This is a genomic window from Cupriavidus sp. SIMBA_020 (assembly GCF_046535395.1).
Taxonomy (GTDB): domain Bacteria; phylum Pseudomonadota; class Gammaproteobacteria; order Burkholderiales; family Burkholderiaceae; genus Cupriavidus; species Cupriavidus campinensis.
In genome coordinates this window covers 56,351-162,335 of record NZ_JAWRWU010000014.1, presented here as the reverse complement: position 1 = coordinate 162,335, position 105,985 = coordinate 56,351, and the positions used below count along the sequence as shown (strand labels likewise).

Sequence of the window (105,985 nt, the reverse complement as noted above, 5' to 3'; positions counted from 1 at the left end):
CTGAGTCCTGTGCAATACAGGACCCAGCCCTTGGCCGCGGCCTAACTTACCCGTCCAACTTTAGGGGGTCAGTTCATTTTGTGGGCTTCTTCATTTTGGAGCTCAGCTCAGCTGCGCGCGCACCATGGCGCCGGAGAAGAGGATGGGGCGTTCTTTGGTCATGCTAGGATTTCTCCAACTCTACAGGAGAGAGAATGAACACACGGCTGATCCTTATATCTACCGCTGCATTGGGTGTTGCTGTGGCTTCTCCCGGAGTCTTTGCAGACCCACTTCCTGCTCTCGTTGACAGCCAAACAATCACCTTCTTCAAGTGTGTTGGTGCTACGGGGGTGATTCTGCTGACGATCTATGCAGGCATCGGTGTCGCCTTCTTCGGTTGGGACGTTCGTCGTGCGCGTGGATCTCTGCTTGATCTCGAAAAGGAGGTGCGAGAGCAACGAAAACAGGTGGAGATCGATCGCAAAGAGGTCGCTGACGAGATGAAGAGACTTAAAGGGGAAATAGCCGAGGCGAAACGCGAATACGAAAGTATCCAAGAGGCTGGCGCTCTCTTGGAGGAGTCGGAAGCGGCGACTGGCGTTCCCCCACCGAATGGTAATCGAAAAGATATCGATGTGATTCGTGATGTGATCGGGTCTAGCAAATTCGAATGGACCACCGTTGGTCGGATCGTAAAGCGGACTGGCCTTCCCGAGGCAAAGATACTAGAGCTTGTTCGTTCCGATCCGGAATTGGAGATTGGCTTCGGGCGGAAAACCCAGAGCTACATAATCCGGTTTAAGAATGGTGTGGCCAAAGGCTGAAAGTGGCTCGCGATGGATCATTGGCCCACCTCGCCGCTGGATTGCGTCGCCGCCTGCAGTTCTTCGATCCTATTCCGCGCGCGCTCGCGCCACTGCACGCCGTGCTGGAGCGCCAGCTGGATCAGCCAGTGCAGCACGTGCGCCTGCTCTTCCTCGCAGCGTTTCGGGATGTCCGTGCCGGCGGCGCGCAGGGCATGCGCGATAGGCGTGGTGGTGTAGAGCATCAGGCCGAGCACATCGAGCAGCGCGTCGGTCGGCTCGGTCGGGTAAGGCAAGGTGCCCGGAGCAAGCTCCGCAGAATTTGCGGAGATTATCGGCATATTCTCCGCATGCTCGTTCTGAAGCGCGGCGCCCGGCGCTGTGGCTTCGAGGCTCTCGCGCAGGCGTTCTCCTGCTTGGATAGCCTCGTCGCGGACCTTCTTGTTGCTTGCGGAGAGGCGCAGCTCAGGATTGGCGACGGTGGTGTTGTAGAAGTCGCGCGCGACGGCGCGCAGGCGCAGCAACTGGCGCGCCATAGAGACGAGCGCATGGGCGTCACGCCATTTCATCGTGCCGGCCACGGCGGCCCGCTCGAGCGCATCAAGGTTCATGGTCATCGTTTCTTCCCGTTTTTGAATTCTTCTTCCCTCTCAGCCATCCACTTCGCCTGGCACTGTGCCGCCCACACGCTCGCGGCGGTGTAGGCGATCACGGCGACGATGCTGATGGCCAGCGCGGCGGTGGTGGACATCAGTGCTTCCCGCGCGAGGCCTCGATCTGCTCGTCGACCCACTGCTGCACCTCTTCCTCGACCCAGCCGCTGGCGCGGCCGAGCTTGATCGGGGAGGGGAACGTGTGGTCCTTGATGCGGCCGTAGATGGCGGTCTTGCCCAGGCCTACGCGCTCGCAGACTTCGGGCAGCCGGATGATCCGGCGTTGCGGTTGGGTGTTCATGCTGCCTCCCGTACCGTGCCGACCTCGTGGTCTTCGATCCAGAACGGCGTGATGGCGTCCGGCATGCCGGCGGGCGGCGCCTTGAGGCTCATGAACACCAGGGCGGTGTCGATAGCGCCGTCGGCGGCCAGGTCGTCGAGCCACCAGAACAGCCGATCACGCTCGGCACCGATCAGCACGTCAGCACGGTCCAGCACCAGCAGGCGCAGGTCCGTCAGGTGCGTGATGGCCTCGGCGATCATTGCGTCGGCGCGCCACTTCTCCGATTCGGACAGCAAGGCGTAGGGGCGGCCGCCGTCGGCGGTGATGGACATGTCCGCCTCGATCCCGATGCGTGCCCATTCCGACAGGTTGGCCATGGCTGCCAGGCGCTCATTGATCGGGTCCAGCGCCTCGGCCAGCAGCTCGGCGGGGATGCCGCTCGGGCCAAGTGCCTCGGCCAAGGCATCCCATGCCACCACGTCGGCATGGTGCTGCGCGGCCTGCATGGTCTGCTCAGCGGCCTGCGCGACGGCGCGCTGGCCTGCGCGCACGTCTTCCAGTTCCTTGCCGGTCGCCGCAATGGCTGCCTGCAGGTTGGCCAGCTGAGCCTCCACGGTCTTCCGCAGCTCCGCGTCGTCGTCGCCGGTATCGGCCGCGGCGTCCTTGCGCAGCAGGTCGAGCTGCGTCGCGGCATTCTTCGCCCCATCGCGCTCGGCGGTGCGGCTCTTCAGCGCGTTTTCCAGCACGGTCAGGCTGCGCTCGTACTCGGGCAGGCGGCCGGCCGCTTCCGGATCGGCTTGCGTAGGCTCGCGCAGGGCCAGCTGGCCGGCCAGGTACTGCAGCAGCACGCCGCATTCGGGGCACGCGCACGGCATTCCCGCCGACTTGCCGCCGGCGGCCGCACGCATGGCTTCGACCTTGGGCAGGAAGGCATCGCGCTCGGCTTGGGCGCGGTCGACGGAATCCTGGGCCTTGGCCAGGCCGGCCGCCTTGTCGGCCAGCTCGCGGATCTTCGTGTCGCGGGTGGCGCGCTGGCGCGCGGCGGCGTCCATTTCGCCCAGCTGGCGCTGCATGTCGCCGGCCTCGGTCGACGCCTCGGCGATGTCAGCCTGCAGCTCGGAGATCGTTGCGTTGACGTCTTCCGGGGCGGGCGCGCCGGCCGGCACAGCGGCCTTCCAGTCGCCGGCCTTCACCGACCCATAGGTCTCGCCAGTGACGGCGCGCCATGCGCCCTTGGCCGCCGTGGCCTTGGTCTGGGCTTCCCTCGCGGCGGCGTCGAACCCGGCGCGCACCAGCGGCAGCACGGCCTCGATCTTCTTCGGGTTGCAGCCCCGCGCGGCCAGGCGCTCGCGGACAAGGTCAGTGCCAAGCTTGAGGCCCATCAGGTCGAACAGGAACGCGCGGCGCTCTTTGACCTCCAGACGGGCGAAGCGCTGGGCATCCAGCACGTACGGCAGGCGCGGGTCAGCCTGCAGCCCGGCGGTCAGCTTGCCCGAGGGCAGGGCGATGCTGTTGGCCTGCGGTCCGGCCGACACCACGATCGAACCCGATTCGGTGCCGTCGTGCAGCAGCTGGCCGTATTCCTTCTTCAGACCCACGCGCACGCTCTCGCCGGTCAGGGCCATGCGCACGGCTTCCTGCAGGCTGGACTTGCCCGCGCCGTTCGGGCCGCAGATCAGCGACACCGGCGTAGCCGGGATGATGTCGGCCGCCCGGAGGCCGAGGAAATTGCGGGCATGGATGGCGGTGATCTTCATGGCTGCTTACCCTTCCTGGTCTTCGGTGCTCTTCAGGACCTTGCGCTGGCCGTCCGCGTCAGCCGCGCTGATGACGCCCTTGGCTTCCAGGCGCTCGACCAGACGCGCGGCGCGGTTGTAGCCGATCGTGAAGTGGCGCTGGATCTGGGTGATGGATACGCGCTGCTTCGCAATGACGAAGGCCTCGACGTCGGCGTAGATCGAATCCTCTTCAGGGTGCTCGTCGTGCCAATCCTTCCAGCCCTTCACCCACTCGATGCACAGGGCGCCGGCCATCACCGGGCAGTCGCTCTCGGGCTTGCCTTCTGCAGCTGCATCGCGGCCTGCCTGATAGGCGGCATCCAGCTCTTCCTGCAGTGGTTGATGCTCGATAGCGACTGTCTTGGCGTCGACGTCGACAACGCCGTCATCCCCAGGCGCATCGGCGTCCGGCATGCCATCACCATCGCTGCTGGTGTACTCGCGGCCCATCTCGAATGCGCGCTGGTCGGACTCGCCACGCACCTCGTCCATGCCGCGGGTGTACTGGCTTTCGCCGCCGCTCAGCACGAGCAGCACGGCCTGGCCTTGAGCCTCGGCCAGCTCATGCAGGGCAGACACCGACTTCCCGATCTTGATCAGCGCCTGGGCGCCGTCCTTGATGGTGATCTTGTCCAGATCGCCCTGGACCACAGTGCGGCCGTTCGCGGCGATCAGGTGCACCGCCATCTTCACCGACGCATCTACGCGGCTGCGCAGGCGGTCGATGACGTCGTTCTGCTTCTTCTCGGACAGCTTCACCCACGTGTCGGGCATCATCTTCATTTCCAGCACCAGGGCGGACAGCAGGTCCTTGCCGAGAGTGTTGGCGGTCATGTTCATCGTGGCTTTGAATTCGGGCGATTGGCTCATTTCGGTGTCCTGGTGTACGTGTCTGCGTTCGGGCCGCGCCTCGGCATTCGGCGGCGCGGCGCTGTTCTTCCTCCCGCGCTACAGCCGTCCGCGCGGGCAGTCCTCTCTCACAGGTGTTTCAGTCGGCGTTGATGGGGGCGCGCTGGCGGCGGGTGGTCGTTTGCGCCGGCGCGACATCCTCTGCCGGCTGCGTCAGCTCGCGCATGCGGCGCGAGGCGACCTGGTGCAGCGTGGCCTGTTCCGCTTCGCCTACCACTTGTTTGATCTGGCTGCGGGCGAAGTCCAGGTCTTCGACGGTCTGCGCCTGCAACAGCTCGCGATTCACGTCTTTGAAGCTGAGCGGTGCGCTGTCGCCGTGTTGCTGGCTGCCTTCGTCAGCCGGAATCAGGTCGGCTTGCTGGCCGCCGTCCTCGTCGCCTGCATCGTCGGGCGACTGGTTGTCGTCCGTCGCCCCCGCCGGCTCCTCGGGGTGCTCGACCACCTCGGCGGGCTGGGCCGCGGCGGTGCGTGCCGCGCCGCGCAGTTCGTTGACTGAGGCGCTGGCGACTGAGTACGAGCCGTCCGGGTTCAGGTCGATGATGTCCTGCGCTTCCTCGACGGTCTGCAGGCCCATCAGCAGCTCGGGGGCGTAGAGCTTGCCGAAGAAGCTGGCCGTGCGGTACCGCAACATGACCTCGTCCATGGTCTGCCACTTGCTGCCGTTCTTCGTGTACCAGCCTTCCTTCACGGCCATCTCGATCGACACGGCCGGCGATTCCAGGCGCTCACCGGTTTCCTTCTCGATGGCCCAGGCGATGCAGACCTTGTCGAGGATGTCGACCTTCTTCGTGACGCTGGTGCGATTGCCGCCTTCCCAGACCGTTTCGGTGCGCTCGACATTCTTCTTGCCCAGCACCTTGATATCGAAGCGCAGCGGAGAGAATCGACCGCTGCCGTTGATAGCGGCGATGATCCACTGCGACGACCAGGACGGCCGGCCTTCGACGATGTACAGGTTCTGCATCACCATCAGGGGATCCGCGCCCATGCGCTGCGCCATGTTCAGCGCGACGACGGCGTTGGCCAGCGCGTTCGGGTTCTCGCGCGATTCCTTCACGTTGCCATACTTGTCCAACTTCTCGATCACCTTGCGGTACGCCGCAGGCACGAGGGTGGACGATGCGAGCAGGTTGGCGGCGCGCTGCATCAGTTCGAAGGACTGCAGGCTGCCGAAGCCCATCGTGACGACGGGTGCAGGGGCGGCTTCGCGCACGGCGGGCGCGCGCATTTGTTCAAGGGTGGCGGTTGCGGACATAGCGGTCATCTCTCGAAGTTTCGAAATTTCGAAATTTGTGGTCAGGACTTGTAGGGGCAGGTGGCGTGGCGCGGGCAGTACTTCGGCGAGCACAGGACCGACTTGCCGTTGCCGTAGAAGGCGCCGGAATGAATGAGGCGGGAAGCGTGCTGAAGGAGGCCCGGCTGTTCTTCGGTGCCCAGCAGCGCCGCGCGCGGGGAGGCGATCTCGCCCACGCCAACGCGCTGCGCGGCAGCCGTCTTACCGGTGTTCAGGCCCACGATCTGTGCCGGCGCGCTAATGGGGATGCCCATCGCGTGCTCGGCCAGCAGCTCATACACGCCCAGTTGCGGGCCGTGCCCGGCGGTGACGGCGACGCCATCAGCGCCCACGGCCCGGCCGCCGGTCTTCAAGTCGCTGATGCCTGCGCCGTCTGTCGTGGTGCGCACGCGGTCCGTGGTGCCAGTCAGCGCTAGGCCTAGCTCGGGGATCTCCAGACGGTCGCAGGCGATCTCGACGCCGATGTAGTGCTGGCGCGGCGCGATCTCGACGCAGTAGCGTGAGTGCAGCGCCAGGCCGATGCGTTCGGCGTCTGCCGGGTTGGTCTCGTCCCAATCGACCTCGGCGTTTTTGTCGCGGATGGTGTCGACCAGCGCGCCGGCGGCGTCGTCGGCGGTGATGGGCGCGCCGTCGAGCGTGGCCTGGTCGAACAGACCGGTGCTGGCGTGGACGGCGGTGCCCAGATGCGCGGCCGCACCCGACGGCATGCGCATGCCCAGGATGTGCTTCGCTTCCCAGCGCGCCGGGCAGTCGAAGAGTTCGGCCAGCGAACTGGCGCGGATAGTGACGATGTTCATGGGTGACGGCCTCAGTGGATGCGGATCAGTTCAGGTTCACCGCTGGCGAGCCGGCGGCCGGTGGGGCGGAAGCCAGCGGCGCGCTGCGCGCGCAGCCAAGCCTCCCAGGTGATTTCGGGATTCACGTGGCGCTTCTGGACGTGGTGGTTGCGGGCTGGCTCGGCTCGGCGGTGGCCAGGTGGTAGACGGCAAACAAGGCCGCCATGGCAAGCGTGGTGCCGACCCAGAGGGCCAGCAGCTCGACGATGGCGCGGCGGGTGGTCGGACGGCGCGTCATTGCCACCCCCGGCTGAAAAGGGTGGCGGCCAGCACCACCAGCGGCGGCGCCGTGCAGATCAGCAGTGCGGTCAGGAAGAAGTCGCGGTTCATGGCCGGGCTCAGTCCAGGCCGAAGCAACGGACCATCACCACGTACTCGTCGCCTTCCCAGTAGCGGTAGGCGATGGCCGGCGAGCGGTAGATGTCGAGGGAGTTCTTGCGGTCGAGCGCGGCCTCGTAGACCGAATCCTCGGTGGCGCCGCGGAACTCGAAGTGGTCGCGGCCGTGGATCCGGGTCACCGACTCGCGCACCAGGGTGCGGACGGAAACCACCTGGCCGCCGGCGGCGCGCTGCTGCGCGTCGTGCGCATGCTGGTACGCGGCAGCAAGGGGAATGGCATTTGGCATCGTCTGTCTCCAGCGAACCGCTGTGAACGTCAGCGGCGTGGAAAAAGTATAGATTCACTAGACTTGGTAAGTCAAGTGAATCTATACATTGTCGATGTTTTCTATACCCGAGCTTCAGGCGTGCGCGGTAGACTCGCCGCAATCTAGGAGCGGAGAACCGACAAATGGGACCGGATGACGTGATCCGAGAGTTCGAGCAGATGGCGCTCGACGACGATGTGGAGTTGGAGATTGACGACGTGATCGCCGGGCTGGCGATACTGCTGTGCGATCCGGCAATCCAGGGAAAGGAGAGGGCGCTGCTTACGCGGGCCGGTGCGACGCTCTATCGTGCGGGCCTGGACCAGAGGGTGGTCGCGGCACTGAAACGGCCGCAGTAGGCAACAAAAAGCCCGCGGGGTGGCGGGCTTTGGAGCGAGGAGTTATGGCTTTGGCGTTTGCTTGTCGATACGATCCTGCAAGGTTTTGATTTCCTGTGCTGTGTGCTCCAAGGATGCAGCCGTGTTTCTGCCTGATTCGAATGAGGCAACCATATTCGACAGAACAGTTGCGTTAAATGCCGCAACACCCAGGACGATAGTAAGTACAGCGCCGACCGCTGTCACGATGGTCGTGGTCTTAAGGTTGCTGATCGCTGCCCGAGTGTCCTTTAGAGAGTCTTCGACGCTGGAAAATTTCTGGTCGTAAAGGTGATCCCTTCCGTCCATTTTGGTAAGCATTGCATCGATCTTGCCTTCAATCGACGCAACACGAGCGTCCATCCTAGCTTCAATGGCTTCCAGCTTTGCGTCGAGTTCTGCACGTGTAACGTCGCTCATAAGCTCATTATGCTGTGCCGAAGGCATCTCTACAATGGGGTCCCCACCGCCATAGAAGGCGGGGGGCACAGAACCAATAAGCTCGGCGGGGTCGGGCCTCCACCATGTCACACCTGGCCGCATTTCCGGCGGCGAATGCCGATTCTCTTGCCCCGCTACATCACTGATCATGCGGTCGACTGCGGCTTTCGCCCAATCGGTTTCACCGTCAGCCATTGTCTTTGCCTCTTTCGGACACGGAAGCGCTAACTACCTCCAATCCTCGGAGGTAGTTTTGAAAAGTCGATTCGCGGATCTTATGAAGTTCCACAAGGTCGCCGGGCTGCGCAGCTAGGTGCGGCTTTGCGAGTTCTTCAATCTCCTCTTTTGTAAGGATGCCTTTTGCTACCAGCAAACTAGAGAGATTCACCAATAGAATCAACAGATTAGCGTTTACAGAGCTCAAGGCCCTCACTTGTCCAGACATAATTCGACGAACATCGGCGTCAAGTGCATCTTTAAAGATCTTGCTGATGTCGGTGTCGTCGTCAGGGGTTCGATCAGTCATTTCGACCTCGCTTAATCTGGGCGCCAAGCGGACCGCTTAACGATACCGCCCACAAAATGCATTCGTTCAATCTGGTCCTGCGGGATCCGCAGCATTCCGTGCTTCTCGTTCACAGACGACAGGTGGACGATGCCATCGCGGACATAGGCCAGTTCCTTGACCATCACGCGGCCATCCTGCGACTTGACCAGGACCTCATCGCCGTTCTGAACTTGGGTGTTCGGCTCGACCACCACGAATTCGTTGTGCTTTACCCGCGGCCGCATCGACTCGCCGTTGCAGCGCAGCGCATACGCGTCGGGGTCCTTGGTTGGGAAGAAGACGTAGCCGTCGCCGTGCCCAACGGGGTACTCGACGTCCACGAAGTGTCCGTTGTCACCTAACTGCGCCATGCCTCTAACGGGGATCTTCCTGAATGCGTCGTCAGGAATTTGGAACGTATCAAACGGGAGGGACGGCTCGTCGAGTTCTGGCTCGATCGCACCGCTGAGCTTCGGATCGCCCTGGCCATTGATCAGCCACTTCGGGCTGTAGCCGTACGCCTCCTGTAGCTTCACCGCATGGTGCAGGCCCAGCTTGGGGGAGTCGGGTTCGAGCAGAGACCGTACCACTGCCGGCTCAACGGCTAGAAGCTTTGCGAGGCCTGCGACGTCCAAGTGTTGTTCGGACATTACAGCCTGTAACCGGGCGGCCGGTGTCGTGCCCGCTTCGCTCCCTGGTTGCAAGCGAACAATGCCGCTGGCTTCCGCAGCGGGGAGATTTCGCTCGGCATCGAGTCGCGGACTAAAGGCCTTCAATTCGACGCCGAGGCCACGGGCGAAGCCGATCGCCGCCTCCATCGAAAGCGGTATCTGGCCGGCCAGGTATTGCGTGATCTTTGGTCCGATCTCGTACCTGCGGCCGAATTCGTCGACGCTGAGCCGGCCGCGGTGCTGCACAAACAGTGCGCTCAGGCGGGCCGCGTCCTCCTTCTGCCACGCCATCATGTTGCCGGCTCCAACCGCGGGCGCAGACGCGTCGTGACCTATCGGAAGTCCGCTGAGTTCTGCGATTGCCTCAAGCTGGCTGAAGCTGGCTTCGTGCCGGCCATTTTCCCAGGCCGAGATGTTCCCCTTCGTAAGGCCGAGTTTCTCCGCCAGCTGTTCCTGCGTGAGGCCAGCCTTCTTGCGGGCGAGACGGATCCAAGACTTTATTTCCATCGCGCGATAGTACAGAGAATCTAGACGCGAAAGGTCTATGTTTTCTTTACCTGAATGTCTAGATACTCTATACTTACTCGCAATTTCGGACTGATTTTCCATCATGAGCGATCACCCAGTTAAGCGTGCGGCCGATTTGGTAGGGGGCTATGCGGCCTTGGCCAAGCTTCTCGGCGTCACCAAAGGCGCGGTCCATCAATGGACTGACGAGGGGCGGCAGGTGCCGGCCGAACATTGTCCGGTGATCGAGCGCATCACCAATGGCTCGGTCACCTGCGAAGAGTTGAACGACAAGGTCGACTGGGCGTTTGTGAGGGCGTCGGGCGGTCATTAATAGCTGCGCGGCGTGTCCGCGCTTTATTGAACGGGCCCAGCGCGGCCCCACCGGGGGTATGACCATGCTGCGTCGTGTGCAGTCGCTTTCTGTTGTTCCGCGCCCGGGCCTGCGCGCGCGCCCGCGCCGATCTCGCCGCCATGCTGCCCGGCATCAGGTAGTAGCACCCGTTTCCCATTTCATTTTTGCCGGCCGCCGTGGCGCCCGGCTTTGTTGTTTCGTTGGGGTCAATCCTATGGAATCGATCGAGCACATTGGAGCATCGCATGCCTAGCTTGGAATCGATGGTCTTGAACCGCGTTGCTCCGCTCACGCAGAAGAAGGTGGCCGAGCGCATCGGCGTCGAAGCGACGAACTTCTCGCGCTTCCTGAACAACAGCGGGCACCGCCTGAGCTTCGCTGAGTTCTGCACGCTGTTCGAAGTGCTCGAGCTGGATGTCGTCGCGCCCGGCGATGACAGCATGGTTTGCCTGCCCCGCGACGAATACCAGGCGCTGCGCACGCTCGCCCGGAAGGGACTGGAGGTGGCGTGATGGACGAGGTGATCACCCTCAGCGTTGCCGTGTGGATGTTCCTGTTGGTGGTGGGCTCAGTGTTGTGGGGGTTGCTGAGATGAGTAAGAAGAACGACACCTGGATGCCGCTCTACATCGGCGACTACCTGGCCGACACGTCTCGGTTGACCACAGAGCAGCACGGCGCCTACCTGCTGATCCTGATGGACTACTGGCGCAACGGGCCCCCACTCGACGACGATGAAGAGCTGGCCACGATCGCCAAGCTTTCCGTGTCGCAGTGGCGCAAGCACGCGCCGAAGATCCGGGCTCTGTTCACGCCTGTCGACGGCCGCCTGGTGCAGAAGCGAGCCGAGCAGGAACGCGAGCGGGCCGGCCTGATCAGTAACAAACGGCGCGAGGCAGGGAAGCAAGGCGCTGCCAAGCGCTGGGGCAAAGAAGGTGGCAAACCGGATGACAAAGAGGTGGCAAATGCTATGGCAAATGGCATAGCAAATGGGATGGCAGACCCATCGTCACAGCCATGGCAAAACGATAGACCGTCACAGTCACAGTCACAGTCACATAACACCATACCTACTTCAAGCGGCGTAGGTACTTCACACGGTGTGGGCCCTGTGGATAACCCCGCGCCGCCGCCGCTTTCCGCTGACGCGATGGGCGACCTGCTGGTGCAGCTGGAGGCCGAGAAGGGCAGGGCGTTGCGGCTGTCATCGCGCGCGCACGAGGCGTTGCTCCGGATTGCAGATCGTTGCATCGGCGTGCCGGCGTTGCTCCGGGCTCATGCCCTCGCGTGCGCGCGAAGGGATGCCGACAGGGACACGTCGCCGGTGAACCCGGGGTTCCTGGAGATGTTCCTCGACGAGGCCATGGCCGAGCAGAAGGGCGGCACGCCGCCCGCGACCGACTGGGATGCCACGCCGGAAGGCGTTCAGGCCAAGGCGGAAGAGCTGGGCGTCCGGCGCGACCCGGACGAGCACGCGATCTGGTTCCGGCTGCGCGTCATCGCCGCGTCGGGCGACCAGCGGCTCATGGAACGCGAGGTCAGCAAGGCCGAGCGGATGAACCCGGGCGAGTTCGAGCGTGTGTACCGGCTCATGTACGGCGTGGCGCCGGGGCAGGTGGTGGCATGACGGTGCAATCGCTCTTCGACGAATCGCGGCCGCTCCGCCGCGTGGTGTTCGCCATCCCCGGACAGCCGGTGGCCAAGGGCCGGCCCAAGTTCGCGCGGCAGGGCGGCTTCGTCCGGACCTACACGCCCGAGAAGACCGCCACCTACGAGAACCTGGTGAAGCTCTTCGCCACACAGGCCATGTCGGGCCGGCCGCCGATCGAAGGCCCGGTCGAGTTATGGCTGGACATCAACCTGCAGATCCCGACCAGCTGGTCCAAGAAGCGCCAGCGCGAAGCCGCAGCGGGTCTCGTGGCAGCCACCAAGAAGCCGGACGCCGACAACGTGCTCAAGGCCGTGAAGGACGGCATGAACGGCATCGTCTGGCTGGACGACGCCCAGGCAGTGGAATACCGCATCAGCAAGCGCTACAGCACGTCACCATGCGTGCAGGTTAGCGTGGAACAGTTGCCGCTACAGGCGGCGTGAAGGAATGAATGTGACCGGGGAAAACACGATGGAAGAACGCCTTTTCGACAGCTCGCACGCGGCGCTGGTGTTCGCGTTCAACTACTCGGGCCAGCAGTACCAGGCATCGGCTATGAACAAGGCCATGACGCCTGCCATCGGCTCGGGGAAGGGATTGGTTGGCGTTGACGGCGCCGCGCAGGCCGGCATGGTCCGTCTCGAACTCAGCATGCTGCCCGAGCTGCACCAGGCGGTGCTCACCGCGCGCTGTGCGCCGCGCGACGTCGTCTGCGACTGCGGCCGGCCATGCTGCGCGGCCCGGCGCCCGAACCCGGAATGGGAAGCTGCCATCGTCTGGCTGACCGAGCGCGCGATGCAGCAGCTGTCTGGCTCGTTCTCGCACTACCGGGTGCGGCGGTCCATCCTGGAGAAGATCTTCGGCGTCCGTGTCGACCTGCAGCAGATCGCCGAGGACTGCGGTGCGCACCGCAACACGGTCAGCGCGCAGAACGCCAAGCTGAAGCTGTGGATCGAAGGCGAACGGAAGAAGGGGCTGATGGCGGCGCCCGGCGTTGAGTCTGTGGCCTGGCTGGCCATCGATGGGCGACTCATGGCAGCCGGGATGGTTGCCCTCGAAGAGCAGGCCGAAGCGTAGCCGTTTTCGAATTTTTCTTGACATTGTGCATTTCGTGCACAAAAATGCCCCTCATTCGATACACCTGCGAATTACGTCCAGAGCCCGCGCAAGCGGGCTTTTTGCATTTTTGACGCTGATTCGCAGGCCGCCCCGCTTGTCTCCTCCACCGTCCCAGGTGGTTTGCCCGGCCACCCGTTCCGGGCGTTTTTTCATTTGTTGTGAGGATAGTCCGCCGCTGCTAGAGTCCTCGATTTCGAAAAAGAGATCTGTAATGGACATTGGATTCCTATACGGAACTGCGGCAATATTTATCTATGCTGCCCTCGCAATCTTGGTCTACGTGGCGATGCTGACTTACCGTTTGGAGCAGAAGCGGTTTCGCACGAAGACAATTGCTGGTTTGCTTCTCATGCTTCTGGCGCTTGCCCCACGGGTAGTCCTGAGCGTGCTACCGGTCTCGATCGAGGCTTCGGTGAGCTTTCCTAGTGCGGTCAGGTCTATCTCCCTGGGCCTTGCCGTTCTGGCGTTTGCATACGCCAGCTTCTACTTCGCGAAGGGGAAGGGTTATAGCGGCGCTCTGGGCATAGTGGCTTCGCTTCTGCCGTTCGGTTCCATAACCCTTGTTTTCCTGAAAGACAAAAACAGGTCCGGTCCATTCTGGGATTGGCGACGCATATCGATTGTGGTTGTTGCTGCCATCGTGCTCATGCCGCTACACACGGCGCTGATGTACACAGGCCTGATGCTGTTCAGGTAGCAAAGGCGCATAGTTTCCCCCGAATTTTTACCGCGTATGAAAAAAGCCGATCAGCTCACAATCCGCTACCGCGCGGCCGACGAGCTGGTCCGCTATGAGCGCAATGCACGGACGCACAGCGCCAGCCAGATCGAGCAGATCAAGGCTTCGTTGCGCAAATTCGGCTGGACCAACCCGGCGCTGACCGCCGGCGACGATCTGCTGGCTGGCCACGGTCGGCTGGAAGCGGCCACGCAGATGTGGGCGTCTGGCGAGACCATCGCCAACTGCCCGGTGCCGGGCCAGGTGCCCACGGTCGACCTGTCGCACCTGTCGGCGGACGAACGCCGCGCGTACATCCTTGCGGACAACAAGCTGGCCGAGAACGCCGGTTGGGATGTCGACCTGCTGGCCGCCGAGCTGGTGGACCTGCGCGACGCCGAGTTCGACCTGACGGTGCTCGGCTTCACACCGGACGAGCTGGGCGAGCTGCTGGACCCACCGGGCCCGGCGCCTGGCCCGCAGCGCCGGACGCTGGCCGAGCAGTTCATGGTGCCGCCCTTCAGCACGCTCAACGCACGCGACGTGGCGTGGCAGGAACGCAAGGCCGCATGGCTGGGGTTGGGTATCCAGTCCGAGCTGGGCCGCGACGCGCCGGCCTATGCGTCGGCGTCGGACCACCAGAAGGCCGAGCAGGGCTACGCGCCGCAGCACCGCACCAGCATTTTCGACCCGGTGTTATGCGAGCTGGCCTATCGGTGGTTCTGCCCGCCGGGCGGCCTGGTGCTTGACCCGTTCGCCGGTGGCAGCGTGCGCGGCGTTGTCGCGGCGCGCCTCGGGCGCCCGTATGTGGGCATGGAGCTGCGCGCCGAGCAGGTGGACGCCAACCGCGGCCAACTGCACCTGGTGCAGACCGAAGACCCCGCGCCAGCCTGGCACGTGGGCGACAGCCGGCAGATTGCGCGGCGGCTGCCCGATGTCGAGGCCGACTTCCTGTTCTCGTGCCCGCCGTATGCGGACCTGGAACGGTATTCGGACGATCCGGCGGACCTGTCCACGATGGACTATCCGGCCTTCATGGAGGCCTACCGCGAGGTGATCGTCGGCGCCGTCAGCCTGCTGAAGCGTGACCGATTCGCCTGCTTCGTGGTCGGCGACGTGCGCGAGAAGCGCGGCACCGGCCCGTATCGGAATTTCGTGTCGGACACGATCGACACGTTCATCGATGCCGGCATGCGGCTGTACAACGAAGCCATCCTGCTGACCGCGCTGGGCAGCGCGCCCATCCGCGCGGGCAAGCAGTTCGCGGCCAGCCGGAAGCTGGGCAAGGTTCACCAGAATGTCCTGGTGTTCGTGAAGGGCGACTGGAAGCGTGCCCTGGCGGCGTGCGGTGACGTGGTGCTGGCGGATGATTTGTTCCCCGAACCTGACGAGTGATACCCATGGCGGGACGCAAACCTTTCGAGCCGACCGAGGAAGACCGCAGGCTGGTCAGCTCGCTGGCCGGGTTCGGTGCACCGCACGAGTACATCGCCAGCTGCATCGTGAACCCGCAGACGGGCAAGCCCATGACGCCCAAGACGCTGCGTGTGCATTTCCGCGCCGAGCTGGACACCGCTGTGGACCGGACGAACGCGCTGGTGGCCGAATCGCTGTTCAAGAAGGCGCGAGGCAACGGCAACGGCGCAGTGGCCGCCGCCATCTTCTGGATGAAGGTGCGGGCGGGATGGAAAGAGCCGGCCACAGGCATTGAACTGACGGGCAAAGACGGCGGGCCGGTCGAGCAACGAACCACCGTCGTCGATGAAAAACAGGTCGCAGCCGCTGTCGCGAAACTCGAAGACGAGTATTGACCCGTCCGTCGAGCGCGCCGTTCTGAAGGCGAAGTGCGAGCGAGATCACCTGTTTTTCAGCCGGTACTTCTTCAAGCACCGGCAGGGCATTAAATTCCGCGTCAACTGGCACCACGTGCTGATCGCGGACACGGTGCAACGCGTCATCGACGGCGAGCTGAAGAACGTCGTCATCAACGTCCCGCCGGGCTCGTCGAAAACCGAGTTGGTGGCGATCAACCTGATCGCCCGGGGCCTGGCAGTGAATCCGCGCGCGCGGTTCCTGCACATCTCGTATTCGGATGACCTGGCGCTGCTGAACAGCGAGACGGCGCGCGAGATTGTCCAGTCGGACGAGTTCCAGGAGCTGTGGCCGCTGTCGATCGCGCCGGACGCGAAGTCGAAGAAGCGCTGGAACGTCATCGCCGACGGCAAGAAGGCCGGCGGCGTGTACGCGGTGTCGCTCGGCGGCCAGATCACCGGCTTCCGCGCGGGCCACATGACCGAAGGATGGCAGGGCGCCATCATCATCGACGACCCGCTGAAGGTCGAGGACGCGTACAGCAAGCCGAACCGCGACAAGGCGAACCGCAAGCTGCTGTCCACGGTGAAGAGCCGGAAGGCCAACCCGGACACGCCGATCATCGTGATCATGCAGCGGCTGGCCGAGGAAGACCCGACGGGCTTCATCAAGGCCGGCAAGGTGCCGGGCGACTGGGAATTCATTGAGATCCCGGCGCTGATCACCGACGAATATGTCGAGGCGCTGCCCGAGCGCATCCGCACGCTGGTCGAGCACGGCGAGGCGGATGAAGACGGCCGGTTCAGCTACTGGCCCTACAAGGAACCGCTCGACGACCTGCTGGCCAGCGAGAAGGCTGACCGGTATGTATTCAGCGGGCAGTACATGCAGCGCCCCAGCCCGCTGGGCGGCGGCATCATCCGCAGCGCCAACTTCGGCCGGTACACGGTGGCGCCCGAACTGCACAAGCGCGTCATCTATGCCGACACGGCACAGAAGACCGCCGAGCGGAACGATTACAGCGTCCTGCAGTGCTGGGGGCATGGGAAGAACGGTCGGATCTACCTGCTCGACCAGATCCGGGGGAAGTGGCCGGCGCCCGAGCTGCGGCAGAAGGCCATCGACTTCTGGAACAAGCACCTGCCGTACGACTTCCACTTCGGCGCGGCACTCGTAAAGATGCGTGTCGAGGACAAGGCCAGCGGCACCGGGCTGATCCAGGACATCCAGGCGTCGGGGACCATCCCCGTCGAGGGGATCGAGCGGCACCGCGACAAGCTGGTGCGCGTCATGGACGTGGTCAGCTACATCGACGCCGGTCTGGTGATGATTCCCGAGGCGGCCGAGTGGGTGAGCGATTTCACGCAGGAATGCGACGCCTTCACGCCTGACGACACGCACGCACACGATGACCAGATCGATCCGATGGTGGACGCGATCAATGACATGCTGGCCGGCGGCCGGTCGCTGGACATCTGGACCAAACTCGGACAGCAATGAACCGTAACCAACGCAAAGCGCAGATCCGTGCGCACCGGGCCGAGGTGGCTGCGTCCGCGAGTGCCAAGCGCTGGATGACCGGTGACAGCTTCCAGAACTTCGAGGCACGTCTGGGCCTGGGCACCAACAACCAGGCGTCGCAGTTCAGCTACGGCTTCGATTTCATTTCGCGCAACCGCGTGCAGTTGGAGGCCATGTACCGGTCGAGCTGGATCGTTGGCCAGGCCGTCGACGTGGTTGCCGACGACATGACGCGCGCGGGCACCGAGATCGATGCCGAGCTGGACCCGTCCGACCAGAACAAGCTGAATGCCGCTTTCGAGCGGATGGGCCTCTGGGACCGCCTGAACGACACGATCAAGTGGGCGCGCCTCTATGGCGGCGCGCTGGCGGTGATGCTGATCGATGGGCAGAACCCGCGCACGCCATTGCGGCTGGACAGCATCGGCAAAGACCAGTTCAAGGGCCTGTACGTGCTGGACCGCTGGCTGGTGCAGCCGTCGCTCGAGGACCTGGTCACCGAGATGGGTCCGGACATGGGCCAGCCGCGCTACTACGATGTGGTGGCAGACAGCATGGCGCTGAAGCGCCAGCGGATCCACTACAGCCGGGTGCTGCGCATCGACGGCGTGGACCTGCCGTACTGGCAAAAAATCGCCGAGAACCTTTGGGGGCAGTCGGTCATCGAGCGGTTGATTGACCGGCTTGTGGCGTTCGATAGCACCACCATCGGCGCCGCCCAGCTGGTCTACAAAGCCCATCTCCGCACGTACAAGGTCGACAAGCTGCGCGAGATCATCGCCATGGGCGGCCCGGCGATGGAAGCGCTGGTGAAGAACGTCGACTTCATCCGCCGGTACCAGTCGAATGAGGGGCTGACCCTGATCGACGCGGCAGACGAGCTGCAGACGGATACCTACCAGTTCTCCGGGTTGGACAGCGTCCTGATGCAGTTCGGCCAGCAGTTGTCCGGCGCCCTGGGCATCCCGCTGGTGCGCCTGTTCGGCCAGTCGCCGGCCGGCCTGAACAGCACCGGCGAATCGGACCTGCGGACGTACTACGACAACACGAAGCAGCAGCAGGAACGGAAGCTGCGCGCGCCCGTCACGCGGCTGTATGACGTGGTGGTCCGGTCGGAGCTTGGGAAGCCGCCGCCGGAAGGCTTCGCTTACGGCTTCACGTCGCTGTGGCAGCTGTCCGACACCGAGAAGGCGCAGAACGCCAAGACGGTGACCGAGGCCGTGACGCAGGCCTACGACGCGGACCTGGTCGACAAGCCGACGGCCATGAAGGAACTGCGCCAGTCGAGCCACAGTACCGGGGTGTTCACCAGCATCACGGACGATGCGATCGAGGACGCGGAGAACGAGCCGCCCCCGGTGCCGGAAATGGAACTGCCTGATGTTGATGACCCGAACAACGGACCGGAAGCGCCGCCGCAATCCGGTAAGGACAAGCGGACCGGAAAGGGTGTATCGGACGCAGCTCCGACAGGTCGCGCAGCAGGTGGGCGTGTTGGTCAATGGCTTTCCGCCTGGCGATCCCGGCGTCCTGCCGACGATTGAGCAGTTGCTGCAGCGGTACGCCGAGGCGCTGACGCCGTGGGCCGAGCGAGCCGCGGCCGAGATGCTGACCGAGGTGAACCGGCGGGACGAAAAGGCCTGGATGCAGTACTCGGCCGACCTGTCTCGCGCGCTGCGGCAGGAGATCCGGACGGCGCCGACCGGCGCTGCCATGCAGGCCCTGATGGGCGAGCAGGTGACGCTGATCAAGTCCATCCCGCTGGATGCGGCCAAGCGTGTGCACAAGCTGATCATCGAGGGCATCGAGGACAGCACCAGGGCGTCGGAGATCTCGAAGGCGATTCAGGCATCGGGCGACGTGGCCAAGAGCCGCGCCGACCTGATCGCCCGGACCGAGGTCGCGCGCACCGCGTCGACCCTGACCGAGGCGCGCGCGCTGCATGTCGGCTCGCCTGGGTACTTCTGGCGGACGTCCGGCGACGGTGACGTGCGCGACTCGCATCGTGAAATGGAAGGCAAGTTCGTCGCCTGGGATGACCCGCCCACGCTGGACGGGATGAAAGGCCACGCCGGCCAGTTCCCGAACTGTCGCTGCTACACGGAACCTGTGATTTCCGAGGATTGATATGCGCTTCTACACAGTACAGAAGCTGGGCCCGAAGCGCTCGCTGACGCCCGAGGGCTTCCTGCTGTGCGAGGAAGTGCCCGTGGCGCGCACCGGCGAGATGTTGTACGGCCCGGGCGAGGTGCCCGTCGAGCCTGGCCCCGACGGCCTGATCCGCATCAGTCGGACTCCCGAAGAGGTGTTCCGTGCCGAGACGCTGGCCAGCTGCATCGGCAAGCCGGTGACGTTGGACCATCCGGACGACTTCGTCACGCCCGCCAACTTCGCCACGCTCGGTAAGGGCGCGATGCTCAACCTGCGCCGCGGCACCGGCATCGCCGACGACCTGCTGGTCGCTGACCTGATGGTGACCGATCAGCAGGCCATCGATGCGATCCAGACGGACGGCATCGAAGAGGTCAGCCTCGGGTATGAGGCGGACTACGAACAGGTATCACCCGGCCGCGGGGTACAGCGGAACATCGTTGTCAACCACGTAGCCCTCGTCGAGCGCGGCCGGTGTGGCCCGCGCTGCGCGATCGGCGATAAGGAACCCGAAGACATGAAGACTTTTGACAGCAAGCCCAAGGGCAAGCGTACGTTCGCCGACCGCATCCGCGCGGCGTTCATGGCCAAAGACGCCGAGGGCGCAGAGGAACTGGCCAAGGAAGCCGAGGCCATGGACGAGGAATCCGAGGAAGAGCGCGCGAAGCGTGAAGCTGCGGAGGACGCTGCCAAGACCGGCGACGCGCTGGGCCAGATCCTGAAGACGGTCAAGGCGCTGGACTCCCGTCTCGCCAAGATCGAGGCGCGTGACGAAGAATCGGAAGAAGAGCGGAAGGCCCGCGAGGCGAAGGAGAAGGAGAGCAAGACCGGCGACGGCGGTGAAGAACTGACCGACCCGGGCACTGCCGCCACGATCAGCCAGGCCGAAGTCGACCTCTACACCGGCGACGCGGCGGCCAGCATCCCGTCGCGCGCTGAGATCCTGGCGCCGGGCATCAAGCTGCCGACCTTGGACGCCAAGATGGCGACCAAGGACCGCGCATCCGCACTCTGCAAGTGCCAGCGCAAGGCGCTCGACCTGGCCTACCAGACCGAGGCGGGCAAGGCCGCCATCACGCCGTTCCTCGGCGGCCTGACGACCGATTTCGAGAGGCTGCCCGCCGCGCTCGTGCACGCCGCGTTCATGGGTGCCAGCGAACTGATCAAGGCACAGAACAACGGGCGCACGCACGACGGCGTCGCGAAGACCAAGGATTTCGGCAAGCCCCGCACGGCCGCCGACATCAACGCAGCCAACCGCAAGTACTGGGCCGACCGGTCCGCCAACTAAGGGAGTGCCACATGGGCAACGCAATCCTGTATCGCATGGCCTCGGGCATCCCCGGGGATATCTCGCGCCAGTCGCAGGCGACCGTCGAGTCGCAGATCCTGAACTCGGCGCTGCCGTTCCCCGGCTACGGGCTGTTCGGCAAGATCGCCGCGGGCAAGTTCGTGCCGATCGCTGGCGGTGACGCCGCCACGGCCGTGTATGGCCTGCTGGTCCGTCCGTACCCGACCACCGGCGGCGCCGGGTCGGAGCCGCTCGGCACGGCCACGCCTCCGACCACCGGCGTCGCGGACGTCATGCGCCGCGGCTACATGACAGTCAAGAACAACGCCGGCACGCCGGCCATTGGTGGCCAGGTGTATGTGCGGGTTGCCGCAGCTGCCGCTGGCAAGCCGATCGGCGGCATCGAGGCGGCTGCGGACAGCACCAACACCATCGCGGTTGTTGGCGCCACGTTTATGAACGCCGGCGATGCCAACGGCAACGTCGAGATCTCCTACAACATCTAAGGGGTTTCCCAGAATGAGCAAAATCATCCTCCCGCGCATGGCCGCGGCGGCTGCCATCGCCATGGTCAACGCCCCGGCGATCATCCGCGCCCGCACGCGCGACAGCATGCTGACCTTCGACAGCCGCACGATCGACAGCACTGGCGCCTTCCTGATTGGCGAACTGGAACGCCTGGACCAGACGCTGCACGGCCCGCTGGCCTCGGTGACCTGGTCGCGCGATATCGACCTGCGCGAGGACGTGTCCATCGCCGACGAGACGTCGTCGTTCACGAACTCCAGCTTCGCCGCTGCGGGCGGCGCTTCCCCGAACGGCAAGTCGTGGATCGGCAAGGACGCTTCGGCCATCGCAGGCATCGCGCTGGACATCGGCAAGACGGCCAGCCCGCTGACGCTGTGGGGCATGCAGATCGGCTGGACCATCCCTGAGTTGGAATCCGCCCAGAAGCTGGGGCGCCCGGTGGACCAGCAAAAGTTCACCGGCATGCAGCTCAAGCACAACATGGACGTCGACGAGCAGGTGTACATCGGCGATACCGTGCTGGGAGTCACCGGCCTGGTGAATGCGGCGACGGTTACCAACGTGTCGAATGCCGCCACCGGCACCTGGGCGACGGCCACGCCAGATCAGATCGTCGCGGACGTCAATGAGCTTCTGACGAGCGTGTGGGCGGCGTCCGCCTATGCGGTATGCCCGTCCGAGCTGCGCCTGCCACCGGCCAAGTTCGGGCTGCTGGTCAGCCGCAAGGTCAGCGATGCGGGCAACATCAGCATCCTCGAGTACGTGAAGCAGAACACGATCTCGAACTCGATCAACGGCCGGCCGCTGAACATCCAGCCGCTGAAGTGGCTGTTCCAGCGCGGGGTCGCGAACGCGGACCGCATGATGGCGTACACCAAGGAGCAGGACAAGGTTCGGTTCCCGCTGGTGCCGCTTCAGCGCACGCCGCTGGAATATCGCGACATCCGTCAGCTCACCACCTACTTCGGCCGGCTGGGCGTGGTCGAGGTGGTGTACCCCGAGCTGATCGGCTACCGCGACGGCATCTAAGGAGCGCGCCATGCCGAAGATCTACGTTCGCAAGGCCTTCGTGCTCCAGCACGAGGGCGGGAAGCACGAGTTCCCCGTGGGCAACCACACCGTGCCACCGGCGGTGGCCGAGCACTGGTTCGTGAAGGCCCATATCGGCGAGGAGCCGGCGGCGGGTGGGGAGGCCGGTGACCTGGCCGAGCAGCGGGCAGCCCTAGATTCCGCAGGGCAGTTCCTGGAAGGGAAGGCCAAGGAATTGAAGGAACGGCAGGACGCTCTGGACATGCGCGCCGGCACGGTCGCCGACCGCGAGAAGGCTGCCGACCAGCGCGAAGCCGACTTGAACGCCCGCGCCGAAGCGCTGGACACCCGCGAGGTGGCTATCGCCGAGCGCGAGAAGGCGGCGGACGCCGCGGCCAAGCAGACCGGCAAGAAGTAAGGGGGTATGATGCCTCGCGAGGGGCATCAGCCAACCACCTATGACACCAGAACAGTTCAGAGCCGACTTTCCGGAGTTTGCCGACGCGACGAAGTACTCGGACGCGTCCATCGACTTTCAGCTGATCATCGCGACGTCACTGGTGAACCCCTGCCGATGGGGCGTGCTGACCGATCAGGGCATTGAGCTTTGCGCGGCGCACTTCCTCGTACTCGCTCGACGGGACGAGGCGACAGCTGAAGTCGGTGGCATCCCGGGCCAGGTCACCGGCCCGCAATCTTCCAAGGCAGTCGACAAGGTCAGCGCCAGCTACGACACCGGCGCAGCGACCATTGACGACGCCGGTATGTGGAACCTGACGACCTACGGTGTCCGGTTTCTCACTCTCGCCAGAATGATGGGCGCAGGCGGCATGCAGTTGTAGCCGCGCCAGCCCATCGGGGATATCCCATGGGCTTCATGAAGGTGGACAGGCTGAAGCAGGTGCTTCAGTCCATCAACGGCTTGGTCGACCAGCAAGTCCTTGTCGGCGTGCCTGACAGCACCGCCGGGCGCAAGGACGATGGCGCACCGCTCAGCAATGCCGAAATCGGATACATCCAGGAGAACGGCGCGCCGGAGATCAATCTTCCGGCGCGTCCACACCTGGTGCCGGGCGTCGCCGCTGCGCAGCCGAAGACGTTGCCTCAGCTGCAGAAGGGCGTTGAAGCGGCGCTGGATGGCGACATTGACGGCGCAAAGCGGCGGTTGAGCATGGCCGGCCTGGCTGCGCAGTCCTCGGTTCGAGCGCTGATCAGCAGCGGCATCGGCCCGGCGCTGAGCGAGGCAACGCTGCGCAACCGCGCGCGGCGAGGCCGGAAGGGGGCGAAGGAAGAACTGGCGTCCCGCGCCGCCGGTCAGCAGCCCAGCACTGAGCTGGCCAAGCCGCTGATCGACACCGCCCAGTACCGCAACTCGATCACCTACGTGCTACGCAAAAGGAAGTGACCCATGGCACTACTCGACGTCGTCGACGTGCTGCTCGATCCGGACTTCATGGACACCGGCCTGGTGTGCAACCGGATGGCGCAGACAGTCGACGGGCACGGCCGCGCCCAGAATTTGCCCACGGCTACGCTGTTCGCCGCAGTGGTCACCAGCGACAAGGGCGACATCCTGCAGCGCGGCTCGGACGGCAGCCTGATCACTGGTTCGATCACGCTGCATACGCCGCTTCGCCTGAAGGACGGCAGCCCAGGGCAGGGCGCCGACGAGGTGGTCTGGCAGGGCCGAACCTATACCGTGGTCAGCGTCAACGACTATAGCCATTTCGGGCGCGGCTTCGTTGCCGCCACCTGCGATCTGAAACCGCTCTCGGGGTAATCCATGGCAAATACCAGCGCCACCGGCGGCTACCTTGCGCCGACGGCGCCGGTTCCGCCAGACGACGATGATCTCGACAACCTGTTGCAGGAACTGGTCGCAGGGGTGACCGGCTTGCCCGGGGAGATGGTGCGGCCGCGCTGGCAGCCGACCGTCCCGACGCAGCCTGAGCCGACCGAGAACTGGTGCGCGATGGGCGTCAGCGTGCAGACGAACGACTCAGGCCCCGCCATTCAGCATGACCCTGCCGGCGACGGCAGCGACACCTACACCCGGCATCAGCAGATCGACCTGATGTGCTCCTTCTACGGGCCGAGCGCCAAGGGGTACGCCCAGCGCCTGGCCGACAGCATGTCCATTCCGCAGAACAGCGAGCAGCTGGCGCTGAACGGGATGAAGTTCGTCCGCGCCAGCGACATCCAGCCAGTGCCGGCCCTCATCAACCAGCAGTGGAACCGGCGCTATGACCTGACGCTGGTGCTGCGCCGCAAGCTCACCCGGACCTATCCGGTCCTCAACCTGTTGTCCGCCGAAGTGCAGAGCACCACCAACTCGGTGCCGCCGGTGGCCGCGACGACCAACATTCACCAGTAGAGGAATGACTATGTCCAACGGACTGCCGGTATCGCGGCTGATCAACGTCTCCATCAACATGTCGCCGCTGGCGGCCCAGGGCGCCAACCTCAACAATGAGGTGATCCTGGGCGCCTCGCCGGTGATCGACACCAACGAACGCATGCGCTCGTACGGAACCATCGACGCCGTGGGCAGCGACTTCGGCAACACCGCGCCGGAATACCTGGCCGCGCTGCTGTACTTCCAACAGACGCCCCAGCCGTCGCAGCTCAACATCGGCCGGTGGGCGAAGACCGCCACGGCGGGCTCGCTGCGAGGCGCGGCGCTGTCCGCCGCCCAGAAGGACATCACCGTGTGGAAAGCCGTCACGGCCGGTTCGTTCAAGCTGACCGTCGACGCCACCGTGAAGACGGTCTCGGCGCTAGACTTCTCGAGCGTGACCAACCTGAACGGTGTGGCCACGATCATCCAGACGGCGCTGGCCGGCGCCGGATTTGTGTGGAACGGCACCCAGTTCGTGGCCACCTCGCCGACCACGGGGACCGCCTCGAAGATCAGCTACGCCACGCCGAGTGGCTCTGGCACCGATATCTCGGCCATGCTGGGCATGACCAGTGGCCTGGCCTCGGTTCCGGTCGACGGTATCGTGGCCGAGGCCCCGGACGCGTGCGTCAACATCTTCCTGGACCGCTTCGCGAACAAGTTCCTCGGTATCCAGTTCGCCGACACGTCGCTGACGAACGACCAGCACGTCGCAGTGGCCGACCTGATCGAGGCGGATCAGCGCCACATCTACGGCGCCACCACGCAGGAGCCACAGGCGCTGGACGGTACCGCGACGACGGACCTGCTGTCCCGGTTCAAGGCCAAGGGTTACAAGTACTCGTTCGCGCAGTACTCGAGCAACAGCCCGTACGCCGCAGCGTCGCTGTTCGGCCGGTTGCTGACGACCAATTTCAACGGCAACAACACGACGATCACCCTGATGTACAAGCAGGAGCCGGGCATCGTGCCGGAGACCCTGTCGAGCAGCCAGGCCAACGTGTTGCAGGACAAGCGGGGCAATGTGTTCGTCGAGTACGACAACGACACGGCCATCGTGCAGTACGGCGTGACGCCGAGCGGCATCTACATCGACTCGGTCTACAACTCGATCTGGTTCCGTAACCGCGTCCAGACCGATGTGTACAACCTGCTGTACCAGAGCCAGACGAAGGTACCGCAGACCGACGCCGGCAATGCGCTGATCGCCACGACGATCGAAGCGGCCTGCGCGGCCGCTGTGAACAACGGCTATCTGGCACCGGGCGTCTGGAACTCCGATGGCTTCGGCGCGCTGAAGCAGGGCGACACGCTGGCTAAGGGCTACTACGTCTACGCGCCGCCGATCGCGTTGCAGTCGCAGGCCGACCGCGAGGCCCGGAAGTCCGTGGCGTTCCAGGTTGCGGCGAAGGAAGCCGGCGCCATCCACACCGTTGACATCCTCGTCAACGTGAACCGCTGATAGGGGAAATTATGTCCGGAACGTATTCGTTCATCGATGTACAGGCTTCCATCGTCGGGCCCGGGGGGGCCTTCTCGCTGGGTTACGGCGAGGCCACGGCCGAGGAAGGCATTACGGTCGCCATGGCAAATGACAAAAACGCCATGACTATTGGCTCGGACGGTAGCGGCCAGCACAGCCTGCGTGCCGACAATTCGGGCCAGATTACCCTGCGTTATCTGAAGACGGCGCCCGTGAACCGCACCCTGATGGCGCTGTACAACGCGCAGCGTATCGACAGTCGTCTGTGGGGCAAGAATGTGCTCACCGTGTCGCAGTCGGTCGCAGGCGACATCGTCGCCGCAACCCAATGCGCGTTCAAGAAGGTGCCAGACCTGACGTATGCCACCGAGGGCGGCACGGTCGAGTGGGTGTTCGACTGCGTGCGCATCGACGAAATGCTGGGGACCTACTGACCATGGGCCGTGAAATCCAACTTGGCGGCAACGCCTATTCGATCGGGCGCCTGACGGCGAAACAGCAGTTCCACGTGTCGCGCCGCATCGCGCCGATCATCCCGCCGCTGATCCCGGTGTTCGTGAAGCTGGCCAAGACGAGCGGTGGCGCGGCCGGCGCGATGGATGCGCTGACCCAAGACCTCGACGGCTTCGGCCAGGTCCTGCAGCCGTTTGCTGACGCACTTGCGGCCATGAACGATGCTGATGCCGACTACGTCATGGACAACTGCCTGACTGCCGTGCAGCGGCAGCAGCCCACAGGCTGGGCCCGCGTGGTGTCGCCCGAGCAGAAGACGCTCATGTTCCAGGACATGGACATGGCCGTGATCCTGCCGCTGGTGGTGCAGGTCATCGTGGCCAACCTCGGCCCTTTTATTCAAGGGCTGCTTACCAGCCAAGCGAGCAGCCCGGAATCGGTGGCACAGGCTGGCTGAAGCACCTGCCAGACGGCGAGGACTGGCTGCTGGCACCGGTTGCCGAGGGCTGGTGCAATTATGAGTCCCTGATCGACGGCACCCTGGGGCTTGAAGACATCGCGCTGATGAACGACGCGCTGGCCGTCCGGGCCGACAACCAGGCGGCCGCGCGCCGCATATTGGAACAGCAGAGCAATGGCCCAAAGCACCGTCATCCGTGAATTTCTTGTCGCCCTGGGCTTCAAGGTCGACGAGAAGGGCCTGAAGAGGTTCAGCGACGGCGTCGAGCAGGCCACGAAGGGCGTCAAGCAGCTGGTGACGACCATCTCGGCATCAGCGCTGGCCGTCAGCGTGGGCGTCTCGGCGCTGGCGTCGAAGCTGGAGAACCTGTACTTCGTCTCGAAGCGCACCGGCGCGGCGGCCACCAGCCTGAAGGCGTTTGACTTCGCAGCGCGGAATCTGGGCATCTCGACCGAGACGGCCTTCGGTGCGGTGGAGAGCCTGGCCAAGTTCCTGCGCAACAATCCGGCCAGCGAGGGATACCTGGCGACGCTGGGCGTGCAGACGCGCAACGCCAACGGCGAGCTGCGCGACACGGTCGACATCCTGTCCGACCTCGGCGCGCAACTGGCGAAGCAGCAGACCTGGCTGGCCAGCCAGTACGGAAGCGTGCTCGGCATCGACGAGAACTTGCTGCTGGCCATGCGCGATGGCGATTTCGCCAAGTTCATGCAGCAGTATCGGGAGATGTCCCGGAAAAACGGCCTGGACAAGGCAGCCGAAGACGCGCACCAGTTCATGGTCGCTCTGCGGGGCTTGGGCACCACGTTTGAGAACTTCGGCATCAAGGTGGAGGGCGCGCTGCTGCGCAAGGTGGGGCCGCAGCTCGATCGCTTCCAGAAGTGGTTCGAAGATCATTCGGACGAGATCGCTGATCGTGCCGCAGACATTGCCGCCGCGATCCTGGCCGCAGCCACTGCGCTCGGCCCACCCCTGTCGTGGCTGGTCGACCAGTTCATCGAGCTGGACAAGGCCACGGACGGCTGGTCGACAAAGATCATGCTGCTGGTTGGCGCGTTCGGCGCGCTGGGCGGCTTCAAAATCGTCAGCGGCATCTGGAAGATGGTCGCGGCGGTGCGCGCGCTGGGCGCGGCCAATGCCGCTGCGGCGGCTGCCGGCGGCGTTTCTGCTGCTGGGGGTGCCGCTGGTGCTGGCGCAGCTGCTGGCGCAGGCGCTGGCTGGCTGGCTCGCTTCCTGCCGTGGGCAGCTCGGATCGGCGGCGCCGCCGCGTTGCTCTTCCATAGCGGCGGCCTGAACAACGGCGAGGATGCTGAGCTGGCGCGCCGGCGCGGCGCCGCCGGGCGGGGCGGGGCGGCGCTTGCTGCCGGTGGCGGCGTCAACGGCCCCATCGACGCGGTGTCGTTCTTCCAACGCATGGGCTGGAACCATGACCAGGCGGTCGGCATCGTGGCCAACCTGCAGCGCGAGAGCGGCAGCGACCTGAACCACCGCGCCGTCGGCGACAACGGGCGTGCCTATGGCGTCGCGCAATGGCACCCGGACCGGCAGGCAAATTTCAAGGCATGGGCCGGCAAGGACATTCGCGACTCGTCCCTGATGGAACAACTGCAGTTCGTGAACCACGAGCTGACACAGGGCGCGGAGCAACGCGCCGGTCAACTGCTGCGCGCAGCGCAGAATGCCCAACAGGCAGGCGAAATCGTGTCGCGCTACTACGAGCGGCCGGCGCAAGCCGACCTGGAGGCCGCGCGCCGCGGCTCGGCAGCCGTCGACCTGCAGCAGCAGACCAACATCAACCTGTACGGCGTGTCGGACCCCACGGCCGCCGGCCGGGCTGTCGCCAGCGAGCAACGCCAGGTGAACGACGAAATCGTGCGCAACATGCAGGGGGTAATCTCGTGAGTTTCCTCGACATCATCACCCTGGTGCCGAAGACCATTGGCCCGGTGAAGATCGGCTGCACGTTTGAGGAAGCGCACCAGGACGAACTGCAGATCACTGAGCACCCGGTCGAGAAGGGCGCGCAGATCAACGATCACGCGTTCAAGCTGCAGCCGGAGGTAACGATCCAATGTGGCTGGTCGAATGCCGACCTGGCCGCGCTGATCGGCACGCTGGAATCGATCTTCACGGGGGGTGGCCTGCCGTCGGCGGACTACATCAGCACGGTGTATTCGCAGCTGCTGGCGCTGCAGGAGACGCGCCAACCCTTCGACGTCGTGACGTCGATGCGCATGTACCGCGACATGCTGTTCAAGTCGCTGCGCGTGGTGAAGGACCAGAAGACCGGAGAGGCGTTAAGCGTTACGGCCACGCTGAAGCAGATCCGGATCGTGCAGACGCAGGCGACCCGGCTGCCGCCCAAGGAAGACCAGGCTGACCCGAAGGCCACGGCCGAGACCCAGAACACCGGCACCAAGGCCGCGACGCCGGCCACGCCGGCGCCGGGCGGTTCCGTGCCACCGACGAGCATGTGATGGCGACCTTCTATGAGATCCCCCTGACGCCGGATCCACAGCGGTTCACGGTGACGCTGAGCGGCGTGGACTATCGGATGACGGTGCAATACCGCAACGCAGGCGGCGCAGGCTGGGTGCTGGACATCGCCGACGCGACCAATCAGCCGCTCGTGAGCGGCGTTCCGCTGGTCACCGGTGCGGACTTGCTGGGGCAATATCGTCACCTCAACTTCGGCGGGCGGCTGTGGGTACAGGGTGCGGCTAACCCCGACGACGTGCCCACGTTTGACGACCTGGGCATTGGCTCGCATGTTTTCTGGGTGACGGACTGATGGGTACCAAGCAATATGACCGGAAGGCCTCCATCCTGGTCGGCCAATCCAGCGGTGCTGCGATTGAGCTGTCCGAACTTCGGTGCGTGTTCAAGGTCAGCCGCGGCGACCTGCAGACGCCGAACTCGGCCCGCGTGCGCGTGTACAACGTCTCCGAAACCACCAAGCAGAGGATCGAGAAGGAATTCACGCGGCTGGTTGTGCAGGGCGGCTATGAGGGCAATTTCGGCATCATCTTCGACGGCACCATCAAGCAGGTGCGGCGCGGCCGGGAAAGCCAGACCGACACGTACCTGGACATCACCGCCGCGGATGGTGACTCGGCCTACAACTTCGCGGTGGTAAACGCGACGCTGGCTGCCGGGTCCACGGCGAGCGATCACGTGGCGGCCGCCTGCACGGCCATGAACCCGTACGGCGTCACGCAGGGCTATACGCTCGAGCTGCCGACGAACCCGCTGCCGCGTGGAAAAGTGATGTTTGGCATGGCCAGGGACTTCATGCGCTGGACGGCGCGTACGCAGCAGGCGGTATGGAGCATCCAGGATGGCAGGGTCATTCTGGTGCCCGAGACTTCGTACATGCCGGGCGACATCCCGGTGGTAACGGCCGAGACAGGCATGGTCGGTCTGCCCGAGCAGACCCAAAACGGCATCACGATCAAGATGCTGCTGAACCCGAGCGTCAAAATCGGCCGGCTGATCAATATCGATAACGCCAGCGTTCAGCGCTACGAGTACAGCCTGAATGTCGGGCAGCAGGCCCAGAACGAGCGGATCCAGCAGCAGGCGAAACTACAAGACGACGGGTTCTACTACGTGATGATCGCGGAACACTCTGGCGATACGCGGGGGAACGAGTACTACACCGAAGTGATCTGCTTGGCGGCCGACGTCACGGTGCTGCCTGACCACTTCAAAGACAAAGGCGCGGTACCGCCGGACAACGTGATCAAGAAGTTCGGCTAGCGCCCGTAGGTGGGCAGCGCCTTGATGGTCATGGTGTTGCGGTCCGCCTGGACGTCCGCCAGCGGCAAGACACTGAGCGATATGGACTTGGTCTGCATCTTCGGCACCACGATGATCGCATTGCCGTCGATGTCCTTCCCCCAACATCCGATGTCCCAGACGCCTCTGTATGACGCGTAGGCGCGCATGTCCTTGGCGTGGACCAGGGGCAGCTCGCACTTCTTCTTCAGATAGAGGATGGTGGGGAAGGGGTTGTTGACGGTCTGCCCCACCTGCATGCCGGCGAACGGATAGACATAGGCCTCTTCTGCCGTGGCCAGAGCCGGGGCAAGCACAGCGGCGATCAGTACCAGCTTCTTCATAGCGACACCCATGGACAGACGAGAGAGAGCAGGCGATCCCGAAACAGCCCTTCGGGAGGCGTTGGATGGGATGCGCGCGGGGTTGTGGACGGCGTTGCCCGGGATTATTCAGTCGTTCTCGGGCGGTGGCGATTTCCCCCTGACCTGCGCTGTACAGCCTGCAATTAAGGTGCTCGTCCGGCAGCAGGACGGTTCGATCGTCAGCACGCCGCTGCCGATGCTGGTCGATTGCCCCGTGCAGTTTCCATCTGGCGGCAATTGTACGCTGACATTTCCGGTCGCCCCGGGCGACGAATGCCTGGTTGTATTTGCGAACCGGTGCATCGATGCGTGGTGGCAATCGGGCGGCATACAGGAACAGGCGGAGGTCCGCATGCACGACCTCTCGGACGGGTTCGTGCTGCTGGGCTTCCGATCGAAGCCGCGCGCGCTGCCGAACGTCAGCACCACGGCCACGCAATTGCGTTCGGAAAACGGCTCGACGTACATCGAGATGAACCCGGCGCTGCAGAAGGTGAAGATCGTCGCGCCAGGAGGCTTCGACGTCGTTGCCCCCCTGTCGACCTTCTCGGCGGCCGTGACGATCACGGGGCTCCTGACGTTCGTCGGCGGCCTAGTAGGCAGCGCTGTGAGCGGGGCCGCCGCTGTGTTCAACGGGGTGCTGAACGTCATCGGGCAGATCACCGCGAATGGAAAGCGCGTGGACGACACCCACACCCACAACGGCGTGCAGCCGGGCAGCGGCAATAGCGGCAACGTCAACTGAGGATTCCCATGCGGTACCGAAAGCTATCGGCCACTGGAGACTACGTCTTTGGTGGGCAGCATGCCGACTTCTACAAAGACACGCCCGAGGCGGTTGGCCAGGCCGTGCTCACACGGCTTCGCCTGTTGCGCGGGGAATGGTTCCTCGACAAGGCGGAAGGGATGCCGTGGAGCACAGAGGTTCTGGGCAAGTACACCAACGGCACCTACGACGCGGCGATCCGGCAGCGGATCCTGGGCACGCAGGGCGTGCAGCAGATCACGGCGTATTCCAGTTCGCTCGACACCCAGAAGCGGGCGCTGAGCGTGACCGCAACCATCAGCACTATCTACGGCACCACCACCGTTGAGGCGACTCTGTAATGGCAATCACCACGACCGCACCGACGATCGATGCCAGCGGCATCACCGCGCCCACGTACGCCGAAGTGCTGGAATACCTGCAGGACCAGTACCGCGCGATCTACGGGCCTGACGTCTACCTTGAGGCGGACAGCCAGGATGGCCAGCTTCTCGCAGTTTTCGCTTCGGCGATCAACGACGCCAACGCCGTGGCGATCTCGATCTACCGGTCGTTCAGCCCGGCCACGGCGCAGGATGATGCGCTGTCGAGCAACGTGAAGATCAACGGCATTGCCAGGAAGGCGGCTTCGTTCTCGAGCGCCGACCTGGTTGTCGTCGGGCAGGCGGGACGGCCGATCAACAACGGCATCGCCAAGGACACGAACGGCAACAAGTGGGCGCTGCCGGCTTCGATCACCATTCCGCCCAGCGGCCAGATCACGGTGACGGCCACGTGCCAGACGCTCGGGGCGGTATCGGCGGCGGCCGGCACGATCAACCAGATTGGCACGCCGACCCTTGGATGGCAGTCGGTAACCAACCCTGCCGCAGCTGCTGAAGGCGCGCCGATCGAGAGCGACGCAGCACTGCGCCAGCGGCAAACGGTGTCCACGGCGCTGCCGTCCCTGACGGTCCTGGACGGCATCATCGGGGCGGTGTCGAATATCGCAGGCGTCACGCGGCTGGCGGCGTATGAGAACGACACGAACGCGACCGACGCCAATGGAATCCCGGCCCATTCCATCTCGCTGGTGGTCGAGGGGGGCGACGCCACGGCGATTGCCCAGGCCATCGCCGCAAAGAAGACGCCTGGATCTGGGACGTACGGCACGACTGCCATCGTGGTGATCGACGTCTACGGCCGGCCGATCCCGATCAGGTTCTACCGTCCATCGACAGCCAACGTGTCGGTCGCGGTGACCATTAAGGCGCTCTCCGGCTACACATCGGCCGTGGGCGACGCCATCAAGAAGGCCGTCTCCGACTACATCAATGCGGTGGCCATCGGCGGTGGCGAGTCTGGCGCCGTGGAGTGGGCGGACTCGATCACGGCAGCCAACAGCGTGGGGGGCGGCACCGCGTTCAAGCTGACAGCGCTGGCGCTGACTGGCCCCGGCGGCGCCGGCGTGCCCGACGTAGCCCTGGCATTCAACCAGGTCGCCGCGTGCACCCCGGCAGCCGTCACCCTGACGGTGGTGTGATATGGCGGACATCACCAAGTACACCGGCCGGATCACCAGCGAGCACAATCAGCAGCCGGACTTCATGGCCGTGGTCGAGGCGCTGGTCCAGCCGATGGTGGACCTGCAGAATCTGCTGGGCAGCATGCCGGGGAAGTTCGATCTGGACTCTGCCGTGGATGCGCAGCTAGACGACGTCGGGCGCTGGGTTGGGATCTCGCGCAACGTGCCGCTGCCGCTGACCGACGTCTACTTCTCTTTCGACATCGAGGGGCTCGGGTTCGATCAGGGCAACTGGAAGGGCCCCTTCGATCCGGATACCGGGCTGACGCGCCTGGACGACGAGACCTACAGGCTGGTGCTTCGCGCAAAGATCGGCGCAAACCACTGGGACGGCACGCTCGAATCGTCCAAGGAAATCCTCGACTCGATCTTCAACGGCGGCACCTTCGTCTTCATCCAAGACAACCAGGACATGTCGATGACCATCGGCATATCCGGCGTCATCCCCTCGGCGGTTTTTCTGGCGCTGCTTGCCAACGGCCTGATTCCACTGAAGCCCGAAGGGGTGCGCATCAATATCGTCATCGTGACATCGGTAGACGGCGCGCCCATCTTCGGATTCGACATGAGCAATGACCTGGTCGCTGGGTTCGACACCGGCGCCTGGGGTACCCCCCTGTAAAAGGACACTATGGCAAACGACTTTCTAGTTTTCGGCGGCGGTGCTGGCGCCAACGTACTTTCTCAGGCTGCGTACTCTGTCCTGACCGCGCGCAGTGCCGGCTTTTCGTCTGGCGTTGCCCAGTCGGCGCAGCTCAACAAGGTCTGGCGCCAGTCGAGCATCATGGCAGCCGTGCTGGCTCAGTTCATCTCGGACCGGACTGGGCTGGATGTGCTCGACGATGGCACGACCGCAACCATCCTGGCCAATCTGAAGGCCTCGGCCGCTGCGGTGAATGGAGATGCCGCCAAGGCGTTCAGCGTCGCCGCGGCATCCGCAGCGACCCACGCCGTGCGCTATGACCAGGTGATGGGTGTTGGCCAGACGCTACAAGACCTCACGGCCTCGCGCTCGCTGACCACGGTGTACACCAACACGACGACGAAGCCGATCACGCTCGTCATCTCGGTGAACAATGGCGCGGGACAGTCCTCAAACCTCAAGATCAACGGCGTTGACGTTCTGCTGTTGAACAACAACGGCAGCACGGTTACCGTCATCACGGGGACCGCGATAGTCCTGCCGGGCTCCACATACCAGCTCAACGCATCCGGAGGCGGAGTCTACAAGTGGATCGAGATCCGCTAACAAGGAATCAGACATGCAATATTTCCGTGACAACGTCACCGGCGTGCTCTACGCCTTCGAAGACGATGTGCGATGCGAGCAGGACGAAAACGGTGTGTGGCATTTTTACGCGCCTGAAGACGCAAAACCGCTCCCCGCTCCGTACCCCGTTACGCTGCAGCCGACCGAAGACACAACTCCACCCCCGTATGTGCCGACGACCGAAGACAACGTGCGCATGCGCGACATGCTTCTGCGAGTGGCGGCAGAAAGGATTGCGCCGTTGCAGGATGCTGTCGACCTGGGGATCGAGACACCTGACGACGTTGCAGCGCTGAAGGCATGGAAGTCATATCGAGTGGCACTGAACAGGCTCGAGATGAGCCTGTCACCCGTTCAGTGGCCACCGCAACCCACTGGCGACTGATGCCGATCAAGCAGCGGGATCTTTGCGAACATACAAGTGGTCGCCGGATATTTCGGAGACAGTGTCCTTGTGCTTCACGAAGCCCTGTGACTCCATGAACGCCTGCATTTCGGGGGCCAGCGGCTGGCCCTCGTAGAGAGGAACGTTCTCGATCTCCAGCCAGATCGCCTTGACCTGCTGCAGCAGGGCGCCAGCGCCAAGCAGGACCTTCAGTTCAGCGCCCTGGACATCCATGTGGATCAGGTCAATGTGGTCGATACCGCGGGCGTCACAGAAGTTGGCGAGCGTATCGGTCTTGACCTCGATCGCTTGATCGAACTTGAGCCAAGGGTGATGATCGGTGACCTCGCCGGGGGGGAGCAGGGAGCTGGACTTGTTTCCGTAGTCCCAATTTTCGTTGTTCGGCAAATGTTCCGGCGCGCCAGATGACACGTAGAAGGTTGCGGTTCCTCGCTCATCGGATAGCGCGATGGGGAATGCTTCGACCTGCGTTGCGCCATAGGCTGCCACCTGCCGCTTCAGGGTTGCCATGTTTGCCGGCAAAGGCTCGAAGGCGTAGATCCGCGAGTTCGGGAAGCTCCGGGCATAGCGGATGGAGTCTTCGCCCTCGCACGAGCCGATGTCGAAGATCACCAGAGGAGCATCGAGCTGGAATAGTTGTGCCAGCTCCTCGGCGATGGGCAGCGGAGATTGGATATAGGCGTCTCGGGTGATCTGCGGTGCAGGCTCAGCAGCCAGAGGTGCCTCTTCGGGCCGAGTTGCCGCTATGGGCGATTGTGTAGTTCGGGTCTGACCACGTAGTTTTTGCCACAGCCTGTCAAGCATTCTTAGTGCCCCTGATTTCTATTTTGGCAGATTGTAACAGTGGTGTATCCGGCATCCCGCATGTATCTTCGCAGCGACAGTCCTGTGACGACGATGGCACTATTTTCCCCTGGCGGGTAAGTGCTGCGCACTTCGCGTTCCAAGATTTACAAAGTAAGGCGCCGCTGTGAGAAAATCGCCGCCTTCCGATATAAAAAATAAAAATGATTACGAACTTGCAACTGATTCGGGCGTTTGCTGCACTCGGGGTCGTCTTCTATCACACTGCGTTTGTGATCAAAGGCGGGACTCACACCGAGTTTCAGGGGGTCGCGATCTTCTTTGCCCTGAGCGGGTTTTTGATGACCTACCTGGCGCAGGCGGAAGCCAGGGGTGAGAGGTTTTTCGCGCGCCGACTGATTCGGATCGTTCCCTTGTATTGGCTGGTTACGCTCTTCTCAGTGCTGTGGTTTAGCTATGGCCTGGGCAATCTTCCCTACACGGTGCCTCTACTCGCGCATTGGCTGGTGCATGAGCCCAAGCAGATATTGTTCTGGCTTTTGTCCACTCACGGGTTGAATGACTGGGATTTGATCGGCCGTCTCCTCAAGACCTTCTTGTTCGTGCCCTACAGGAATCACGCGGGTGATATGCATCCGATCCTTGGGGTTGGCTGGACTCTCAACCTGGAGATGTTTTTCTATCTAGTGTTCTCGGTCTCGCTCGCAATCGGCAAGCGTTTTGCGCCTGTTATCGCGGTCGCAGTTATCGTTGGTGTGAAGTGGTTGGATCAGTTGGCCGACGGCGCATTTCAAACCTTGCATTTCTACGCCAACGAGTACACTTGGAACTTTGTATTCGGGATCGTGGTGTACTACGTATGGGGCGCTCTTCCGTCTGACCTGACACGCTTCAGGGCACCACTACTGGTATTGTCATTCGCGTTTGCGAGCCTCTTCGTGATTGTCAATGCTGGCTCTCACGAGATGCGACTGGTAATCAATGAGGTGGTGCCTCTGAGATGGCTTCTCTTGGCGATGCCGGCTCTCGTGATTTTTCTGTGTCTGTGCTTGCATTCGGCAGGTGCTCGCGTGACGTCTAAGTTAGCGATCCTTCTTGGAGACGCGTCGTATGCGATTTACCTTGTTCATACCATTCTGATCGAGACAATGCGCCCCCTTGGCGATAGCTGGAGTTGGCTCAGCGCAAGCAAGAGTGTGCCGGGGGTACTGATTGCCATGGTTGGCAGTGTAGTGCTGGGCGTTCTGATTCACCGGTATCTCGAGCGGCCCTTGATGAACGCCTTGCGCTCCAAGAGGAAGGATCAGCCGCTGGACGGTCCGAGTCAAACTCCTTTGCCAGCCTGATTGGCCTAGAACAATTGCCGCCTTAGGGCGGCATTTTTTTTTTGCCCGCCACGAGCGGGCTTTTTCATTTCCGGGGAATTGCATGTCCGAACCAATCAGCGGCGGGGCCGCAGGCGTAGCAGGCTGGAAACTCATCGGCGGTCTGGCCGGTGCAGGGGCGATTGGCGCCGGGCTGGCAGCCATCGTCGTCATGTGTATGACCACGCCGCGCAGCCCGCGCGAGTGGGCGGTGGGCCTGATCAGCACTGTAATGGGCTCGATTGGTGGCGGAGCTGCGGTGATTCAGCACTTTGAACTGCAGGCCTGGGCGCAGACACCGATCGGGCTGGTGGCCATGCTCGGTTTGGTTTTCTCCTGCGGCCTGCCGGGGTGGGCCATCGTTCGCTGGCTGTTCAACTACATCGTCGAGCGGCAGGGCGCCGGCATCGACGACATCGCGGCGGACGTGCGCAAGGGGCTGGGACAATGATCACGCCCGCAATCCTCCGCGCCATCATGCCGGCGGCCGGGCGCCGCGCCGACGTGTTCGCGCTGCCGCTCCTAGACGCAGCCCAGCGCTTCGACATTTCCACGCCGGCTCGACTGGCTGGATGGCTCGCCCAACTTGCGCACGAGTCCGGCCAGTTGCTCTACACACGCGAGATCTGGGGCCCGACGCCCGCGCAACTGCGCTACGAAGGGCGCGCCGACCTCGGAAACACCAAGCCTGGAGACGGCAAGCGATTCATGGGCCGCGGGCTGATTCAGATCACCGGGCGGAAGAATTATCTGCTGTGCGGGCTGGGGCTGAACCTCGACCTGGTGGCCATGCCGGCTCTGCTCGAGCTGCCAGACGCCGCAGCAGCCTCCGCTGGTTGGTACTGGAAGGCGAGGAACCTGAACCGCTTTGCCGATGCCGGCGACTTCGTTGGCCTGACGCGGGCCATTAACGGCGGCACGAACGGGCTGGCGGATCGACGGCAGTTCTGGGCGCGCGCAAAGGTGGCGCTGGGAGTGACAGCATGATCCCGATCCCCAAGAGCATGCCATGGCGCGCGATCGGCGCCGCGCTGCTGGCCGCCGGCATCTTCGCCGCCGGCTGGGCTGCCAACGGCTGGCGCAAGGACGCGGAGATCGGCCGCATGACGACGGCCAGCGCGCAGGCGGATCTGGCCAGCGCCAACCAGGCCCTCGGCGATCTGCGCACCGCGGGCGAGACCATCCGCGCCAAGGCCGACGAGTTCGCCGGCACCCAGACCACTCTCAGCGCCAAGCTCGACGCCATCCGGAAGGACCTGAAGAATGCTCCGAAGCTGCCTGCTGATTGCCGCCCTGACGCTGGCCGGGTGCGCCTCATGTCCGACGCCGTCGACGCGGCCAAGCAAGCCGCCGCCGCTCGATAGCGCACTAGCCGCGCCATGCACGGTCCCGGACGCGCCGGCGGTGGCCGACTATGACGCCTGGCAGGAATGGGTGATGAAGGATCTGCTGGGCGCGCTGGGCGAATGCGCAGCGCGGCACCGAAAGACGGTGGAGGCGTGGCCCAGCTAGCGAAGCAGCTTCTGCCACCACGACCCATATTGAGGGTCATATGGCGCCTTCCAGCCGCTATGAACATTTTCGATAGCGTCTTCCTGGCAAACGCCCTTTGCGATGAGGCGGTGTACCTCGGCATCTGCGGCGTCGCTCTGGAAGATGCGGGTGGTGATCGGCTCGACCTCGGGGCAGGGTGGCGGCCCCTCGACAATGGTCTGCTCCGGGATGAGGTCACAGAACCAGGTTCTGCCGTCGCACTGCCGGCTGGGATCTGCCCTGGACCAATAGGAGAGGAGGCCGAGGACGAGAAATCCCGCGAGGATCAATGCTGCCCGGGTGCTCACGAACCGCCAGAAGAATAAAGTAGCTCCCAACATCGCTATGACGCCCATCCAAATGAATCTCCTTTTCACATGCGGGTGAAAACGGTGGAAACACTAAAGAGTGGCATGAATGAGCGGTTATGCAATCATTCAAACGGGTGAATGAATTTGCTGACGGGCCGTAAGCGTTTGAACCCGCTCCGGTGGCGTCTCGCCGAGCCGCTCACCTTGAATCAGTCAGTGCAGGCGTCTCCGCGCGCAAGGTCACCTCGACGAGCACCATGCCGTCGATGTCAACTTCATACAGCGTGCGACCGCACATCGGGCACGGTGCCTTCGTTGGTACCGTCTCGCCCCGAAGTCCAAGGTGAAACTCTGAGATCTCCACGGTCGTTCCGCAGATGCACCTGACCTCTTCGATGACGTTCATGGTGTTCCCCTTGCAGCGCTGTGCCGCCGCATCGAGGATAGTCCGTTCACCGCTCTCGCGAATCGCCCGAAAGGGCCAGAAGATATTGGATCGTCAGATGCTGAACTGAGGGCATCCCCGTTTGCCAGTCAGGCTACTTCATGACTGGCCAGCCTTGCGCGGGCCCACACGCCGCACTTGCCGATCGGGAGCCCTCAGGATCGAGCCGCCACGCGAGCGGCGCTGGCCGGCAGAGGGGCGGGCGAGACCGCCGCCGAAGCGCGCGGCATGGGCCTTAGCCCTTAATGTTGCGCGGGTCATGGCCGAAGGAGTTCCGCTCGCGGATCTGGCCGTCCCGGCCATGGATGATCAGCTCCACCTTGTCGTTCTTCGCCTTCTCGGTGCCGGCGGCGATGGCCTCTTCCTGGCTTGGGTAGTGCGATGTTGCGCCGTCCGTGCCCTCCACCTCTACGGCCCAGCCATTGCGCTCGGTGGGTACCACGTGGATGTTCGCTGTCATGATCGTCTCCTGAAGTTTGGTCAGGACAGTCTCACGCTGCCGCAGGGCAGAGCGGTATCCGGCGGGCGCCTACAAAGAAAAGCGCCGCGACCAAAACATGGACGCGGCGCAACGATGCAAAAGGGTTGCCGATGTCGGCATCTGAACGATAGGCGGGCGCAGAATTTTCCACATCGCCTGAAAGGGTTAGGAGATTCTGGGAGGTCAGAATCGGCCTGGAGAATAGAAAAGGGACGAGCTGAGCATTGGAGAATCCAGCTCGCCCGAATGCCGGAGCGGGTTCGGCAAACTCTCAATATCGGCGCGCTGAAGGGGGCACTGAAGCTTGACCCCGGACTTTTTTCGCGCGGAACGAAGAAAATTAGTATTTCGCCCCTCAGCCGCTCACTTTTCTTTCGGCAAGGGCCGGTTCGACTTTCGGTAACGCAACGGCCACGTCAGGTCGGGTCGTCAGGCCTGACCGGCTCGGCACGATAGGCGGACCAGAAATAGTGAGAATGTCGGTGGTGGCGAACGCGCTTCTTTTCGATGAAGAGTCGGACCGTGCCGGCAGGGCCGGCGTCAATCACCACCTCATGGTGCGACGGAGTGTCCGCCGTGGCGGTCGGCAGCGTGGCTAGGCCAGAAGCGATGTAGTCGCCTTGGATGCGGCCGAGAATTCCGTGTGCTTGGTTAGGCGTCTCCGAAGGCGCCGGTGACCGGAAGTGGCACTTGGCCGCAAGCTTGTTGCCCATGATCTAGTGTGGAAATACTGTATGGATATACAGTATCGCATCACCCAGGCGCTGGGTCAAAATAGGCGACCCAGACATCTCCATTACAACAGTTCGGCTGTAAATCCCATTTACAACGCATTTGTTGTAGAAGCCGCTGACCAGCAGAGGAAGCACGATGAGCTTTTCGTGGCACTGGACGTGGCACCGGCATTATTCACAAGCCAAAATCTGCTTAGGTAAAGCCGCGAACAAGAACTTTTATGGTTCCTGTCGGCGGGACCATCATCAAGTCCGCAGTGGTTCTCTGAAGTTCTCCGCTTCGCGATAAATCGCGTCAAATCGATGCACTTCAGAACTACATCAAAAGCCCGCGCGAGCGGGCTTTTGCATTCTTCTGTATCAATGCGCTGCCGATCCGCGTATAGTCCGCCCCGCGGGGTGGAGCAGTTGGCAGCTCGTCGGGCTCATAACCCGAAGGTCGCAGGTTCAAGTCCTGCTCCCGCAACCAGATTCGAAAGCCCGCGGGCGCTCCGCGCGCTCCCATTCCGGGTATCTTGGAAGCGCAGACCGCAAAGGCCTGACAAGTCCGTAGCACGGAAAACGAATAAGCCCCGCCGGTTCCAGCCGAGCGGGGCTTTTCATTGGCGCCAGCGATGTTCTGGCCAACCTGCCGGTGCCTGCTCTGCCCGCCGCCTACCCCGGCGTTAGCGCCAAGGGGGCTGGCGGTGCCTTCACCAAACGTTACAGAAGTCACTTTGCGTGGGCGGTATCCTTGCCTCCTTCTACAAGGAAGGATGGGAGAAATGAAGCCTTTGCTGGTGATCGTTGCGGCGTGCGCCGCGCTGTTGAGCGGTTGTGTTGTGGCACCGTATCCCTATGAGGAGCCGGCAGGTGGCCCAGGTTGTCCGCCCGGGCAGGCCAAGAAAGGCAACTGCCGTGTCGATCAATATGGCAACGAGTCATTCTGCCCGCCGGGCAAGGCCAAGAAGGGGCAGTGCTGAATTTGACTTCCCCGCCGGCGTGACCGCCCCATACGAAACAGGCCAGCTTCCCCGAAGCCGGCCTGTTTTGCTTTGGTCGAGCATTTCCGCACGTCCCCATCCTTCCGAGCGTCAGCGCACCGTTTGATGTGGCGGCCGGGCGCCGACCGGCTATGATGTCGCCTGCGCGCCTCCTGCGCGTCGTAGAAATCCTAAAAGACCCGGTTCGCCTTCTTTCGCAAATGCCCCCTGTCAGGTCGTATCACCGCTGGCTGCCGGCGCTGGCCATGTTTGGCGCCATTCACGCCCTGGCTGCCACGCCGGACCCGGCGTTGACCGATACGTCCGGGTGCACCGCGCTGATCGATATCGTCCAGGAAAGCCTGCGGGGTGAGATCGACGTGGCCTGCCCGGTGTCTGACAAGGTGGTCTGCGAATCGAAGAATGGCCAGATCCGGGCGCTGCTCGAGATCATCGACCAGCGTCGCAAGCGCAATGCCGACGAGTGCGACACGCTGGCGCAGGTCAACCGTCTGCTCCGCACGCTGCCGCCGAAGTCCTGATTCCCACCGCCCCTGTCGGGGCTCAGTGGCTCATCTTCGAGAACAGCTGGATCACCGCCACCCCCGCAATGATCAGCCCGATGCCGATCCACGCTGCCAGGTCAGGCACCTGCCGGTACAGCACTGATGCGATCAGCGTCACCAGCACGATCCCCGCCCCGCACCAGATGGCATAGGCCACGCCCACCGGCACGGTCTTCATGACCTGCATCAGCAGCCAGAACGCGGCCACGTAGCCGGCAACCACCAGCACGCTGGGCCAGAAGCGCGTGAAATTCTCGGCCGCCTTGAGGCTGCTGGTGGCGATGACCTCGGCCACGATGGCCAGCGCAAGCAAAAAGTATCCGTTCGACATGGCAGATGATTGACGTCAATGGCAGGCCAAAGGCCGGGCAAAAAGCGGCGCCAGCGGCGCTATGGCACGGTATTATGCGCCGCGCTGCCAGGCGGAATGTGATGTGCCCTCCCTCGCGGTGGTTGTGCAAATGCTCATTGCCGGCTTGAATGGATGCATGCGTATGACGCAAGGGTCGCCCGGGCAGTGCAAAAGAGGCGGTCCAGACAGTCGCGGTGTTAACCCGACCATGCCGGCAACCACAACTAGGCCGGTGGCGGGTGTTGGCTGACGGGTAAAGGGGAGCAGTATGAAGCAGGATCTTGACACCGCAACGGCATGGCCGAAGCCGCATTTCGCCGACATCGAAGGCGCGCCGGACACCTTGCCACCGCATGACGCCACCGAGGGCGTCTGGCAGAACACCATCGCTGCCGCGGACCACGCGCTGGAAGAAGCGAACCGCATCCAGCGGGGCGTCCAGCAACATCTCAAGCTGATGCAGGAAGTGCGCGCGCTGCGCGACGAACTCCACAAGGCCCACGCCGAGGTGGATCGCTACCGGGGCATGCACGCCCGGGTGGTGGTGGGCATGCGCCAGCTGGAAGAGGACAACAACGCGGAAATCGCCCGGCTGCGCGCCGACAACGAAATCCTCCACGTCCGCCACCGGGTCTACAAGCTGCTGGCCGAGCACTACGCACTGGCCGCGCTGCGCATTGATCCCCCACGGTTTGCCGAGCACCGCGACCGCGTGCTGGAACACGTGCTGTTCCAGCGCCGCAAGGGCGTGCCGGTGACGCAGATGGCCGCCTCCGACGTCGCCTTCCTGCTGATGTAAACCCGCTCAGGCAGCCCGCTGGCGCGGGCGCAGCACCGCCAGCGCCAGCATGCCGCCCACCACGCCCCAGAAGGCCGAACCCACCCCGGCCAGCGTCATGCCCGACGCGGTGATCATGAACGTCAGCAGCGCTGACTCGCGCTCCGCTGGCGCCTGCATGGCCACGGTCAGGCCGTTGGCGATGGAACCCAGCAGCGCGAAGGCCGCCACGGCCACCACCAGTGCCTTCGGGAAGGCCGCGAACAGCGCCGCGATGCTGGCCGCCATGATCCCCGCCGCCAGGTAGCCGATGCCGCAGACCACGGCGGCCATGTAGCGGCGGCGCGGGTCGGCGTCGGCCTCGGGGCCGGTGCAGATGGCCGCCGTGATCGCCGCGAGGTTGATGCCATGCGAGCCGAACGGCGCCAGGATGGCCGATGCCACCCCGGTCACCGTGATCAGCGGGCTGGCCGCCACGTGGTAGCCGTCCGCGCGCAGCACGGCCAGCCCGGGAATGTTCTGCGACGCCAGCGCCACGATGAACAACGGCACGCCGATGCTGATAAAGGCCGACAGCGAGAACGCCGGCGTGGTCCATACCGGCAGCGTCACCGCGAATCGGATTTGTTCGAAATGGAGTTGCCCAAGCACGCCAGCCAGCGCCACGCCCACGAGCAGCACGCCCGGTACCGCGTAGCGCGGCCACAGGCGGCGTCCCACTAGATAAGTACCGAACATGGTCAGCAGCAGCACCGTCTGGTGCGCCGCCTGCACGAAGACATCCACGCTGATCCGGAACAGGATGCCCGCCAGCAGGGCCGAGGCGATGCTCGCCGGCAACGCGCGCATCAGCTTGTCGAACCAGCCGGTCAGCCCGGCGGCCGTCATCAGCAGCGCGGCGAGCAGGAAGGCGCCGATGGCCTCGGGGTAGGGCACGCCGGGCAGGCTGGCAATCAGCAGCGCCGCGCCGGGCGTGGACCAGGCCACCACGATCGGCACCCGGGTCATCAGCGACAGCCCCAGCGTGGTCACCCCCATGCCGATGGATAGCGCCCAGATCCATGAGGCGATCTGGGCATCGCTCAGATGCGCCGCCTGCCCGGCCTGGATCATCAGCACCAGCGAGCTGGTGTAGCCGGTGAGCATGGCGATCAGCCCGGCCACCGTCGTGGAAAGGGAAAGGTCGGACAGCTTGAGGGGGGCGGCGGCAGTCATGGTCGATGCGAAGGGGCGGATGGCCGACATCTTCGCATGGATGGGGACGGCGGGGGGCGCGCCGGAACAGCGCACCCCTGGCGGTGCCGGTCGCGCCTGCCGACAAGCTTGATCACCGACACCCCGAGAAATCGCGGCAATCCCTCGTTGCTAGCGGGGCGGTTGAGCCGACATGTTCTGGTGCTGCATCATTTGATTCATCATCATTTGCTGCATACCCATGTACTGGTCCATCATGTATTGCCGCTGCTTCATTTGTTCCGGGGTGAGCTTGGAGTAGTAGCCCCTCATTTGCCCCCATCCCATCATGGGACCACCACCCATCATGTGTCCGCCGCCCATGGGCGTGCCCCCGCAGCACCCCATCATTCCCGGGCCCCTCATGCCATGCATCATGGCCATCGTGGACTGCATGGTCGTGGCGTGCTCCTGAAGTAGCTTCTGACGCTCCTGCGGGTCCTGTGTCATGCGGATCTTGTCCATCTGGTCCTGCATCTTCCGCATGTTTTCCTGAATCTGCGCCGCCTGCTTGTCGAACTCGGCGACATTGGGCTGCTCCGGTTTTGCGGGAGCGCTCTTGGCGGCCGGCGGGTCCTGCTGAGCCAGGGCAGGTGCTACAGGTGCTACAGCGAGTACGGCAGCGGAGAGCACCGCCGCCATGAGTTCCTTTTCCATATGACACCTCCTGTGGGCAAGTGACGGCCAGTTCGCCCCGGAACGCCCGGGCGAAGGCGCGGTGGGTATGCCTTGTCCTCGGGAAGAGTAGTGCCCCTCATATGAAGAGGTTTGATACAGGACAACGATGCTCCGCGGAACGGATAGCGAGTCTCCGGTCGACCGAAGCCCCTAGTCGGCCACCTTGTCGCTCGGGAACTTGAACGAATCGCGCAGCAGGTAGCTCATCGGAATGTCCAGCGTGATGCCGTTGGGCGGGATCGGGCTGAGGAACCACTTCCGGTACAGCTTCTGGGTTTCCTGGTCGTAGATCGACGTCACCATGGCCTTGTCCACCAGCTTCTTGAACTCGGCGTCATGCCTGGACAGCATGATCGCGTACGGCTCGATGGTCAGCAGGTCGCCCGTTACCGCCAGCGCGGCCGGGTTCCTGGCGTTGGCGCGCAGGCCGAACAGCAGCACGTCGTCCATCACGAAGGCGTCGGCGCGGCCTGACTCGACCATGCCGAAGGCTTCGGCGTGGTCCTTGGCCTCCACCACCTTCCAGCCCATGGCGCCCGCCTCATCCATCTTGCGGAGCATGGCCAGCGGCGTGGTGCCGGTGGTGGACACCACGGTCTTGCCGCGCAAATCCCCCCACTTGCGGATGCCCGAGTCGGCCTTCACCAGCATGCGGCTGCCGGCAATGTAGTGCGGGATGGTGAACGCCACGAGGTCGCGGCGCTCGCGGTTGTTGGTGGTCGATCCGCATTCGAGGTCGGCGCGGCCGTCCACGATGGCCGGGATGCGCGAGGCCGGCGTCACCGGCACCCACTCCACGCGCAGTTGCGGCAGCTTGAGCTGGGTGCGCAACGCCTCCGCCACCTTCAGGCACAGGTCCACGGCGTAGCCCATGGGTTTGCCGTCGGCCACGAACGAGAACGGCACCGAGCTTTCGCGGTGGGCGATGCGGATGGCCCCGGTCTGCTGGATGCGCAGCACCACCGAGTTGGGGGACGCGGCCCGCGCCGGCAGGACCGGCAAGGCAAGCAGCGTGGCGAGGAAACATACAACAAGCGCCGTGCTCCTGAAGGAGGCACGGCGCGGCAGGCCCGTATTGGTCATGAATGACACCCGTCCGAAAATTGTCTGGAAAGAAAACCCGGAAAACCGTTGGCCGGATGGGTCCGGCTCTGTACCGCCTTGTTGGTACTGCCTTGTTGTGCTTCTTTTCGGATTAATCCGATTGCGCTGAGTGTGTCGGATTGTTCCACGGCAGGTGCCCGGGGCACAACCGCCGCGCTAGTAGTCGTGCTCGGGCTGCAACGCCTGGCTTGTCGCGCGGTTGACGGGGGCTTTCCCTTAAGGAGTTGTCCGACTTATTGCCCGGCGCCCGAATCGATATTCTTCAAGCGTGCCTTGCGAGCAGGGCACCGAGGAGAGACTCTTGGGCCCGTTTGCTAACGGGCCCTTCTTTTTGGGGCCCTTCTTTTTGGGCCGCGCGGCCCCGGCCACCGGGGTCGACTACAATTCGGGCCTGTTTCCAGTCTCCGCACCATGGCCCTGTTCTCCATTTCCGATGCCCAACTCGCCTTCGGGCACGTGGCACTGCTCGACCACACCGATTTTTCGCTGGAAGCCGGCGAACGCGTTGGCCTGATCGGCCGCAATGGCACGGGCAAGTCGTCGCTGTTGCGGATCGTGGCCGGCATGTCCGCCCCGGACGATGGCCTGATCGCCCGCCAGAGCGGCGTGACCACTGCATATGTGGCGCAAGAGCCACAATTCGCGCCCGGCCTGACCGTGTTCGACGCGGTGAGCCTGGGCATGGGCGCCGCGCACGACCTGCTGGCCCGCTATGAAGCGGCGCTGGCCAAGCTCGACACCCATCACGACGAGGCCACGCTGGCCGAGTTGCATCGCGTACAGGCCGAACTGGACGCCGCCGACGCCTGGACGCTGCGCACCCGCGTGGAAACCACGCTGGCCCGCCTCGGCCTGGATCCGCACGTGCGCGTGGATTCGCTGTCCGGCGGCCTGCAGAAGCGCGTGGCGCTGGCGCAGGGGCTGGTGGCCGAGCCGGACATCCTGCTGCTCGACGAACCGACCAACCACCTCGACGTCACCGCCATCCGCTGGCTCGAAGACCTGTTGATCGGCTTCCGGGGCAGCGTGCTGCTGATTACCCACGATCGCGCCTTCCTGGACCGCGTGGCCACCCGCATCGTCGAACTGGACCGGGGCCGGCTGGTGTCCTTCCCGGGCAACTTCGCGGCCTACCAGGCCCGCAAGGCCGAACTGCTGGCCGCCGAGGCAGTGGAGCAGGCCAAGTTCGACAAGCTGCTGGCGCAGGAGGAAGTGTGGATCCGCAAGGGCGTGGAAGCGCGCCGCACGCGTAGTGTGGCGCGTATCCAGCGGCTGGTGACCATGCGCACCGAGCGCGCGGCGCGGCGCGAGGTGCAGGGCAATGTGAGGCTGGAGGTGTCGCAGGCGGACCGCTCGGGCAAGATCGTGGCCGAACTGGTCAACGTGTCGAAGTCCTACGGCGACAAGCCGGTGGTCCGTGACTTCACCGGCACCATCATGCGTGGCGACAAGGTCGGCGTGATCGGCCCCAACGGCGTGGGCAAGACCACGCTGCTGCGCCTGATCCTGGGCGAACTGGCGCCGGACAGCGGCACGGTGCGTAACGGCAGCAACCTCCAGGTGGCGTATTTCGACCAGATGCGCACCGCGCTGGACCTGGAGAAGTCGCTGGCGGACACCATCAGCCCGGGCAGCGACTGGGTGGAGGTCAACGGCCAGCGCAAGCACGTGATGAGCTACCTGGGCGACTTCCTGTTCGCGCCGGAGCGCGCGCGGTCGCCGGTCAAGTCGCTCTCGGGCGGCGAGCGCAACCGGCTGCTGCTGGCACGTCTGTTCGCCCGGCCGGCCAATGTGCTGGTGCTGGACGAGCCGACCAACGACCTCGACATCGACACCCTCGAACTGCTGGAGGAACTGCTCCAGGACTACAGCGGCACCGTGTTCCTGGTCTCCCACGACCGGGCCTTCCTGGACAACGTGGTGACCTCGACCATTGCCGCCGAGGGGGAAGGGCAGTGGCGCGAGTCGGTCGGCGGGTATTCGGACTGGGAAGAGCAGTCGGCCCGGGCCGAGGCCATCCAGGCCGCCAAGCCGGCCGAGTCGAAGCCGGCCGAGGCGCTGAAGACGCAGAACACGCGTGAGGCGCGCGGCGCCAATCGCACGGTCAAGCTCTCCTATAAGGAACAGCGCGAGCTGGATGGCCTGCCCGAGCGCATCAACGCGCTGGAAGCGGAGCAGAAGACGCTGGCCGGCCAGCTCGAGGACGGCAAGCTGTACGCGACTGACCCCGCCCGCGCGGCCCAGCTGGCCACCCGGCACGATGAAATCGAGATGGAACTGCTGGAGGCGCTCGAGCGCTGGGAAGTGCTCGAGGCAAAGACCAAGGGTGAGGCGCAGTAGGCTAGCGGCTCACCCGCACCACGCCAGCACCATATTGGTGAGGTCGACCATGAACGCCGGCCGCAGGTAGGCCAGGAAGCCCGCCGTCAGCACCCCGGCCAGCGCCAGCAGGCCCACCGCCTTTAGCAGCCTGGCCTTCAGCCCGAGCGGGTGGCGCGCCGCGACCATCACTCAGACCGCCACCGGCTGCGGGCGCACCAGCGCCTGCTCCCGGATCGGCAGGTTGACCAGCGCCGCCATCACCCCCAGCCCGATGGCGATGAACCACACGAGGTCATAGCTGCCGGTCCGGTCGAACAGGAACCCGCCCAGCCACGCGCCCAGGAAGCTGCCGATCTGGTGCGAGAAGAACACCACCCCGCTCAGCATCGACAGGTACTTCACCCCGAACACCTGGGCGATGATGCCGTTGGTCAGCGGCACGGTGGACAGCCACAGCAGCCCCATCAGCGCCGCGAACACCCACGTGCTGGCCGCCGTCAGCGGCAGCAGCAGATAGCCGGCAATCACGAACGAGCGCGCCAGGTAGATGAACGAGAGCAGGTAGCGCTTGGGCATGCGCTGGCCCATCGCCCCGGCGGTGTAGGTGCCGAACACGTTGAACAGGCCGATCAGCGCCAGCGCCACCGTGGCGATCTTGGGATCGGCGAAGCCGCGATCCTTCAGGTAGGGCGTCAGATGCACGCCGATGAAGACCACCTGGAAGCCGCACACGAAATAGCCAAGCGTCAGCAACTGAAAGTTGCGATTACCGAACGCCTCGCGCGTGGCCTCGGCGATGGTCTGGTGATGCCCGCCCGTGGCCGCCGCCACCTTCGGCTCGCGCAGCGCGAACACCAGCGGGAGCATGAAGCAGGCCATCACGGCCATGGTAAACAGCGCGTTTTGCCAGCCGACGAAGGAAATCAGCGATTGTTCGACCGGAATCATCAGGAACTGGCCGAACGAGCCGGCCGCCGCCGCGATCCCCATCGCCCAGATGCGCTTCTCGGCGCTGGCCACCCGGCCGATCACGCCGTAGACCACGCTGTAGGTGGTGCCTGACTGGGCAATGCCGATCATCAGCCCCGCCCCGGAGGCGAACGCCGTGCCGCTGGTGGCCATCGCCATCACGACCAGACCGGCCACGTAGAGCGCCACGCCGACCAGCATGATGCGGACGGGGCCGAACTTGTCGGCCAGCGCGCCGGCAATCGGCTGGCTGGCGCCCCACATCAGGTTCTGCAGGGCCAGGGCGAAGGCGAAGGTCTCGCGGTTCCAGCCGTGGGCCTGGGTGATCGGCAGGTTGAACAGGCCGAAGCCGTGCCGGATACCCATCGATAGCGTGACGAGCAGGCCACCGCACACGAGCACGGTGGTCAGGGAGAGTTTGCGGTCGGTCATGTCGGGCTCGGGACTTTGGCAGTCCTTTTCTCTATGGTTATCAGGGGGCGCCGGGGGATTCCCTCTGCAGCCGGGCGAGTTTACCCCGGGTGGCGTATTTATGCCGAAGCGGCCGGTTCCGCGTGCCAGCGTACCGAGCCCGCGCCGGTCATCCATTACAATGCTGCGCAATCCGGCCGCGACGGCCGGGAGATCCACTTCTCCGTAGCGACTCCATGGCGAGCAAAACCAGTCAGTACAGCGAATCTTCCATCCGGGTCCTCAAGGGTCTGGAGCCGGTCAAGCAACGGCCCGGCATGTACACCCGTACCGACAATCCCCTGCACATCGTGCAGGAGGTGATCGACAACGCGTCGGACGAGGCGCTGGGCGGCCACGGCTCCGAGATCCTGGTCACGCTGCACCGTGACGGCAGCGTCAGCGTGGAAGACGACGGCCGCGGCATTCCGGTGGGTATTCACCCGGAAGAGCAGGTGCCGGTGGTGGAGATCGTGTTCACCCGCCTGCACGCGGGCGGCAAGTTCGACAAGGGACGCGGCGGCGCCTACGCCTTCTCGGGCGGCCTGCACGGCGTGGGCGTGTCGGTGACCAATGCGCTGTCCACCCGGCTGGACGTGACGGTCTGGCGTGACGGCACGCTCTCCACGCTGACCTTCTCGGGCGGCGACGTCACCACGCCGCTCACCAGCCGCAAGCTGGAGCGCGGCGAAAAGAAGAACGGCACGCGCGTGCAGGTCTGGCCGGATGCCAGCTATTTCGACTCGGCCACCATTCCGCAGGCCGAACTCCAGCGGCTGCTGCGCAGCAAGGCCGTGCTGCTGCCGGGCGTGAAGGTCACGCTAGAGATTGAAAAGACCGGCGAAAAGCAGGTCTGGCAGTACGACCAGGGCCTGAAGGGCTACCTCGTCGAAGCGCTGGCCCAGGGCAGCGGCGCCGAACTCGTGATCCCGATGTTCGAGGGCGAGCACTTTGCCGACCCGGACGGCAATCCGGGCGAGGAAGGCTTTGCCGAGGGCGAAGGCGCCTCCTGGGTGGTGGCCTGGACCGAGGATGGCGCGCCGGTGCGCGAGTCCTACGTCAACCTGATCCCCACGCCGGCCGGCGGCACCCATGAGTCCGGCCTGCGCGAGGGCCTGTTCCAGGCGGTCAAGAGCTTTATCGAGATGCACTCGCTCCAGCCCAAGGGGGTGAAGCTGATGAGCGAGGACGTGTTCGCGCGCGCCTCGTTCGTGCTCTCGGCCAAGGTGCTGGACCCGCAGTTCCAGGGCCAGATCAAGGAGCGCCTGAACAGCCGCGACGCCGTGCGCCTGGTCTCCACCTTCAGCCGCCCCGCGCTGGAGCTGTGGCTGAACCACCATGTGGACTACGGCAAGAAGCTGGCCGAACTGGTGATTCGCCAGGCCCAGGCGCGCACCCGCGCCGCGCAGAAGGTGGAAAAGAAGAAGGGCTCCGGCGTGGCCGTGCTGCCCGGCAAGCTGACCGATTGCGAATCGACCGATGTGTCGCGCAACGAGATCTTCCTGGTCGAGGGCGATTCGGCCGGCGGCTCGGCCAAGATGGGCCGCGACAAGGAGTTCCAGGCCATCCTGCCGCTGCGCGGCAAGGTGCTGAACACCTGGGAGACCGAGCGCGACCGCCTGTTCGCCAATAATGAAGTGCACGACATCGCCGTGGCGATTGGTGTGGACCCGCACGGCCCGGACGACGAGCCGGACCTGTCCAACCTGCGCTATGGCAAGATCTGCATCTTGTCCGATGCCGACGTGGACGGCGCGCACATCCAGGTGCTGCTGCTGACGCTGTTCTTCCGTCACTTCCCGAAGCTGATCGACAACGGCAACGTCTGCGTGGCCCGCCCGCCGCTGTTCCGAGTGGATGCTCCGGCACGCGGCAAGAAGCCGGCCCAGAAGCTCTACGCGCTGGACGAAGGCGAGCTGGAAGCCATCCAGGACAAGCTGATGAAGGATGGCGTCAAGGAAGGCGCCTGGCAGATCTCGCGCTTCAAGGGTTTGGGCGAGATGAGCGCCGAGCAGCTGTGGGAAACCACGATGAACCCGGACACGCGCCGGCTGCTGCCGGTGGCGCTGGGCGAATTCGACCTGCCCCAGACCGTGAGCATGATGAACATGCTGATGGGCAAGGGCGAGGCCTCGCAGCGGCGCACGTGGCTCGAGGAAAAGGGCAACGAGGTGGAGGCGGATATCTGACCGCTCCGGCAACGGGCGCAGCGGTCGGCAACGGAGAAACACCATGCGGACCATCGGCAATCGCCGCGCCCTGGCGCGGCTGGCAAGGCAGGCCACGGCGCTCGGGCTGGCGCTGGCGGGCCTGTGCGCGACCGGTGCCGCCCACGCCGAGCTGTATGGCTACATCGACGAAGACGGCGTGGCCCACTTCGCCGACGAAAAGGTCGACGACCGCTACAAGCTGTTTCTCAAGAACGGCGGCAAGCTGGATACGCTGGCCATGCCGCGCGTGGCCGGGGTGCGCATGGTGGGGCGGCCCGGCAAGGGCGATGCCGATGCCGGCAAGCTGTTCCGCTATGTGCTGAACCACCCCAACATCGCCCTGGTCGATCCGATCATCCGCCAGATTGCCGCGGCCCAGAACGTGGATCCGGCGCTGGTCAAGGCGGTGATGGCGGTCGAGAGCGGCTTCAACCCGAGCGCGGTGTCGCCCAAGGGCGCCATCGGCCTGATGCAGGTGATTCCGGATACCGGCGTGCGCTTTGGCATCGCCGCCGACAAGCGCCGCTCGGTGGAGCAGAAGCTCACCGACCCGCGCCTGAACATCTCGGCCGGCGTGCGTTACCTGAGCTGGCTGCAGGGGCAATTTCCCAACAATCTCGAACTGGTACTCGCCGCCTACAACGCCGGCGAGGGCGCCGTGGCGCGCTACAACAACCAGATCCCGCCTTTCCCCGAAACCCGCCAGTACGTGAGCACGGTCATGGAGTTCTACCGGATCTACCAGCCGTCCGGGGTGGCCGTGGTGCGCACCGGCAGCCACGCCGGCCGCGTGAAAATGGTGATCGGCGGCCGGCGCAACATGCCGGAATGACCCCCTTGTGACACCCGCTGTCGCATCGATCGGGCCTCACTTTCCTGCGGGGCGCCCGAGTTTCGTTAGAATCCCACGCTGACAAGCCGACCCACAGGGTTTGCGAGGCGCCGTCCGGCGCCCGCGTGCCGCATTCTTGCCAACCATGGATCAACCAGACATTTCGTTTCAATCCGAAGAGCCAGCCGATTCGCTGACCCTGGCGCGCTACGCGGAGCGGGCCTACCTCGACTACGCGGTGAGCGTGGTCAAGGGCCGCGCGCTGCCCGAGGTGGCCGATGGCCAGAAGCCCGTGCAGCGCCGCATCCTCTATGCGATGGCGGCCATGGGGCTGCGCGCCGACGCCAAGCCGGTCAAGTCCGCGCGCGTGGTGGGCGAGGTGCTCGGTAAATTCCACCCCCACGGCGACCAGTCGGCCTACGACGCACTCGTGCGCCTGGCGCAGGATTTCTCGCTGCGCTACCCGCTGATCGACGGCCAGGGCAACTTCGGCTCCCGCGACGGCGACGGCGCGGCGGCCATGCGCTACACCGAAGCGCGCCTGACGCCGATCTCGCGGCTGCTGCTGGACGAGATCGACCTCGGCACGGTGGACTTCCTGCCCAACTACGACGGCTCGGAGGAAGAGCCGAGGCTGCTGCCGGCGCGGCTGCCGTTCGTGCTGCTGAACGGCGCCTCCGGCATCGCGGTGGGCATGGCGACGGAAATCCCGCCGCACAACCTGCGCGAAGTGGCCGGGGCCACGGTGGCGATGATCCGCAACCCGGCCATCTCGCTGGCCGAGCTGCTGGCGCTGATGCCCGGCCCGGACTACCCGGGCGGGGGGCAGATCATCTCGCCGGCGGCCGATATCGCCCAGATCTACGAGGGCGGCCGGGGCAGCCTGAAGGTGCGCGCGCGCTGGAAGATCGAGGAAATGGCGCGCGGCCAGTGGCAGATGGTGGTGCACGAGCTGCCGCCGGCTACGTCGGCGCAGAAGGTGCTCGAGGAAATCGAGGAAATCACCAATCCGAAGATCCGCACCGGCAAGAAGGCGCTGACGCCGGAGCAGGTGCAGCTGAAGACCTCGCTGCTGGCCGTGCTGGACGCGGTGCGCGACGAATCCGGCAAGGATGCGCCGGTGCGGCTGGTGTTCGAGCCCAAGAGCAAGAACGTGGACCAGCAGGAGTTCATCCAGACCCTGCTGGCGCATACCAGCCTGGAGTCCGGCGCGCCGATCAACCTGGTGATGATCGGCACCGATGGCCGGCCGCGCCAGAAGGGGCTGCAGGAGATCCTGCGCGAGTGGATCGGGTTCCGCTTCGAGACCGTGACGCGGCGCACGCGCTTCCAGCTGAACAAGGTCGAGGATCGCATCCACATCCTGGAAGGCCGGATGCTGGTGCTGCTGAAGATCGACGAGGTGATCCGCATCATCCGCGAGAGCGACGAGCCCAAGCCGGCGCTGATCGAGGCGTTCCAGCTCTCGGACCGGCAGGCCGAGGACATCCTCGAAATCCGGCTGCGCCAGCTGGCACGGCTGGAGGCCATCCGCATCGAGCAGGAACTGGCCAAGCTGCGCGACGAGCAGGCCGAGCTGGACGTGCTGCTGAAGTCCGAGACCATGATGCGCCGGCGCATCATCAAGGAAATCGAGCAGGACGCCAAGCAGTACAGCCCCGAGGACAAGGACCCGCGCCGCACGCTGATCCAGGAAGAGCGCCGCGCCGCCGCCGAGGTGCGCGTGGTGGACGAGCCGGTGACGGTGATCGTCTCGGGCAAGGGCTGGGTGCGCACGCGTCAGGGCCATGGCCACGAGACGCAGCAGTTCACCTTCAAGGCCGGCGACAGCCTGTACGACACCTTCGAGTGCCGCACCGTGGACACGCTGCTGGCCTTCGGCAGCAACGGCCGGGTCTATTCGGTGGCGGTGGCCGGGCTGCCCGGCGGCCGCGGTGATGGCGTGCCGGTGACCACGCTGATCGACCTCGCGCCGGGCTCGCAGATCGCCCACACCTTCGCGGGCGGCGCCGAGCAGCGCGTGCTGGTGGCCACGGCTGGCGGTAACGGCTTCGTGACCAAGGTTGGCGACATGATCAGCCGGCAGAAGGGCGGCAAGTCCTTTATCACGCTGGACGAGGGCGACACGCTGCTGCCGCCGGCGCCGATTGCCGACGAAGCCACGCATGTGGCCTGCTTCTCGGGCAATGGCCGGCTGCTGCTGGTGGGGCTGGACGAGGTGAAGGTGCTGTCGGCCGGCGGCCGGGGCGTGATCCTGATGGAACTGGAGCCGAAGGAGCCGCTGACGCACGCCGTGACGGTGGGCGCGCCGGGGCTGCTGATCTCCGGCACCGGCGTCCGGGGTGGCAAGGTGCCGCCGCAGAAGCTGGCCGGCAAGACGCTGCTGCCGTACGTGGGCAAGCGCGCCCGCAAGGGCAAGGCGGTCGAGCCGAGGCTCAAGGAAGTGAAGATCGAGCCGGTGACGGTGGACGGCGGCAGCTAAGGCTGCCGGGTTGCTCCGCGCTCCGATGGGGAGCGGAGCAACCCCACATCACCGTTCCTGACCCCCTCTTGCGCATCCGTGATGACCGCGTGCCACGCGGGCCGTCACGATTGCCGTAGTATGTCGGCAGCCCGCACCCCCCTCCGCGCGGGCATTTATCGCCGCCTATCATGTCCGCCGCCCCGCTGCCCGACGTCGCCGAGCCTGCCCTGGCTCCGCCCCCCAACGCCCGCACCCTGTTCTTCGAATTCGCCCGCATGGGGCTTTCCGGCTTCGGCGGGGTGCTGCCGTTCGTGCGGCGTGCCGTGGTGGAGCGCAACCGCTGGCTCAACGACCGGGATTTCGTCGAGATCCTCAGCCTCGGGCAGGTGTTGCCCGGCCCCAACGTCATCAATCTGGCCCTGATGCTGGGCCTGCGCTTCGCCGGCCTGCGTGGCGCCGTGGCGGCCTTCTGCGGGCTGGTGCTGGTGCCGATGGTGGTGGTGCTGTGCGCCATGGGGCTGTACCTGCGCTACCAGGACGTCACCGCCGTGCGCCAGATGCTGGCCGGCATGACGGCGGTCTCGGCCGGGCTGGTGCTGTCCACCGGGGTCAAGCTGGCGGAGAGCCAGCCGCGCACGGTGCGCGCGGTGGTGGTCGGCGTGGCGGGGTTCGTCGCCATCGGCCTGCTGCGCTGGCCGCTGCTGCCGGTGATGGCGGTGCTGGTGCCGGTGGCGCTGGTGCTCGAGCATCGCGCTGACAAGCGCCGGGAGCGGGCATGAGTTCCCCGGAGATCCTGCGCAGCCTGCTGGGGCATTTCGGCATGCTGTCGCTGCTGGCCGTGGGCGGTGGCGGCACCGTCATCCCGGACATGCACCGCTACCTCGTGGAAGCCAACGGCTGGATGACCGATGGCCAGTTCGCGGCGCTCTACGCCATCTCGCAGGCGTCGCCGGGGCCGAACATCCTGTTCGTGGCGCTGTTCGGCTGGCAGGTGGCAGGGGCGGGCGGCACGTTTGCGGCGATGGTCGGCATGTGCGGGCCGTCGAGCCTGATCGCGCTCGGTTTCGAATACTTCGCCGGCCGCTCGCCGCACGCGCGCTGGCCGGGGCTGATCAAGCGCGGCCTGTCCGCGCTGACCATCGGCCTGCTGATGTCCACGGGCTGGGTGCTGGCCAGCAGCGTAGACCACAGCTGGACTGCCGTGGCAGTGACGCTGCTGACCATCGCCCTGATGCTGAAGACGCGGGTCCATCCGCTGATGCTGGTGGCGCTGGGCGCCGGCGCGGGGCTGCTCGGGCTGGTTTGACCGCCGCGCTGACCCCGGTCTGATCAGTCCACGCCGACGAAGCCGCCGGTCTGGTGCGCCCACAGCCGGGCATAGAGCCCACCGCGCGCGAGCAGCTCGGCGTGGGTGCCGGTCTCGACGATATGACCGTCGTCGAGCACCACCAGCCGGTCCATCCGCGCGATGGTGGAGAGCCGGTGGGCGATGGCGATCACGGTCTTGCCCTCCATCAGCGCCTCCAGGCTCTCCTGGATCGCCGCCTCCACTTCGGAGTCGAGCGCCGAGGTGGCCTCGTCGAGAATCAGGATTGGCGCATCCTTCAACAGCACCCGGGCGATGGCGATGCGCTGCCGCTGCCCGCCGGACAGCTTCACGCCGCGTTCCCCCACCAGCGCGTCGAGCCCCCGGTGGCCGTTCCCATCGACCAGTTCGTCGATGAAGTCGTCCGCGCGGGCGCGCCGCAGCGCCTCGCGCAGGTCGGCATCGGTGCTGTCCGGCTTGCCATAGAGCAGGTTCTCGCGGATCGAACGGTGCAGCAGCGACGTATCCTGCGTGACCATGCCGATCTGGGCGCGCAGGCTCTCCTGCGTCACCCCGGCCACGTCGTGGCCATCGACCAGGATGCGGCCGGTCTCCACGTCGTAGAGCCGCAGCAGCAGGTTGACCAGCGTGGACTTGCCGGCCCCGGACGGCCCCACGAGCCCGATTTTCTCGCCCGGCTGCACGGTCAGGTTCACATGTTCGATCACCCCGGCACCCTTGCCGTAGTGGAAGCCCACGTCCTCGAACTGCACCTCGCCCCGGGCGATGCGCAGCGGCTGGGCGTCCGGCCGGTCCACCACGTTGCGCGGCACGGCAATCGTCTTCATGCCGTCCTGCACCTGCCCCACGTTCTCGAAGATGCCATTGACCACCCACATGATCCAGCCGGACATATTGTTGATGCGGATGACCAGCCCGGTCGTCAGCGCGATGGCGCCCGTGGAGACCAGCCCCTGGTTCCACAGCCACAGCGCCAGCCCGGTCGTGCCGGCGATCAGCGCGCCGTTCATCGCCGTGATGGTCACGTCCATGGCGCTGACCATCCGCCCGGCCATGCGCATCTTGTCGGTATGGCTGGCCATGGCGTCGCGCGCGTAGTGCTCCTCGTGGCGCGTGTGGGCGAACAGCTTCAGCGTGGTGATGTTGGTGTAGCCGTCCACGATGCGGCCCATCAGCCGCGAGCGCGCCTCCGTGGCCACCACGGAGCGCGCCTTCACGCGTGGTGTGAAGAAGGCCAGTGCGGCGATGTAGCCGGCAATCCACAGGATCAGCGGGATCATCAGCCGCCAGTCCGCCTCGGCGAACAGGATCAGCGCGCTGATGGCGTAGATGATTACGTGCCAGAGTGCGTCGAGCGCATGCACGGCCGAGTCGCGCAGCGAGAAGCCGGTCTGCATGATGCGCTGGGCAATGCGCCCCGCAAAGTCGTTCTGGAAGAACGACAGGCTCTGCTGGAGCAGGTAGCGGTGGTTCTGCCAGCGGATCAGGTTGGCCAGGTTGGGGTTGATGACCTGATGCAGCAGCACGTCGTGCAGGCCGAAGAACAGCGGGCGCAGCAGCAGCGCCACGGCAGCCATCCACAGCAGCTCGTTTTGATGGCGCGCGAAGAACTGCCCGTCCGGCGCGCCCTTGGCGAGATCCACGATCCGGCCGAGGAAGCTGAACAGCGACACCTCGATCAGCGCGGCGATCAGGCCAACCACCAGCAGCGCGAACAGCACCCCGCGCACCTCGCGCAGGAAGTACGCATAGAACCGCCAGATGCTGGCCGGTGGCTGCGTATCCGGCATGTTGCGGAACGGATCGATCAATCTTTCCAGGCGGCGAATCGGCATGCGGCGCTCCCTCATCTCGTCTGTTGGAGTGAACCGGTGATGATACGCCCAACAAAAAGCCCCGCCATGAGGCGGGGCTTGTCTGGCTAACCAGCGTCAAACCGTCACGGTAAGTGAATCACCATATGCGTGAACGGCGGCACGTACGCCTGCAAGGTCACGAACAGGCCGACAAGGATGGCCAGCACGACCGAGTGGAAGAACACGTAGCGCAGGATCTCGCCCTCGTGGCCGTACCACTTGGTGGCGGTGGAGGCCACCACGATCGACTGGGCGTCGATCATCTTGCCCATCACGCCGCCCGAGCTGTTGGCGGCCGCCATCAGCACCGGCGACAGGCCCAGTTGCTCTGCCGTGGTCTTCTGCAGGCCGCCAAACAGCACGTTGGAGGCCGTGTCGGAGCCGGTCAGCGCCACGCCCAGCCAGCCCAGCATCGTGCCGAACAGCGGGTAGAACACGCCGGTCTGCGCGAAGGCCAGGCCCAGCGTGGCGTCCAGACCCGAGTAACGGGTCAGGTAGCCGATGCCGAACATGGCGCAGATCGTCAGCAGCGAGTAGCGCACCAGCTTGATGGTCTCCCAGTACTCCTTGAGCAGGCGCGGCACCGAGTAGCCCATCAGCAGGCCGCCGACCAGCGCCGACACCAGGATGCCGGTGCCGGCCATCGACAGCACGTTGAAGTTGAACACCGCCCCTTCGACGATTTCCTTCGGCACCACCGGCGGGCCCTTGATGATCGCCTTGTCCAGGCCCGGGACCGGGAATTTGTACTGCCAGATGCCGTCCACGAGCTTCTTGAACTCGGGGATGCCCCAGACGAACACGAACACGGTCAGGATGACCCACGGCATCCACGCCTTGACCACCGAAATACCGACGGACGCCGCGTTGGCAGCGGCTTCGGCTTCCAGGGCTTCGGGGTGATCGATCTTGGAGTCGTCGTGGCGGCCGAGGATGCGCGTGGAGGTCCAGATCTCCTTCGGATGCCAGATCTTCAGGAAGGCGGTCAGGGCGCCCATCGAGATCAGCGCCGAGATCACGTCCACCAGCCACGGGCCGTGATAGTTCGAGACCAGGAACTGCGGCACGGCGAAGCTGACGCCCGCCACCAGAATGGCCGGCCAGATGGCGAGCATGCCGCGGAAGCCCGCGAACGCCCAGATCAGCCAGAACGGCACCAGCACCGAGAAGAACGGCAGCTGGCGGCCAATCATCGCGGAGAGCACGGTCTGTTCGATGCCGGTCACCGACGAGAGGCCGATGATCGGCGCGCCGAGTGCGCCAAACGCCACCGGAGCGGTATTGGCGATCAGCGCCAGGCCCGAGGCGGCCAGCGGCGAGAAGCCCAGCCCGATCAGGATGGCGCCGGTCACGGCCACCGGCGTGCCGAAGCCGGCCGCGCCCTCGAAGAACGCGCCGAAGCTGAAGGCCACCAGCAGCAGTTGCAGGCGGCGATCCTCGGTCACGCCGGAGATCGAGTTCTGCAACACCTTGAATGACCCGTTAAGCGTGGTCAGGCGGTGCAGGAAGATGATGTTGAGGACGATCCACCCGATTGGGAACAGCCCGGAGACGATGCCCAGCCCGGCCGCCTTGCCGGCCATGGCTGCGGGCATGCCGAACACGAACGACGCCACCACGATGCCGACCACCAGCGCCAGCCCGGCCGCCAGGTGCGCCTGCATGTGAAAGAACGCCAGCGCTGCGAGCAGCACGGCCACCGGAACGCCCGCGGCAAGCGTGGACAACGCCATATTGCCGAGCGGGTCGTAAATTTGACTCCACACGATTGAATCCTCCTCTGGGTTTGGAAGGCAGCCGTGCCTCTGACGGGCCTGGACTGCCGCACTGCATGGCACTGGGCGCGCGGCGGCAAGCGCACCACTGCGCACAGAAAGGGGATTGTAAGGACGCGAGTTCCCGGCAATTGCTTAAATCCGGTCATCGGGATGATGAATCGGATTCAGGGATCAGGGTTTGTTCGGAGGGACGGGCGCACCTCACAACACTCGCGCGAGGGTACTCCTGAAACGGGTGTTCGAATTTGGGGGCGGGTGTGCTCCCCTCAGGGAGAGGGAAGCACGGGGGGGCGATTCAGCGCAGCGGCAGGATGAGGATGCCGGTGGCCGCCGGCCGGGCGCGCATGTCGTCCAGCCAGCGTTGGAGATTGGGCCGCGGCGCGTGGGGCACGGGGGTGCCCATCCAGCGGTGCGCCGCGCAGGCGAGCGCGATGTCGGCCATGGTGAAGCGGTCGCCGCCGATGAACTCCCGGCTGGCGAGCGCCTTGTCCAGCATCGCGGCCAGCGGCTCGGTCCGTTCGCATGATTTGGCGATCATCGCCTCGTCGCGCTTCTCGGCCGGCACGCGCACCATCTGCAGGAAGGCCGAGACCATGGCCGGGCTGAACGCCGTGGTCTGCCAGTCCATCCAGCGGTCCGCGGAGGCGCGCTCCTTGACGTCGGACGGCCACAGCGTGCCCTCGCCATAGCGCGCGCAGAGGTAGCGCACGATGGCGTTCGACTCCCACAGCACGAAGGGCTCGCCGGCCACGTCCGTATCGCGGAAATCCTCGATCACCGGAATCAGGCGATTCGGATTCAGGCGAATGTAGGCCTCGTTGTCCAGCTCGCCCTGCTGATTGCCGATGTCGATGCGCTCGTGGTCCAGGTGCAGCTCGCGCGCGCACCAGACCACTTTCTGCACATTGATCGACGACAGGCGGCCCCAGATGCGCAACAGGCCTTGCGGCTCCTCCACTTCCATGGCGATCGGCTCTCCTTCAGGGGTCCCGGGGTGGCCTCAGGCAGCGCGCGGCTGCGGCGCGGCCTTGGCGATGGCTTCGCGGAACAGCTCGCCGAGGATCGTCACGCCTTGCTCGATCCGCTCCGGCGGCACCGTCACGAAGGCCAGGCGCAGCGTGTTCATGCGCGGATTGCCCGCGTAGAACGGCGCGCCCGGCACGTAGGCCACGTTGCGGCGCACGGCTTCCTCGAGGATCTTCATGCTGTCCAGGCCCTCGGGCAGTTCCACCCAGATAAACATGCCGCCTTCGGGCTGGTTCCACGTCACGCCGGCGGGCATGTGACGCTTGAGTGCATCTAGCATCACTTCGCATTGCTTGCCGTAGAGCGCGCGGATGGTCGGGATATGGCGTTCGAGCAGGCCGTCGCGCACGGACTCGTAGGCCATGCGCTGGGTGAAGCTCGGCGTGTGCAGATCAGACGCCTGCTTGGCCTGGCACAGCTTGAAGTGCAGTTCGGGCGGGGCGATCACGAAGCCCAGGCGCAGGCCCGGGGCCAGCACCTTCGAGAACGAACCCATGTAGATCACGCCGTCCGGGTTCATCGAGAGCAGTGTCGGCAGGATGTCGCCGGTGTAGCTCAGTTCGCCGTAGGGGTCGTCTTCCACCAGCAGCAGGTTCAGTTCCTGCGCGCGCTTGACCAGTGCCTGGCGGCGCTCCAGCGGCAGGCGGCGGCCGGTGGGGTTCTGGAAGTTCGGCAGGGCGTAGAGAAAGCGGGCGCCGGCGGTCAGCTCCGGCGTCAGCGCCTCGGGCACCAGCCCGCGCTCGTCGGTCGGCACCGAGACGAACTCGGGTTCGAACAGCGAGAACGCCTGCAGTGCGCCGAGGTAGCTCGGCGTTTCCACCAGCACCGGGCTGCCCGGGTCGATCATCACCTTGGCGATCAGGTCCAGCGCCTGCTGGCTGCCGGTGGTGATCAGCACGCGCTCCACCTCCACGTTGTAGCGCTTGGCCACGAATTCGCGCAGCGGCAGATACCCCTCGGTGGCGGCATATTGCAGCGCGCCCTGCGGGTTATCGGCGAATACGCGGGCCACCGCCGCTTCCATGGCCGCTACCGGGAACGACGCCGGGGACGGCAGGCCGCCGGCGAAGGAAATGACTTCCGGACGCTCGGTGACCTTCAGGATTTCGCGGATGGCCGAGCTGGTCAGTTGCTGTGCCCGGCGGGAGATGGCCCATTTCATGATCTGTCTCTGGTGGGGTGAATCTTGGACTGCGTGGTGGAAAAAATACGATTTATGCGATTTCGACGATCATTTCGATCTCGACGCAGGCGCCCATCGGCACCTGGGCCACGCCGAACGCGCTGCGCGCATGGCGGCCCTTGTCGCCGAAGACCTCGACCAGGAACTCGGAAGCGCCGTTGGTCACCAGGTGCTGCTCGGTGAATTCCAGCGTGGAGTTGACCAGGCTCATCACCTTGACGATGCGCTGGACCCGGTTCAGGTCGCCGATATGGGCGTGCAGCGTGGCCAGCAGGTCGACGGCGATGGCGCGCGCGGCGGCCTTGCCGGTCTCGGTGTCGACGTCCTTGCCGAGCTTGCCAGCCCAGACCTTGCCGTCCTTGCGGGCGATATGACCCGAGAGGAAGACGGTGTTGCCGGTGGTGGCGGCCATCACATAGGCGGCGGCGGGGGCGCTCACGGGGGGCAGTTCCACGCCAAGGCGGGCGAGGGTGTCATATACGGACATGCATGGCTCCTGTTAGTGAAGTCGTCCTGGAAATATGGGGGGCGCCCCTTCAGCCGCGGTGGCGGCCGGTGGCGTGGCGGGTGCGGTGTTGCGCACGGCGGCGCGGCGGCCAAGGGCCACCACGGCAATCACCGCCACGGCAAAGGCGAGGGTGGGGGCGTCCAGGGGCTCGGCCAGAATCACGGCGCCGCCCGCCAGCGTGAGGAACGGCTGGAGCAATTGTATCTGGCCTACGCGAGCCACGCCGCCTTTTGCGAGTCCGGCGTACCAGAACAGGAAGCCGATGAACATCGAAAAGACCGACACATAGGCCATGCCGAGCCACGCCCGGGGCGATGCCGCGCCAATCGCGGGCGCCTGCGCCACGGCCAGCCACGCCACCACGGGCACCAGCACCGGCAGGGACACGACCAGCGCCCAGCTGATGGTTTCCAGCCCGCCCAGCTCGCGCGACAGCTTGCCGCCCTCGGCATAGCCCAGCGCACCGAGCAGCACGGCGGCGAACAGGTACCAGTCGGCATGTTGCAGGCCGCCAGCCCCCTGCCACAGGGCGAAGGCGATCACCAGCGCGCTGCCGGCCACGGCCGAGAGCCAGAACGCTGGCGAAGGGCGCTCGCTGCCGAACCACGCCGCGAACACGGCGGTGGCCAGCGGCAGCAGGCCGATCACGATGGCGCCATGGCCGGCCGGCACCTCGCGCATGGCGAGTGACGAAAACAGCGGAAAACCGACCACCACGCCCAGCGCCGTCACGGCCAGCCGCGCCCACTGGCGCCCGCGCGGGCGCCGCGCCGGAGCCAGCGCGCCGCGCAGGGCGAGCAGCCCCAGCGCCAGCCCGGCCGCCAGCACCGCACGGGCCAGCGCCACGAAGATGGGGTCCAGTTCGGCCACGGCCATGCGCGTGAACGGCAGCGTCTGGCTGAAGATCGCCACGCCAATGAAGCCGAGCCACATGCCGCCGGTTGCAGGCGAATGGGTAGGAGAAGAGGGGGGATTTGCCATGATGGATGCCCGGGAAGGTCAGTGCGGCTGCGCGGCGAGGGCGATCCAGACCGCCGTCACGCCGAGCGCCAGCCCCATCGTGCCGTTGAACCAGCGCACGCGGTTGCCCTGCGCCAGCCAGTGCCGCAGCGAGGCGCCCAGCAGCCCATAGGCGCCGTTGCTGAAGAAGCCGAACACCGCGAACACCGTGCTGACCAGCGCCACGCGCTGGGCGGGCGAGGGCGCGCCGGCCATGTAGGACGCCGCCACGGCCAGCGCCAGCATCCACGCCTTGATATTGGCGTACTGGAACGCGGCCGACTGCCAGACGTTCATCGGCTTGAGCACGGTCTTCTCGGCCAGCGAGGCGCTGCGGGCAATCTTCCACGCCAGCCAGAGCAGGTAGGCCACGCCGATGATATGGATGGCGCGCGCCAGCATCGGGCTGGCCAGGATCAGCGCGCCCACGCCGGTTGCGCACAGGGCGACGATGCTCGCGAAGCCGAACGCCACCCCGACGCAGTGCGGCAGCGTGGCGCGCAGCCCGAAGTTGGCGCCGGTCACGGCGGCGATGGTGGTGTTGGGGCCGGGCGTGAACGCGCCCACGGCCAGCAGCGTGATCAATGCGAGGAACTGGGCCATCGACAGGCCCGTCAGCCAGTTGGCATCCATGACGGCGACCTCAGGCCAGCGCCGCGAAGTTGACCACCACGCGGCGGTTGGTGCGGCTCTTTTTCTCGATCTTGGTTACGGTGACCGCGCCGATCTCGCCCGTATTGGCCACGTGGGTGCCGCCGCAGGGCTGGCGGTCCACGCCGGGGATCTCGATGATGCGGATGGTGGACGTGCCCGCCGGCGGCGCGGCGCCCACGGTGCGCACCAGGTCGGGCTGCGCGGCCAGCTGCTCGGGCGTGATGCGGTCGATCCGCACATCGGTCTTCGCGCCGATCAGCGCGTTGAGCTGTTCGGTCAGTTCGGCCTTGTCCAGCGTGGACTCGGGGAGGTCGAAGTCGATGCGCGCGGAATCGGGCGAGATGCTGCAGCCGGTCACCGGCACCGGGATCAGCGATCCCAGCAGGTGCAGGCAGGTGTGCAGCCGCATCAGCTTGTGGCGGCGCGCCCAGTCGATGCGCACTTCGCCCTGGTCACCGGGCTGCACCGCCGGGGCGTCCGGCGCCGGCACGTGGAGGATGCGGGTGCGGTCCTCGGCGTAGATCGTGTCGATCAGCGCCACCACGCGGCCATCGGCCAGCACCAGCGTGCCGGTGTCCCCGGCCTGCCCGCCGCTGCGCGCGTAGCAGACGGTCTGGTCCAGCTCGATGCCGGCCTCGCTCACGGCCACGACCGTGGCGGTGCAGTGGTCGAGGTAGGCGTCGTCGTCGAAACGCTTGATGGTGGTGGCGGACATCGTCGGGGGCTCCTTCGGGGGTATCTATATAGTCAGCGCAGGGTCTTGGTGCCTGCTGGGGTGTCGATCTCGGCCACCAGCTGTGGCGGCCCATCGCTCTGTTCGATCTCGATCAGGTCTGCCGCGCCGATCCACGCCAGCCCCTGCCGCAGCAGTTCCGCCTGTGGATGGCTGCCGCGCAGCCGGCGCAGCGCCAGATCCTGGCGCGGCAGGCTGATGGCGGGGTGGTTGGGCACGTCCCACTGGATCAGCGTGGGGAACAGGCCGTCGCCGGCGTGCGTGGCCTCGCCCGGCCAGGCCGGCAGGCTGCCGTCGTCGGGCACGGTCAGGCGCCAGTGCAGGGCGCCGCGCGTCATCGGAATGGCCGGGGCGATGCGGTCCGGGTATTGCGCCTGCCAGCGCGACAGATCGACCGGACGTTCCACCCGGGCCGCCCAGTGGGCCAGGAACGGGCCGTCGGCCAGCCGCTGGCGCATGGCGCCGCTGTCCAGCCCGAACCAGCGCGGCCGTTCCGGCGCCGGGGCAGCGGGGTCGATCGCGATCACTTCGAGGTACATCCCGCCGAACAGGCCCATCACGCGGTTGTGCGTGCCCATGCGCGGGTGCGCGCCGCCGCCCTGCGGGGCAACGCCGAGCAGGTCGGCAACATGGTTCGCGCCGGATTCCAGATCCGGGGCCGCAATCACGAGGTGGTCTATGGCGAGCTTCATTGTCGGTTGATGGTAGACAAGGTTATCGGTACAGTACCGATACAGTTCAGCAGATCGTATTCAGTACAGTTGCGGGAGCACCACATGGAAGGCAGCGAAGCGGACCAAGGACGGCACACCGGGCCGGACCGCAAGGATAGCGGAGGGCGATCGGGTGCGTCAGGCGGCACACGGCCCTTGCGGCTGGTGATGCCGACGGCTGGCCACGAGCAGTTGCCGGACCCGATTCCCTCGGCCCAGATGACGCTGGTCGAGCAGCTGACCGAATGGGCGCGGCTGCGCATCGACGAACGGGTGTTCCGGGCCGGCATGCGCATGCCGTCGATCCGGCAACTGGCCACCGAGAAGGGGATTTCGCGCTTCACGGTGGTAGAAGCCTATGAGCGACTGGTGGCGCTGGGCTACCTGGAGTCGCGGCGCGGCTCCGGCTTCTATGTGCGCGAGCGCGTGGCGCATCCGTCCACGGCCGCCACGCCGCCTTCGGACGCCATCCGCAATATCGACGTGACCTGGCTGCTGCGCAGCATGTTCCACTCGGCGGAGAGCCACAAGGCGCCGGGCTGGGGCTTCCTGCCGAACGAGTGGCTGGACGGCGAGCTGATGTCCGGCGCGCTGCGCAGCCTGGGGCGGCAGCCGGGCAACCATTTCCTGTCGAGCGGCACGCCGCAGGGCTTCCTGCCGCTGCGGCAGCAGTTGCGCACGCGGCTGGAGGAGCTGGAGATCGGCGTCACGCCGGACCAGATCGTCATGACGTCCGGCATCACGCAGGCGTTCGACCTGATCGCGCGGCAGTACCTGCACCCCGGCGATACCGTGCTGGTGGGCGATCCGGCCTGGTTCGTGATGTTCGCGCGCTTTGCCGCGCAGGGCGCCCACGTGATCGGCGTGCCTTACACCGCCGATGGCCCGGACCTGGAGGCGCTCGAGCGCGTGGTCCAGGCCCATCGGCCCAAGCTGTTCGTGGTCAATTCCGTGCTCCACAACCCCACGGGTACCTCGCTCTCCGCCGCGCGGGCCTTCCGGCTGCTGCAACTGGCCGAGCAGTACGACTTCCTGGTGGTGGAGGACGATATCTATTGCGATCTCTGCCCGCCCGGCCACGCCGCCACCCGGCTGGCCAGCCTGGACCAGCTGCGGCGGGTGATCTATCTCGGCAGCTTCTCCAAGACGCTGGCGGCCAACCTGCGCGTGGGGTTCATCGCCGCCAGTCCGGAGCTGGCCGTGACGCTGACCGACAACAAGCTGCTGACCGGCATGGCCACGCCGGAGATCAACGAGCGCGTGGTCTACAAGGTGCTGACCGAGGGCCACTACCGCAAGCACGTGGAGCGCGTGCGCGGCCGGCTGGACCGGGCGCGCGACGAGACCCGCCACCAGCTCGAACGGCTGGGTTTGCGGATGTTCCCGGGCCAGCACGCCGGCATGTACCTGTGGGCCGATACGGGCGTGGACACCAATGTCATTGCTACGGCCGGGCACGAGGAGGGCTACCTGTTCGCCCCGGGCAGCCTGTTCTCGCCCAGCCAGATGCCATCCACCTGGACGCGCTTCAACGTGGCCAGCAGCGCCGACCCCGGCATGCTGCGCTTCCTGGCCGCGCAGATGGAGCGCTTGTCCGGCCAGCCGGCCCCCGCCCCCGCCACCCCGGGGGCTTGAAAAACCGTCCGTCCATCCCGATTTGAAGGCCCATCGACCCCGTCCGCGCACCGCGCGCCGGGGCAACCCCGGATGTGCCCGCTTTGTTTTCAAGCTTTCAAGAGGAGAACCATGACCGCACCGCACGAAACGATGAGCTTCCAGGCGGAAGTGAAGCAGCTGCTGCACCTGATGATCCACTCGCTGTACAGCAACAAGGAAATTTTCCTGCGCGAGCTGGTGTCGAATGCTTCGGACGCCACTGACAAGCTGCGCTTCGAGGCGATTGCCAACCCGTCGCTGCTCGAGAACGATGCCGACCTGGCCATCCGGATCGAAGCCGACGCCGCCAGCCGCACGCTCAAGATCACCGACAACGGCATCGGCATGAGCCGCGACGAGGCGATCCGCAACCTCGGCACGATCGCGCGTTCCGGCACCAAGGAATTCTTCCAGCAGCTGTCCGGCGACCAGCAGAAGGACGCCGCGCTGATCGGCCAGTTCGGCGTGGGCTTCTACTCGGCCTTCATCGTCGCAGACAAGGTCACCGTGGAGACGCGCCGCGCCGGCGTGGCCGCCGAGGAAGCTGTGCGCTGGGAAAGCACCGGCGACGGCGAGTTCACCGTGGACGCCATCTCGCGCGCCGAGCGCGGCACCACCATCACGCTGCACCTGCGCGAGGGCGAGGACGACTTCCTGTCGTCATACCGCCTGCGCCACATCATCCAGAAGTATTCGGACCATATCTCCCTGCCGATCCGCATGCCCAAGGAAGAATGGGATGCCGAGGCCAGCGCCCACAAGGCCACCGGCGAGTGGGAGAGCGTGAACCAGGCCAGCGCGCTGTGGACGCGCGCCAAGTCCGACATCACCGACGAGCAGTACCAGGCGTTCTACCAGCACATCGCCCATGACCAGGAAGCCCCGCTGACCTGGACCCACAACCGTGTGGAAGGCCGCAGCGAGTACACGCAGCTGCTGTTCATCCCGGCGCGCGCCCCGTTCGACCTGTGGGACCGCAATCACAAGGCCGGCCTGAAGCTGTACGTGAAGCGCGTGTTCATCATGGACGATGCGGACCAGCTCCTGCCGGCGTACTTGCGCTGGGTCAAGGGCGTGGTGGATTCGGCCGACCTGCCGCTGAACGTCTCGCGCGAGCTGCTGCAGGAGAGCCGCGATGTGCGCGCGATCCGCGAGGGCAGCACCAAGCGCGTGCTGTCGATGCTGGAATCGCTGGCGGACAGCGAGGACGAAGCCGATCGCGCCAAGTACAAGACCTTCTGGGAGCAGTTCGGCCAGGTGCTCAAGGAAGGCATGGGCGAGGACCAGGCCAACGCCGAGCGCATCGCCAGGCTGCTGCGCTTCGCGTCCACCCACGGCGACACGGCCGAGCAGTCGGTCTCGCTGGGCGACTACGTGAGCCGCATGAAGGAAGGGCAGGACAAGGTCTACTACGTGACCGCCGACACCTGGGTGGCCGCCAAGTCGAGCCCGCATCTGGAAGTCTTCCGCAAGAAGGGCATCGAGGTGCTGCTGCTGACCGAGCGTGTGGACGAGTGGATGCTGTCCTACCTGCACGAATTCGACGGCAAGGAGCTGGTGTCCGTGGCGCGTGGCGACCTGGACCTGGGCGCCCTGGCTGACGAGACGGAGAAGGCCGAGCAGGAAAAGGCCGAAACCGACTGGAAGGACGTGGTCGACCGTGCCAAGGGCGTGCTGGAAGGCAAGGCCAAGGACGTGCGCGTGACGCTGCGCCTGACCGAATCGGCTTCGTGCCTGGTGTCGGACGACGGCGACATGAGCGGCTACCTGCAACGCCTGCTCAAGCAGGCCGGCCAGAAGGCGCCCGACGCCCAGCCGATCCTCGAACTGAACCCCGAGCACGCGCTGGTGAAGAAGCTGCGCGACGTGGCAGGCGACGAAGCCTTCGCCGATCGCGTGAGTGTGCTGTTCGATCAGGCCCTGCTGGCCGAGGGCGGCATGCTCGAAGACCCCGCCACCTACGTGCAACGCGTGAACCGCCTGCTGGCCTGAGGCCGGTTTGCGGCCCCGCTCCCGCCTGCGGGGGAGGGGCCGCCCGCCCGCGAAGATCCTCTCAGGATGACCACCAAACGCTGTTTCCCGCCGGTCGTCGATTCCCGCACCCGCATCCTCGTGCTCGGCAGCCTGCCGGGCGAGGTCTCGCTCGCCCAGAGCCAGTATTACGCGCACAAGCAGAACCGCTTCTGGCACCTGATGGGCGATGTGCTCGGGGTCGATCTGGTCGGGCTGGACTACCCTGGCCGCCTGCAAGCGCTGCTGGGGCATGGCGTGGGGCTGTGGGACGTGGTGGCCGAGGCGCGGCGCGATGGCAGCCTCGACAGCAATATCCGCGACCATGCCGGGAATGACCTGATCGGGCTGATCGGCACGCTGCCTGGCCTGCGGGCGATTGCCTTCAACGGTGGCACGGCGGCGAAGATCGGGGGGAAGGCGCTGGGGGAGCATGGCGACCGCCATGCGATCCTGCGGCTGCCGTCGAGCAGTCCGGCCTATACGCTCGCGTATGCGGAAAAGCGGGTCGCGTGGCTGGCCTTGCGCGCCTGGCTGGACTGAATCGCCCAGCCAGGCGTGGGGCGTCTTCTTTCGATGACTAGGGGCGACGCCGCTCAGGCCGTCGTGTTGACGATGTTCCCGGTGCTGCTGCCGGCGGCCTGCTGAATGGCTTCGGCCAGCTTGGCGACGGCCTGCTGGAGCGACGCCGAGGTGGACGTCACGCCGGCCTGCAGCGCGGCCACGGTGCTGGCCTTGGTGCTGTCGTCCGCGCCGCTGTTCTGCGCGGCCTGGAGCTGCTGCATCTGGGCGGCCAGTTGCTTCTGCAGCGCTTCGATCTGCTGCTTCAGCGCCTTGATGACCGCCGAATCGCTGTCTTCGCTGCTGGCCGCGCTGCCGCTGGCGGCACCAGCACCGCCCACGCGGCCGGCGCCGGCCGGGCCCTGGATGGTGCCGCTGGCGCTGGCCGAGGACGTAGAGGCGGCCGAGTCCCCGGCTTCCGTGCTGCTGGCGGCGGCGGCTTGCGCCGCGTCGTCAGCCTGCGCGGTAAAGCGGCGGGTGTTGGTTACGTTGGCGTCACTGGCGGTGACGATCTGAGGGGTAACGCTGCTGATTGTTGTCATGTGCGTGGTTCCGATCGGGAGAGAGCCCACTCCTTCTTCGGCGCAAATCAGCAAAACTTTAGGCGTACCGGACAAGTCTCACCGCCAGTCACTTCTGTCACAATCGCGGCCATGGCCCGCCCGCGCGGCGGGCCGGCCTCCCAATTCGGTAAATTCCTATGTCCAGTCTCGGCCTTGGCGGTATTGGCGGTATCGGCCTGCATGTCATCGTCGCCATCTTCTTTGCGGTGCATGCGGTGCGCACGCACCAGAATATGTACTGGCTCCTGCTGCTGTTCCTGTTTCCGGGGCTCGGCAGCGTGGTCTATTTCTTCGCGGTCTACCTGCCCAGCCTGCGCCAGACGCGCGGGGCGCGGGCGGCGGGGCGGGCGATCCGGCAGATCGTGGATCCGAACCGTGCCGTGCGGGAGGCCCGCGACGCCTTCGACCGGGCGCCCACCGTGGACCACCGCATGCGCCTGGGCGCCGCGTTGCTCGATGCCGGCCAGCCGGCCGAGGCGCTGACGCACTACCAGACGGCCGCCAACGGCCCGTTCGCGTCCGATCCGGCCCTGCTGGAAGGGCTGGCGCGCGCCCAGGTGGCCACCGGCCAGCCCGCGCCGGCGCAGGCCACGCTGGAGACGCTGTTCTCGCACCACCCGCACGCGCGCGAGCAGGCCACGCCGTCGCTGCTGTACGCCCAGGCACTGGCCGCCACCGGCGCGCCGGGCACGCGGGCCGCGTTCGAGCAGGCCCTCACCAGCGCCAGCGATGCCGCGCCGCGCTGCCTGTTTGCCGACTGGCTGGCGGCCCAGCCCGATGCCGCCGACCGCGAGCGCGCGAAAGCGCTCTATGCCGATATCGTCCATGACGCGCGCCACTGGCCGCGCCATGCCCGCGAACACAATCGCGAATGGCTCCAGCGCGCCCAGGCGGCGCTGGGCCAGTGATTCGCCCATGATCCGCGCCCTCGGCGCCTTGCTCTCTGCCATGACCCTTCTGAAACGCAAATCGATCGAGGCCGTGGCCTCGCGCCGTCCCGCCCGTGAACACCGTGATGCATCGCGCGGCAACCTGAACGCCCGGCAGGACTCCCGGCAGGACCCCCGCCACGAAGCGCGCATGAAACCGCGCTTTGCGCCGGTGACGTTCTCCGAGATGGATGGCGTGCGCTACCTGCATTTCGGCACGGAATGGGTCCAGGGCGCGATGCGCCTGCGCAAGCCGGACGCCATCGAGCTCGAGTACGCGCAGCAGATGATGGCCTGGCTGCTGTTCCAGTCGCCCTCGGTCGATGACTTCCACGTGGTGCAGCTGGGCCTTGGGGCCGCCGCGCTGACCAAGTTCTGCTATCGCCAGTTCGCCCGCGCCAAGGTGACGGCGGTGGAGCTGAACCCGGCCGTGATCGTGGCCGGCCGCAGCATGTTTGGCCTGCGTGAGGACGATGCGCGCCTGACCGTGCGCGAGCAGGACGCCTGGGACTTCGTGATGGACAGCGCCAGCACGGCGGCCGTCGATACTCTCCAGGTGGACCTCTACGACGCCACCGCGCGGGGCCCGGTGCTGGACACCACGGCGTTCTACCGCGCCTGCCGCCGCGTGCTGAAGACGCCCGGCGTGATGACGATCAACCTGTTCGGCGACCACGAGAGCTTTCCGAAGAACATCGTGCGAATCTGCGATGCCTTCGACAACCGCGTGCTGGTCTTCCCGGAGGTGCATGACGGCAACATCATCGCCATGGCGTTCAACGGGCCGGCCATCGACGTGTCCTGGGAGACGCTGGAAGCGCGCGCGGACGTGGTGGAAGCCGCGACGAACCTGCCCGCCCGGGACTGGGTCAAGAAGCTGCGCGCGGCCAATGCCAATCAGGAAGAGCGGCTGGTGATCTGAGCGTTTTCTGAGGGAAAACGGTCATTCCTTGTGGAAGAACTGCGCCAGCGACCACTCGTCGGTACGGGCCTCGTAGCGCAGGCCCTTGCGCATCGCCCACATCGCCAGCTGGCTGTGCGAGGGGATGATGGCGTGGTCCGCCAGCGCGAGCTTCGCCGCGGCGCGGGCGTTCTCCTCGCGCGCCTTGTCGCTGCTGACCGTGGTCAGTGACGTCTCGATCAGCTTGTCCAGCTGCGGATTGCTGTACTTGCCCCAGTTCCAGGTGCCATAGCCGGTCTTCGGATTTGGCGTGCCGGTGATCGAGCGCAGCGCCACATCGGCTGCCGCCGAGCCCCATCCCAGCATCTGGAACGAGAATTCGCCCTGGCGCGCGCGCGTGAAGTAGGCCGCCACGGGCAGGGTCTCCACCTTGGTCTGGATGCCGATGCGGGTCAGCATGCTGGCGGTGGCCTGTGCCACCTGGGCGTCGTTGAGGTAGCGGTTGTTGGTGGCGTGCAGCGTCAGGGCGAAGCCGTCCGGGTAGCCGGCCTGGGCCAGCAGCTTCTTGGCGCCCTCCACGTCGTAGGCATCCGGCCTGGTGCCCGGATGGCCGAAGATCTGCGGGGAGACGATGGACGAGGCCGGCACCGCCAGCCCCTCCATGATGCGGCTGACGATGGCGTCCCGGTTCAGCGCGTGGCTCACGGCGGCCCGCACGCGGGCGTCCTTGAAAGGGTTTCTGGCGAGCGGCTTGCCGGCCTTGTCGGTCACGAACGGCGAGTTGTCGCGCGACTGGTCCATCTGCCAGAAGATGGTGCGCCAGGACACCGTCTGCTCGATCTTGAATTTCGGATTTTGCTTAAGTTTGGCCACGTCCGCCGAGGGCACGCTCTCGATCACGTCCACGTCGCCGGCCAGCAGGGCCGCGCTGCGCGCGCCGTTGTCGGTCAGGATGCGGAATACCGCGCGGTCCCAGTCCACCTTCGGCCCCCAGTAGTCGGGGTTCTTCGCCATCACGATTTCCTGCCCGCGCGCGAAGCGCACGAACTTGAACGGCCCGGTGCCGATCATCGCCTTGCCCGAGTCGAAATCGGCCTGGGTCAGCGTGGCCGCGACCTTCTTCGGCATGATCGGCACGCTGTTCAGGTCGTTGGCGAGGTTGGCGTAGTTCGGCACGCTCATGGTCAGGCGCACGGTGAGCGGGTCTGGCGTGTCGATGCGGGCGATCGGCTTGGTGTAGCTGGTGAACGAGCCGGGGCTGTTGGTCAGCTTGTCGGGCCGCTCCAGCGACGCCTTGACGTCCTCGCTCGTGAACGGCGCGCCGTCATGCCACTTCACGTTCGGGCGCAGCTTGATCTCCCACGTGATGGCGTTCACCGGCTTCCACGACAGCGCCAGCCCGGGGATGTAGCGTGCGTTCTTGTCCATGAACACCAGCGACTCGAAGATATGCAGCGCGATGGCGTTGTTCGGGCCCGCGTTGTTCCAGTGCGGGTCCATCGACGTGACATCGGCCGCCAGGCCGATGCGCAGGTCCTCGGCGTGCGCGGCGCCCACCGGCAGCCCGGCGGATACCGCTACGGAGAGCAGGGCGCCCAGCAAGGCATGGCGGATGTTGGCGGAACGATGGCTTGCTTTCATCGACAGGCTCCTCGGGGTCGTGCGGGGATGGAATGACATGCATTGTGCCGTCAAACGTACATGCCTGCGCGGGTTGGGGGGCTTCCCGGGCGCAGGCAAGGTGATGCGGTGTTTTCGACACTTTTTGCCTGCGACGCCTTCCGCCCCGTCGCGCCGATAAAAAAACCCGCTTGCGCGGGTTTTTTCTGCTTCGTCAGGCCATTTCAGTGGAACAGCGGCTGCTGGGTCGGCGCGTCCTCGGGCAGTTCGGCGTGGACGATCTCGCCCGAACGGTCCGCATAGAGTGGCGTACCGCAGTCTTCGCAGTACTCGGGGTCAAACAGCGCAGCGTGGCGGAAGATCTCCTCCACGCCGGCGTTGCGCAGTTCCTCGCAGATCTGCTCGAGCGGGTTGCCTTTCTCCTCGGCATCGACCTCGCCGGCCTCGCGGCCATAGACGGGCCAGACGATGCCGTAGATCACGTCCTTCTCGCCGCGCATGGTGAAGCCGACGCGGTATTCCTCGACCACTTCCTCGCCGAACGAGGCCACCACGGCAGCCAGCTGGCCGGCAGGCACGTCCAGCGTGCCGCACAGGTAGTTCACGGCGGCGCGCACGGTCAGCGGGCGGATGCTCTTGTCCGATTCGCGGCACGACAGGAAGAAGGCATCGGGCAGCAGCAGTTCGAACTCGCAGCCCGGCAGCAGCACGGCCACGGACGGCTGCACCTGCTGGCGCCATTGCTCCAGGCAGGTGGAGCGCTCGGCGTGGTGCTCCTTGGCATCTTCCTGCCAGCGGAACAGGGCGCCTTCGTGCGGCGCCACCACCACGGCCAGCAGGTAGCGCGGATCGGCCAGGATCGGGGCGGTCTCGGGCAGGTCGCGCAGGTCCACCTTGGGCACCGTGCCGGCCAGCGCCGCCGAGGCGAGCTTGTGGGTCAGCGCGAAGGTGTCGCTATGGGTGCGCGGGAGCTGGTCGATGCTGTACAGGTACGGCGACAGCGCTACCTGGGTCTGCGTGGCCAGCACGTGGGCCTGCAGGTGCACGGCCAGCGTCTGGGCCAGCTCGGGCTTGAGCGCGCCGGACGGAATCGCGTAGCGGGTATGGGCCAGGATCGGGGCGGCGATCAGCAGGGCGTCGTGGCGCACGCCGTCGATTTCTAACGTGGCAGACTCGGCCAGCGTCTCGGCCTGCTCGGCCAGCACGTCGGAGGCATCTGCATTGTGCTTGAACAGGTGTTCGAGCGCGGCGTCGAGGGCGGTCTGGCTGCCGTTCTTCAGGAGGCGGCCCAGGCGCTGCGACAGCCGCCGCTCCCAATACCCGTCCTCCATGCGGCTGCCCGAGGCGTCGAGCGCAAGCGCGTCGGCCACCAGTCGCTCGGCATCGGGCGAGAGTCGGGGGGAAGACTTGGGGCGAAAACCTGCCATATGTGAAGACCGTCCGTTTTACGTAAAACGGTATTCTACTCGCTGCGTTGACAAACACAGCACCCCGCGGCGTTCCCGTCTTATTTCTGTGCGGGCGCTGCCGGGGTCTCGGTGGCGGCCGGGGCGTGGGTCTCGACGCCGTGCTGCTCGCCGCCCATGGAGACGTCGCCGCCACCCTTCGTCAGCAGATACAGGGCGGCGCCGGCGACGACGATGAAAGCGATGAGGATCTTGACCATGGTGTCTCCAGTCGGTGCGGGGGCGTGCCTTGGCCGCCCCGCTTATAGGGATGAACGCCGAATTGCGTAGGGGCCAGTCTGGCAGTGCAGCCTTGCATGGAACTTACGCGCCGGATCGGGGATAACCCGCAAGCTGGCCCGGCGGCGCGCCGCCCGCCAATGAAAAAGAAAAACGGCGCACCGTGGGTGCGCCGTTGTCACTTCCTGGCCTCGGCCGGGACCGCTTACGCGGCCAGCAGCTGGCGCAGCACGAACGGCAGGATGCCGCCGTGGTTGTAATAGTCCACCTCGATCGGGGTGTCGATGCGCAGCAGCACCGGCACGCGCTGGGTGTCGCCGTTGGCGCGATGGATCACCAGCACCACATCCTGCTGCGGCTTCAGGTCACCCTCGATGCCTTCCACGTCGAAGGTCTCGTTGCCGATGATGCCGAGCGACTGCGCGCTGTCGCTGCCCTTGAACTGCAGGGGCAGCACGCCCATGCCGACCAGGTTCGAACGGTGGATCCGCTCGAAGCTGCGCGCCACCACGGCCTTCACGCCGAGCAGTTGCGTGCCCTTGGCCGCCCAGTCGCGCGAGGAACCCGTGCCGTATTCCTCGCCGCCGATCACCACCGTGGGCGTGCCCTCGGCGATGTACTTCATGGCGGCGTCGTAGATCGACATCTGCTCGCCGGTGGGCTGGTGCAGCGTCAGGCCGCCTTCCACGCGGGAGCCGTCGGCCTTGGGCGGAATCATCAGGTTCTTGATCCGCACGTTGGCGAACGTGCCGCGCATCATCACCTCATGGTTGCCGCGGCGCGAGCCGTAGCTGTTGAAGTCCGCCTTCAGCACGCCGTGCGCGAGCAGGTACTTGCCCGCCGGCGAGGTGTCCTTGATCGAGCCGGCCGGGGAGATGTGGTCGGTCGTCACGGAATCGCCGAACACGCCCAGCGCCCGCGCGCCGCGCACGCTGGCCGAGACCGCCTTGGGCTCGAGCTCGAAGTCCTGGAAGAACGGCGGTTCGGCGATGTAGGTGGAAGTCGGCCAGTCGTAGACCTGCCCCGTGGTGCCCTTGATGTTGGCCCACAGCTTGCTCGGCTTCTTGACCTGCTCGTAGTTCGTCTTGAACACCTTGGCGTTCATCGCGAACTTCAGCAGCGCGTGGATTTCCTCGGACGACGGCCAGATATCGCCCAGCCAGATGTCCTTGCCGTTCTTGCCCTTGCCCACCGGTTCGGTCATCAGGTCGCGGGTGACGTTGCCGGCGATGGCGTAGGCCACCACCAGCGGCGGCGAGGCGAGGAAGTTGGCGCGGATGTTCGGGTGGATGCGGGCCTCGAAGTTGCGGTTACCCGACAGCACGGCGGCCGCGACGATGTCGTTCTGGACAATGGCCTCGTTCAGCGCCGGGGTCAGGTCGCCCGCATTGCCGATGCAGGTGGTGCAGCCGTAGGCCGTCACGCCGAAGCCAAGCTTCTCCAGGTACGGCAGCAGGCCCGTGGCGGTCAGGTATTCGGTGACCACGCGGCTGCCCGGGGCCAGCGACGTCTTGATGTGCGGCGCCACGTTCAGGCCGGCTTCCACCGCCTTCTTGGCCAGCAGGCCGGCGGCCAGCAGCACGCTCGGGTTGGAGGTGTTCGTGCAGGAGGTGATGGCGGCGATCAGCACGTCGCCGCTCTTCACCTTCACGCCGTCGGCGTTGGTGTACTCGCGGTTCAGGTCGTCGGGGTCCTTGTTGAAGCCGTTCTCGGCCACCGGCTTGGAGAACAGCGAGGCGAAGGTGCTCTTGACGTTGCCGATCTCGATGCGGTCCTGCGGGCGCTTGGGGCCCGCCAGCGACGGCGCCACCGTGCCCAGATCCAGCGTCAGCGTGGTGCTGTAGTCGATATCGCCGGCCATCGGCACGCCGAACATCTCCTGGGCGCGGAAGTAGCCCTCGAATGCGGCGATTTCCTCGTCGGTGCGGCCGGTGCCCTTGAAATAGTCGATGGTCTTCTCGTCCACCGGGAAAAAGCCCATCGTGGCGCCATACTCGGGCGCCATGTTGCCGATGGTGGCGCGGTCCGGGGTCGTCAGGCTGGCGGTGCCTTCGCCGAAGAACTCGACGAACTTGCCCACGACCTTCTCGCGGCGCAGCATTTCGGTGATGGTCAGCACCAGGTCGGTGGCGGTCACGCCCTCGCGCAGGCGGCCTTTCAGTTCCACGCCGACCACGTCAGGCGTCAGGAAGTACACCGGCTGGCCCAGCATGCCGGCTTCAGCTTCGATACCACCCACGCCCCAGCCCACCACGCCGATGCCGTTGATCATCGTGGTATGCGAGTCGGTGCCAACGAGCGTGTCCGGATAGTAGACACCGTCCTTCTTGTGCACGCCGCGCGCCAGGTATTCCAGGTTCACCTGGTGGACGATGCCGAAGCCCGGCTGCACTACGCCGAAGGTATCGAAGGCCTGCATGCCCCACTTCATGAACTGGTAGCGCTCGTTGTTGCGCTTGAATTCCAGCTGCATGTTGAGGTCGAGCGCCTTCTTCTCGCGGAAATGGTCGATTTGCACCGAGTGGTCCACCACCAGATCCACCGGCACCAGCGGCTCGATCTTCTTGGGGTTCTTGCCCATCTTCTCGGCCACGTTGCGCATCGCGGCCAGGTCGGCCAGCAGCGGCACGCCCGTGAAGTCCTGCAGCACCACACGCGCCACCACGAACGGAATCTCGTCCACGCGGTCAGCGCGCGGCTTCCAGTGGGCCAGTTGCCGCACGTGTTCCTCGGTCACCTTCTTGCCGTCGCAGTTGCGCAGCACCGATTCCAGTACCAGCCGGATGGAGATCGGCAGCCGTTCGATCTTCACGCCCAGCGCCTTGCCCAACTGCGGCAGGGAATAGTACTGGCCGCGGCCGCCGGTGCCGAGCTTGAATTCCTTGAGAGTGTTATTGAGATTGTGGGGCATTGCCTGACTCCAATCGAGGGATGACGCGGGACGCGATTTTCTAAACTTTCTTCTTCAGACCCCGGTGCACGAGAGGGTTCCGCCGCCTTGACGCGGCGCGGCCGGAAACTCCCCGGACGCGCACCGTGACAACAAACTCAACTGCCGCGCGGCGATGGGCCGCGCGAAGTACCGCAATGATCGCAAATTTACGACTTTACTGCTTCGGGGTGACCTGGGCAGCGGGAGCGGGCTGGGCTTCGGTGGTAGCCGGGGCCACCAGCAGCGGCGTGGCCACCGGCGCGCGCAGGGCGCCGGCCTGGGTCGGGGCCGAGCCACCGGCCAGCATGTCGGCGCTCTGGCATTCGTCGGCCAGGCGCTGGCCCATGTTCTTGTTGAACAGCATGGCCTTGCTCGGGATCACGACGAGGTCGAGGCCCGATTGCTGGTCGAAGTAGCGGTCGGCGCCGGTCACGGTGGACTGGCGCGGCAGGCGGTAGTCACGGCCTTGCCAGTGCACGGTCAGCACTTCGTCGCGCAGCATGTTGCCATTGATATAGATGACATTGCCCAGCTCGCACTGCCACTTCTCGCCGGACGGCGTGACAGGGGCTGCGGCGGCGGTCGTGGCCTTCTTGCTGGACTTGGCGGGCGCCTTCTTGGTCGCAGCCGGCTTCTTCTTGGCGGGTTCCTGAGCCATGGCGGTGGAGGCGACGGTCAGCGAGAGGGCGCCGAGCAAGGAGGCGAGCACGATCTTTTTCATGGGTATTCCTTCCGGATTTGAATGATTACTGGGGGGCTCTAGTATTGGGCGGGGCCGGGTGCCCGTGGGCGGCCCGGCAACTTTCCGCCGCTATTCTCTACGATTTGCCTGACAGGGCGAAGCCCGTCATCTATTGGTTACACAATCGGAAATGTCTGGTTTGCCATGGGGCACTTCGGGTCGGAAAAGGGCAGTATCCGCGCGCGGAGGCGTCACTCGGGCCGCCATTCAGTCGAAGAACAGCTCGGCCGCTGCCGCCGGCAGGCTGGTGCCCGTGGCGTGGGCGCGTTGCAGCAGCGCCCAGTAATACCGGTAGCTGGCGCGGTCGTGCAGCTGGCCGTCATGGCGGATCGGGGCCCAGTTGTTCTCGTGGGCCGCCAGCAGGATTTCGCTGGCCGCGCCGATCTCGGTATCGGTGGGGCGGAAAGCGGCCACGATCGGGGCGATCTGGCCCGGATGGATGCTCCACTTGCGCAGGTAGCCGAACTCGGCGCGGGCGCGGCTGGCGTCGTCGCCGGCACGCTGCGGATGCTGCACGTCGGTGCTGACGTTGTGCGACGGCACCTTGCCGTGGCGATGGCAGGCCGCGGAGATCTCGAGCATGGCGCGGCGGATCAGCGGGTATTCGAACTGGCCCGGCGAGCGCATCGCATCGCCCGGAATGGCGCCGTGGTGGGCGGAGACGAAGTCCATCAGCCCGAAGCTGAGGCACTCCACCTGGACCAGCGCGGCGATGTCGAAGACCTGTTCGAGCGCGGCATGTGTCTCAATCAGCACATGAATCGGGATGTGCCGGGCAATGCCGGCACTGCGCGCCACATGGTTGACGTGATCGGTCACCCGGGCGACTTCCACTACATCGGTCACCTTCGGTACCACCACATAGGCCAGGCGCGCGCCGGCGGCGGCCACCAGGATGTCGATGTCCTCGCGCCAGTGCGGGTGGGCGGGGTCGTGGATGCGCACGCCCACACGGTTGTGGACGTTCTCCGGGCTGTTGATCAGCTGGGCGCACAGCGTGGCGTGCTCGCGCTCGAGGCCGACGGCGGCGCCGTCCTCGCAGTCGAATGTGATGTCGAACACGGGCCCAAGCTCTTGCTGCAGGGCCAGCGACTTGCGCATGAGCTTTTCGCTGCCGGCATAGTGGTCACACACCGGCAACTGGACCGGGATGGCTTCGCCCTGAAACAAGACCTCGGAAGGATGCACGTTGAATACTTATGGAGTGGGGGGTAATTGACGAGACAAGGCCCGCGCCCATGAAAAAACCGGGGTCCGCGCCGATTGTTGCATCGATGCGGGACCCCGGTTCGTCATGCGCGGGAGGCTCCGGAAGATCAGCCCAGCAGATGCTGCACGCCGGCCTTTTCTTCTTCCAGTTCCTTCAGGGTGATATTGATCTTTTCCTGGCTGTAGGCGTCGATCTCCAGACCCTTCACGATTTCATACTTGCCGTTGGCGGTGGTCACCGGGTAGCCGAACATGGTGTCGGCCGGGATGCCGTATTCGCCGTTCGACGGGATGCCCATCGTGACGACCTTGCCGTTCGAGCCCAGCACCCAGTCGTGCACGTGGTCGATGGCGGCGTTGGCAGCCGAGGCGGCCGACGACAGGCCGCGCGCCTCGATGATGGCGGCGCCGCGCTTGCCGACGGTCGGCAGGAACACGTCGTTGTTCCAGACCGGGTCGTTGATCATGTCCTTGACGCTCTTGCCGTCAACGGTGGCGTAGCGGTAGTCGGCGTACATGGTCGGGCTGTGGTTGCCCCACACGAACATCTTCTCGATCGACGACACCGGCTTGCCGGTCTTGGCGGCGATCTGCGACAGCGCACGGTTGTGGTCCAGGCGCAGCATCGCGGTGAAGTTCTCGCGCGGCAGGCTCGGGGCCGACTTCATGGCGATGTAGGCGTTGGTGTTGGCCGGGTTGCCCACCACCAGCACCTTGACGTTGCGGCTCGCCACTTCGTCGAGCGCCTTGCCCTGCACCGTGAAGATCTGGGCGTTGGCTTCGAGCAGGTCCTTGCGTTCCATGCCCTTGCTGCGGGGACGGGCGCCAACCAGCAGGGCCACGTCGGCGTCCTTGAAGGCAACCTTGGGGTCATCGGTGATGACCACGCCGGCCAGCAGCGGGAACGCGCAGTCTTCCAGTTCCATCACCACGCCCTTGACGGCGGCCTGGGCTTGCGGGAGGTCGAGCAGTTGGAGGATGACCGGCTGGTCTTTGCCGAGCATGTCGCCGTTGGCGATGCGGAACAGCAGGGAATAGCCGATCTGGCCAGCGGCGCCGGTCACTGCGACGCGCATTGGGGCTTTAGCCATGAGTAAATCTCCAAACGAAAAGAGGGGTAACCGGTCAGTGGCGCCTGCCGCACGGGGCGGGCGCGTCGCGTGTCGCCACGGGGCAGGCTGGCGTCCGCCGCGTCGAGGGCGACAAGGCGTAAGTCTACTACTGCTATGTGGTGCGCCGCATCCCGAACGGTGCCGCGATGCCCGAATCCGGGTCTCGCGGGGGATGGCGGCCGGGGGCGGCGGCGCGGACTGCGCGAGTGTAGGGCGGGCCTCCGTGACTGTCAATTTATATGTCTTATATAAGACATAAGACATTTCATAGCGTGCTGGACGCGATTCTCGATTTTGTGGTGAAATCCGGGCTATGTCATCCCTGCCCACGTCCCTGTCCGCCGCAGCCGGCAACGGCGCGCCGGAATCTGGCGCCCCTCAGAGCGGTGCCGGGGCGCAGCCGCCCGCCGCCAATGCGCCGGCCGCCGGCCCGGCCAATCCCTCGCCCACGTTCAGCCCGCTCTACCAGCAGATCAAGGCCCTGATTACCCAGAGCCTGCAGTCCGGCGAATGGAAACCGGGCGAAATGATCCCGAGCGAAATGGACCTGGCCGCGCGCTACAAGGTCAGCCAGGGCACGGTGCGCAAGGCCATCGACGAACTGGCCGCCGAGAACCTGGTGGCGCGTCGGCAGGGCAAGGGTACTTTCGTGACCACGCACTACGAGGACGTGGTCAAGTTCCGTTTCCTGCGGCTGGTGCCCGATGAGGGCGAGCCGCACTATGGCGCGAGCCGCGTGCTGGAGTGCAAGCGCCTGCGCGCGCCGGCCGAGATCGCGCGGCTGCTGGATATCCGCACCGGCGACAGCGTCGTGCAGATCCGCCGCGTGCTGACGTTTTCGAATGAAGCTACGGTGCTGGACGAGATCTGGCTGCTGGGCACCAATTTCAAAGGACTGACGGCCGAGAAGCTCAACGAGTGGAAAGGCCCGATGTACGCGCTGTTCGAGGCCGAGTTCGGCACGCGCATGATCCGCGCCACGGAAAAGATCCGGGCGGTATCTGCCGATAATACGGCGGCCGAACTGTTGTCCGTGGCCCCGGGTACGCCGCTGCTGTCGGTGGAACGGGTGTCGTTCACCTATGGCGACCGGCCGGTGGAAGTCCGCCGCGGCCTGTATGTGACCACGCGGCACTATTACCAGAATGACTTGAGTTAATGCGTGGCGGCGATGCTCGCCGGGCCAGGGGCGCGATTATTGCGGCGCCTGCGGATTACCCGTGTCGACCGTTGCGGCCATTGAATGGAATCGCTGGGAATGCGCCGGGGAGGAGACCGATCCGGCGTGGTGCGCAGAGTATTGCGTGCGATTGTCGGGCACGCCGGGTTGGTGCGCGATAGCTGAAAATTATTGGTGCGGCGCGCAACAAAGGCGCTAAAATCATCGGGATTTGCTCCAGTGCATTCATTTGCATCCAGCGCTACCCACGCGCAGGATCCAAACCGGTGCGCACCGGAAGGCGGGTGTGTCCCGTGCCTTCAAGGTACCCGGAGTCGCCTCACTGCGCAATCGGGTAGCGATCCGGTGAAACCCGGAGCAATGGCAGTTTTCGTTCTTTTGCAGTTTTTTTTCTACCGCAAATGGGGTCTCGCATGGCTGAAGCCGTCAAACAAGCCAGGCCGGAGTTCCGGAATATCGGTATTGCGCAGATCGCGCGCTATCGGTTGCCCTGGGCCGGCAAGGTATCCATCCTGCATCGCGTCAGCGGTGCATTGATGTTCCTCCTCCTTCCGTTCGTTCTGTACCTGTTTGAGCAGAGCGTCACGTCCGAGCTGAGCTTCGCCAAGTTCTCGGCACTGCTGTCCAACGGCTTCGTCAAACTGGTCATCCTGGCGCTGATCTGGGGTTACCTGCATCACTTCTGCGCCGGCATCCGCTTCCTGCTGCTGGACGTACACGTCGGCGTGGCTAAGCCCACGTCCGCCAAGTCGGCCATCGCGGTGCTCGTCGTCAGCCTGCTGCTCACCCTGATTTTCGGGCTGAAGCTGTTCGGCCTGTTCTGAGGAGAATCAAGGTGGCAAACAATAATATCGGTCCCAAGCGTCTTGTCGTCGGTGCGCACTACGGTCTGAAAGACTGGCTGGCGCAGCGCGTGACCGCCGTGATCATGGTGCTGTTCACCGTGATCCTGGCGGGTGTGTACCTGGCTTTCGGCAATCCGTCGTACGAAGGCTGGGCAGGTCTCTTCGCCAACCAGTGGATGAAGATCCTGACGTTCCTCACCATCCTCTCGCTGCTGTATCACGCCTGGTTTGGTGTGCGCGACATCTGGATGGACTATGTGAAGCCGATGGCCGTGCGCCTCGTGCTGCAAGTTCTTACGATTCTGTGGCTCGTCGGTTGTGCGGGCTACGCTGCTCAGATTCTCTGGAGGGTGTAATAAATGGTCGCAGTCAAGACTGGATTGCCGCGTCGTCGGTTTGACGTGGTCATCGTCGGGGCGGGCGGCGCCGGGATGCGCGCATCCCTCCAGCTCGCAGAAGCCGGCCTGAACGTGGCCGTGCTGTCGAAGGTTTTCCCCACCCGCTCGCACACCGTGGCGGCGCAGGGTGGCATCGGTGCCTCGCTTGGCAACATGAGCGAGGACAACTGGCACTATCACTTCTACGACACCATCAAGGGCTCGGACTGGCTGGGCGACCAGGACGCCATCGAGTTCATGTGCCGGGAAGCGCCGAAGGTCGTGTACGAGCTCGAGCACTTCGGCATGCCGTTCGACCGTAACGCCGATGGCACGATCTACCAGCGTCCGTTTGGCGGCCACACGGCCAACTACGGCGAGAAGCCCGTGCAGCGTGCCTGCGCCGCGGCTGACCGTACCGGCCACGCGCTGCTGCACACGCTGTACCAGCGAAATGTGCGCGCCAAGACGCATTTCTTCGTCGAATGGATGGCGCTGGACCTGATCCGCGACGAAGACGGCGACGTGCTGGGCGTGACCGCACTGGAAATGGAAACCGGCGAGGTCTACATCCTCGAAGCCAAGACCACCCTGTTCGCCACCGGCGGCGCGGGGCGGATCTACGCGGCTTCCACCAACGCCTTCATCAACACGGGCGATGGCCTGGGCATGGCGGCGCGTGCCGGCGTACCCCTGGAAGACATGGAGTTCTGGCAGTTCCACCCGACCGGCGTGGCCGGCGCGGGCGTGCTGATCACGGAAGGCGTGCGTGGCGAGGGCGGCATCCTGCGTAACAAGGATGGCGAGCGCTTCATGGAGCGCTATGCCCCGACGCTGAAGGATCTGGCGCCGCGTGACTTCGTGTCGCGCTCGATGGACCAGGAAATCAAGGAAGGCCGTGGTTGCGGCCCGAACGGCGACTACGTGCTGCTCGACCTGACCCACGTCGGTGCCGAGACCATCATGAAGCGCCTGCCGTCGATCCGCGAGATCGGCATGAAGTTCGCCAACGTCGACGCGATCAAGGAACCGATCCCCGTCGTGCCGACCATCCACTACCAGATGGGCGGTATCCCGACGAACTTCCACGGTCAGGTCGTGGTGCCGAAGAACGGCAACCCGAACGAGATCGTGAACGGCTTCTACGCGATCGGCGAATGCTCGTGCGTGTCGGTGCACGGCGCCAACCGCCTGGGCACGAACTCGCTGCTGGATCTGGTGGTGTTCGGCCGCGCGGCCGGCAACCACATCATCGCCAACGCGAACAAGCAGAAGGAACACAAGCCGCTGCCGGCTGACGCCGCGGACCGCGCCATGGCGCGCCTGGCCAAGCTGCAGAATTCGTCGTCGGGCGAGTACACGCAGGACGTGGCCAACGACATCCGCCGCAACATGCAGTCGCATGCCGGCGTGTTCCGTACGCAGAAGCTGATGGACGAAGGCGTCGAGCGCATCCTGGAAGTGGCGGAGCGTGCCAACAACATCCACCTGAAGGACAAGTCCAAGGTCTTCAACACCGCGCTGGTGGAAGCCCTGGAAGTGTCGAACCTGGTGGAAGTGGCCAAGGCGACGATGATCTCGGCCGCGGCCCGCAAGGAGTCGCGTGGCGCCCACGCCCACAGCGACTTCCCGAACCGCGACGACAACAACTGGCTCAAGCACACGCTGTTCTACAGCGAAGGCAACCGCCTCGACTACAAGCCGGTGAAGATGGAGCCGCTGACGGTGGAATCGGTTCCGCCGAAGGCCCGTACCTTCTGAGCCCCGCATCGTAGAGACAACAGGACCCACAGAAATGAAGCGTATTTTCGAAGTCTACCGCTACGATCCGGACAAGGACGACGCGCCCCGCATGCAGACCTACGAGGTGGAGCTCGACGGTCACGAGCGCATGCTGCTCGATGCGCTGGTCAAGCTGAAGAAGCTCGACGAGACCATCTCGTTCCGCCGCTCGTGCCGTGAAGGCGTGTGCGGTTCGGACGCGATGAACATCAACGGCAAGAACGGCCTGGCCTGCCTGACGAACATGCGCGAGCTGCCGGACCGCATCGTGCTGCGTCCGCTGCCCGGCCTGCCGGTGGTGCGCGACCTGATCGTCGACATGACGAACTTCTTCAAGCAGTACAACTCGATCAAGCCGTTCCTGATCAACGACGAGCCGCCGCCCGAGAAGGAGCGTCTGCAGTCGCCGCAGGAACGTGACGAGCTGGACGGCCTGTACGAGTGCATCCTGTGCGCGAGCTGCTCCACGTCGTGCCCGTCGTTCTGGTGGAACCCGGACAAGTTCGTCGGCCCGGCCGGCCTGCTGCAAGCCTACCGCTTCATCGCGGACAGCCGCGACCAGGCCACCGGCGAGCGTCTGGACAACCTGAACGACCCGTACCGCCTGTTCCGCTGCCACAGCATCATGAACTGCGTCGACGTGTGCCCGAAGGGTCTCAATCCGACCAAGGCCATCGGCAAGATCAAGGAACTGATGGTTCGCCGCGCGGTATAAGCCTGCGGTATAAACTGCCTTCTGCCACCATGCGGGAGGCTGCAGTATCGCAGTCTGCAGTTGAAGTAAGCGGCGCGTCAGCCTGGTGAGCTATATCAGGTGACGCGCCGATCGCAAGAAGGCTGACCATGAGTCTTTCCACCACTTTCTCCCATCAGGCCGATCCGCATAAGCGCGCCCGTTTGCGCTGGCGTGCCCGCCGCGGCCTCCTGGAGAACGACATCATCGTCGAACGTTTCTTCAACCGTTACGAGGAGAGCCTGTCCGATGAGGACGTGGCATCGCTGGGCGAGCTGTTCGAGCTCAGCGACAACGAGTTGATGGACCTGCTGCTTGCCCGCAAGGAGCTGGACGGTGAGCTCGACACGCCCCCGATGCATCGGGTCCTCGACCTGCTGCGTTCGGTCTGAGTTTGGTCAACACTATTATTCACAGCATTTGAAGGAACCGACATGACGCCGTCCGATGTGAAAGCCACGCTATCGTTTTCCGATGGTTCCCCCAGCGTTGAGCTGCCGATCTACAAGGGTACCGTTGGCCCCGACGTGATCGACATTCGCAAGCTGTACGGACAGACCGGCAAGTTCACCTATGACCCGGGGTTCATGTCGACTGCGTCGTGCAACTCCAAGATCACCTACATCGATGGTGACAAGGGCGAACTGCTGTACCGCGGCTATCCGATCGAACAGCTCGCAGGCAAGTGCGATCACCTGGAAACCTGCTACCTGCTGCTGAAGGGCGAACTGCCCAACGCCAAGCAGAAGGAAGAGTTCGTCAACAGCGTGATGAACCACACGATGGTTCACGAGCAGCTGCAATTCTTCCTGCGCGGCTTCCGCCGCGATGCCCACCCGATGGCCGTGCTGACGGGTCTCGTGGGCGCCATGAGCGCGTTCTACCACGACGCGATGGACATCGATGATCCGCACCAGCGCGAGATCTCGGCCATCCGCCTGATCGCCAAGATGCCGACCCTGGTGGCCATGGCATACAAGTACAACATCGGCCAGCCGTACATCTACCCGCAGAACGACCTGTCCTACTCGGGCAACTTCCTGCGCATGATGTTCGGCACGCCGTGCGCCCCGTACACCGTGAACCCGGTGCTCGAGCGCGCGCTGGACCGCATCTTCATCCTGCACGCCGACCACGAGCAGAACGCCTCCACCTCGACCGTGCGCCTGGCTGGCTCGTCGGGCACGAACCCGTTCGCCGCCATCGCCGCTGGCGTGGCCTGCCTGTGGGGTCCGGCCCACGGCGGCGCCAACGAAGCTGCGCTGAAGATGCTGGAAGAGATCGGCAGCGTGGACAACATCAACGAGTTCATCAAGCAGGTCAAGGACAAGAACTCGGGCGTGCGCCTGATGGGCTTTGGCCACCGCGTGTACAAGAACTACGATCCGCGCGCCAAGCTGATGCGCGAAACCTGCCATGAAGTGCTGAACGAACTGGGCCTGCACAACGACCCGCTGTTCAAGCTCGCCATGGAACTGGAAAAGATCGCGCTGGAAGACGAGTACTTCGTGAGCCGCAAGCTGTACCCGAACGTGGACTTCTACTCGGGTATCGTGCAGCGCGCGCTGGGCATCCCGACCTCGCTGTTCACCTGCATCTTCGCCCTGGCACGTACGCCGGGCTGGATCTCGCAGTGGGAAGAGATGATCACGGACCCCGAGTACAAGATCGGCCGTCCGCGCCAGTTGTTCAACGGCGCCGCCGCCCGCGAAGTGCCGGACATGGCCAAGCGCTGATCCCGTCGCGCAAAGCAGGGCGGCCCGGCCGCCTTGCGCTGCAGCAAACACAAACGCCCCGGCTTGCCGGGGCGTTTGTGTTTCCGCCTGCGGGGCGTTGTGCGCCGCCGCGCGAGGGTCATCGTCGCAGTTATGCACAACAGTTGTGAAAGGCCATTTTTGCGACGATTCCTGCCATGGGAAGGTTGCAACTGTCTACATTTGTTGTCTGATTTTCGGCAAAGTCGGGAACTATCGCCCCAACCGGTTGCAACTTCCCTCTATAATGCGGGCTGCTTTTGCCACCGGCAGCCGGGCCACCCTTCCGGCACGTCGCGCGGCAAGGCGGGGCAGGCGAAGCGCTTGCGCAATAGAGAACGCATCAACGTTGTCTTTCCGAACTTTTGGCGCCACGGGCTTCCGGGGCGCTGACACATGCCGGGCCCCGCATCGCTTCACGTCTTCATCGCAGGCCCGTCTTCCGCTTCGGGTCTTCCCTCCGCCACCTCCGGCGGCTCTCCCCGCGGGTGTTGTTCGATTGCGCTGGTCATGCCGCCTCTGCCCGGAATGACCCAAACATAATCGAGGAGCTCCTGATGACGTTGTCCCGTCGCACGTCCACTGCCATGGCCGCCGTGATTGCCACCGCCGGCCTCACTGCCGCCAGCCTGGCCCACGCCGAAACCGTCAAGATCGCCATCGCCGGCCCCATGAGCGGCTCGGTCGCCCAGTACGGCGATATGGTCAAGGCCGGTGCCCTGACCGCCATCGAACAGATCAATGCCGCGGGCGGTGCCGGCGGCAACAAGCTCGAAGTGGTACTGATGGACGACGCCTGCGAGCCCAAGCAGGCCGTGGCGGTGGCCAACAAGATCGTGAGCCAGAACATTCGCTTCGTGATTGGCCACGTGTGCTCCGGCTCGACGATTCCGGCATCGGATATCTACGAAAACGAAGGCATCGTGATGGTCACGCCGTCGGCCACCGCGCCGCAGCTGACCGAGAACAAGAAGCGCAAGTTCATCTTCCGCACCATCGGCCGTGACGACCAGCAGGGTCCTGCCGCTGCCCAGTACATCATCGGCAAGGTCAAGCCGAAGAAAGTGGCCGTGCTGCACGACAAGCAGTCGTACGGCCAGGGTATCGCCTCGTCGGTGAAGAAGGACCTGGAAGCTGCCAAGATTCCCGTGGCCGTGTTCGAAGGCATCAACGCCGGGGATTCGGACTACTCCGCCGTCATCACGAAGCTGAAGTCGCAGGGCGTGGACTTCGTCTACTTCGGCGGCTATCACCCGGAAATGGGCCTGCTGCTGCGCCAGGCGCGCGAGCAGGGCGTGAAGGCCACGTTCATGGGCCCCGAAGGCGTGGGCAACAAGGACGTGACGGCCATCGCCGGCCCGTCGTCGGAAGGCATGCTGGTCACGCTGCCGGCCGATTTCTCGGCCGACCCGGCCAACGCTGCGCTGGTGAAGGCCTTCGCCGACAAGAAGCGTGACGCCAACGGCCCGTTCCAGATGCCCGCCTACGCCGCCGTGAAGATCATCGGCGACGCCATCGCTGGCGCCAAGAGCACGGACCCGGCCAAAGTGGCCGCGTACATGCACAAGAACGCGTTCACCACGCCGATCGGCAAGGTCGAGTACGACGAGAAGGGTGACCTGAAGTCCTTCAAGTTCGTTGTCTACACGTGGCACAAGGACGCCACGAAGACCGCCGCCAACTAAGTCCGGCGCCAGTCTGGCGAAACGCCTCGCTCCTGCACAGGGAGCGGGGCGTTTTGGTATCGGTTCGATGTCGGATAGTCGTCACATCCTGACGGCCGGCACGCCGCATCGGCCTTCCCGATCCACAAGGTCCTCCGCATGAACGAATTCCTTCCACAGTTCACCCAGCAGCTGGTCAACGGCCTGACGCTGGGTGCGATCTATGCGCTGATCGCCATTGGCTACACCATGGTCTACGGCATCATCGGCATGATCAACTTTGCCCACGGCGAGATCTACATGATCGGCGCCTACGTGGGCCTCGTCACCCTGACCGCCATCGGCGCGCAGGCCGGCTACCCGCTGCCGCTGGTGCTGGGCGCTGCGCTGATCGTGGCCGTGGCCGTCACCGGCTGCTATGGCTTTGCCGTGGAGCGCGTGGCGTATCGCCCCTTGCGCGGCGGGCCGCGGCTGGTACCGCTTATCTCGGCCATCGGCATGTCGATTTTTCTTCAGAACTACGTCCAGATCGGGCAGGGCGCGCGTGACGTGTCCGTGCCGGTGCTGATCTCGGGCGCCATCGAGTTCCAGATGGGCGGCGACTTCGTCGTGACCGTGCCCTATTCGCGCCTGCTGATCGTGGGCGTGACGCTGGTGCTGATGGTGGCGCTGACGCTGTTTATCGGCCATTCGCGCATGGGCCGCGCCTGCCGCGCCTGCGCGGAGGACATGCGCATGGCCAACCTGCTCGGCATCGACACGAACCGCGTGATCTCGTTCACCTTCGTGCTCGGCGCGATGCTGGCCGCCGTGGGTGGCGTGCTGATCGGGCTGACCATCGGCAAGCTCAATCCGTTCATCGGCTTTATCGCCGGCATCAAGGCCTTTACGGCCGCCGTGCTGGGTGGCATCGGCAGTATTCCGGGCGCGATGCTCGGCGGCGTGCTGCTGGGCCTGGCCGAAACCTTCGCCTCCGGCTATATGCCGGCCGAGTACAAGGACGTGGTGGCGTTTGGGCTGCTGGTCCTGGTGCTGCTGTTCCGTCCGACCGGCCTGCTTGGCAAGCCGGATGTGGAAAAGGTCTGAGGAGGGCGCCATGACACAAGCGATGTACCAAAAATCTGTATCGCATTCCGTCGCGCAGACGATGAAGGGCGCGGTGACGGCGGCTGTGATGACGGCCATCCTCACCATTCCCGTGCTGGGCCTGCAACTGAAGCTGGACGGCTACAAGGTGGTGCTGGAGCCGCACTGGCGGCCGGTCTGGATCGCCGTGGCAGCCGTTTTCGTCTTCCAGCTACTCAAGCCGCTGCTAACGCGGGCCCGTAGCGCCGTGAAGCTGCCGGCCGCGCCGGCGATGGGCGCGCAGCAGCAGCGCGTGGTGATCTGGGTGCTGCTGGCGGTGGGCCTGGTCTGGCCGTTCTTCGGCTCGCGTGGCGCGGTGGACGTGGCCACGCTCGCCCTGATCTACGTGATCCTGGGCCTGGGCCTGAACATCGTGGTGGGCTTCGCCGGCCTGCTCGACCTGGGCTACGTGGGCTTCTACGCAGTGGGCGGCTATACGTACGCGCTGCTCAACCAGTACTTCGGGTTCACGTTCTGGGAGTGCCTGCCGATTGCTGCGGGCATGTCGGCGTTGTTCGGCTTCGTGCTCGGTTTCCCGGTGCTGCGGCTGCGCGGCGACTACCTGGCCATCGTCACGCTCGGCTTTGGTGAAATCATCCGCCTGCTGCTGAACAATCTGACCAGCCTGACCGGCGGCCCGGACGGCGTCTCGGGCATTCCGAAGCCGACCGTGTTCGGCATCGAGATGGCGCGCAGCGCGAGCGTGGAAGGCACGCGCACGTTCCACGAGATGATCGGGCTCGACTACACCGGCCAGCACATGGTGATCTTCCTGTACCTGCTGGCACTGCTGCTGGTGGGCTTCACCCTGTTTGTGACGAGCCGCCTGATCCGCATGCCGATGGGCCGCGCCTGGGAGGCGCTGCGCGACGATGAGATCGCCTGCCGATCGCTGGGCCTGAACCCCACGCGCATCAAGCTGTCGGCGTTCACGCTGGGCGCCTCGTTCGCGGGGCTGGCCGGCGCGTTCTTCGCGGCGCGCCAGGGGCTGGTCAATCCGGAGTCGTTCACGTTCATCGAATCGGCGCTGATCCTGGCCGTGGTGGTGCTGGGCGGCATGGGCTCGCAATTGGGCGTGATCCTGGCGGCCATCCTGCTGACGGTGCTGCCCGAAGTGGCGCGCGATTTTGCCGAATACCGCATGCTGATTTTCGGCCTGGTGATGGTGCTGATGATGATGTGGCGTCCGCAGGGCCTGCTGCCCGCGAGCCGTCCCCACGTGGAGTTGCCGCAATGAGCGCGGAAATGCTGAAAGTATCCGGCCTGCAGATGCGCTTTGGCGGGCTGCTGGCCGTGGACGGCATCGATTTCGATGTGCGTCGCGACGAGGTCTTCGCCATCATCGGCCCGAACGGCGCCGGCAAGACCACGGTGTTCAACTGCGTGGGCGGCTTCTACAAGCCCACCGCCGGCGAGGTCACGCTGGACGGCCAGGCCATCGCCGGCCTGCCGAGCCACCAGGTGGCGCGGCGCGGGCTGGTGCGTACATTTCAGAATATTCGCCTGTTCAGGTCGCTGACCGTGGTGGAGAACCTGCTCGTGGCGCAGCACCTGCAGGTCAAGTCCGGCCTGCTGCGCGGGCTGTTCGCCACGCCGGCCTACCGCCGCGCCGAGCGCGAGGCGCTGGAACGGGCCGCCGTCTGGCTGGAACGCATGGGTCTGACCTCGGTGGCCAACCGTGAGGCGGGCACGCTGTCCTACGGGCACCAGCGCCGGCTCGAGATCGCGCGCTGCATGATCACCAAGCCGCGCCTGCTGATGCTCGACGAGCCGGCCGCTGGTCTGAATCCGCAGGAGAAGATCGAACTGCAACAATTGATCGACAAATTGCGCCACGAATTCAACATTTCGGTGCTGTTGATCGAGCATGACATGAGCCTCGTCATGGGCGTGTCCGACCGCATCCTCGTGATGGAGCACGGCAAGCCGATCGTCATCGGCAAGCCCGAGGAAGTGCGCAACGACCCGCGCGTAATCAAGGCCTACCTGGGAGAGGACTGATGCTGAAGCTGGAACAGGTCCATACCCACTATGGCGCCGTGGAGGCGCTGAGCGGCGTATCGATCGAAGTGAACAAGGGCGAGATCGTCACGCTGATCGGCAGCAACGGCGCGGGCAAGACCACGCTGATGATGACCGTGTGCGGCTCGCCGCGCGCCTCGAGCGGCCGCGTGTCGTTCGAGGGGCAGGACATCACGCAGCGCAACACCCACGAGATCATGCGCATGGGCATGGCGATCTCGCCGGAAGGGCGCCGCGTGTTTCCGAGCCTGACCGTGCTGGAAAACCTGAAGATGGGCGCCTTCTTCGCCAGCCGGCACGACATCGAGGCCGGCATCGAGCACGTATTCAAGCTTTTTCCGAGGCTGAACCAGCGCTCGGGCCAGCGTGCGGGCACGATGTCCGGCGGCGAACAGCAAATGCTGGCCATCGGCCGCGCCCTGATGAGCCGCCCCCGGTTGCTGCTGCTGGACGAGCCGACACTGGGCCTCGCCCCGCTGATCATCGCCCAGATCTTCGACATCATCCGCACCATTCGTGACGAAGGTGTCACAGTGTTCCTGGTCGAACAGAACGCCAACAAGGCACTGCAGGTGGCCGACCGGGGCTACGTGCTGGAAACCGGGAAGGTGGTGTTGGCGGATACCGGGGAGAATTTGCTGGCGAATGACCGGATTCGGGCGGCGTATTTGGGGGGGTGAGGGAGGGTGGACAGAGCTTGGAGTCCAGGCTTTGCCCTCCATATATCGCTTACCGCTTGAAGAGTCGGTTGAGTAGCGAGCACCTCTTTGGGTGTGAGCTATTCGCTCTCAGGTATTCCTCGGACTCCTTGGCGTCTTGATCGACATCGAGCTCCGAGAAGGACTCGAAAACAAAAGCAATTGCCTCTCGCCATTCAGGGCTGGCCTGCCAGCCGTCTAGATAGAGATCCCGTTGTATCGGCGTCAGCGACGTCCAGAAGGGCCTCCATTCCCGGTCGAACCATGGTTCGGCTACGCCTTGCCTGACATGTGGCGCCAGTTCACCAGGTTCGGTGTGCGGGAATACGATCCAAGGCGGCTGGGGAGCGTCCGGATAGTGCTCCACGCGGCCTTGGGCCGTCAGCATTCCGGCTCGTCGGTAAGACCATATGCACATGCGAACGGGTCATGCCATTTGTTGCGTTTGTAGAGCAGATCGACCGTATTGCCCCCTAACCAGAATAATGTGGCGGTCCCTCCTGAGTAGAGCCGGAATCTGCCTGAAGTGTTGTCGCTGAACGATACTTCACCCACTGCAAAGCAGGGGGAATAACGCTCGTGCGTCAGAATACGGTTCTCTATTGGATAAGCTCTGGAGAAATACCGTTTTACTTGGCCGACTGTTGGCTTGAAGGTCTTGCAATTTTCCGTGAGGCTGGCGTCGTCAGTGTGCGAGGTTAAGCCCGTTTCCTTGATGACGACGTTTTTTACGGTTCTCTCTTGGGCCGTTACGGGTAATGCGTAAAATGCGGCAATCATTGAGACACAGATCAGTCCGACCTTTACCATACTGCGGTGCTCGCCTCGGTTGGGTTCTTGTATGAGACCTGAGGATGTCGATAAATCTCTCCGGTCGAAACGTTGAACGTTGCAACCAGTTCTGCGATGAGCCAGCGGAGCGACGCATTTTGCTGGGTGGTGACGTTCTCGTAGATTCTTGCGGTCTTGCAGTCACTGGCTGGATCAATCGGCACGGATTTCCCAACGATTTCGATACCGATGGAGTCGTCGCAAGGCTGACTTCTTCCCGGGGCGCGCGCATATTGATGTTGTGAGCTGGTTTCACCTGCGTGATCAGGACGTCCTCCATCGTGATCCTAAGAAACTCAAGCGGCTTGCCACCCGCCTTGCGCATCGTCAGCACTGCGCTGCCGATATGTTTCCCGGTCAGGCAGTACTGAACCAGATTGGGCGTGGCGCGGTCGACATAGTGTTCGAACGTCAGGTCCTCAACGGTCGCCTTGCCTGCGCCACCGCCCCTTCCTGCGTGCATGTTCGATGGCTGCTTCACCGACCATTCCCACGTCAGAACCTCGATTTCCTTCGAATGGCTGGCGTCCGCCGCTTCGCCTTCGATTCCTGTCAGCTTCAAGAAAATGTCCTGCGCCATCGCATGCTCCCGTTCAGGTGAGAAGTACTCCGGGAGCCTATCGATCGCCCGCCAAGTGATCTATAGGACTAGTTCGAAAGGCGCCGCCGCCCCGGACTTGCCGCCACCCACCCCTTTTCGCCAACCGCGAAATCCCCCTTTCGTCAATGACTGCCGGGTTATCGATAGCGTCTGACCGCCTGAGGAAGCCCCGCGTGGCATAATCGCTTGCGATGTCAAGCAATCACCGGCCACGCCGGAGGCGCGGCACAATAGCGGCGCCGACCCGCGAAGGCATCCGGTTAATAACAATCCCTGCAAACCACTGCGCGGACCTCCGCCGTCCCTGCCCGGACGGACGGTCTGCCCCCCCTGCATCATGGCCAAGACGCTCTACGACAAACTCTGGGATGACCACACCGTCCACGTCGAGGAAGACGGCACGACGCTGCTCTACATCGATCGCCACCTGCTGCATGAAGTGACCAGCCCGCAGGCGTTCGAGGGGCTGAAGCTGGCGGAGCGTCCGGTCTGGCGCATCAGCGCGAACCTGGCCGTGTCCGACCACAACGTGCCGACCACGGACCGTACGCAAGGCATCGCCGACCCCGTCTCGAAGCTCCAGGTCGATACGCTGGACGCCAACTGCGACGCCTTCGGCATCACCCAGTTCAAGATGACCGATCACCGCCAGGGCATCGTCCACGTGATCGGGCCGGAGCAGGGCGCCACGCTGCCGGGCATGACCGTGGTCTGCGGCGATTCGCATACCAGCACGCACGGCGCGTTCGGCGCACTGGCACATGGCATCGGCACGTCGGAGGTGGAACACGTGCTGGCCACGCAGACGCTGCTGGGCAAGAAGGCCAAGAACATGCTGATCCGTGTGGAAGGCAAGCTGCCGCGTGGCTGCACCGCCAAGGACATCGTGCTGGCCATCATCGGCAAGATCGGCACGGCCGGCGGTACGGGCTACACCATGGAGTTCGCCGGGTCCGCCATCCGCGACCTGACGATGGAAGGCCGCATGACCGTCTGCAACATGGCGATCGAAGCTGGCGCCCGCGCCGGCCTGGTGGCCGTGGACGATGTGACGCTCGAATATGTGAAGGGTCGTCCGTACGCGCCGCAGGGCGTGGAGTGGGACCAGGCCGTGGCCTACTGGCGCACGCTGCATTCGGACGCGGGCGCTCACTTCGACAAGGTGGTGGAGCTGCGCGGCGAGGACATCCGTCCGCAGGTCACCTGGGGCACGTCGCCCGAGATGGTGGTCAGCATCGAGGACCGCGTGCCCGATCCCGAGAAGGAAAAGGACCCGAACCGCCGCAACGCCATGGAACGTGCGCTCGAGTACATGAACCTGCAGCCGAACGTGCCGATGGAGTCGATTCAGATCGACAAGGTGTTCATTGGCTCCTGCACCAACAGCCGCATCGAGGACATGCGCGCCGCCGCCTGGGTGGTGCAGAAGCTGGGGCGCAAGGTCGCTGGCAATGTGAAGCTGGCGATGGTGGTGCCGGGCTCGGGCCTGGTGAAGGCGCAGGCCGAGCACGAAGGGCTGGACAAGGTCTTCAAGGCCGCCGGCTTCGAATGGCGCGAGCCGGGCTGCTCGATGTGCCTGGCGATGAACGCCGACCGGCTGGAGCCGGGCGAGCGCTGCGCGTCCACCTCGAACCGCAATTTCGAAGGCCGCCAGGGCGCCGGCGGCCGGACCCACCTGGTCAGCCCGGCGATGGCCGCCGCCGCTGCCATCGAGGGTCATTTCGTCGACATCCGCAAGCTGGGCTGACGCGTTACGCAACGGCATCCGTACACGGCTAATCGAATAAGCAGAACATGAAAAAGATCGTGATCACGTTCCTGGCATGCCTGGGCATGCTGCAACTGGCTGGCTGCAACACGATGGCCGGCCTCGGCAAGGACACGCAGGCCGCCGGCCGTTCCCTCGAGAACGCGGCGCGCAAGTAAGGACATACTCATGGACAAGTTCACCGTACACAGCGGCCTCGTGGCGCCGCTGGACCGCGAAAACGTCGACACCGACGCCATCATCCCGAAGCAGTTCCTGAAGTCGATCAAGCGCACGGGCTTCGGCCCGAACCTGTTCGACGAATGGCGCTACAAGGACGTTGGCCAGCCCGGCCAGGACAACAGCAAGCGTCCGTTGAATCCGGATTTCGTGCTGAACCAGGCGCGCTACCAGGGCGCGAGCATCCTGCTGGCGCGCAACAACTTCGGCTGCGGCAGCTCGCGCGAGCACGCGCCGTGGGCGCTCACGCAGTACGGCTTCCGCGCCGTCATCGCGCCGAGCTTCGCCGACATCTTCTTCAACAACTGCTACAAGAACGGCCTGCTGCCGGTGGTGCTGACGGCGCTCCAGGTCGATCACCTGTTCAACGAGACCAATGCGTTCCCGGGCTACCAGCTGACCATCGACCTGGACAAGCAGGTGGTGGTCACGGCGGGCGGCAACAGCTATCCGTTCGACATCGCGCCGTTCCGCAAGTACTGCATGCTGAACGGCTTTGACGACGTGGCGCTGACGCTGCGCCACAAGGACAAGATCAAGGCGTACGAAGCCGAGCGCCTGACGAAGATGCCCTGGCTGGGCAATCGCCTGGTCGGCTGACGGCCCGAGACACACCTCCAATACAGGAAGACAGATGAAGATTGCAGTCCTGCCGGGTGACGGCATTGGTCCCGAGATCGTTGCCGAAGCCGTCAAGGTGCTCAACGCCCTCGACGAGACATTCGAACTGGAAACGGCGCCCGTGGGCGGCGCCGGCTACGAGGCCGAAGGCCATCCGCTGCCCGAGAACACGCTGAAGCTGGCCAAGGAGGCCGATGCCATCCTGTTCGGCGCCGTGGGCGACTGGAAGTACGACAGCCTGGAGCGTCCGCTGCGCCCGGAGCAGGCCATCCTGGGCCTGCGCAAGCACCTGCAGCTGTTTGCGAACTTCCGCCCGGCGATCTGCTATCCGGAGCTGACCGGCGCCTCGAGCCTGAAGCCCGAGCTGGTGGCTGGCCTGGACATCCTGATCGTGCGCGAGCTGAACGGCGACATTTACTTCGGCCAGCCGCGCGGCATGCGCGAGGCGCCGGACGGCCTGTTCAAGGGCGCCCGCGAAGCCTTCGACACGATGCGCTACAGCGAGCCCGAGATCCGCCGCATTGCCCACGTGGCGTTCCAGGCTGCGGCCAAGCGCGGCAAGAAGTTGTGCAGCGTGGACAAGGCCAACGTGCTGGAGACCTTCCAGTTCTGGAAGGACATCGTGATCGATGTCAGCAAGGAATATCCGGACGTCGAGCTGTCGCACATGTACGTGGACAACGCGGCCATGCAACTGGTGAAGGCGCCGAAGAGCTTCGACGTGATCGTCACCGGCAACATGTTCGGCGACATTCTGTCCGACGAAGCCGCAATGCTGACCGGCTCCATCGGCATGCTGCCGTCGGCGTCGCTCGATGCCAACAACAAGGGCCTGTACGAGCCGTCGCATGGCTCGGCGCCGGACATCGCCGGCAAGGGCGTGGCCAATCCGCTGGCTACCATCCTCTCCGCCGCGATGATGCTGCGCTACTCGCTGAACAAGGCCGAGCAGGCCGACCGCATCGAGAACGCCGTCAAGAAGGTGCTGGCCCAGGGCTACCGCACCGGCGACATCCTCACACCGGGCTGCAAGCAGGTCGGCACGCGGGAGATGGGCGAAGCCGTGCTGGCTGCGCTGTAATCGGCCGTTTTTTGCCAGTTCGTGCCAAAAACGGGGCCTTCGGGCCCCGTTGGCGCAAGAAAATCGTGTAGACTCCGCAAATGGTCCGAATTCCCCAGTTCCTCGCTACTGCCATCGCTGCCGTGATCACGGCCGGCGTGGGTTCGCGCGACCATACCGCGACGATTAAAACCATTACTACCAAAACGATCCCCTAAGATCGTTCGTCGTGCCTGCCCGTCTTCCCCGCGCAGCGTACGCCGGGCGAGGAAAATGGCGGGGAAGTACTCATCACATCCGAGGTAAGTCATGATTGTAGGTCTCGTCGGTTGGCGAGGAATGGTCGGCAGCGTCCTGATGCAACGCATGCAGGAAGAGCGCGATTTCGACCATATCGAGCCCGTTTTCTTCAGCACGTCCAACGCCGGCGGCAAGGCCCCGGCCATGGCGAAGAACGAAACCACGCTGAAAGATGCCAATGACATCGACGCGCTGAAGCAGTGCGACGTGGTGCTCACCGCCCAGGGCGGCGACTACACCAGCGATGTCTTCCCGCGCCTGCGCGCGGCCGGCTGGAACGGCTACTGGATTGACGCGGCGTCCTCGCTGCGCATGAAGGACGACGCGATCATCGTGCTCGACCCCGTCAACCAGGACGTGATCAAGGATGCGCTTTCGAAGGGCGTCAAGAACTTCATCGGCGGCAACTGCACGGTCAGCTGCATGCTGATGGGCCTGGGCGGCCTGTTCGAGAACGACCTGGTCGAGTGGATGACCTCCATGACTTACCAGGCCGCCTCGGGCGGCGGCGCGCAGCACATGCGCGAGCTGCTGACGCAGTTCGGCACCCTGAACGCCTCGGTCAAGCCGCTGCTGGACAACCCCGCCTCGGCGATCCTCGAGATCGACCGCACCATCCTGGCCACGCAGCACGGCCTGTCGGCGGACGAAACCAAGCAGTTCGGCGTGCCGCTGGCCGGCAACCTGATTCCCTGGATCGACAAGGACCTGGGCAACGGCGTGTCGCGCGAAGAATGGAAGGGCGGCGCCGAGACCAACAAGATCCTGGGTCGTGGCGATGGCTTCCTGGGCGCGACCGGGGCTACCCCGATCGCCGTGGACGGCCTGTGCGTGCGGATTGGCGCCATGCGCTGCCACTCGCAGGCGCTGACCATCAAGCTGCGCAAGGATGTGCCGCTGGACGAGATCGAAGGCATGCTGGCCGCCCACAACCCATGGGCCAAGGTAGTGCCGAACACGCGCGAAGCGAGCATGACCGACCTGACCCCGGCTGCCGTGACCGGCACGCTGAGCATTCCGGTGGGTCGCCTGCGCAAGATGCAGATGGGCGGCGAGTACCTGTCGGCCTTTACGGTGGGCGACCAACTGCTGTGGGGCGCCGCCGAGCCGCTGCGGCGTATGCTGCGCATTCTGATCGAGAAGTAAGCGGGTACTGAGTCTCCCCGGCATTCGTTGCGGGGAGGCAACAGAATCCGGTGCTTTCCTGCCAACGCCGCGCCCCAGCGCGGCGTTGTTACGTTCGGACCCCTATTTTTCTCGGGCTTGCGTCACAATACAGCCGGCATTCGCCTGGCCAAGGGGTCACCGTCGCGTCATTGCGGCGAAGGGGTGAGACAATCGGGCACGACGTTTTTCGTCCGCACCGGCCGTCCGCCCACCAGCCAGGCATTTGGGGTCGGGTTTATTTTTCGCTACTAGAAACATAAATGGAGCACGAGGTGAGTGTGAGCCTACATCGCCGGAAAGATGCGCCTACTGTCCGTCAGCGCTGGTCAACGCTGGCCGTCACGGCTCTCGGTTTGCTGCTGATGCAGCCGGCCGCGTATGCCGCGGGGTTCGGACAATTACGGGTACAGTCCAATCTGGGGCAACCGCTCCAGGCTGAAATCGATATCAGCGGCGTTTCGGCCGAGGAAGCGGACAGTCTCAGCGTCAAGCTTGCCTCGCCGGCCGCCTATGCCAGGGCAGGGCTGACGTACCTGCCGGCCGTTTCCGGCGTGCGGCTCCAGGTGGAGCAGCGCCCCAACGGCAGCTATGTGGCAACCGTCCGTTCCAACCAGCCGATCAGCGAGCCATTCGTCGACATCCTCGTCGACATGAGCTGGTCGAGCGGCAAGGTGACGCGGGCCTACACGTTCCTGCTCGATCCGGCGGGCGCGAAGTCCAACCAGAGCTTCGCCCCGACCACGGTGGTGCAGGCGGCCACGCCCGATGCGTCCCCGGCCGAGACCCCCGCGCAGGCAGCTACGCCCGCCGCGCCGGTGCCGGCCGCCGCTTCGTCTGAGCCCGCACGTCCGGCCCCGGCCCCGCGCCAGCCGCGCCGCGCCGCCCAGTCGGCCCCGGCAGCTCCCGCATCGACCGACGGCGCCGCCGCCGGCGAGTCATACACGATCCAGCGCGGCGACACGCTGTCCAGCATTGCAGGCGATGCCGCGCAAGGCCAGGATGTGTCGCTCGAGCAGATGCTGCTCGCGCTGTATCGGAATAATCCGAATGCATTCATCGGCGGCAACATCAACCGGATCAAGTCCGGCGCGGTGTTGAAGGTGCCGAGCGCCCAGCAGGCGCAGGCCGTGAGCCCGCGCGAAGCCCGCCGCGAAGTCGTGGCGCGCACGCAGGGTTTCGACAGCTATCGCAGCCGTCTGGCCGCCGCCGCCGCCGCAAAGTCCGTGGAAGCGGGCTCGGGCCGCGAGCAGTCCGGCAACGTGACCGCGCGCGTGCAGGACACCACGGTGCCTGCCGCTGGTCAGCGCGACGAACTGAAGCTGAGCAAGGCGGACCGCGCCGCGCAGGCCAAGGCGCAAGCCCAGGCCGAAGCCGAAGTGGCCACGCAGCGCAAGCTCAAGGACGCCGAGTCGAAGCTGGCCCAGCTCGAGAAGAACGTCACGGACATGCAGCGCCTGATGGAGCTGAAGAATGCCGAGATCGCCAAGCTGAACCAGGCCAAGGCGGCTCCGGCCCCGGCTGCTGCGCCGGCCACGCCGGCGGCCAGCACCGCGCCGACCGTGGTGCCTGCCGAGCCAGCCAAGCCGGCCGACACGGCGACTGCCGCGACGAGCACGGCCACGCCCACGCCGGCCCCGGCCGCCACGGCAGCTGCACCGGCCTCCGCAGCCGATGCCGCCGCGCCGGCCGCAGCCGCTGTGGCTGCAACGGCCGCCGCTTCGGCACCGCAGGCAGACGCCGCCGCACCCGCGCCGGCTGCCGCGGCTTCCGCCCCTGTGGCCGTGAAGAAGCCTGCGCCGCGCGTGCAGCCCGCACCGGTGCCGGAAACCTCGTTCCTGGACGAACTGCTTGGCAACCCGATGCTGCTGCCGGGCGCCGGCCTGCTGGTCGCGCTGCTGGGCGGCTACGCCGTCTATCGCCGCCGCCAGAAGCAGAAGACCGCCGACAACGGTGGCTTCGGCGACAGCATCCTGTCGCAGGAAAGCACGGTGATGGCCGGTGGCCATTCGCTGTTCGGCACCGCCGGCGGCCAGAGCGTGGATACCTCGCAGCACAGCGTGTTTGGCGCCGATTTCCGGATTGGCAACAACTCGCCGGAAGCCACCGAGGTGGACCCGATCGCCGAGGCGGAGGTGTATATCGCCTACGGGCGCGACGTGCAGGCAGAAGAAATCCTGCGCGAAGCGCTGCAACAGAACCCAGAGCGTCAGGCCATTCGCCTGAAGCTGCTGGAGATTTACAACACTCGTCAGGATGTGGAAGGTTTCCGAGTGATTGCAGAAGAAATGTTCGCCCAGACGGGCGGGCAAGGCGCGGACTGGCTGCAGGCCGCCGAAATGGGTCGCAAGCTGGACTCGAGCAATGCCTTGTATTTGTCGGTAACGCCGGACACCACGGCCGAAGTGGATACCACCACGCCGGTCGCGGACCAGTGGCGCACGCAGGACCCCGCGCACAACCTCGAGCAGCCGCCGCGCGAGCCCGCCATGGCGGACCTGGCACTGCCGCTCGACGCCTTCCCGGCGCCCGCGCCGGGGGAGCCTATCGTGGCACCGGAGTCGGCCTCGCTGGTATTCGGTAGCGAATCCCAAGCGGAACCGGTGGCACGTCTGGATGACGTACTCGACGAAAGCCACGATGCCGGTCTCGACATGCCGGCCCACGTGGACAGCCGCCATCTGGCCGAGGTGCCGGCACTCGATACCCCGACGCGTTCGCGCCCGCTGGAGTTCGACATGTCGGGCATCTCGCTCGACCTGAACCCCGGCAGCGCCGGCAAGTCGGCGGATAACGACCCGCTGGCCGACTCGGTGCCGCTGCCGGCGCCGACGATGCTGCAGAACGGCCGTCTGGCCGAGCCGATCGACCTGTCCCGCGTGACGTCCGAGGGCGGTGGTGACACCACCCACGGCGTGTCCGCCAGCACCCTGTCCGCCAACGGCATGGACGGCGGCCGCGACATGCAGATCAAGCTCGACCTGGCCCGTGCCTACATCGAGATCGGCGACAAGGAAGGGGCCCGCGAACTGCTCCAGGAAGTGGTGGATCAGTCGCAAGACCCGCTCCAGGCCGAAGCGCGCACGCTGCTGCGCGAGGTGGCCTGACCGGAAGCGGTCACGCGTCGGAAAACGGCCTGCAAAGGCCGGTATGATGGAGGGCTTGCACGGCGCCACGCCGTTGCGGCCCGAAGCGATGCGCCGGAAGCGTCCCTTCCGGCGCATTTTCTTTTGGGATCCATGAATCGCATCGCCATCGGGCTTCATTACGACGGGTCGGCCTTCTCGGGCTGGCAGTCGCAACCGCACCGCAATACCGTGCAGGACCATCTGGAGGACGCCATCGAGCGTTTTGCCGGGACTCGCCTGCTGACCACGGTGGCGGGGCGTACCGATGCCGGCGTGCATGCGCTCGGGCAGGTGATTCATCTCGATACCGAACTCTCGCGCGACAAGTTTTCCTGGGTGCGCGGCATCAACGCCTTCCTGCCGTCGTCGGTGGCCCTGCAATGGGCCGAGCCGGTGGACGAGGGCTTCCACGCGCGCTTCCTGGCGTTCGAGCGCAAGTATTACTACGCGCTCTACACCGGCCCGCACCGCGTGCCGATGCTGCACGGCCGCGCCGGCTACCTGATGCTGCCGCCGGGCCAGCGGCTCGACGTCGACGCCATGCGCGCTGCCGCGAGCTGCCTGCTGGGCGAGCACGATTTCTCGGCCTTCCGCGCCGCCGAGTGCCAGGCCAAGTCGCCCATCAAGACAATGTACGACGTGACGCTGAAGGCCGATGGCAACTGGGTCTTCCTGCGCTTCCGCGCCAGCGCCTTCCTGCATCACATGGTGCGCAACCTGATGGGTTGCCTCGTGGCGGTAGGGCGGGGCCGCTATCCGGCCAGCTGGATGGCTGAGGTGCTGGCTGGCCGCGACCGCCGCCAGGCTGCGCCAACCTTCATGCCCGACGGCCTCTACCTGGCCGGCGTAAAGTATCCTGAGCCGTACCGGCTGCCCGCTGCGGACCCGTCCGCGAGCTTCTTCCATGGAGTCTTTACCGATGACGGCGCCTGATTTCAGCCAGATGCCCGCCCGCACCCGCGTCAAGATCTGCGGCCTGACCCGCGAGGACGACGTCCGCGCCGCCGTGGACGCCGGCGCCGATGCCATCGGCCTGGTCTGCTACGCCGGCAGCCCGCGCTATGTGGACGTGGCGCGCGCGGCGGCACTGGCCGAGCGTGTGGCGCCGTTCGTCTCGGTGGTCGGCCTGTTCGTCAATGCCGATGCCGAGGAAGTGGCCCACGTGGCCGAGCGGGTGCCGTTGACGCTACTCCAGTTCCACGGCGACGAGACCCCCGAGCAGTGCGCGGAGATCGCCCGGCGCTGCCGGCTGCCTTTCGTGCGCGCGGCCCGTGTTCGTCCGGGGCTCGATTTGGTAGAATTCGCCGATCAATACCGTGACGCCGCCGGCCTGTTGCTCGATGCCTTCGTGGAAGGCTATGGCGGTGGCGGCCACGTCTTCGACTGGACCCTGATTCCCGGCCAATGGCTTCCGACCGATCCGGCGCTGGTTTTCACCTCGCAGCCGGCACCCTCCGTGCCCCCCAAGGGCAGCCCGAACGCAAACGGCGCTCCTCGCATCGTTTTGAGTGGTGGGTTGAACGCGCAAAACGTCGCTGGCGCGATTGAGCGCGTGCGCCCCTATGCCGTGGATGTAAGTAGCGGCGTGGAGGCGTCGAAGGGCGTGAAGGACCACGCCCGCATTGCCGCGTTCGTGCGTGCCGTGCGCATGGCGGAAGCAGGGTGACCCGGGGCCTCCCGGACCCGTTCCCGCCGCCTGCCGGCCGCATCCCCGAATTTCCGCGCCCCTGCCCGAACCGGGCCGGTGCGCCATCCTGAGAGCCTGGACATGTACGACTTGCCCGATTCCCGTGGCCATTTCGGCCCCTATGGCGGCACCTTCGTTTCCGAAACGCTGGTCCACGCGCTGGACGAGCTGCGCGAAGCCTATGCGCAATCCCAGAACGATCCCGCGTTCGACGCCGAATACCGGCGCGAGCTGAAGCACTTCGTCGGCCGCCCGTCGCCGATCTACCACGCGCAGCGCTGGAGCGAGACGCT

General features: G+C 65.2%; 117 protein-coding genes, 1 tRNA gene and 1 pseudogene (1 of these 119 only partly in view). 75 read left to right on the top strand and 44 right to left on the bottom strand.

Annotated features, from left to right (window positions below; genetic code table 11):
* Window positions 1-194: 194 nt before the first annotated feature.
* Window positions 195-806, top strand: coding sequence for a hypothetical protein (locus SB751_RS23330; protein WP_410748624.1), 612 nt, complete (start codon window positions 195-197; stop codon window positions 804-806).
* A 17-nt stretch (window positions 807-823) separates the two neighbouring features.
* Here SB751_RS23330 and SB751_RS23325 read toward each other — a convergent pair whose 3' ends face one another.
* The 9 genes from SB751_RS23325 to SB751_RS23285 all read right to left on the bottom strand — a co-directional run bounded on the left by SB751_RS23325 (window position 824) and on the right by SB751_RS23285 (window position 7,164).
* Window positions 824-1,402, bottom strand: a complete 579-nt coding sequence (locus SB751_RS23325) for a hypothetical protein (protein WP_410748623.1) — start codon at window positions 1,400-1,402, stop codon at window positions 824-826.
* Window positions 1,399-1,536, bottom strand: coding sequence for a hypothetical protein (locus tag SB751_RS23320; RefSeq protein ID WP_410748622.1), 138 nt, complete (start codon window positions 1,534-1,536; stop codon window positions 1,399-1,401). The genes SB751_RS23325 and SB751_RS23320 overlap by 4 nt, the downstream gene beginning before the upstream one ends.
* On the bottom strand, window positions 1,536-1,739 hold the full coding sequence (locus SB751_RS23315) for a helix-turn-helix transcriptional regulator (RefSeq protein WP_149135672.1): 204 nt from the start codon (window positions 1,737-1,739) through the stop codon (window positions 1,536-1,538). The genes SB751_RS23320 and SB751_RS23315 overlap by 1 nt, the downstream gene beginning before the upstream one ends.
* A complete protein-coding gene (locus SB751_RS23310) occupies window positions 1,736-3,478 on the bottom strand; it encodes an AAA family ATPase (RefSeq protein ID WP_410748621.1) in 1,743 nt (580 codons plus the stop codon). Before SB751_RS23310 ends, SB751_RS23315 begins: the two co-directional genes overlap by 4 nt.
* A gap of 6 nt (window positions 3,479-3,484) precedes the next feature.
* Window positions 3,485-4,369: an Rmf/CrpP family protein gene (locus tag SB751_RS23305; RefSeq protein ID WP_410748620.1), complete on the bottom strand. Its 885-nt coding sequence runs from the start codon at window positions 4,367-4,369 to the stop codon at window positions 3,485-3,487.
* 118 nt (window positions 4,370-4,487) lie between these two features.
* The gene (locus SB751_RS23300; RefSeq protein WP_410748619.1) at window positions 4,488-5,663 is read right to left on the bottom strand and encodes a hypothetical protein; all 1,176 of its coding nucleotides are present in this window, start codon (window positions 5,661-5,663) and stop codon (window positions 4,488-4,490) included.
* Between the two features lie 41 nt (window positions 5,664-5,704).
* On the bottom strand, window positions 5,705-6,499 hold the full coding sequence (locus tag SB751_RS23295) for a PD-(D/E)XK nuclease family protein (RefSeq protein ID WP_410748618.1): 795 nt from the start codon (window positions 6,497-6,499) through the stop codon (window positions 5,705-5,707).
* Window positions 6,500-6,620: 121 nt separating this feature from the next.
* A complete protein-coding gene (locus SB751_RS23290) occupies window positions 6,621-6,776 on the bottom strand; it encodes a hypothetical protein (protein ID WP_410748617.1) in 156 nt (51 codons plus the stop codon).
* A gap of 100 nt (window positions 6,777-6,876) precedes the next feature.
* Complete coding sequence (locus SB751_RS23285; RefSeq protein WP_410748616.1) at window positions 6,877-7,164, bottom strand: hypothetical protein; 288 nt, start codon at window positions 7,162-7,164, stop codon at window positions 6,877-6,879.
* A gap of 164 nt (window positions 7,165-7,328) precedes the next feature.
* Here SB751_RS23285 and SB751_RS23280 point away from each other — a divergent pair, with 164 nt between their 5' ends.
* Window positions 7,329-7,544 (top strand): hypothetical protein, encoded by a 216-nt coding sequence (locus SB751_RS23280; protein ID WP_410748615.1) that lies wholly within the window; start codon window positions 7,329-7,331, stop codon window positions 7,542-7,544.
* Window positions 7,545-7,586: 42 nt separating this feature from the next.
* Here SB751_RS23280 and SB751_RS23275 read toward each other — a convergent pair whose 3' ends face one another.
* The 3 genes from SB751_RS23275 to SB751_RS23265 are packed head-to-tail and all read right to left on the bottom strand — an operon-like array spanning window position 7,587 to window position 9,833.
* Window positions 7,587-8,198 carry a hypothetical protein gene (locus SB751_RS23275; protein WP_410748614.1) on the bottom strand — a complete coding sequence of 204 codons (612 nt, stop codon included), beginning with the start codon at window positions 8,196-8,198 and terminating at the stop codon, window positions 7,587-7,589.
* Window positions 8,191-8,529: a hypothetical protein gene (locus SB751_RS23270; protein ID WP_410748613.1), complete on the bottom strand. Its 339-nt coding sequence runs from the start codon at window positions 8,527-8,529 to the stop codon at window positions 8,191-8,193. Before SB751_RS23270 ends, SB751_RS23275 begins: the two co-directional genes overlap by 8 nt.
* Window positions 8,530-8,540: 11 nt before the next feature.
* On the bottom strand, window positions 8,541-9,833 hold the full coding sequence (locus SB751_RS23265) for a helix-turn-helix domain-containing protein (RefSeq protein WP_410748612.1): 1,293 nt from the start codon (window positions 9,831-9,833) through the stop codon (window positions 8,541-8,543).
* On the opposite strand from SB751_RS23265, the gene SB751_RS23260 reads away from it, so the two are divergent.
* From SB751_RS23260 to SB751_RS23240, 5 genes are all read left to right on the top strand, one after another.
* The gene (locus SB751_RS23260) at window positions 9,832-10,062 is read left to right on the top strand and encodes a helix-turn-helix domain-containing protein (RefSeq protein WP_410748611.1); all 231 of its coding nucleotides are present in this window, start codon (window positions 9,832-9,834) and stop codon (window positions 10,060-10,062) included. The genes SB751_RS23265 and SB751_RS23260 overlap by 2 nt on opposite strands.
* A 266-nt stretch (window positions 10,063-10,328) precedes the next feature.
* Window positions 10,329-10,595, top strand: coding sequence for a CII family transcriptional regulator (locus SB751_RS23255; protein ID WP_313817872.1), 267 nt, complete (start codon window positions 10,329-10,331; stop codon window positions 10,593-10,595).
* Window positions 10,596-10,674: 79 nt separating this feature from the next.
* The gene (locus SB751_RS23250) at window positions 10,675-11,709 is read left to right on the top strand and encodes a YdaU family protein (RefSeq protein ID WP_410748610.1); all 1,035 of its coding nucleotides are present in this window, start codon (window positions 10,675-10,677) and stop codon (window positions 11,707-11,709) included.
* Window positions 11,706-12,176 carry a RusA family crossover junction endodeoxyribonuclease gene (locus tag SB751_RS23245; protein WP_410748609.1) on the top strand — a complete coding sequence of 157 codons (471 nt, stop codon included), beginning with the start codon at window positions 11,706-11,708 and terminating at the stop codon, window positions 12,174-12,176. Before SB751_RS23250 ends, SB751_RS23245 begins: the two co-directional genes overlap by 4 nt.
* 28 nt (window positions 12,177-12,204) lie before the next feature.
* The gene (locus SB751_RS23240) at window positions 12,205-12,810 is read left to right on the top strand and encodes a DNA-binding protein (protein ID WP_410748608.1); all 606 of its coding nucleotides are present in this window, start codon (window positions 12,205-12,207) and stop codon (window positions 12,808-12,810) included.
* 51 nt (window positions 12,811-12,861) lie between these two features.
* On the opposite strand, the gene SB751_RS23235 is transcribed toward SB751_RS23240, so the two are convergent.
* Complete coding sequence (locus SB751_RS23235; protein WP_410748607.1) at window positions 12,862-13,071, bottom strand: hypothetical protein; 210 nt, start codon at window positions 13,069-13,071, stop codon at window positions 12,862-12,864.
* Here SB751_RS23235 and SB751_RS23230 point away from each other — a divergent pair.
* The 22 genes from SB751_RS23230 to SB751_RS23125 are packed head-to-tail and all read left to right on the top strand — an operon-like array spanning window position 13,064 to window position 30,455.
* Window positions 13,064-13,549 carry a hypothetical protein gene (locus SB751_RS23230; RefSeq protein ID WP_410748606.1) on the top strand — a complete coding sequence of 162 codons (486 nt, stop codon included), beginning with the start codon at window positions 13,064-13,066 and terminating at the stop codon, window positions 13,547-13,549. The two genes, SB751_RS23235 and SB751_RS23230, sit on opposite strands and share 8 nt — an antisense overlap.
* Window positions 13,550-13,585: 36 nt before the next feature.
* Window positions 13,586-14,965 (top strand): DNA methyltransferase, encoded by a 1,380-nt coding sequence (locus SB751_RS23225; protein ID WP_410748605.1) that lies wholly within the window; start codon window positions 13,586-13,588, stop codon window positions 14,963-14,965.
* Window positions 14,966-14,970: 5 nt separating this feature from the next.
* Window positions 14,971-15,381 (top strand): hypothetical protein, encoded by a 411-nt coding sequence (locus SB751_RS23220; RefSeq protein WP_410748604.1) that lies wholly within the window; start codon window positions 14,971-14,973, stop codon window positions 15,379-15,381.
* Window positions 15,332-16,882: a phage terminase large subunit gene (gene terL / locus SB751_RS23215; RefSeq protein WP_410748603.1), complete on the top strand. Its 1,551-nt coding sequence runs from the start codon at window positions 15,332-15,334 to the stop codon at window positions 16,880-16,882. Before SB751_RS23220 ends, terL begins: the two co-directional genes overlap by 50 nt.
* Window positions 16,879-18,447 carry a DUF1073 domain-containing protein gene (locus tag SB751_RS23210; RefSeq protein ID WP_410748602.1) on the top strand — a complete coding sequence of 523 codons (1,569 nt, stop codon included), beginning with the start codon at window positions 16,879-16,881 and terminating at the stop codon, window positions 18,445-18,447. Before terL ends, SB751_RS23210 begins: the two co-directional genes overlap by 4 nt.
* A complete protein-coding gene (locus SB751_RS23205) occupies window positions 18,398-19,030 on the top strand; it encodes a phage minor head protein (protein WP_410748626.1) in 633 nt (210 codons plus the stop codon). Before SB751_RS23210 ends, SB751_RS23205 begins: the two co-directional genes overlap by 50 nt.
* Window position 19,031: 1 nt before the next feature.
* Window positions 19,032-20,345 carry a DUF2213 domain-containing protein gene (locus tag SB751_RS23200; protein ID WP_410748601.1) on the top strand — a complete coding sequence of 438 codons (1,314 nt, stop codon included), beginning with the start codon at window positions 19,032-19,034 and terminating at the stop codon, window positions 20,343-20,345.
* An 11-nt stretch (window positions 20,346-20,356) separates the two neighbouring features.
* Window positions 20,357-20,851, top strand: coding sequence for a hypothetical protein (locus SB751_RS23195; RefSeq protein ID WP_410748600.1), 495 nt, complete (start codon window positions 20,357-20,359; stop codon window positions 20,849-20,851).
* 13 nt (window positions 20,852-20,864) lie between these two features.
* Window positions 20,865-21,902, top strand: a complete 1,038-nt coding sequence (locus tag SB751_RS23190; RefSeq protein WP_410748599.1) for a DUF2184 domain-containing protein — start codon at window positions 20,865-20,867, stop codon at window positions 21,900-21,902.
* 10 nt (window positions 21,903-21,912) lie between these two features.
* Window positions 21,913-22,320: a hypothetical protein gene (locus SB751_RS23185; protein WP_410748598.1), complete on the top strand. Its 408-nt coding sequence runs from the start codon at window positions 21,913-21,915 to the stop codon at window positions 22,318-22,320.
* 40 nt (window positions 22,321-22,360) lie between these two features.
* Window positions 22,361-22,744: a DUF4054 domain-containing protein gene (locus tag SB751_RS23180; protein WP_410748597.1), complete on the top strand. Its 384-nt coding sequence runs from the start codon at window positions 22,361-22,363 to the stop codon at window positions 22,742-22,744.
* A gap of 26 nt (window positions 22,745-22,770) precedes the next feature.
* Window positions 22,771-23,307 carry a hypothetical protein gene (locus tag SB751_RS23175; protein WP_410748596.1) on the top strand — a complete coding sequence of 179 codons (537 nt, stop codon included), beginning with the start codon at window positions 22,771-22,773 and terminating at the stop codon, window positions 23,305-23,307.
* Window positions 23,308-23,310: 3 nt separating this feature from the next.
* The gene (locus SB751_RS23170; protein ID WP_410748595.1) at window positions 23,311-23,682 is read left to right on the top strand and encodes a hypothetical protein; all 372 of its coding nucleotides are present in this window, start codon (window positions 23,311-23,313) and stop codon (window positions 23,680-23,682) included.
* 3 nt (window positions 23,683-23,685) lie between these two features.
* Window positions 23,686-24,276 carry an LIC_12616 family protein gene (locus SB751_RS23165; RefSeq protein WP_410748594.1) on the top strand — a complete coding sequence of 197 codons (591 nt, stop codon included), beginning with the start codon at window positions 23,686-23,688 and terminating at the stop codon, window positions 24,274-24,276.
* Between the two features lie 10 nt (window positions 24,277-24,286).
* The gene (locus SB751_RS23160) at window positions 24,287-25,762 is read left to right on the top strand and encodes a DUF3383 domain-containing protein (protein WP_313817905.1); all 1,476 of its coding nucleotides are present in this window, start codon (window positions 24,287-24,289) and stop codon (window positions 25,760-25,762) included.
* Window positions 25,763-25,773: 11 nt separating this feature from the next.
* Complete coding sequence (locus SB751_RS23155; protein WP_410748593.1) at window positions 25,774-26,217, top strand: phage protein; 444 nt, start codon at window positions 25,774-25,776, stop codon at window positions 26,215-26,217.
* 2 nt (window positions 26,218-26,219) lie between these two features.
* Window positions 26,220-26,693 carry a phage tail assembly chaperone gene (locus tag SB751_RS23150; RefSeq protein ID WP_410748592.1) on the top strand — a complete coding sequence of 158 codons (474 nt, stop codon included), beginning with the start codon at window positions 26,220-26,222 and terminating at the stop codon, window positions 26,691-26,693.
* A complete protein-coding gene (locus SB751_RS23145; protein ID WP_410748625.1) occupies window positions 26,672-26,896 on the top strand; it encodes a DUF6889 family protein in 225 nt (74 codons plus the stop codon). Before SB751_RS23150 ends, SB751_RS23145 begins: the two co-directional genes overlap by 22 nt.
* Window positions 26,871-28,598, top strand: a complete 1,728-nt coding sequence (locus tag SB751_RS23140; RefSeq protein ID WP_410748591.1) for a phage tail tip lysozyme — start codon at window positions 26,871-26,873, stop codon at window positions 28,596-28,598. Before SB751_RS23145 ends, SB751_RS23140 begins: the two co-directional genes overlap by 26 nt.
* A complete protein-coding gene (locus SB751_RS23135; protein ID WP_410748590.1) occupies window positions 28,595-29,173 on the top strand; it encodes a phage baseplate protein in 579 nt (192 codons plus the stop codon). The genes SB751_RS23140 and SB751_RS23135 overlap by 4 nt, the downstream gene beginning before the upstream one ends.
* Window positions 29,173-29,487 (top strand): phage baseplate plug protein, encoded by a 315-nt coding sequence (locus SB751_RS23130; RefSeq protein ID WP_410748589.1) that lies wholly within the window; start codon window positions 29,173-29,175, stop codon window positions 29,485-29,487. Before SB751_RS23135 ends, SB751_RS23130 begins: the two co-directional genes overlap by 1 nt.
* Entirely contained in the window at window positions 29,487-30,455 is a 969-nt protein-coding gene (locus tag SB751_RS23125) for a phage protein (RefSeq protein ID WP_410748588.1), read from the top strand. The genes SB751_RS23130 and SB751_RS23125 overlap by 1 nt, the downstream gene beginning before the upstream one ends.
* On the opposite strand, the gene SB751_RS23120 is transcribed toward SB751_RS23125, so the two are convergent.
* A complete protein-coding gene (locus SB751_RS23120) occupies window positions 30,452-30,817 on the bottom strand; it encodes a hypothetical protein (RefSeq protein ID WP_410748587.1) in 366 nt (121 codons plus the stop codon). The two genes, SB751_RS23125 and SB751_RS23120, sit on opposite strands and share 4 nt — an antisense overlap.
* 10 nt (window positions 30,818-30,827) lie before the next feature.
* On the opposite strand from SB751_RS23120, the gene SB751_RS23115 reads away from it, so the two are divergent.
* From SB751_RS23115 to SB751_RS23090, 6 genes are read left to right on the top strand one after another with little or no spacing between them, the layout of a single operon-like run.
* The gene (locus SB751_RS23115; RefSeq protein ID WP_410748586.1) at window positions 30,828-31,583 is read left to right on the top strand and encodes a Gp138 family membrane-puncturing spike protein; all 756 of its coding nucleotides are present in this window, start codon (window positions 30,828-30,830) and stop codon (window positions 31,581-31,583) included.
* A gap of 8 nt (window positions 31,584-31,591) precedes the next feature.
* A complete protein-coding gene (locus SB751_RS23110; RefSeq protein WP_410748585.1) occupies window positions 31,592-31,945 on the top strand; it encodes a hypothetical protein in 354 nt (117 codons plus the stop codon).
* The gene (locus tag SB751_RS23105; RefSeq protein ID WP_410748584.1) at window positions 31,945-33,126 is read left to right on the top strand and encodes a baseplate J/gp47 family protein; all 1,182 of its coding nucleotides are present in this window, start codon (window positions 31,945-31,947) and stop codon (window positions 33,124-33,126) included. The genes SB751_RS23110 and SB751_RS23105 overlap by 1 nt, the downstream gene beginning before the upstream one ends.
* Window position 33,127: 1 nt before the next feature.
* A complete protein-coding gene (locus SB751_RS23100) occupies window positions 33,128-33,790 on the top strand; it encodes a DUF2612 domain-containing protein (RefSeq protein WP_410748583.1) in 663 nt (220 codons plus the stop codon).
* 9 nt (window positions 33,791-33,799) lie between these two features.
* The gene (locus SB751_RS23095) at window positions 33,800-34,417 is read left to right on the top strand and encodes a hypothetical protein (RefSeq protein ID WP_410748582.1); all 618 of its coding nucleotides are present in this window, start codon (window positions 33,800-33,802) and stop codon (window positions 34,415-34,417) included.
* 13 nt (window positions 34,418-34,430) lie between these two features.
* Entirely contained in the window at window positions 34,431-34,823 is a 393-nt protein-coding gene (locus SB751_RS23090; protein WP_410748581.1) for a tail fiber assembly protein, read from the top strand.
* Window positions 34,824-34,829: 6 nt separating this feature from the next.
* Here SB751_RS23090 and SB751_RS23085 read toward each other — a convergent pair whose 3' ends face one another.
* On the bottom strand, window positions 34,830-35,648 hold the full coding sequence (locus tag SB751_RS23085; RefSeq protein WP_410748580.1) for an FkbM family methyltransferase: 819 nt from the start codon (window positions 35,646-35,648) through the stop codon (window positions 34,830-34,832).
* A gap of 203 nt (window positions 35,649-35,851) precedes the next feature.
* On the opposite strand from SB751_RS23085, the gene SB751_RS23080 reads away from it, so the two are divergent.
* The 4 genes from SB751_RS23080 (at window position 35,852) to SB751_RS23065 (ending at window position 38,376) form a co-directional block, all read left to right on the top strand.
* Window positions 35,852-36,994 (top strand): acyltransferase family protein, encoded by a 1,143-nt coding sequence (locus SB751_RS23080; protein WP_410748578.1) that lies wholly within the window; start codon window positions 35,852-35,854, stop codon window positions 36,992-36,994.
* A gap of 82 nt (window positions 36,995-37,076) precedes the next feature.
* Window positions 37,077-37,463, top strand: coding sequence for a hypothetical protein (locus SB751_RS23075; protein ID WP_410748577.1), 387 nt, complete (start codon window positions 37,077-37,079; stop codon window positions 37,461-37,463).
* On the top strand, window positions 37,460-37,999 hold the full coding sequence (locus tag SB751_RS23070) for a glycoside hydrolase family 19 protein (RefSeq protein WP_410748576.1): 540 nt from the start codon (window positions 37,460-37,462) through the stop codon (window positions 37,997-37,999). Before SB751_RS23075 ends, SB751_RS23070 begins: the two co-directional genes overlap by 4 nt.
* Window positions 37,996-38,376, top strand: a complete 381-nt coding sequence (locus SB751_RS23065; RefSeq protein WP_410748575.1) for a hypothetical protein — start codon at window positions 37,996-37,998, stop codon at window positions 38,374-38,376. The genes SB751_RS23070 and SB751_RS23065 overlap by 4 nt, the downstream gene beginning before the upstream one ends.
* Before the next feature lie 144 nt (window positions 38,377-38,520).
* On the opposite strand, the gene SB751_RS23060 is transcribed toward SB751_RS23065, so the two are convergent.
* The 4 genes from SB751_RS23060 to SB751_RS23045 form a co-directional block, all read right to left on the bottom strand.
* A complete protein-coding gene (locus SB751_RS23060; RefSeq protein ID WP_410748574.1) occupies window positions 38,521-38,901 on the bottom strand; it encodes a hypothetical protein in 381 nt (126 codons plus the stop codon).
* A 154-nt stretch (window positions 38,902-39,055) separates the two neighbouring features.
* Window positions 39,056-39,262 (bottom strand): hypothetical protein, encoded by a 207-nt coding sequence (locus SB751_RS23055; RefSeq protein WP_313817938.1) that lies wholly within the window; start codon window positions 39,260-39,262, stop codon window positions 39,056-39,058.
* A 274-nt stretch (window positions 39,263-39,536) separates the two neighbouring features.
* The gene (locus tag SB751_RS23050; protein WP_410748573.1) at window positions 39,537-39,761 is read right to left on the bottom strand and encodes a DUF2188 domain-containing protein; all 225 of its coding nucleotides are present in this window, start codon (window positions 39,759-39,761) and stop codon (window positions 39,537-39,539) included.
* A 437-nt stretch (window positions 39,762-40,198) separates the two neighbouring features.
* Window positions 40,199-40,495 (bottom strand): hypothetical protein, encoded by a 297-nt coding sequence (locus SB751_RS23045; protein WP_410748572.1) that lies wholly within the window; start codon window positions 40,493-40,495, stop codon window positions 40,199-40,201.
* 414 nt (window positions 40,496-40,909) lie between these two features.
* On the opposite strand from SB751_RS23045, the gene SB751_RS23040 reads away from it, so the two are divergent.
* The 3 genes from SB751_RS23040 (at window position 40,910) to SB751_RS23030 (ending at window position 42,020) form a co-directional block, all read left to right on the top strand.
* Window positions 40,910-40,985 (top strand) — tRNA-Met (locus SB751_RS23040).
* Between the two features lie 295 nt (window positions 40,986-41,280).
* Window positions 41,281-41,478, top strand: coding sequence for a hypothetical protein (locus SB751_RS23035; protein ID WP_144199500.1), 198 nt, complete (start codon window positions 41,281-41,283; stop codon window positions 41,476-41,478).
* Between the two features lie 266 nt (window positions 41,479-41,744).
* Window positions 41,745-42,020, top strand: a complete 276-nt coding sequence (locus SB751_RS23030; RefSeq protein WP_244844801.1) for a hypothetical protein — start codon at window positions 41,745-41,747, stop codon at window positions 42,018-42,020.
* Window positions 42,021-42,042: 22 nt separating this feature from the next.
* Here SB751_RS23030 and SB751_RS23025 read toward each other — a convergent pair whose 3' ends face one another.
* Window positions 42,043-42,375 carry a DMT family transporter gene (locus SB751_RS23025; protein ID WP_144199496.1) on the bottom strand — a complete coding sequence of 111 codons (333 nt, stop codon included), beginning with the start codon at window positions 42,373-42,375 and terminating at the stop codon, window positions 42,043-42,045.
* A 289-nt stretch (window positions 42,376-42,664) separates the two neighbouring features.
* Here SB751_RS23025 and SB751_RS23020 point away from each other — a divergent pair, with 289 nt between their 5' ends.
* Window positions 42,665-43,195 (top strand): hypothetical protein, encoded by a 531-nt coding sequence (locus SB751_RS23020; RefSeq protein WP_211943410.1) that lies wholly within the window; start codon window positions 42,665-42,667, stop codon window positions 43,193-43,195.
* Window positions 43,196-43,201: 6 nt separating this feature from the next.
* On the opposite strand, the gene SB751_RS23015 is transcribed toward SB751_RS23020, so the two are convergent.
* The 3 genes from SB751_RS23015 to SB751_RS23005 form a co-directional block, all read right to left on the bottom strand.
* Window positions 43,202-44,389 carry a benzoate/H(+) symporter BenE family transporter gene (locus SB751_RS23015; RefSeq protein ID WP_211943411.1) on the bottom strand — a complete coding sequence of 396 codons (1,188 nt, stop codon included), beginning with the start codon at window positions 44,387-44,389 and terminating at the stop codon, window positions 43,202-43,204.
* 150 nt (window positions 44,390-44,539) lie between these two features.
* Window positions 44,540-45,064 carry a hypothetical protein gene (locus SB751_RS23010; RefSeq protein WP_410748571.1) on the bottom strand — a complete coding sequence of 175 codons (525 nt, stop codon included), beginning with the start codon at window positions 45,062-45,064 and terminating at the stop codon, window positions 44,540-44,542.
* Window positions 45,065-45,235: 171 nt separating this feature from the next.
* Window positions 45,236-46,168, bottom strand: a complete 933-nt coding sequence (locus tag SB751_RS23005; RefSeq protein ID WP_410748570.1) for an amino acid ABC transporter substrate-binding protein — start codon at window positions 46,166-46,168, stop codon at window positions 45,236-45,238.
* Window positions 46,169-46,600: 432 nt separating this feature from the next.
* Between SB751_RS23005 and SB751_RS23000 the strand changes: the two genes are divergently transcribed.
* Window positions 46,601-48,529, top strand: coding sequence for an ATP-binding cassette domain-containing protein (locus SB751_RS23000; RefSeq protein WP_144199486.1), 1,929 nt, complete (start codon window positions 46,601-46,603; stop codon window positions 48,527-48,529).
* 9 nt (window positions 48,530-48,538) lie between these two features.
* Here SB751_RS23000 and SB751_RS22995 read toward each other — a convergent pair whose 3' ends face one another.
* Both SB751_RS22995 and SB751_RS22990 read right to left on the bottom strand, forming a co-directional pair.
* Complete coding sequence (locus SB751_RS22995; protein ID WP_250025382.1) at window positions 48,539-48,700, bottom strand: hypothetical protein; 162 nt, start codon at window positions 48,698-48,700, stop codon at window positions 48,539-48,541.
* Entirely contained in the window at window positions 48,701-49,912 is a 1,212-nt protein-coding gene (locus tag SB751_RS22990) for an MFS transporter (protein ID WP_144199484.1), read from the bottom strand.
* Between the two features lie 215 nt (window positions 49,913-50,127).
* On the opposite strand from SB751_RS22990, the gene SB751_RS22985 reads away from it, so the two are divergent.
* The 5 genes from SB751_RS22985 (at window position 50,128) to SB751_RS22965 (ending at window position 56,742) form a co-directional block, all read left to right on the top strand.
* On the top strand, window positions 50,128-52,119 hold the full coding sequence (locus tag SB751_RS22985; RefSeq protein WP_144199482.1) for a DNA topoisomerase IV subunit B: 1,992 nt from the start codon (window positions 50,128-50,130) through the stop codon (window positions 52,117-52,119).
* A gap of 43 nt (window positions 52,120-52,162) precedes the next feature.
* Complete coding sequence (locus SB751_RS22980) at window positions 52,163-52,972, top strand: lytic transglycosylase domain-containing protein (RefSeq protein ID WP_410748569.1); 810 nt, start codon at window positions 52,163-52,165, stop codon at window positions 52,970-52,972.
* Window positions 52,973-53,117: 145 nt separating this feature from the next.
* Window positions 53,118-55,454 carry a DNA topoisomerase IV subunit A gene (parC, locus tag SB751_RS22975; protein ID WP_144199478.1) on the top strand — a complete coding sequence of 779 codons (2,337 nt, stop codon included), beginning with the start codon at window positions 53,118-53,120 and terminating at the stop codon, window positions 55,452-55,454.
* A gap of 170 nt (window positions 55,455-55,624) precedes the next feature.
* Window positions 55,625-56,215 (top strand): chromate transporter, encoded by a 591-nt coding sequence (locus tag SB751_RS22970; RefSeq protein WP_144199476.1) that lies wholly within the window; start codon window positions 55,625-55,627, stop codon window positions 56,213-56,215.
* Complete coding sequence (locus SB751_RS22965; RefSeq protein WP_144199474.1) at window positions 56,212-56,742, top strand: chromate transporter; 531 nt, start codon at window positions 56,212-56,214, stop codon at window positions 56,740-56,742. Before SB751_RS22970 ends, SB751_RS22965 begins: the two co-directional genes overlap by 4 nt.
* 23 nt (window positions 56,743-56,765) lie before the next feature.
* Here SB751_RS22965 and SB751_RS22960 read toward each other — a convergent pair whose 3' ends face one another.
* From SB751_RS22960 to SB751_RS22920, 9 genes are all read right to left on the bottom strand, one after another.
* On the bottom strand, window positions 56,766-58,598 hold the full coding sequence (locus tag SB751_RS22960) for an ABC transporter ATP-binding protein (protein ID WP_313817959.1): 1,833 nt from the start codon (window positions 58,596-58,598) through the stop codon (window positions 56,766-56,768).
* Between the two features lie 104 nt (window positions 58,599-58,702).
* Complete coding sequence (locus tag SB751_RS22955) at window positions 58,703-60,385, bottom strand: L-lactate permease (protein ID WP_144199470.1); 1,683 nt, start codon at window positions 60,383-60,385, stop codon at window positions 58,703-58,705.
* A gap of 307 nt (window positions 60,386-60,692) precedes the next feature.
* Window positions 60,693-61,337 (bottom strand): glutathione S-transferase family protein, encoded by a 645-nt coding sequence (locus SB751_RS22950; RefSeq protein ID WP_250025363.1) that lies wholly within the window; start codon window positions 61,335-61,337, stop codon window positions 60,693-60,695.
* A 60-nt stretch (window positions 61,338-61,397) separates the two neighbouring features.
* Window positions 61,398-62,585, bottom strand: coding sequence for a PLP-dependent aminotransferase family protein (locus SB751_RS22945; RefSeq protein WP_092290211.1), 1,188 nt, complete (start codon window positions 62,583-62,585; stop codon window positions 61,398-61,400).
* 52 nt (window positions 62,586-62,637) lie between these two features.
* Window positions 62,638-63,093 (bottom strand): RidA family protein, encoded by a 456-nt coding sequence (locus SB751_RS22940; RefSeq protein WP_144199468.1) that lies wholly within the window; start codon window positions 63,091-63,093, stop codon window positions 62,638-62,640.
* 12 nt (window positions 63,094-63,105) lie between these two features.
* Window positions 63,106-64,095 carry a DMT family transporter gene (locus tag SB751_RS22935; RefSeq protein WP_246119001.1) on the bottom strand — a complete coding sequence of 330 codons (990 nt, stop codon included), beginning with the start codon at window positions 64,093-64,095 and terminating at the stop codon, window positions 63,106-63,108.
* A gap of 18 nt (window positions 64,096-64,113) precedes the next feature.
* Entirely contained in the window at window positions 64,114-64,746 is a 633-nt protein-coding gene (locus SB751_RS22930) for a LysE family translocator (protein WP_144199466.1), read from the bottom strand.
* Window positions 64,747-64,756: 10 nt separating this feature from the next.
* Entirely contained in the window at window positions 64,757-65,482 is a 726-nt protein-coding gene (locus SB751_RS22925) for an alanyl-tRNA editing protein (RefSeq protein WP_144199464.1), read from the bottom strand.
* Window positions 65,483-65,514: 32 nt separating this feature from the next.
* Window positions 65,515-66,192, bottom strand: a complete 678-nt coding sequence (locus SB751_RS22920) for a VOC family protein (RefSeq protein WP_144199462.1) — start codon at window positions 66,190-66,192, stop codon at window positions 65,515-65,517.
* 84 nt (window positions 66,193-66,276) lie between these two features.
* On the opposite strand from SB751_RS22920, the gene SB751_RS22915 reads away from it, so the two are divergent.
* From SB751_RS22915 to SB751_RS22905, 3 genes are all read left to right on the top strand, one after another.
* Window positions 66,277-67,848 (top strand): PLP-dependent aminotransferase family protein, encoded by a 1,572-nt coding sequence (locus SB751_RS22915; protein ID WP_144199460.1) that lies wholly within the window; start codon window positions 66,277-66,279, stop codon window positions 67,846-67,848.
* 111 nt (window positions 67,849-67,959) lie between these two features.
* Entirely contained in the window at window positions 67,960-69,861 is a 1,902-nt protein-coding gene (gene htpG / locus SB751_RS22910) for a molecular chaperone HtpG (RefSeq protein WP_211944256.1), read from the top strand.
* Window positions 69,862-69,927: 66 nt separating this feature from the next.
* A complete protein-coding gene (locus tag SB751_RS22905; RefSeq protein ID WP_144199455.1) occupies window positions 69,928-70,422 on the top strand; it encodes a DNA-deoxyinosine glycosylase in 495 nt (164 codons plus the stop codon).
* Between the two features lie 53 nt (window positions 70,423-70,475).
* Here SB751_RS22905 and SB751_RS22900 read toward each other — a convergent pair whose 3' ends face one another.
* Window positions 70,476-70,982, bottom strand: a complete 507-nt coding sequence (locus tag SB751_RS22900; RefSeq protein ID WP_410748568.1) for a hypothetical protein — start codon at window positions 70,980-70,982, stop codon at window positions 70,476-70,478.
* A 158-nt stretch (window positions 70,983-71,140) separates the two neighbouring features.
* Between SB751_RS22900 and SB751_RS22895 the strand changes: the two genes are divergently transcribed.
* Together SB751_RS22895 and SB751_RS22890 are read left to right on the top strand one after the other, a co-directional pair.
* Window positions 71,141-71,911 (top strand): tetratricopeptide repeat protein, encoded by a 771-nt coding sequence (locus SB751_RS22895; RefSeq protein ID WP_144199450.1) that lies wholly within the window; start codon window positions 71,141-71,143, stop codon window positions 71,909-71,911.
* A gap of 40 nt (window positions 71,912-71,951) precedes the next feature.
* Window positions 71,952-72,854: a spermidine synthase gene (locus SB751_RS22890; protein ID WP_144199448.1), complete on the top strand. Its 903-nt coding sequence runs from the start codon at window positions 71,952-71,954 to the stop codon at window positions 72,852-72,854.
* Window positions 72,855-72,875: 21 nt separating this feature from the next.
* Here the strand turns inward: SB751_RS22890 and SB751_RS22885 are convergent, their stop codons facing one another.
* The 7 genes from SB751_RS22885 to SB751_RS22855 form a co-directional block, all read right to left on the bottom strand.
* Window positions 72,876-74,474, bottom strand: a complete 1,599-nt coding sequence (locus SB751_RS22885; RefSeq protein ID WP_410748567.1) for an ABC transporter substrate-binding protein — start codon at window positions 74,472-74,474, stop codon at window positions 72,876-72,878.
* 203 nt (window positions 74,475-74,677) lie between these two features.
* Window positions 74,678-75,880 carry a DUF2863 family protein gene (locus SB751_RS22880; protein ID WP_144199444.1) on the bottom strand — a complete coding sequence of 401 codons (1,203 nt, stop codon included), beginning with the start codon at window positions 75,878-75,880 and terminating at the stop codon, window positions 74,678-74,680.
* An 80-nt stretch (window positions 75,881-75,960) separates the two neighbouring features.
* Window positions 75,961-76,119 carry a hypothetical protein gene (locus SB751_RS22875; RefSeq protein ID WP_186296886.1) on the bottom strand — a complete coding sequence of 53 codons (159 nt, stop codon included), beginning with the start codon at window positions 76,117-76,119 and terminating at the stop codon, window positions 75,961-75,963.
* Window positions 76,120-76,343: 224 nt separating this feature from the next.
* The gene (gene acnA / locus SB751_RS22870; RefSeq protein WP_144199442.1) at window positions 76,344-79,049 is read right to left on the bottom strand and encodes an aconitate hydratase AcnA; all 2,706 of its coding nucleotides are present in this window, start codon (window positions 79,047-79,049) and stop codon (window positions 76,344-76,346) included.
* 196 nt (window positions 79,050-79,245) lie between these two features.
* Window positions 79,246-79,791 carry a hypothetical protein gene (locus tag SB751_RS22865; protein ID WP_144199440.1) on the bottom strand — a complete coding sequence of 182 codons (546 nt, stop codon included), beginning with the start codon at window positions 79,789-79,791 and terminating at the stop codon, window positions 79,246-79,248.
* 228 nt (window positions 79,792-80,019) lie between these two features.
* Window positions 80,020-81,000 (bottom strand): HpcH/HpaI aldolase/citrate lyase family protein, encoded by a 981-nt coding sequence (locus tag SB751_RS22860; RefSeq protein WP_149135541.1) that lies wholly within the window; start codon window positions 80,998-81,000, stop codon window positions 80,020-80,022.
* Window positions 81,001-81,128: 128 nt separating this feature from the next.
* Window positions 81,129-82,112: a malate dehydrogenase gene (locus tag SB751_RS22855; RefSeq protein ID WP_144199436.1), complete on the bottom strand. Its 984-nt coding sequence runs from the start codon at window positions 82,110-82,112 to the stop codon at window positions 81,129-81,131.
* A gap of 334 nt (window positions 82,113-82,446) precedes the next feature.
* On the opposite strand from SB751_RS22855, the gene SB751_RS22850 reads away from it, so the two are divergent.
* The 12 genes from SB751_RS22850 (at window position 82,447) to SB751_RS22795 (ending at window position 94,295) form a co-directional block, all read left to right on the top strand.
* Complete coding sequence (locus SB751_RS22850) at window positions 82,447-83,292, top strand: GntR family transcriptional regulator (protein ID WP_144199434.1); 846 nt, start codon at window positions 82,447-82,449, stop codon at window positions 83,290-83,292.
* Window positions 83,293-83,726: 434 nt separating this feature from the next.
* A complete protein-coding gene (sdhC, locus tag SB751_RS22845; protein WP_144199432.1) occupies window positions 83,727-84,137 on the top strand; it encodes a succinate dehydrogenase, cytochrome b556 subunit in 411 nt (136 codons plus the stop codon).
* 11 nt (window positions 84,138-84,148) lie between these two features.
* The gene (sdhD, locus tag SB751_RS22840; protein WP_144199430.1) at window positions 84,149-84,514 is read left to right on the top strand and encodes a succinate dehydrogenase, hydrophobic membrane anchor protein; all 366 of its coding nucleotides are present in this window, start codon (window positions 84,149-84,151) and stop codon (window positions 84,512-84,514) included.
* 3 nt (window positions 84,515-84,517) lie between these two features.
* Entirely contained in the window at window positions 84,518-86,296 is a 1,779-nt protein-coding gene (gene sdhA, locus SB751_RS22835) for a succinate dehydrogenase flavoprotein subunit (RefSeq protein WP_144199428.1), read from the top strand.
* Between the two features lie 34 nt (window positions 86,297-86,330).
* The gene (locus tag SB751_RS22830; protein ID WP_092290164.1) at window positions 86,331-87,032 is read left to right on the top strand and encodes a succinate dehydrogenase iron-sulfur subunit; all 702 of its coding nucleotides are present in this window, start codon (window positions 86,331-86,333) and stop codon (window positions 87,030-87,032) included.
* 128 nt (window positions 87,033-87,160) lie between these two features.
* Window positions 87,161-87,442 carry a succinate dehydrogenase assembly factor 2 gene (locus SB751_RS22825; protein WP_144199427.1) on the top strand — a complete coding sequence of 94 codons (282 nt, stop codon included), beginning with the start codon at window positions 87,161-87,163 and terminating at the stop codon, window positions 87,440-87,442.
* A gap of 42 nt (window positions 87,443-87,484) precedes the next feature.
* Window positions 87,485-88,786 carry a citrate synthase gene (gene gltA / locus SB751_RS22820; protein WP_144199426.1) on the top strand — a complete coding sequence of 434 codons (1,302 nt, stop codon included), beginning with the start codon at window positions 87,485-87,487 and terminating at the stop codon, window positions 88,784-88,786.
* Between the two features lie 575 nt (window positions 88,787-89,361).
* A complete protein-coding gene (locus SB751_RS22815) occupies window positions 89,362-90,489 on the top strand; it encodes a branched-chain amino acid ABC transporter substrate-binding protein (protein ID WP_410748566.1) in 1,128 nt (375 codons plus the stop codon).
* A gap of 138 nt (window positions 90,490-90,627) precedes the next feature.
* Entirely contained in the window at window positions 90,628-91,554 is a 927-nt protein-coding gene (gene livH, locus SB751_RS22810) for a high-affinity branched-chain amino acid ABC transporter permease LivH (protein WP_144199422.1), read from the top strand.
* Window positions 91,555-91,564: 10 nt separating this feature from the next.
* Window positions 91,565-92,830 (top strand): high-affinity branched-chain amino acid ABC transporter permease LivM, encoded by a 1,266-nt coding sequence (locus SB751_RS22805; protein WP_144199420.1) that lies wholly within the window; start codon window positions 91,565-91,567, stop codon window positions 92,828-92,830.
* A complete protein-coding gene (gene livG, locus SB751_RS22800; RefSeq protein ID WP_144199418.1) occupies window positions 92,827-93,594 on the top strand; it encodes a high-affinity branched-chain amino acid ABC transporter ATP-binding protein LivG in 768 nt (255 codons plus the stop codon). The genes SB751_RS22805 and livG overlap by 4 nt, the downstream gene beginning before the upstream one ends.
* Window positions 93,594-94,295 carry an ABC transporter ATP-binding protein gene (locus SB751_RS22795; RefSeq protein WP_092290155.1) on the top strand — a complete coding sequence of 234 codons (702 nt, stop codon included), beginning with the start codon at window positions 93,594-93,596 and terminating at the stop codon, window positions 94,293-94,295. Before livG ends, SB751_RS22795 begins: the two co-directional genes overlap by 1 nt.
* Before the next feature lie 49 nt (window positions 94,296-94,344).
* On the opposite strand, the gene SB751_RS22790 is transcribed toward SB751_RS22795, so the two are convergent.
* Window positions 94,345-94,701 (bottom strand): hypothetical protein, encoded by a 357-nt coding sequence (locus SB751_RS22790; RefSeq protein ID WP_246119000.1) that lies wholly within the window; start codon window positions 94,699-94,701, stop codon window positions 94,345-94,347.
* 642 nt (window positions 94,702-95,343) lie between these two features.
* Window positions 95,344-95,724 (bottom strand): annotated as a pseudogene (locus tag SB751_RS22785) (Hcp family type VI secretion system effector); the annotation flags it as partial.
* Between the two features lie 358 nt (window positions 95,725-96,082).
* Between SB751_RS22785 and leuC the strand changes: the two are divergent.
* The 9 genes from leuC to trpB form a co-directional block, all read left to right on the top strand.
* Window positions 96,083-97,492: a 3-isopropylmalate dehydratase large subunit gene (gene leuC, locus SB751_RS22780; protein WP_144199414.1), complete on the top strand. Its 1,410-nt coding sequence runs from the start codon at window positions 96,083-96,085 to the stop codon at window positions 97,490-97,492.
* Between the two features lie 47 nt (window positions 97,493-97,539).
* Entirely contained in the window at window positions 97,540-97,671 is a 132-nt protein-coding gene (locus tag SB751_RS22775; RefSeq protein WP_144199412.1) for an entericidin A/B family lipoprotein, read from the top strand.
* 10 nt (window positions 97,672-97,681) lie between these two features.
* The gene (gene leuD, locus SB751_RS22770; RefSeq protein WP_144199409.1) at window positions 97,682-98,332 is read left to right on the top strand and encodes a 3-isopropylmalate dehydratase small subunit; all 651 of its coding nucleotides are present in this window, start codon (window positions 97,682-97,684) and stop codon (window positions 98,330-98,332) included.
* Between the two features lie 34 nt (window positions 98,333-98,366).
* Window positions 98,367-99,434, top strand: coding sequence for a 3-isopropylmalate dehydrogenase (gene leuB / locus SB751_RS22765; RefSeq protein ID WP_211944008.1), 1,068 nt, complete (start codon window positions 98,367-98,369; stop codon window positions 99,432-99,434).
* A gap of 288 nt (window positions 99,435-99,722) precedes the next feature.
* Entirely contained in the window at window positions 99,723-100,859 is a 1,137-nt protein-coding gene (gene asd / locus SB751_RS22760) for an aspartate-semialdehyde dehydrogenase (protein WP_144199405.1), read from the top strand.
* A gap of 281 nt (window positions 100,860-101,140) precedes the next feature.
* Window positions 101,141-103,984, top strand: coding sequence for a FimV/HubP family polar landmark protein (locus SB751_RS22755; protein ID WP_250024680.1), 2,844 nt, complete (start codon window positions 101,141-101,143; stop codon window positions 103,982-103,984).
* A 132-nt stretch (window positions 103,985-104,116) separates the two neighbouring features.
* Window positions 104,117-104,938 (top strand): tRNA pseudouridine(38-40) synthase TruA, encoded by an 822-nt coding sequence (truA, locus tag SB751_RS22750; RefSeq protein ID WP_313817996.1) that lies wholly within the window; start codon window positions 104,117-104,119, stop codon window positions 104,936-104,938.
* Complete coding sequence (locus SB751_RS22745) at window positions 104,925-105,671, top strand: phosphoribosylanthranilate isomerase (protein WP_144199398.1); 747 nt, start codon at window positions 104,925-104,927, stop codon at window positions 105,669-105,671. The genes truA and SB751_RS22745 overlap by 14 nt, the downstream gene beginning before the upstream one ends.
* A 102-nt stretch (window positions 105,672-105,773) precedes the next feature.
* Window positions 105,774-105,985: the beginning of a tryptophan synthase subunit beta gene (gene trpB / locus SB751_RS22740; RefSeq protein ID WP_092290124.1), read on the top strand. The gene runs 982 nt beyond the window's last position; only the first 212 of its 1,194 coding nucleotides appear in the window; the start codon lies at window positions 105,774-105,776; its stop codon lies beyond the right edge, outside the window.

What these genes read in the sequence shown, in the direction of transcription:
- SB751_RS23330 (WP_410748624.1), top strand. Translation starts at nt 195, where the DNA reads ATGAACACACGGCTGATCCTTATATCTACCGCTGCATTGGGTGTTGCT.
- SB751_RS23325 (WP_410748623.1), bottom strand. Translation starts at nt 1,402, where the DNA reads ATGACCATGAACCTTGATGCGCTCGAGCGGGCCGCCGTGGCCGGCACG.
- SB751_RS23320 (WP_410748622.1), bottom strand. Translation starts at nt 1,536, where the DNA reads ATGTCCACCACCGCCGCGCTGGCCATCAGCATCGTCGCCGTGATCGCC.
- SB751_RS23315 (WP_149135672.1), bottom strand. Translation starts at nt 1,739, where the DNA reads ATGAACACCCAACCGCAACGCCGGATCATCCGGCTGCCCGAAGTCTGC.
- SB751_RS23310 (WP_410748621.1), bottom strand. Translation starts at nt 3,478, where the DNA reads ATGAAGATCACCGCCATCCATGCCCGCAATTTCCTCGGCCTCCGGGCG.
- SB751_RS23305 (WP_410748620.1), bottom strand. Translation starts at nt 4,369, where the DNA reads ATGAGCCAATCGCCCGAATTCAAAGCCACGATGAACATGACCGCCAAC.
- SB751_RS23300 (WP_410748619.1), bottom strand. Translation starts at nt 5,663, where the DNA reads ATGTCCGCAACCGCCACCCTTGAACAAATGCGCGCGCCCGCCGTGCGC.
- SB751_RS23295 (WP_410748618.1), bottom strand. Translation starts at nt 6,499, where the DNA reads ATGAACATCGTCACTATCCGCGCCAGTTCGCTGGCCGAACTCTTCGAC.
- SB751_RS23290 (WP_410748617.1), bottom strand. Translation starts at nt 6,776, where the DNA reads ATGACGCGCCGTCCGACCACCCGCCGCGCCATCGTCGAGCTGCTGGCC.
- SB751_RS23285 (WP_410748616.1), bottom strand. Translation starts at nt 7,164, where the DNA reads ATGCCAAATGCCATTCCCCTTGCTGCCGCGTACCAGCATGCGCACGAC.
- SB751_RS23280 (WP_410748615.1), top strand. Translation starts at nt 7,329, where the DNA reads ATGGGACCGGATGACGTGATCCGAGAGTTCGAGCAGATGGCGCTCGAC.
- SB751_RS23275 (WP_410748614.1), bottom strand. Translation starts at nt 8,198, where the DNA reads ATGGCTGACGGTGAAACCGATTGGGCGAAAGCCGCAGTCGACCGCATG.
- SB751_RS23270 (WP_410748613.1), bottom strand. Translation starts at nt 8,529, where the DNA reads ATGACTGATCGAACCCCTGACGACGACACCGACATCAGCAAGATCTTT.
- SB751_RS23260 (WP_410748611.1), top strand. Translation starts at nt 9,832, where the DNA reads ATGAGCGATCACCCAGTTAAGCGTGCGGCCGATTTGGTAGGGGGCTAT.
- SB751_RS23265 (WP_410748612.1), bottom strand. Translation starts at nt 9,833, where the DNA reads ATGATGGAAAATCAGTCCGAAATTGCGAGTAAGTATAGAGTATCTAGA.
- SB751_RS23255 (WP_313817872.1), top strand. Translation starts at nt 10,329, where the DNA reads ATGCCTAGCTTGGAATCGATGGTCTTGAACCGCGTTGCTCCGCTCACG.
- SB751_RS23250 (WP_410748610.1), top strand. Translation starts at nt 10,675, where the DNA reads ATGAGTAAGAAGAACGACACCTGGATGCCGCTCTACATCGGCGACTAC.
- SB751_RS23245 (WP_410748609.1), top strand. Translation starts at nt 11,706, where the DNA reads ATGACGGTGCAATCGCTCTTCGACGAATCGCGGCCGCTCCGCCGCGTG.
- SB751_RS23240 (WP_410748608.1), top strand. Translation starts at nt 12,205, where the DNA reads ATGGAAGAACGCCTTTTCGACAGCTCGCACGCGGCGCTGGTGTTCGCG.
- SB751_RS23230 (WP_410748606.1), top strand. Translation starts at nt 13,064, where the DNA reads ATGGACATTGGATTCCTATACGGAACTGCGGCAATATTTATCTATGCT.
- SB751_RS23235 (WP_410748607.1), bottom strand. Translation starts at nt 13,071, where the DNA reads ATGTCCATTACAGATCTCTTTTTCGAAATCGAGGACTCTAGCAGCGGC.
- SB751_RS23225 (WP_410748605.1), top strand. Translation starts at nt 13,586, where the DNA reads ATGAAAAAAGCCGATCAGCTCACAATCCGCTACCGCGCGGCCGACGAG.
- SB751_RS23220 (WP_410748604.1), top strand. Translation starts at nt 14,971, where the DNA reads ATGGCGGGACGCAAACCTTTCGAGCCGACCGAGGAAGACCGCAGGCTG.
- terL (WP_410748603.1), top strand. Translation starts at nt 15,332, where the DNA reads ATGAAAAACAGGTCGCAGCCGCTGTCGCGAAACTCGAAGACGAGTATT.
- SB751_RS23210 (WP_410748602.1), top strand. Translation starts at nt 16,879, where the DNA reads ATGAACCGTAACCAACGCAAAGCGCAGATCCGTGCGCACCGGGCCGAG.
- SB751_RS23200 (WP_410748601.1), top strand. Translation starts at nt 19,032, where the DNA reads ATGCGCTTCTACACAGTACAGAAGCTGGGCCCGAAGCGCTCGCTGACG.
- SB751_RS23195 (WP_410748600.1), top strand. Translation starts at nt 20,357, where the DNA reads ATGGGCAACGCAATCCTGTATCGCATGGCCTCGGGCATCCCCGGGGAT.
- SB751_RS23190 (WP_410748599.1), top strand. Translation starts at nt 20,865, where the DNA reads ATGAGCAAAATCATCCTCCCGCGCATGGCCGCGGCGGCTGCCATCGCC.
- SB751_RS23185 (WP_410748598.1), top strand. Translation starts at nt 21,913, where the DNA reads ATGCCGAAGATCTACGTTCGCAAGGCCTTCGTGCTCCAGCACGAGGGC.
- SB751_RS23180 (WP_410748597.1), top strand. Translation starts at nt 22,361, where the DNA reads ATGACACCAGAACAGTTCAGAGCCGACTTTCCGGAGTTTGCCGACGCG.
- SB751_RS23175 (WP_410748596.1), top strand. Translation starts at nt 22,771, where the DNA reads ATGGGCTTCATGAAGGTGGACAGGCTGAAGCAGGTGCTTCAGTCCATC.
- SB751_RS23170 (WP_410748595.1), top strand. Translation starts at nt 23,311, where the DNA reads ATGGCACTACTCGACGTCGTCGACGTGCTGCTCGATCCGGACTTCATG.
- SB751_RS23165 (WP_410748594.1), top strand. Translation starts at nt 23,686, where the DNA reads ATGGCAAATACCAGCGCCACCGGCGGCTACCTTGCGCCGACGGCGCCG.
- SB751_RS23160 (WP_313817905.1), top strand. Translation starts at nt 24,287, where the DNA reads ATGTCCAACGGACTGCCGGTATCGCGGCTGATCAACGTCTCCATCAAC.
- SB751_RS23155 (WP_410748593.1), top strand. Translation starts at nt 25,774, where the DNA reads ATGTCCGGAACGTATTCGTTCATCGATGTACAGGCTTCCATCGTCGGG.
- SB751_RS23150 (WP_410748592.1), top strand. Translation starts at nt 26,220, where the DNA reads ATGGGCCGTGAAATCCAACTTGGCGGCAACGCCTATTCGATCGGGCGC.
- SB751_RS23140 (WP_410748591.1), top strand. Translation starts at nt 26,871, where the DNA reads ATGGCCCAAAGCACCGTCATCCGTGAATTTCTTGTCGCCCTGGGCTTC.
- SB751_RS23130 (WP_410748589.1), top strand. Translation starts at nt 29,173, where the DNA reads ATGGCGACCTTCTATGAGATCCCCCTGACGCCGGATCCACAGCGGTTC.
- SB751_RS23125 (WP_410748588.1), top strand. Translation starts at nt 29,487, where the DNA reads ATGGGTACCAAGCAATATGACCGGAAGGCCTCCATCCTGGTCGGCCAA.
- SB751_RS23120 (WP_410748587.1), bottom strand. Translation starts at nt 30,817, where the DNA reads ATGAAGAAGCTGGTACTGATCGCCGCTGTGCTTGCCCCGGCTCTGGCC.
- SB751_RS23115 (WP_410748586.1), top strand. Translation starts at nt 30,828, where the DNA reads ATGGACAGACGAGAGAGAGCAGGCGATCCCGAAACAGCCCTTCGGGAG.
- SB751_RS23110 (WP_410748585.1), top strand. Translation starts at nt 31,592, where the DNA reads ATGCGGTACCGAAAGCTATCGGCCACTGGAGACTACGTCTTTGGTGGG.
- SB751_RS23105 (WP_410748584.1), top strand. Translation starts at nt 31,945, where the DNA reads ATGGCAATCACCACGACCGCACCGACGATCGATGCCAGCGGCATCACC.
- SB751_RS23100 (WP_410748583.1), top strand. Translation starts at nt 33,128, where the DNA reads ATGGCGGACATCACCAAGTACACCGGCCGGATCACCAGCGAGCACAAT.
- SB751_RS23095 (WP_410748582.1), top strand. Translation starts at nt 33,800, where the DNA reads ATGGCAAACGACTTTCTAGTTTTCGGCGGCGGTGCTGGCGCCAACGTA.
- SB751_RS23090 (WP_410748581.1), top strand. Translation starts at nt 34,431, where the DNA reads ATGCAATATTTCCGTGACAACGTCACCGGCGTGCTCTACGCCTTCGAA.
- SB751_RS23085 (WP_410748580.1), bottom strand. Translation starts at nt 35,648, where the DNA reads ATGCTTGACAGGCTGTGGCAAAAACTACGTGGTCAGACCCGAACTACA.
- SB751_RS23080 (WP_410748578.1), top strand. Translation starts at nt 35,852, where the DNA reads ATGATTACGAACTTGCAACTGATTCGGGCGTTTGCTGCACTCGGGGTC.
- SB751_RS23075 (WP_410748577.1), top strand. Translation starts at nt 37,077, where the DNA reads ATGTCCGAACCAATCAGCGGCGGGGCCGCAGGCGTAGCAGGCTGGAAA.
- SB751_RS23070 (WP_410748576.1), top strand. Translation starts at nt 37,460, where the DNA reads ATGATCACGCCCGCAATCCTCCGCGCCATCATGCCGGCGGCCGGGCGC.
- SB751_RS23065 (WP_410748575.1), top strand. Translation starts at nt 37,996, where the DNA reads ATGATCCCGATCCCCAAGAGCATGCCATGGCGCGCGATCGGCGCCGCG.
- SB751_RS23060 (WP_410748574.1), bottom strand. Translation starts at nt 38,901, where the DNA reads ATGGGCGTCATAGCGATGTTGGGAGCTACTTTATTCTTCTGGCGGTTC.
- SB751_RS23055 (WP_313817938.1), bottom strand. Translation starts at nt 39,262, where the DNA reads ATGAACGTCATCGAAGAGGTCAGGTGCATCTGCGGAACGACCGTGGAG.
- SB751_RS23050 (WP_410748573.1), bottom strand. Translation starts at nt 39,761, where the DNA reads ATGACAGCGAACATCCACGTGGTACCCACCGAGCGCAATGGCTGGGCC.
- SB751_RS23045 (WP_410748572.1), bottom strand. Translation starts at nt 40,495, where the DNA reads ATGGGCAACAAGCTTGCGGCCAAGTGCCACTTCCGGTCACCGGCGCCT.
- SB751_RS23035 (WP_144199500.1), top strand. Translation starts at nt 41,281, where the DNA reads ATGAAGCCTTTGCTGGTGATCGTTGCGGCGTGCGCCGCGCTGTTGAGC.
- SB751_RS23030 (WP_244844801.1), top strand. Translation starts at nt 41,745, where the DNA reads ATGTTTGGCGCCATTCACGCCCTGGCTGCCACGCCGGACCCGGCGTTG.
- SB751_RS23025 (WP_144199496.1), bottom strand. Translation starts at nt 42,375, where the DNA reads ATGTCGAACGGATACTTTTTGCTTGCGCTGGCCATCGTGGCCGAGGTC.
- SB751_RS23020 (WP_211943410.1), top strand. Translation starts at nt 42,665, where the DNA reads ATGAAGCAGGATCTTGACACCGCAACGGCATGGCCGAAGCCGCATTTC.
- SB751_RS23015 (WP_211943411.1), bottom strand. Translation starts at nt 44,389, where the DNA reads ATGACTGCCGCCGCCCCCCTCAAGCTGTCCGACCTTTCCCTTTCCACG.
- SB751_RS23010 (WP_410748571.1), bottom strand. Translation starts at nt 45,064, where the DNA reads ATGGAAAAGGAACTCATGGCGGCGGTGCTCTCCGCTGCCGTACTCGCT.
- SB751_RS23005 (WP_410748570.1), bottom strand. Translation starts at nt 46,168, where the DNA reads ATGACCAATACGGGCCTGCCGCGCCGTGCCTCCTTCAGGAGCACGGCG.
- SB751_RS23000 (WP_144199486.1), top strand. Translation starts at nt 46,601, where the DNA reads ATGGCCCTGTTCTCCATTTCCGATGCCCAACTCGCCTTCGGGCACGTG.
- SB751_RS22990 (WP_144199484.1), bottom strand. Translation starts at nt 49,912, where the DNA reads ATGACCGACCGCAAACTCTCCCTGACCACCGTGCTCGTGTGCGGTGGC.
- SB751_RS22985 (WP_144199482.1), top strand. Translation starts at nt 50,128, where the DNA reads ATGGCGAGCAAAACCAGTCAGTACAGCGAATCTTCCATCCGGGTCCTC.
- SB751_RS22980 (WP_410748569.1), top strand. Translation starts at nt 52,163, where the DNA reads ATGCGGACCATCGGCAATCGCCGCGCCCTGGCGCGGCTGGCAAGGCAG.
- parC (WP_144199478.1), top strand. Translation starts at nt 53,118, where the DNA reads ATGGATCAACCAGACATTTCGTTTCAATCCGAAGAGCCAGCCGATTCG.
- SB751_RS22970 (WP_144199476.1), top strand. Translation starts at nt 55,625, where the DNA reads ATGTCCGCCGCCCCGCTGCCCGACGTCGCCGAGCCTGCCCTGGCTCCG.
- SB751_RS22965 (WP_144199474.1), top strand. Translation starts at nt 56,212, where the DNA reads ATGAGTTCCCCGGAGATCCTGCGCAGCCTGCTGGGGCATTTCGGCATG.
- SB751_RS22960 (WP_313817959.1), bottom strand. Translation starts at nt 58,598, where the DNA reads ATGCCGATTCGCCGCCTGGAAAGATTGATCGATCCGTTCCGCAACATG.
- SB751_RS22945 (WP_092290211.1), bottom strand. Translation starts at nt 62,585, where the DNA reads ATGAAATGGGCCATCTCCCGCCGGGCACAGCAACTGACCAGCTCGGCC.
- SB751_RS22940 (WP_144199468.1), bottom strand. Translation starts at nt 63,093, where the DNA reads ATGTCCGTATATGACACCCTCGCCCGCCTTGGCGTGGAACTGCCCCCC.
- SB751_RS22935 (WP_246119001.1), bottom strand. Translation starts at nt 64,095, where the DNA reads ATGGCAAATCCCCCCTCTTCTCCTACCCATTCGCCTGCAACCGGCGGC.
- SB751_RS22930 (WP_144199466.1), bottom strand. Translation starts at nt 64,746, where the DNA reads ATGGATGCCAACTGGCTGACGGGCCTGTCGATGGCCCAGTTCCTCGCA.
- SB751_RS22925 (WP_144199464.1), bottom strand. Translation starts at nt 65,482, where the DNA reads ATGTCCGCCACCACCATCAAGCGTTTCGACGACGACGCCTACCTCGAC.
- SB751_RS22920 (WP_144199462.1), bottom strand. Translation starts at nt 66,192, where the DNA reads ATGAAGCTCGCCATAGACCACCTCGTGATTGCGGCCCCGGATCTGGAA.
- SB751_RS22915 (WP_144199460.1), top strand. Translation starts at nt 66,277, where the DNA reads ATGGAAGGCAGCGAAGCGGACCAAGGACGGCACACCGGGCCGGACCGC.
- htpG (WP_211944256.1), top strand. Translation starts at nt 67,960, where the DNA reads ATGACCGCACCGCACGAAACGATGAGCTTCCAGGCGGAAGTGAAGCAG.
- SB751_RS22905 (WP_144199455.1), top strand. Translation starts at nt 69,928, where the DNA reads ATGACCACCAAACGCTGTTTCCCGCCGGTCGTCGATTCCCGCACCCGC.
- SB751_RS22900 (WP_410748568.1), bottom strand. Translation starts at nt 70,982, where the DNA reads ATGACAACAATCAGCAGCGTTACCCCTCAGATCGTCACCGCCAGTGAC.
- SB751_RS22895 (WP_144199450.1), top strand. Translation starts at nt 71,141, where the DNA reads ATGTCCAGTCTCGGCCTTGGCGGTATTGGCGGTATCGGCCTGCATGTC.
- SB751_RS22890 (WP_144199448.1), top strand. Translation starts at nt 71,952, where the DNA reads ATGACCCTTCTGAAACGCAAATCGATCGAGGCCGTGGCCTCGCGCCGT.
- SB751_RS22885 (WP_410748567.1), bottom strand. Translation starts at nt 74,474, where the DNA reads ATGAAAGCAAGCCATCGTTCCGCCAACATCCGCCATGCCTTGCTGGGC.
- SB751_RS22880 (WP_144199444.1), bottom strand. Translation starts at nt 75,880, where the DNA reads ATGGCAGGTTTTCGCCCCAAGTCTTCCCCCCGACTCTCGCCCGATGCC.
- SB751_RS22875 (WP_186296886.1), bottom strand. Translation starts at nt 76,119, where the DNA reads ATGGTCAAGATCCTCATCGCTTTCATCGTCGTCGCCGGCGCCGCCCTG.
- acnA (WP_144199442.1), bottom strand. Translation starts at nt 79,049, where the DNA reads ATGCCCCACAATCTCAATAACACTCTCAAGGAATTCAAGCTCGGCACC.
- SB751_RS22865 (WP_144199440.1), bottom strand. Translation starts at nt 79,791, where the DNA reads ATGAAAAAGATCGTGCTCGCCTCCTTGCTCGGCGCCCTCTCGCTGACC.
- SB751_RS22855 (WP_144199436.1), bottom strand. Translation starts at nt 82,112, where the DNA reads ATGGCTAAAGCCCCAATGCGCGTCGCAGTGACCGGCGCCGCTGGCCAG.
- SB751_RS22850 (WP_144199434.1), top strand. Translation starts at nt 82,447, where the DNA reads ATGTCATCCCTGCCCACGTCCCTGTCCGCCGCAGCCGGCAACGGCGCG.
- sdhC (WP_144199432.1), top strand. Translation starts at nt 83,727, where the DNA reads ATGGCTGAAGCCGTCAAACAAGCCAGGCCGGAGTTCCGGAATATCGGT.
- sdhA (WP_144199428.1), top strand. Translation starts at nt 84,518, where the DNA reads ATGGTCGCAGTCAAGACTGGATTGCCGCGTCGTCGGTTTGACGTGGTC.
- SB751_RS22830 (WP_092290164.1), top strand. Translation starts at nt 86,331, where the DNA reads ATGAAGCGTATTTTCGAAGTCTACCGCTACGATCCGGACAAGGACGAC.
- SB751_RS22825 (WP_144199427.1), top strand. Translation starts at nt 87,161, where the DNA reads ATGAGTCTTTCCACCACTTTCTCCCATCAGGCCGATCCGCATAAGCGC.
- gltA (WP_144199426.1), top strand. Translation starts at nt 87,485, where the DNA reads ATGACGCCGTCCGATGTGAAAGCCACGCTATCGTTTTCCGATGGTTCC.
- SB751_RS22815 (WP_410748566.1), top strand. Translation starts at nt 89,362, where the DNA reads ATGACGTTGTCCCGTCGCACGTCCACTGCCATGGCCGCCGTGATTGCC.
- livH (WP_144199422.1), top strand. Translation starts at nt 90,628, where the DNA reads ATGAACGAATTCCTTCCACAGTTCACCCAGCAGCTGGTCAACGGCCTG.
- SB751_RS22805 (WP_144199420.1), top strand. Translation starts at nt 91,565, where the DNA reads ATGACACAAGCGATGTACCAAAAATCTGTATCGCATTCCGTCGCGCAG.
- livG (WP_144199418.1), top strand. Translation starts at nt 92,827, where the DNA reads ATGAGCGCGGAAATGCTGAAAGTATCCGGCCTGCAGATGCGCTTTGGC.
- SB751_RS22795 (WP_092290155.1), top strand. Translation starts at nt 93,594, where the DNA reads ATGCTGAAGCTGGAACAGGTCCATACCCACTATGGCGCCGTGGAGGCG.
- SB751_RS22790 (WP_246119000.1), bottom strand. Translation starts at nt 94,701, where the DNA reads ATGCTGACGGCCCAAGGCCGCGTGGAGCACTATCCGGACGCTCCCCAG.
- leuC (WP_144199414.1), top strand. Translation starts at nt 96,083, where the DNA reads ATGGCCAAGACGCTCTACGACAAACTCTGGGATGACCACACCGTCCAC.
- SB751_RS22775 (WP_144199412.1), top strand. Translation starts at nt 97,540, where the DNA reads ATGAAAAAGATCGTGATCACGTTCCTGGCATGCCTGGGCATGCTGCAA.
- leuD (WP_144199409.1), top strand. Translation starts at nt 97,682, where the DNA reads ATGGACAAGTTCACCGTACACAGCGGCCTCGTGGCGCCGCTGGACCGC.
- leuB (WP_211944008.1), top strand. Translation starts at nt 98,367, where the DNA reads ATGAAGATTGCAGTCCTGCCGGGTGACGGCATTGGTCCCGAGATCGTT.
- asd (WP_144199405.1), top strand. Translation starts at nt 99,723, where the DNA reads ATGATTGTAGGTCTCGTCGGTTGGCGAGGAATGGTCGGCAGCGTCCTG.
- SB751_RS22755 (WP_250024680.1), top strand. Translation starts at nt 101,141, where the DNA reads ATGGAGCACGAGGTGAGTGTGAGCCTACATCGCCGGAAAGATGCGCCT.
- truA (WP_313817996.1), top strand. Translation starts at nt 104,117, where the DNA reads ATGAATCGCATCGCCATCGGGCTTCATTACGACGGGTCGGCCTTCTCG.
- SB751_RS22745 (WP_144199398.1), top strand. Translation starts at nt 104,925, where the DNA reads ATGACGGCGCCTGATTTCAGCCAGATGCCCGCCCGCACCCGCGTCAAG.